General features: G+C 55.9%; 91 protein-coding genes (2 of these 91 only partly in view). 42 read left to right on the top strand and 49 right to left on the bottom strand.

Annotated features, from left to right (window positions below; translation table 11 throughout):
* From VH413_09045 to glgB, 8 genes are all read left to right on the top strand, one after another.
* Positions 1-510, top strand: the final stretch of a protein-coding gene (locus tag VH413_09045) for a hypothetical protein (GenBank protein ID HEX3798834.1). The gene continues 2,190 nt to the left of window position 1, outside the view; only the last 510 of its 2,700 coding nucleotides appear in the window; its start codon lies off the left edge, out of view; it ends in the stop codon at positions 508-510.
* Between the two features lie 479 nt (positions 511-989).
* Positions 990-2,777: a hypothetical protein gene (locus VH413_09050; protein ID HEX3798835.1), complete on the top strand. Its 1,788-nt coding sequence runs from the start codon at positions 990-992 to the stop codon at positions 2,775-2,777.
* 7 nt (positions 2,778-2,784) lie between these two features.
* Positions 2,785-5,061: an Ig domain-containing protein gene (locus tag VH413_09055; GenBank protein HEX3798836.1), complete on the top strand. Its 2,277-nt coding sequence runs from the start codon at positions 2,785-2,787 to the stop codon at positions 5,059-5,061.
* 43 nt (positions 5,062-5,104) lie between these two features.
* Positions 5,105-8,149 carry a hypothetical protein gene (locus VH413_09060; protein HEX3798837.1) on the top strand — a complete coding sequence of 1,015 codons (3,045 nt, stop codon included), beginning with the start codon at positions 5,105-5,107 and terminating at the stop codon, positions 8,147-8,149.
* Positions 8,150-8,234: 85 nt separating this feature from the next.
* Entirely contained in the window at positions 8,235-17,909 is a 9,675-nt protein-coding gene (locus tag VH413_09065; protein ID HEX3798838.1) for a Calx-beta domain-containing protein, read from the top strand.
* Positions 17,910-18,086: 177 nt separating this feature from the next.
* Complete coding sequence (locus tag VH413_09070; protein HEX3798839.1) at positions 18,087-24,989, top strand: proprotein convertase P-domain-containing protein; 6,903 nt, start codon at positions 18,087-18,089, stop codon at positions 24,987-24,989.
* An 84-nt stretch (positions 24,990-25,073) separates the two neighbouring features.
* The gene (gene coaE / locus VH413_09075) at positions 25,074-25,652 is read left to right on the top strand and encodes a dephospho-CoA kinase (GenBank protein HEX3798840.1); all 579 of its coding nucleotides are present in this window, start codon (positions 25,074-25,076) and stop codon (positions 25,650-25,652) included.
* Between the two features lie 68 nt (positions 25,653-25,720).
* Complete coding sequence (glgB, locus tag VH413_09080) at positions 25,721-27,919, top strand: 1,4-alpha-glucan branching protein GlgB (protein HEX3798841.1); 2,199 nt, start codon at positions 25,721-25,723, stop codon at positions 27,917-27,919.
* A 327-nt stretch (positions 27,920-28,246) separates the two neighbouring features.
* Here glgB and VH413_09085 read toward each other — a convergent pair whose 3' ends face one another.
* The 13 genes from VH413_09085 to VH413_09145 all read right to left on the bottom strand — a co-directional run bounded on the left by VH413_09085 (position 28,247) and on the right by VH413_09145 (position 40,255).
* Positions 28,247-28,951, bottom strand: coding sequence for a hypothetical protein (locus VH413_09085; protein HEX3798842.1), 705 nt, complete (start codon positions 28,949-28,951; stop codon positions 28,247-28,249).
* Positions 28,948-29,550 carry a DnaJ domain-containing protein gene (locus tag VH413_09090; protein ID HEX3798843.1) on the bottom strand — a complete coding sequence of 201 codons (603 nt, stop codon included), beginning with the start codon at positions 29,548-29,550 and terminating at the stop codon, positions 28,948-28,950. Before VH413_09090 ends, VH413_09085 begins: the two co-directional genes overlap by 4 nt.
* Before the next feature lie 20 nt (positions 29,551-29,570).
* On the bottom strand, positions 29,571-29,957 hold the full coding sequence (locus VH413_09095) for an iron-sulfur cluster assembly accessory protein (protein HEX3798844.1): 387 nt from the start codon (positions 29,955-29,957) through the stop codon (positions 29,571-29,573).
* Between the two features lie 391 nt (positions 29,958-30,348).
* Positions 30,349-30,699 (bottom strand): hypothetical protein, encoded by a 351-nt coding sequence (locus tag VH413_09100; GenBank protein HEX3798845.1) that lies wholly within the window; start codon positions 30,697-30,699, stop codon positions 30,349-30,351.
* A gap of 384 nt (positions 30,700-31,083) precedes the next feature.
* Positions 31,084-32,397 (bottom strand): adenylosuccinate lyase, encoded by a 1,314-nt coding sequence (purB, locus tag VH413_09105; protein ID HEX3798846.1) that lies wholly within the window; start codon positions 32,395-32,397, stop codon positions 31,084-31,086.
* A gap of 160 nt (positions 32,398-32,557) precedes the next feature.
* Positions 32,558-33,070 (bottom strand): DUF1697 domain-containing protein, encoded by a 513-nt coding sequence (locus VH413_09110; GenBank protein HEX3798847.1) that lies wholly within the window; start codon positions 33,068-33,070, stop codon positions 32,558-32,560.
* Between the two features lie 25 nt (positions 33,071-33,095).
* A complete protein-coding gene (locus VH413_09115; GenBank protein ID HEX3798848.1) occupies positions 33,096-33,983 on the bottom strand; it encodes a rhomboid family intramembrane serine protease in 888 nt (295 codons plus the stop codon).
* Between the two features lie 12 nt (positions 33,984-33,995).
* Entirely contained in the window at positions 33,996-34,769 is a 774-nt protein-coding gene (locus tag VH413_09120; protein HEX3798849.1) for a rhomboid family intramembrane serine protease, read from the bottom strand.
* Positions 34,770-34,815: 46 nt separating this feature from the next.
* Positions 34,816-35,763: an FAD:protein FMN transferase gene (locus VH413_09125; protein ID HEX3798850.1), complete on the bottom strand. Its 948-nt coding sequence runs from the start codon at positions 35,761-35,763 to the stop codon at positions 34,816-34,818.
* 212 nt (positions 35,764-35,975) lie between these two features.
* Positions 35,976-37,373: a Gfo/Idh/MocA family oxidoreductase gene (locus tag VH413_09130; GenBank protein HEX3798851.1), complete on the bottom strand. Its 1,398-nt coding sequence runs from the start codon at positions 37,371-37,373 to the stop codon at positions 35,976-35,978.
* 137 nt (positions 37,374-37,510) lie between these two features.
* The gene (locus VH413_09135) at positions 37,511-39,475 is read right to left on the bottom strand and encodes a tetratricopeptide repeat protein (protein ID HEX3798852.1); all 1,965 of its coding nucleotides are present in this window, start codon (positions 39,473-39,475) and stop codon (positions 37,511-37,513) included.
* 67 nt (positions 39,476-39,542) lie between these two features.
* Positions 39,543-39,980 carry a PIN domain-containing protein gene (locus VH413_09140; GenBank protein ID HEX3798853.1) on the bottom strand — a complete coding sequence of 146 codons (438 nt, stop codon included), beginning with the start codon at positions 39,978-39,980 and terminating at the stop codon, positions 39,543-39,545.
* The gene (locus VH413_09145) at positions 39,977-40,255 is read right to left on the bottom strand and encodes an AbrB/MazE/SpoVT family DNA-binding domain-containing protein (protein ID HEX3798854.1); all 279 of its coding nucleotides are present in this window, start codon (positions 40,253-40,255) and stop codon (positions 39,977-39,979) included. Before VH413_09145 ends, VH413_09140 begins: the two co-directional genes overlap by 4 nt.
* A 380-nt stretch (positions 40,256-40,635) precedes the next feature.
* On the opposite strand from VH413_09145, the gene VH413_09150 reads away from it, so the two are divergent.
* A complete protein-coding gene (locus VH413_09150; GenBank protein ID HEX3798855.1) occupies positions 40,636-41,511 on the top strand; it encodes a TIM barrel protein in 876 nt (291 codons plus the stop codon).
* Positions 41,512-41,530: 19 nt separating this feature from the next.
* Here VH413_09150 and VH413_09155 read toward each other — a convergent pair whose 3' ends face one another.
* The 7 genes from VH413_09155 to hpt form a co-directional block, all read right to left on the bottom strand.
* A complete protein-coding gene (locus tag VH413_09155) occupies positions 41,531-42,805 on the bottom strand; it encodes a nucleoside transporter C-terminal domain-containing protein (protein HEX3798856.1) in 1,275 nt (424 codons plus the stop codon).
* Between the two features lie 166 nt (positions 42,806-42,971).
* Positions 42,972-43,151, bottom strand: a complete 180-nt coding sequence (locus tag VH413_09160; protein HEX3798857.1) for a transposase — start codon at positions 43,149-43,151, stop codon at positions 42,972-42,974.
* A gap of 139 nt (positions 43,152-43,290) precedes the next feature.
* Positions 43,291-43,587, bottom strand: a complete 297-nt coding sequence (locus tag VH413_09165; GenBank protein ID HEX3798858.1) for a hypothetical protein — start codon at positions 43,585-43,587, stop codon at positions 43,291-43,293.
* Positions 43,588-43,754: 167 nt separating this feature from the next.
* A complete protein-coding gene (locus tag VH413_09170) occupies positions 43,755-44,213 on the bottom strand; it encodes a hypothetical protein (protein HEX3798859.1) in 459 nt (152 codons plus the stop codon).
* Between the two features lie 347 nt (positions 44,214-44,560).
* The gene (locus VH413_09175) at positions 44,561-44,950 is read right to left on the bottom strand and encodes a molybdenum cofactor biosynthesis protein MoaE (protein HEX3798860.1); all 390 of its coding nucleotides are present in this window, start codon (positions 44,948-44,950) and stop codon (positions 44,561-44,563) included.
* A gap of 7 nt (positions 44,951-44,957) precedes the next feature.
* Positions 44,958-45,203, bottom strand: a complete 246-nt coding sequence (locus tag VH413_09180) for a MoaD/ThiS family protein (protein ID HEX3798861.1) — start codon at positions 45,201-45,203, stop codon at positions 44,958-44,960.
* A gap of 12 nt (positions 45,204-45,215) precedes the next feature.
* Complete coding sequence (gene hpt / locus VH413_09185) at positions 45,216-45,854, bottom strand: hypoxanthine phosphoribosyltransferase (protein HEX3798862.1); 639 nt, start codon at positions 45,852-45,854, stop codon at positions 45,216-45,218.
* Positions 45,855-46,224: 370 nt separating this feature from the next.
* Between hpt and VH413_09190 the strand changes: the two genes are divergently transcribed.
* Positions 46,225-46,911, top strand: coding sequence for a class I SAM-dependent methyltransferase (locus VH413_09190; protein HEX3798863.1), 687 nt, complete (start codon positions 46,225-46,227; stop codon positions 46,909-46,911).
* A 116-nt stretch (positions 46,912-47,027) separates the two neighbouring features.
* Positions 47,028-47,876 carry a mechanosensitive ion channel family protein gene (locus tag VH413_09195; protein HEX3798864.1) on the top strand — a complete coding sequence of 283 codons (849 nt, stop codon included), beginning with the start codon at positions 47,028-47,030 and terminating at the stop codon, positions 47,874-47,876.
* Positions 47,877-47,958: 82 nt separating this feature from the next.
* Here VH413_09195 and VH413_09200 read toward each other — a convergent pair whose 3' ends face one another.
* The 3 genes from VH413_09200 to VH413_09210 form a co-directional block, all read right to left on the bottom strand.
* Positions 47,959-49,065, bottom strand: a complete 1,107-nt coding sequence (locus tag VH413_09200) for a hypothetical protein (protein HEX3798865.1) — start codon at positions 49,063-49,065, stop codon at positions 47,959-47,961.
* A gap of 183 nt (positions 49,066-49,248) precedes the next feature.
* Positions 49,249-49,608 carry a DUF5615 family PIN-like protein gene (locus VH413_09205; GenBank protein ID HEX3798866.1) on the bottom strand — a complete coding sequence of 120 codons (360 nt, stop codon included), beginning with the start codon at positions 49,606-49,608 and terminating at the stop codon, positions 49,249-49,251.
* Between the two features lie 20 nt (positions 49,609-49,628).
* Positions 49,629-50,051, bottom strand: coding sequence for a hypothetical protein (locus VH413_09210; GenBank protein HEX3798867.1), 423 nt, complete (start codon positions 50,049-50,051; stop codon positions 49,629-49,631).
* A 368-nt stretch (positions 50,052-50,419) separates the two neighbouring features.
* Here VH413_09210 and VH413_09215 point away from each other — a divergent pair, with 368 nt between their 5' ends.
* From VH413_09215 to truA, 10 genes are all read left to right on the top strand, one after another.
* Positions 50,420-51,667 (top strand): LL-diaminopimelate aminotransferase, encoded by a 1,248-nt coding sequence (locus VH413_09215; protein ID HEX3798868.1) that lies wholly within the window; start codon positions 50,420-50,422, stop codon positions 51,665-51,667.
* An 82-nt stretch (positions 51,668-51,749) separates the two neighbouring features.
* Positions 51,750-52,145: a response regulator gene (locus tag VH413_09220; protein HEX3798869.1), complete on the top strand. Its 396-nt coding sequence runs from the start codon at positions 51,750-51,752 to the stop codon at positions 52,143-52,145.
* A gap of 60 nt (positions 52,146-52,205) precedes the next feature.
* Entirely contained in the window at positions 52,206-52,751 is a 546-nt protein-coding gene (locus VH413_09225; GenBank protein HEX3798870.1) for a DUF2127 domain-containing protein, read from the top strand.
* 50 nt (positions 52,752-52,801) lie between these two features.
* Positions 52,802-53,098, top strand: a complete 297-nt coding sequence (locus tag VH413_09230; GenBank protein HEX3798871.1) for a hypothetical protein — start codon at positions 52,802-52,804, stop codon at positions 53,096-53,098.
* 139 nt (positions 53,099-53,237) lie between these two features.
* Complete coding sequence (locus VH413_09235; protein ID HEX3798872.1) at positions 53,238-54,491, top strand: M48 family metallopeptidase; 1,254 nt, start codon at positions 53,238-53,240, stop codon at positions 54,489-54,491.
* Positions 54,492-54,722: 231 nt separating this feature from the next.
* Positions 54,723-54,857 carry a hypothetical protein gene (locus tag VH413_09240; GenBank protein ID HEX3798873.1) on the top strand — a complete coding sequence of 45 codons (135 nt, stop codon included), beginning with the start codon at positions 54,723-54,725 and terminating at the stop codon, positions 54,855-54,857.
* On the top strand, positions 54,832-56,265 hold the full coding sequence (locus tag VH413_09245) for a Gfo/Idh/MocA family oxidoreductase (protein ID HEX3798874.1): 1,434 nt from the start codon (positions 54,832-54,834) through the stop codon (positions 56,263-56,265). The genes VH413_09240 and VH413_09245 overlap by 26 nt, the downstream gene beginning before the upstream one ends.
* Positions 56,266-56,388: 123 nt before the next feature.
* The gene (gene hemL / locus VH413_09250; GenBank protein HEX3798875.1) at positions 56,389-57,675 is read left to right on the top strand and encodes a glutamate-1-semialdehyde 2,1-aminomutase; all 1,287 of its coding nucleotides are present in this window, start codon (positions 56,389-56,391) and stop codon (positions 57,673-57,675) included.
* Positions 57,675-58,082: a Holliday junction resolvase RuvX gene (ruvX, locus tag VH413_09255; GenBank protein HEX3798876.1), complete on the top strand. Its 408-nt coding sequence runs from the start codon at positions 57,675-57,677 to the stop codon at positions 58,080-58,082. Before hemL ends, ruvX begins: the two co-directional genes overlap by 1 nt.
* 22 nt (positions 58,083-58,104) lie before the next feature.
* Positions 58,105-58,914 carry a tRNA pseudouridine(38-40) synthase TruA gene (truA, locus tag VH413_09260; protein ID HEX3798877.1) on the top strand — a complete coding sequence of 270 codons (810 nt, stop codon included), beginning with the start codon at positions 58,105-58,107 and terminating at the stop codon, positions 58,912-58,914.
* On the opposite strand, the gene aat is transcribed toward truA, so the two are convergent.
* From aat to VH413_09280, 4 genes are all read right to left on the bottom strand, one after another.
* Positions 58,845-59,519 carry a leucyl/phenylalanyl-tRNA--protein transferase gene (aat, locus tag VH413_09265; GenBank protein HEX3798878.1) on the bottom strand — a complete coding sequence of 225 codons (675 nt, stop codon included), beginning with the start codon at positions 59,517-59,519 and terminating at the stop codon, positions 58,845-58,847. The two genes, truA and aat, sit on opposite strands and share 70 nt — an antisense overlap.
* A 9-nt stretch (positions 59,520-59,528) precedes the next feature.
* Entirely contained in the window at positions 59,529-60,011 is a 483-nt protein-coding gene (locus VH413_09270) for a hypothetical protein (protein ID HEX3798879.1), read from the bottom strand.
* On the bottom strand, positions 60,012-60,317 hold the full coding sequence (locus VH413_09275) for an ATP-dependent Clp protease adaptor ClpS (GenBank protein HEX3798880.1): 306 nt from the start codon (positions 60,315-60,317) through the stop codon (positions 60,012-60,014). It abuts the gene before it with no gap.
* 145 nt (positions 60,318-60,462) lie between these two features.
* Entirely contained in the window at positions 60,463-61,416 is a 954-nt protein-coding gene (locus VH413_09280) for an FKBP-type peptidyl-prolyl cis-trans isomerase (protein HEX3798881.1), read from the bottom strand.
* Positions 61,417-61,600: 184 nt separating this feature from the next.
* Here VH413_09280 and VH413_09285 point away from each other — a divergent pair, with 184 nt between their 5' ends.
* Positions 61,601-64,003, top strand: coding sequence for a carboxy terminal-processing peptidase (locus VH413_09285; protein HEX3798882.1), 2,403 nt, complete (start codon positions 61,601-61,603; stop codon positions 64,001-64,003).
* 69 nt (positions 64,004-64,072) lie between these two features.
* Here VH413_09285 and VH413_09290 read toward each other — a convergent pair whose 3' ends face one another.
* From VH413_09290 to VH413_09305, 4 genes are all read right to left on the bottom strand, one after another.
* Positions 64,073-66,952: an FAD-linked oxidase C-terminal domain-containing protein gene (locus VH413_09290; GenBank protein ID HEX3798883.1), complete on the bottom strand. Its 2,880-nt coding sequence runs from the start codon at positions 66,950-66,952 to the stop codon at positions 64,073-64,075.
* A gap of 31 nt (positions 66,953-66,983) precedes the next feature.
* A complete protein-coding gene (locus VH413_09295; GenBank protein ID HEX3798884.1) occupies positions 66,984-67,499 on the bottom strand; it encodes a hypothetical protein in 516 nt (171 codons plus the stop codon).
* A 90-nt stretch (positions 67,500-67,589) separates the two neighbouring features.
* Positions 67,590-68,165 carry a methyltransferase domain-containing protein gene (locus tag VH413_09300; protein HEX3798885.1) on the bottom strand — a complete coding sequence of 192 codons (576 nt, stop codon included), beginning with the start codon at positions 68,163-68,165 and terminating at the stop codon, positions 67,590-67,592.
* Positions 68,166-68,419: 254 nt separating this feature from the next.
* The gene (locus VH413_09305; protein ID HEX3798886.1) at positions 68,420-68,932 is read right to left on the bottom strand and encodes a hypothetical protein; all 513 of its coding nucleotides are present in this window, start codon (positions 68,930-68,932) and stop codon (positions 68,420-68,422) included.
* 160 nt (positions 68,933-69,092) lie between these two features.
* Here VH413_09305 and VH413_09310 point away from each other — a divergent pair, with 160 nt between their 5' ends.
* Both VH413_09310 and VH413_09315 read left to right on the top strand, forming a co-directional pair.
* Positions 69,093-69,326 (top strand): DNA-binding protein, encoded by a 234-nt coding sequence (locus VH413_09310; GenBank protein ID HEX3798887.1) that lies wholly within the window; start codon positions 69,093-69,095, stop codon positions 69,324-69,326.
* A complete protein-coding gene (locus tag VH413_09315; GenBank protein ID HEX3798888.1) occupies positions 69,323-69,742 on the top strand; it encodes a type II toxin-antitoxin system VapC family toxin in 420 nt (139 codons plus the stop codon). Before VH413_09310 ends, VH413_09315 begins: the two co-directional genes overlap by 4 nt.
* Positions 69,743-69,767: 25 nt before the next feature.
* On the opposite strand, the gene VH413_09320 is transcribed toward VH413_09315, so the two are convergent.
* Entirely contained in the window at positions 69,768-71,210 is a 1,443-nt protein-coding gene (locus tag VH413_09320; GenBank protein ID HEX3798889.1) for a DUF2851 family protein, read from the bottom strand.
* A gap of 181 nt (positions 71,211-71,391) precedes the next feature.
* Here VH413_09320 and VH413_09325 point away from each other — a divergent pair, with 181 nt between their 5' ends.
* The 7 genes from VH413_09325 (at position 71,392) to VH413_09355 (ending at position 81,706) form a co-directional block, all read left to right on the top strand.
* Complete coding sequence (locus VH413_09325; GenBank protein ID HEX3798890.1) at positions 71,392-72,777, top strand: trypsin-like peptidase domain-containing protein; 1,386 nt, start codon at positions 71,392-71,394, stop codon at positions 72,775-72,777.
* A 177-nt stretch (positions 72,778-72,954) separates the two neighbouring features.
* Positions 72,955-73,911, top strand: coding sequence for an ATP-binding cassette domain-containing protein (locus tag VH413_09330; protein ID HEX3798891.1), 957 nt, complete (start codon positions 72,955-72,957; stop codon positions 73,909-73,911).
* Between the two features lies 1 nt (position 73,912).
* On the top strand, positions 73,913-74,665 hold the full coding sequence (locus VH413_09335) for an ABC transporter permease subunit (protein HEX3798892.1): 753 nt from the start codon (positions 73,913-73,915) through the stop codon (positions 74,663-74,665).
* A gap of 4 nt (positions 74,666-74,669) precedes the next feature.
* Complete coding sequence (locus VH413_09340) at positions 74,670-76,145, top strand: Gldg family protein (protein HEX3798893.1); 1,476 nt, start codon at positions 74,670-74,672, stop codon at positions 76,143-76,145.
* A 105-nt stretch (positions 76,146-76,250) separates the two neighbouring features.
* On the top strand, positions 76,251-78,098 hold the full coding sequence (locus VH413_09345) for a DUF4340 domain-containing protein (GenBank protein ID HEX3798894.1): 1,848 nt from the start codon (positions 76,251-76,253) through the stop codon (positions 78,096-78,098).
* Positions 78,099-78,107: 9 nt separating this feature from the next.
* Positions 78,108-81,158, top strand: a complete 3,051-nt coding sequence (locus VH413_09350; protein HEX3798895.1) for an AsmA-like C-terminal region-containing protein — start codon at positions 78,108-78,110, stop codon at positions 81,156-81,158.
* Between the two features lie 89 nt (positions 81,159-81,247).
* Positions 81,248-81,706, top strand: coding sequence for a hypothetical protein (locus VH413_09355; protein HEX3798896.1), 459 nt, complete (start codon positions 81,248-81,250; stop codon positions 81,704-81,706).
* A 3-nt stretch (positions 81,707-81,709) separates the two neighbouring features.
* On the opposite strand, the gene VH413_09360 is transcribed toward VH413_09355, so the two are convergent.
* Positions 81,710-82,693 (bottom strand): tetratricopeptide repeat protein, encoded by a 984-nt coding sequence (locus VH413_09360; GenBank protein HEX3798897.1) that lies wholly within the window; start codon positions 82,691-82,693, stop codon positions 81,710-81,712.
* A gap of 203 nt (positions 82,694-82,896) precedes the next feature.
* On the opposite strand from VH413_09360, the gene VH413_09365 reads away from it, so the two are divergent.
* The gene (locus tag VH413_09365; protein HEX3798898.1) at positions 82,897-84,183 is read left to right on the top strand and encodes an ABC transporter permease; all 1,287 of its coding nucleotides are present in this window, start codon (positions 82,897-82,899) and stop codon (positions 84,181-84,183) included.
* Positions 84,176-84,868, top strand: coding sequence for an ABC transporter ATP-binding protein (locus tag VH413_09370; protein HEX3798899.1), 693 nt, complete (start codon positions 84,176-84,178; stop codon positions 84,866-84,868). Before VH413_09365 ends, VH413_09370 begins: the two co-directional genes overlap by 8 nt.
* A 6-nt stretch (positions 84,869-84,874) precedes the next feature.
* Here the strand turns inward: VH413_09370 and guaA are convergent, their stop codons facing one another.
* The 7 genes from guaA to VH413_09405 all read right to left on the bottom strand — a co-directional run bounded on the left by guaA (position 84,875) and on the right by VH413_09405 (position 91,719).
* Positions 84,875-86,416 carry a glutamine-hydrolyzing GMP synthase gene (gene guaA, locus VH413_09375; protein HEX3798900.1) on the bottom strand — a complete coding sequence of 514 codons (1,542 nt, stop codon included), beginning with the start codon at positions 86,414-86,416 and terminating at the stop codon, positions 84,875-84,877.
* A 109-nt stretch (positions 86,417-86,525) separates the two neighbouring features.
* On the bottom strand, positions 86,526-86,885 hold the full coding sequence (locus VH413_09380) for a hypothetical protein (GenBank protein HEX3798901.1): 360 nt from the start codon (positions 86,883-86,885) through the stop codon (positions 86,526-86,528).
* 41 nt (positions 86,886-86,926) lie between these two features.
* Positions 86,927-87,085: a hypothetical protein gene (locus VH413_09385; protein HEX3798902.1), complete on the bottom strand. Its 159-nt coding sequence runs from the start codon at positions 87,083-87,085 to the stop codon at positions 86,927-86,929.
* Positions 87,086-87,428: 343 nt separating this feature from the next.
* Positions 87,429-89,423, bottom strand: a complete 1,995-nt coding sequence (recG, locus tag VH413_09390; protein ID HEX3798903.1) for an ATP-dependent DNA helicase RecG — start codon at positions 89,421-89,423, stop codon at positions 87,429-87,431.
* A gap of 426 nt (positions 89,424-89,849) precedes the next feature.
* Positions 89,850-90,722: an aldehyde dehydrogenase family protein gene (locus VH413_09395; protein ID HEX3798904.1), complete on the bottom strand. Its 873-nt coding sequence runs from the start codon at positions 90,720-90,722 to the stop codon at positions 89,850-89,852.
* 215 nt (positions 90,723-90,937) lie between these two features.
* Positions 90,938-91,228 (bottom strand): hypothetical protein, encoded by a 291-nt coding sequence (locus VH413_09400; protein HEX3798905.1) that lies wholly within the window; start codon positions 91,226-91,228, stop codon positions 90,938-90,940.
* Positions 91,225-91,719 (bottom strand): tetratricopeptide repeat protein, encoded by a 495-nt coding sequence (locus VH413_09405; GenBank protein ID HEX3798906.1) that lies wholly within the window; start codon positions 91,717-91,719, stop codon positions 91,225-91,227. Before VH413_09405 ends, VH413_09400 begins: the two co-directional genes overlap by 4 nt.
* 361 nt (positions 91,720-92,080) lie before the next feature.
* On the opposite strand from VH413_09405, the gene VH413_09410 reads away from it, so the two are divergent.
* Positions 92,081-93,016 carry a HEAT repeat domain-containing protein gene (locus VH413_09410; GenBank protein ID HEX3798907.1) on the top strand — a complete coding sequence of 312 codons (936 nt, stop codon included), beginning with the start codon at positions 92,081-92,083 and terminating at the stop codon, positions 93,014-93,016.
* 94 nt (positions 93,017-93,110) lie between these two features.
* On the opposite strand, the gene VH413_09415 is transcribed toward VH413_09410, so the two are convergent.
* Entirely contained in the window at positions 93,111-93,503 is a 393-nt protein-coding gene (locus VH413_09415) for a hypothetical protein (protein ID HEX3798908.1), read from the bottom strand.
* A 420-nt stretch (positions 93,504-93,923) separates the two neighbouring features.
* On the opposite strand from VH413_09415, the gene VH413_09420 reads away from it, so the two are divergent.
* The 5 genes from VH413_09420 (at position 93,924) to VH413_09440 (ending at position 100,364) form a co-directional block, all read left to right on the top strand.
* Positions 93,924-94,634, top strand: a complete 711-nt coding sequence (locus VH413_09420) for a hypothetical protein (protein HEX3798909.1) — start codon at positions 93,924-93,926, stop codon at positions 94,632-94,634.
* Positions 94,635-95,085: 451 nt separating this feature from the next.
* The gene (locus tag VH413_09425; GenBank protein ID HEX3798910.1) at positions 95,086-96,093 is read left to right on the top strand and encodes an aspartate-semialdehyde dehydrogenase; all 1,008 of its coding nucleotides are present in this window, start codon (positions 95,086-95,088) and stop codon (positions 96,091-96,093) included.
* A 51-nt stretch (positions 96,094-96,144) separates the two neighbouring features.
* Positions 96,145-97,209, top strand: a complete 1,065-nt coding sequence (locus VH413_09430; GenBank protein ID HEX3798911.1) for a M42 family metallopeptidase — start codon at positions 96,145-96,147, stop codon at positions 97,207-97,209.
* A gap of 97 nt (positions 97,210-97,306) precedes the next feature.
* Entirely contained in the window at positions 97,307-99,505 is a 2,199-nt protein-coding gene (locus VH413_09435; GenBank protein HEX3798912.1) for a M48 family metalloprotease, read from the top strand.
* A 46-nt stretch (positions 99,506-99,551) separates the two neighbouring features.
* Positions 99,552-100,364, top strand: a complete 813-nt coding sequence (locus VH413_09440; protein HEX3798913.1) for a BtpA/SgcQ family protein — start codon at positions 99,552-99,554, stop codon at positions 100,362-100,364.
* 3 nt (positions 100,365-100,367) lie between these two features.
* On the opposite strand, the gene VH413_09445 is transcribed toward VH413_09440, so the two are convergent.
* The 4 genes from VH413_09445 to VH413_09460 all read right to left on the bottom strand — a co-directional run bounded on the left by VH413_09445 (position 100,368) and on the right by VH413_09460 (position 107,809).
* Positions 100,368-102,299 (bottom strand): DEAD/DEAH box helicase, encoded by a 1,932-nt coding sequence (locus VH413_09445; GenBank protein ID HEX3798914.1) that lies wholly within the window; start codon positions 102,297-102,299, stop codon positions 100,368-100,370.
* 139 nt (positions 102,300-102,438) lie between these two features.
* A complete protein-coding gene (locus VH413_09450; protein HEX3798915.1) occupies positions 102,439-103,143 on the bottom strand; it encodes a hypothetical protein in 705 nt (234 codons plus the stop codon).
* A 111-nt stretch (positions 103,144-103,254) separates the two neighbouring features.
* Entirely contained in the window at positions 103,255-105,165 is a 1,911-nt protein-coding gene (locus VH413_09455; protein ID HEX3798916.1) for a DUF2207 domain-containing protein, read from the bottom strand.
* A 184-nt stretch (positions 105,166-105,349) separates the two neighbouring features.
* A complete protein-coding gene (locus VH413_09460) occupies positions 105,350-107,809 on the bottom strand; it encodes a hypothetical protein (GenBank protein ID HEX3798917.1) in 2,460 nt (819 codons plus the stop codon).
* 290 nt (positions 107,810-108,099) lie between these two features.
* Between VH413_09460 and VH413_09465 the strand changes: the two genes are divergently transcribed.
* Both VH413_09465 and VH413_09470 read left to right on the top strand, forming a co-directional pair.
* Positions 108,100-108,825 carry a hypothetical protein gene (locus tag VH413_09465; GenBank protein HEX3798918.1) on the top strand — a complete coding sequence of 242 codons (726 nt, stop codon included), beginning with the start codon at positions 108,100-108,102 and terminating at the stop codon, positions 108,823-108,825.
* Between the two features lie 45 nt (positions 108,826-108,870).
* Complete coding sequence (locus tag VH413_09470) at positions 108,871-109,335, top strand: tRNA (cytidine(34)-2'-O)-methyltransferase (protein HEX3798919.1); 465 nt, start codon at positions 108,871-108,873, stop codon at positions 109,333-109,335.
* Between the two features lie 2 nt (positions 109,336-109,337).
* On the opposite strand, the gene VH413_09475 is transcribed toward VH413_09470, so the two are convergent.
* From VH413_09475 to VH413_09485, 3 genes are all read right to left on the bottom strand, one after another.
* The gene (locus VH413_09475; GenBank protein ID HEX3798920.1) at positions 109,338-109,847 is read right to left on the bottom strand and encodes a PTS sugar transporter subunit IIA; all 510 of its coding nucleotides are present in this window, start codon (positions 109,845-109,847) and stop codon (positions 109,338-109,340) included.
* Positions 109,848-109,861: 14 nt separating this feature from the next.
* Positions 109,862-110,848 carry an ankyrin repeat domain-containing protein gene (locus tag VH413_09480; GenBank protein HEX3798921.1) on the bottom strand — a complete coding sequence of 329 codons (987 nt, stop codon included), beginning with the start codon at positions 110,846-110,848 and terminating at the stop codon, positions 109,862-109,864.
* A 420-nt stretch (positions 110,849-111,268) separates the two neighbouring features.
* On the bottom strand, positions 111,269-113,179 hold the full coding sequence (locus VH413_09485) for an Hsp70 family protein (protein ID HEX3798922.1): 1,911 nt from the start codon (positions 113,177-113,179) through the stop codon (positions 111,269-111,271).
* 119 nt (positions 113,180-113,298) lie between these two features.
* Here VH413_09485 and VH413_09490 point away from each other — a divergent pair, with 119 nt between their 5' ends.
* Positions 113,299-113,949 (top strand): phosphopantothenoylcysteine decarboxylase, encoded by a 651-nt coding sequence (locus tag VH413_09490; GenBank protein ID HEX3798923.1) that lies wholly within the window; start codon positions 113,299-113,301, stop codon positions 113,947-113,949.
* Here VH413_09490 and VH413_09495 read toward each other — a convergent pair whose 3' ends face one another.
* Positions 113,950-115,343 carry the 3' portion of a hypothetical protein gene (locus VH413_09495; protein ID HEX3798924.1) on the bottom strand. It continues 355 nt past the right edge of the window, so 1,394 of the gene's 1,749 nt are visible here — the last part of the coding sequence; its start codon lies beyond the right edge, outside the window; the stop codon is at positions 113,950-113,952.

The following is a 115,343-nucleotide window of genomic DNA, read 5'->3' on the forward strand; positions in this document are numbered from 1 at the left end:
ATTGCGAACAATTATCAAACCCAGCCTCTGCCATTCGGCCCGGTGCTGGACGTGATCCCTTATGTTTCATCGGATGAATATTCGGTTCAGATGACGCTGATTCCGACGATTACCGAATTTATCGGTTACGATGATCCGGGCCAATTCGTACCTTCGGCATTGGTTTCCGGCCAGACTGGCAATGCCTCGCTGACGGCGGTGCTGCCGCTGCCGCATTTCCGCCTGCGCGAAGTGATCACTTCGGTGACGGTTTGGGATTCGCAGACGGTGGTCCTCGGCGGTTTGATGACCGACGTGGTCACCAAGATCAAAGACAAGGTTCCGATGCTGGGAGATTTGCCGCTGGTCGGCCGGTTGTTCCAGAGCCAGTCTTCGAGCAAGTCGAAGAAGAACCTGATGATCTTCGTCACTCCCACCATCATCAATCCGGATGGCACGAGGTACCACTCGGACGACGAGATGCCGTTCCTGCAAAGTGTCGGCGCAGCGCCGAAGATTACGGCACATTAACCCGGAGATTTGGATTTGAAATCCTTTTACTGTCACGGATGCGCATCTGGTAAAAGGATTCAAACTCGAATGAATACTCCAACCGAGAACGGCCTGAAGCTGTGTTTTCCTCCGTCAGCCATCAAAGTCAACTGACCGCCACCCGCCGCATCGGCGCGCGCCGGAGCGCGCGCGGGCGTGGTGCTGGGAGGCATTTTTTTCGGTGCATGAAAAACCTTTTAACAAGTCGTCACGGGCCGGGTTTTGTACGGCGTGAAGCGTTTTTTGTTCCAAGTATTCATGGACAAAACGTGATGGGCTGGTTAAACTCCATTGAAAATCTTATGTCACAACTGCAGCGCGCTTGTAAAACGCTGGGGGGATTGGCTCTTTTTGTCGCCTTTCCAGCTCTGGTTTTTTCCCAGTCCACAAATTCAACTAATTTTTACGCGGTACAGGGGGCGGAATATGCACCGGTAGGAGTATTGGCGGGAGACCAGATGAATCCCTCCATCAGCGTCAATACCAGCGGCGGTTTGATGGCCTGGCAGGACAATATCACCGACGGTGACGGCTATGGCATCAGCGCGGTTTGGGTGGACAAAAATTTCACTCCCAAGTTCAGCCCGTTCCGCGTCAATGTGACCGGCGCTAATGACCAGGAAAATCCGCAGGTGGCTTTGCTGGCCAATGGCGGCGCAGCGATTGTGTGGCAGGGCGGGCCGCAGAGTTTTCAGCATATCTTTGCGCGCTTCCTTTCTTCGAGCAACGTGTGGATCAATCCCACAGACGTCATGGTCAATGGGGCCACGAATGTTTATCAATCCGACCCGGCGGTGGCAGTCTTGGCGAACGGCAACCTGATTGTCACGTGGTCGAGTTACGGCCAGGACAATGCGGATGGCATGCAGGGAGTTTACGCGCAGATTCTTTCACCCGCCGGGCAAAAAGTCGGCACGGAATTTCAAGTCAATCAAACGACGCCTTTCAATCAGCGCACACCGGCGATCGCGGCATTTCCGAACGGCAACTTTATCGTCTCGTGGATTTCGGAACTACAACGCTCGTCGCAGGCGGTGGATTCCCAAGGCCTCTCCAGTTCGGGAAATAACAGCGTGGATGTTTACGCGCGCGCATTCGATTCGACCGGCACTGCTTTGACGACCAGCATGGGATCGGAATTCATGATCAATACGGCCTCGAACGTCTGCGCCAACCCGGCGGTGGCGGTTGCTTCCGATAATTCTTTCATCGTCACCTGGTCGCAAAAAGATGTCGCGGTGGCTAATAACAGTTGGGATGTGTTCGAGCGGCAGTTCAGTTCTGCCGGCACGGGCGGAGCGGTGCAACTAGTCAACTCCCAGCAGTTCGGCGATCAATTCGCGCCCAGGATCAGTTCGCTCGGGACGGATTATTTGGTGGTGTGGACCAGTCTTGGCCAGGATGGCTCGCGTGAAGGTGTTTTTGGCCAGTTCCTCAAGGGTGATGGCTCGCGCGCAGGCGGTGAACAGCAGGTGAACACGACGGTTTTGAATCAGCAGGAATTTCCTTCGGTGGCGGCCGATGGCGTGGGTAAATTTTTCGTCGCCTGGTCCGGCTTCACCAAGGCCCAGAATTCTCTCGATCTGTATGTGCAGCGCTACGCCACGACGGTGCAGCCGCTGTCGGCGCCGAGTGCGCCGTATGTGCTCGCGGTCGCCCAAAATATTTTGAGCGTCTCGTGGCCTCCAGTGCAGGGACTGGATGTGAGTTCTTATGAGTTGTTCGTGGATGGTTCAACCACGGGAGTGATTGTCACTAACGAGATGTGGTCGGGCACTCAATTCAATCCCGGCAGCGCGCATACATTCCAACTGGCGTACGTCCTCACTGATGGCCGGACTTCCCCGCTTTCAGTGGCAGCAACCGGAAAGACATTTGGTTTTGATAACAATTTTGACGGATTGCCGGACGATTGGCAGACGCTGTATTTTGGGGCGAATCAGAAAAACTGGCCCGGGCCGCAGGCAGTTCTCGCCCCCGGTGTGACGGTGCTGGATGTTTTCCTGTGGGGCGCCGATCCGAACAATCCCAACACCTGGTTGAAACAATGGATTACGCAAACGTCGCAAGGATTATTCCTGAACTGGAACACGGTGGCGGGCGGCATCTATCAAGTGCAATCCACGACGGATTTCAAGACCTGGACCAACGTGGGTTCGCCGCGCTTCGAGGCTGGCACCAGCGACTCGATATACCTTGGGCAGGCAAACAAGAGTTACTTTAAGATCGTTCGAAATCGGTATTAAGATTCATATGTTTCACTCAATCAAAAGATTTTGGTTCGTGCTGGCGCTGTTGCTGGGCGGGGTCCAATCCATGTGGGGTTTTGCACTTTTGGGGCCGATCAATGAACCGTACCAGATGGATCCTACAATCGGCTATGGTCTTTCCCCGATTCAAGGCATGGGAAACGCCTTCCCGGTGGATATCGGCGCACCGAAAAATTTTGGCCAGGGTTATCGCTGGAACACTCCCACGAATTACTACGCGTTTGACGCAAGTTTCGCGACATTTTTCGGCTCCAACGGCATGGCCGCGGTGGACCAGGCTTTCGCGATGTTTAATAGCCTGAGCAATGTTTCAAGTTATAGCCCCACTTTGTCTGAATGGCCGTTTAAATCTTCCCGCGTCAATTTTAACGCTGAGGCGTTGGGTCTGCTGGATTTGAAATCCGCGACCATGCAGATCATGATCGAGGAGCTTGGGTTGGCTTCTCCGGATCGGTGGACTTGGGCTTTGCACGACAGATTTCTTCCGTCCGGAGCAGTTTGCCCGGATTTTGAGTATATCGTGATCCAGCGTAATTTTGATCCCGTCACTGATAACTACAGCGCTTATGTGAACGGCGAGTTGCTGGGTTATACCATTCTGGATCTTTGCGGTTTAACAGTTAATCCGGCAGCGCCCTTCGAGGCGGATGCCGAAGAATTTTCCACGGACCCTAAATACACGCTTACAGCCGTCGCTGCCGGCGCTTTAACCGAAGAGCCGGGAACCTTTTTTACCGGATTCACGCGAGATGACATCGGCGGGTTGCGTTATCTTTACGGCGCGAACACGGTGTTCAATGAACCGGGAGATACAAACAGCGTGGTGTTTGCGACCAACTCTACGACCACCCTTTTGACGACTTTCAATCTGGCCATTTTTGAGGCGCAAGCTTTGACCAATGCCCCGACGATGTTGAGCAATCTGTATCCCGGACTGATCATTACCAGCACAACAAACTCTTTTAGACAAGTCGTCACAACGAATTTTACGTTTGAACTTGTGAGCGTTCCTCAAGCGCCCGCGGGAATAGTTACTTTAGTACCCGTGGTGACGTTGACGACTAATTTTCAGGAATTGTTTTTCAATACTTATGCGAATTTAGTCATCTTGCATATGGGTGGTTTGGCGACTGAAACGATTCTGCAAACGTCGGTCACGAAAGATCCGCACTCGCCGGCGAATACTCCCATTTTTGATACGAACGTGGTTGCGACTCTCGTTCTAACTCCATTCACCAACGGTGATTTTTATATCCTGCAGGCCAACCAGTGCGCCCCCGATGTCATACTGCCTATTGCGCCATTGGGAACTTTAACGTCTATCACCAACCAACTGCCCGTGGTCGTGCTGTCCGGCACAGCGATTCCGACAACATTCGTTTTCAATGAAGTGCAGACCTTCACTAATTTCACGTATCAGGTACAGGAGGTTGATTGTGCTTCCAACAACGCGACCGTGCGCCAGGGAATGGAGCACATCACTTTTGTGCGGCGGGATTTCGATCCGCTTTTGAGCGCGAATTGGGTTCCCGTCACCAATACTTATCACCTGACCGCTGTCACGAACACCGCCATTGTCCAAACGCTCCAGCGCGTCGTTAGCCGGCCGGATATTCTTTTCACCACTGCGGATTTGACCGCGGGACCGGGCGGGATGCCACTGATTTCCGTGCTGAACCGTTCCGTTCCTAATTTCAACACTCCAAACAATGGCCAGCCTGGACCTGGAACGATCTCCCCGGGAATAACCATAACCTTGAACGATATTGGGCCGGTGGCTATAAATGACGGCCCTTATTTCCATGACATCGGTGGCCTGATCGGCATTGGTGGAACGCCGGGAACTAATTCAGCATTCAATTTTCAATGGGGTTCATTCGATGCCACGACCAATGCCCCGGTGATTTATCCGAGCACAGCCAGTCTGATCAGTTTGGAGGCCGAGTTATATTTTCAAGTCACGACGCCACTTATGATGCCTTCGGGGAAAGTCGGCTCGGTTTACATCCCCAATGGATTGGGCATGGGAACCAATGGCTTCCAATTACAAGCGGCGGGAGCCACGCAGTTTCTGCCGCCGCAATCACCGTATTTGTGGAGCACAAACGCGCCGGGCTTGCCAGCGGGCTTGATGCTTTCAACCACCGGAATCATTTCCGGAACGCCGACTACCGCTGGGACGAATCAGTTCACGGTGCAGGTGACAGATGCAGGGGCGCGGACGGCGTTCAAGTCATTGCAAATAATAATAACTCAATGATTTATAGAAGCGCGCATTTTCAAATTTGGATAATTAAGACGTTATGAAGCGATTGTTACTTGCTGCGGTTTTTCTGTTGGAATTGTCCGGGCTGGCGTTCGGCCAGGGAAGTTATACCAACTCCACCTTCTTTAACGCGCCGCCCAATCCGTATCCGCAAATTGACGCAACCAATTTTGTCAATGCCGCGCCTTTTAATATCATAGTGCCGGAAACTCTTTCATTTCAGCCCTTCGATTTTTCCGATGTTTTGACCTTCTCGAACAAGTCCACCATGACTTGCAACAGTGGTTTTATTTTTGACACGGCACCGTCCATCTCCGGCGATCGCCGGGCCGCCGCGCTGTTTGGAAATGCTGCTCCCGGAATTATTGCCGCCGGCTCAGTGACCAATGGGATCAACTTGAGTCTGGTCGTTCCTTATGTCGGTTTCACGGGAGAGCTTCAAACCGCCTTCCTGCCGGAGCTGGACATCTATGCCACCAACGTCGTCAACAAAGGGTTGTTGGATGTGGGAATGGCGGGAATCATGAATGTCCAGGGCAACACACTCGATCTTTCCAGCGGTTCTTTGCATGTTGAAGGATTCGACGAAGTGGCGGCGGATTCTGCGTTCGGCGCCAGCATCAGCAATCTCATCGGAACCAACATTATAGTAGGCCAGTTTAATGCCAATGCGCTCGGCATCTTTAATCTTTATCAAGGCATCGGACTGCAAACCAATCTGATCTCGCTCGCGAATTTTACGCTGCCCTTTCCTGCAAGCCCCTTCTCCCGGGTGACCACTGCGAACGGGCAAGCCTTCGGTGGTGAGACGGTCATTTCTCCGAACGCGACTCCCTTCGTATTCGTCTCGCAGATCAATGCGTCCAACACCGGGATTCAGGTGGTTTTTATCAACACCAATCTGCCGGGTATTTCCACCGATGTTCGTTTTGAAGGTGGATTTGGCGACCTCTCGACTCCGGTCATCCAATGGACTTCATTGGCAACCAATCGCAACGGTGTGCCCACGGCCACCAATCTGCTTTACGTCACCGATCAGTTTGGGTCTTTTCCGACCAATACGCTGATGACCAATAGTTATACCTTGAGTGGTGTGCCGGTGCTCTCGCCTTATAATTATTCTTTCTTCCGGTCGTTTGCGGGGTTCACCAACCTCCCCGGCAGCAATCAAAGTTTTGATACGCAAACGCTTTTTGCCAACATAGGCAGGGTTACCAACGCTTATGCGGCGCTGGGAATCAATGTCGCGGATGTTTCCTTCGCGCCCGACAGCACGACGGGACCCGCATCGCTGACTAATTTCCCCGGTCGGATTTCGATCGTGGCCAGCAATTCGCTCAACTTGAGCCGGACAAAAATCACTGGCCCGAATTACATCAGCATCGCGGCGTCAAACAATTTTGTCGGCAGTTCAAACGCCACGATCATCGTGCCGAACATGGATATTGATGTCGGCAGCACGACCGGTTTGTTGCAGATCACCAATCTCGTGGCTCCGAGCGTTCCTCGCATCAATGGGCCGATTGACCTGTGGAGCGGACGTTGGACCAATACCTTCATGGTCGGAACCAATGGACCCTTCACGAATACGTTCCATATTTTAATCGTGGATAGCGGCCTGGCTCCGACGGCGCCGGTGAGCGTGCTGAATTTCACTGCCCGCAGCACCAATCAGATTACGGGCGAACCAGGCAATGTGGTCATCAGCGATGTGCTTAATATCACCAACAGCTTTTTGATCGAAGCGGAAAGTCTGACCGTCACGACCAATGACGCCAGCGCTCTCAACCCAACCGGCGAAATCAACTTCTTCAACCAGACAGCGGACTTTTCCGTTAGTCTGCCTATCCTGCAAAACCTAACCAACTTTGGCGTGATTGATATTCCGGTAAACGCCAATTTCACTCGCGCGACTCCATATACCAGCTTCGTAAATCACGGCCTCATTGGCGGCGAAGGAATGAGCATATTTTCGGACTACGTTGAAAATACCAGCCTGGGCGTTGGCATTTTTCAGGTTGGCTCGGTTTTCTTAACCAACGATTCATTTGGCGCATTGCTGGATGGAGAAGATGGCACGATCACCGTGCAGGCCGGAACGGCGCGCCTGACCAACGACTCATTTCTATCTTTGGGTGATCAAACCCTTACGGCCAACGATCTGACGGTTATCGGCCATGTTTTTGAGACCAGCGGAGCGCTTACTCTTAGTGTTAGCAATAGCGCGGTGGACGGCGGAGCGGCTTCCAGCAATTTCTGGACGGCGGCCAACGGGATTAACCTGCTGGTCAAACCCATGTCAGGCGATTTCCTGGGTACGACAATAACGCTTACTTCACCCGCCGAATCGGAAGTGGATGACACCTGGGCAGGCTTGGATTTGGGGGCAACGTCAGCCGGGTTCGCGAACAACGGCGCAATCGGACGCCTCATACTGGATGGCGGCGATGCGCTATCACAATTCTTCTTCGCCGGCCTGGATACCAATCAGGCTTATGCGTTGTATGTGGATCAAATCGTGTTGACAAATGGCGCCACGACGCGCACGACCGACAACGGCGCGCAAAACTTCTCGGCGTTCGACCTTGCGCCGAATTTTAAGATTTATTATGCCGATGCCGTGATCGGAAATAACGACATCTCGGAAAAATTGCAACAGGGCAATAATCATCAACTCATTTGGGTCCCTTCCTTCGCCGGCGTTTTCAGTTCGACCAATCTGGTGGTTGACGGAGTGACCAATGCCTTCAATCGCGCGCTGGCTGAAAGCACAGACATTGATTCCAACGGCAACGGTATAGCCAATGCTTTCGATCCCGATCCGTTCTCCTTCTCCGCAAGCCAGGTGAACCTCACCATGAGCCTGGCCAATTCCGCGACCAATGCGGATCAAATCTCTACTCTCTCCTGGTTCAGTTTGGCCAATGCGACGAACTATCTTTTGTACAGCACCAGCATGACGGGCACGAACTGGGTGCAGGTATTTTCCACCAAGCAGGGTCCGGTCAACGGCCCGATCACGGTTAAAAGAACGAACAGCGCGGGTTTTTACAGGGTGAAAGTCAATCCGTCGCAACCCTAACCGGTTGAAGACTCGGGTGCGGCTGGCTGTTGTGTAGCCAGTCGAATATGGGGAATGGTCGAGTAAAATATTTTAGAAGGTAACTATGTGTAAACTGGAATTTAATCGCCTGGGCAAGTTGTCTAGCCTGACAACCCGCTTAAAACTGGGCGTCGTCATGCTTTTCGGTTTGGCCGCCATCACGAGTTGGGCAGCGCCAACCAATGATAATTTCGCCAACGCTATAGTCATCCGGCAGCTTACCGGCACCACTACCGGCAGCACCGTGGGCGCGACTTCCGAGCCGCTGGAGCCTGTGGATGCCGGCGTGGGTGGCGGCAAAACCATTTGGTATAAGTGGACTGCTCCTGTTACCGGTACGGAACTTTTCAATACCGAAGGCAGCAGCTTTGACACGGTCATGGCGGTCTATACTGGCACGAACGTGGCCAATCTGACGTTGGTGGCGCAGAATGACGATGTGGCTTTTCCCAGCGACATCACCAGTCAGACATCTTTCCCGACGATTGCCGGAACGGTTTATTATATTTCCGTGGATGGCAATGAAGGTGATAGCGGCTCGGTCATTTTAAATTGGCTTGCGACGGGTTCGCACTCGGGCGGCAGCGTTGGATTTGCCTCCGGTGAAGCTATGAGCGACAGTGGGGCTCCGCTTTACATCGCCGTGGAATCTGACGGTTACGAGTTTCTTAACGAGGCAAGCGAAGCGCGTTTGCCACTCGCGGTGAGAGTGGATCGCACGGGCGGCTCCGCCGGCCGCATCCTGGTGGACTATACCATCGTTGCTTCCAACTACTACGATATCTACATCACCAATCTCTATGGCACGAATATTTTAACCACCAATTCCGACGGCACGTTCACAAATATTTTCACGACCAACATCGTGGTTATGAGTGCCATCCAGACTTTGGCCGATACTCGGTTGACTTATAATCATTATACCAGTGGAAATACGGTTACATTCACCAATATCAACGGGCAGTCGCTTCCGCCGACCGTCGTTTCCCTGGGGACCAATTTTGCTCTGCCATTTCCGTGCATGAATTCCAATCTTCCGCCGGGACTAGCCACCAATGGCACGGTCGTCAGCACCATCACCACGAATATTTTCTGCCTTCCCGGGATGCCGTTCACGAATATCGTTCCCAGCGCCTTCGCCGGTTTAGATTTTCTACCTTCGAGTGGAACGGTTGCGCTCAATGATTTTCAATCGGCGATTGATGTTCCATACACGGTCGGGGACGACCTTCCGAACCCGCTTGACATCACTCAGCTAAGAAATCCGTTTTTCCTGGTCACGCTTTCGAATGCGCGGCTCGACCCGCAGGAAGGAAACTCGGGAAACATATCGCCGCCGTCTATCGGGATAAGCAATGCATTTGTGCAGTTGCTGAATACCGAAGTGGGTGGTCCCGTCGGGAAGAATGTTGACGGCTTGCCCTCACCGCAGGGAACCCCGGCTGAGCCCGCCGTTTCCATCGCCAATTTCATTAATTCACGTTTTTGGGTGAAAGAAAATCCCAACACGAACACCACCCAAATCGTGCATCTAACGGTGATGCGCACCGGAACAAATTTTTCAGCGGGATTTACCGTGGATTTTACTGCGGATGTCAATCCCGGCAATCAGGAAGCGAATGCTTATGATAGCTTTCCCTTGTCACCCGGTTCAGATTACGCCACGCCTTTCAATCCTGACCCGAACAGCAAGGATATGATCGCTCATTATTCCCTCACGAACGGCACGCTCTCGTGGGGTGCCGGTGATGGCCAGAACAAGGAAATTGTTTTGACGATCAATTATGATCCTGCGGTTCAATTCAACGAAGATTTTGTCGTGCAACTGCGCAATCCAAATGGTGGAGCAGTCGGTCTCAATGATACCGCCGTCGTGACGATCCTGTTCAACGACCAGCCAGCCGGCGGGATTGATCGTGACCATAATCCGAACAACGCGCCGATCACCAACCCGCCGTTCAATGCTTCGCCAGGTGCGGGTGGCAGTAACGACACGGTTTATGCCGTGGCGGTTCAACCGGACGGCAAGAGCGTGTTTGGCGGAGATTTTCGCGCATATAATGGAACGCCGCGCAACCGGGTTGCCCGCATGAATGCGGACGGGTCGTTGGACACCACTTTCATGGCGTCGCCGAATAATGGCGCAGACAATACGGTCAACTGCCTTGCGTTGCAGCCGGACGGCAATATTATTATTGGCGGTGTCTTCGGTTCATTCAATTCCATCTCCCGCCCGCACGTTGCGCGGTTGAGTGGAGCGGACGGCAGTTTGGATGCGAGTTTCAATTCCGGCCTCGGACCCAACGGCACAGTATCCGCTGTGGCTTTGCAAGCGGACGGTCGTGTGGTCATTGGTGGAATTTTTACATCCGTGAACTCCACCAATCGCATCAATCTCGCGCGCTTGAATCCTGACGGCAGCCTCGATACGACTTTCGACCCGGGTATCGGGCCCAACGGCGTGATCAACGCGGTCGCGGTTCAACTCGACGGAAAAATTGTCATCGGCGGCGCCTTCACGACGATTGATAACATTCCTTTCCGCGGCATCGCGCGCCTCAATGCGGATGGTTCGCTCGACAGTTCCTTCAATCCGGGACCTGGTGTGGACAACACCGTTTATGCGTTGGCGGAACAACCCGATGGACGCGTGCTCGTTGGCGGCAATTTCACCACCATCAATCTGATACCCCGCAATAACATCGCCCGGATGAATTCCGACGGCTCGACGGATTTGACTTTCGATCCCGGTACCGGCGCAGATGACATCATTTATACAATCGCCTTGCAACCGGCGGACGGCAATGTCCTGGTCGGCGGCTTGTTTACTTCGATCAACAGCACGCGCCGTATTGGTGTCGCGCGCCTATTCAGTTTCGGCCCGGTGGACACCTCGTTCATGGACACGGCTTACAATCAATTCGCCGGATTGATCAATCCGCTCGCCAATCAGTTGGTGCAACCCAAAAATTTCCTGCGTTCCATCGCCGTTCAGCCGGACGGCAACGTGATGATTGCCGGCCGGTTCAATCAGGTGGGCGGTGGCGTCAATTACAATTATAACACCATCAATAGTGGAACTTCCTTCGTCAACGGCATCCCGACGCGCGACGCCGTTACACCGCGATTGAACGTCGCTCGACTGATTGGCGGAGCGACGCCTGGGCCCGGTAATATAGGTCTGGCCTTCGGCAGCTATAATGCCGATAAAGCGAATCAATCATTTTTCGTGAGTTTGATCCGAACCAACGGTTTCCTCGGAGCCGGAACGGTGACGTTCCAGCCGACGCCGTTGCACGCAGGCACGGGAAGCGCCGTACCCAATGTGGATTACCAGCAAACGGTTCAGAATCCTGTCTGGGGTCTGGACGGAGATTTAGATACGTGGAACGGTGGCTCCAGCGACGGTCTTTCCGGGCTGAACAATTTGCCGGTTGACGCCCTTAACCGCCGAACGGGCTTTGTCAATTCGCTGGTGAATTTCGTCACCATCCTGGACAATACGAATACCGTCGGCAACCTGGGCGTGAACCTGCAGCTTACTCAACCCGTCAGTTCTATAACTCTCGGTGGTGAACCTATCGCCAGTGGTGTCGCACTCGGTATCGGCTCTGCGCCGCTGACGATTGTGGACAATAGTGTGCCGGCCGGCACGATTGGATTCAGCATGTCGAGCTATTTTGTGAGTGAAGGGGCGACGAATGCCGTCATTTCGATCACTCGCACGAACGGCAGCACCGGCCCGGTTTCCGTGCAATATCAAACCGTTCCCGGCACCGGCCCGCTGGGCGCATTGCCCGGTGCGACGAATGATTATATCAACACTTCCGGAATCCTCACCTTCGAGTCCGGCGTGACCAACCTTACCTTCATGGTGCCGATCGTGGATAATTTCATCGTGCGGCCTGACCGCTCGCTGACCTTGATCCTGACGAATATCACCGGCGGCGGCATCATTGGTGTCGGCAGCGCTTCGCTGACGATCATCAATAACAATTTCAAAGCTGGAACGCTCAGCTTCCTGGCGAACAACGGCACGAACACGCCGAATTTCACCGCCAATGAAAATGCCGGAGTTGCGACCATCACGGTCACGCGGCAGGGTGGCAGTATCGGGACCGAAAAGATTTCTTTCGCCACGTCGGATGGCTCGGCCATGGCGGGACAGGATTATGATCCGACCAACGGCGTACTAACGTGGGCCAACGGCGACACGGTGGACAAGACCTTCAATATTGTCCTGCACAATCGCGGCTCAGTCACCAGCAACCTGACGGTCAATCTCGCGTTGTCGAACGCCTTGACCAACGGTTTCGCGGCGCCAGCCGCATTCGGTGAATTCACGAATGCCGTCCTGACCATCATCAACGATAACTTCTTCGGCAACCCGACGCTGAGCACTCCAACTTACACAGTGAACGACAACGCGGGCGCGGTGATCATCACCGTCAACCGTTTGGGCGGCAGTTCGCAATCCATCTCGGTTGATTATGCGACCAGCGACGGCACCGCCAAGGCGGGCACGGATTATCAATTCACCAGCGGCACACTCACGTTCCTCGATGGGCAATTCAGCCAGTCGTTCAGTGTGCCGATCATTCAGAGCGGTTCACCGAATTCGAATGACCTTCAATTCAACGTCTCGCTCAGCAATCCGCAGCCATCGTCCGGCCCTGGCGGCGGGGTGATGCTCGGCAATCCTTCCAACGGCACGGTGACGATCGTCAATAGCCAGATTCAGGATCAACCGCCCGGCACGCCGGACACTACTTACAATGCGGCCGCCGCTTTCAATGCGCCGATCTTTACGATGGCGTTGCAGACCAATGGCAGCCTGCTCGTTGGCGGTGACTTCACGGAGGCGAATGGCATCCTGCGCAATCGCATCGCGCGCCTGGATGCGAATGGTTTCCTCGATGTGAAATTCTCTTCCGGCAACGCGGGGGCGAACGCTTCGGTCCGCGCGCTGGCCATCCAGTCGGACGGCGCGATTGTCATCGGCGGTCTTTTCAATACGGTGAATGGTTTCACGGAAAATTATATCGCGCGCCTGAACTTCGACGGCTCGCTTGACTCGACTTTCAACACGGGCGTCGGCGCGGATAATCCGGTTTATTCCATCGCGGAAACCACCGGTAACACGCTCGTGGCCGGTTCGACCCGCAAGCTCGTCATCGGCGGCAGCTTCGCCTCGGTGGGCGGAGTGCCTTACCGTAGTGTTGCGCAGTTGAATCAGGACGGCTCGGTGGACACCACCTTCAACGCCGCTGGCGCGAACGGCACAGTTTACGCCGTGGCCGTTTATTCGACGAACGATGATATCAATGGCGGCAAGATCCTTATCGGTGGTGACTTCACTACGGTCAACGGAACCAATGTGAATCATATCGCGCGCTTGAATGCCGACGGCACGCTCGATGCCACCTTCAATGTCCCGGCGAGCGTTAATCAAAACTTTGGCCCGAATGATTCGGTCCGCTCCATCGCGATTCAGGTGGATGGAAAAGTATTGATCGGCGGCTTGTTCACGTCTGTGGCGGGCATTCCGCTCAACTACGTCGCGCGGCTCGATCCGCTGGGCCAGGTGGACCCGACCTTCAATGTTGGTCTCGGCGCGAATGACGCGGTGTCGGCCATCGTCATCCAGCAAGATCTGAAAATCCTTTTGGGCGGCATCTTCACTCAGGCGAGCGGCGTCACCCGCAATCGTCTTACCCGTTTGAATTCGGACGGCACGGTGGATTCCAGCATCAACTTCGGCCAGGGCGCGAATGACTTCATTGATGCGATCGCGGTCCAGGCGGACTCGAAGATTATTGTTGGCGGTGGTTTCACGCAGTTCGACGGCGAGAGCAAGCCCCGCATCGCGCGCATCTACGGTGGCAGCGAAACGGGCACTGGCAGCATTCAATTCGTCTCGGCGAATTTCCAGGTCAACGAAAGCGCGACTAATATTGTCATCGGCATCCAGCGCATCGGCGGGACAAGTAATACCATCTCCGTCCTGGCGGGAGTCAGTAATGGAACCGCAATCGCGGGAGTGGATTACACCGCCGTGACGAATCTGATCACCTTCGGCGAAGGTGAAACCTTCGAGACGCTGACCGTGCCCATCCTGATTAACCCGGCGAATATGGGCCAGCTCGTCGCGAATCTGAGCCTGATCAATCCAGCCGACGGGAGCCTCATTGTCGGCAATCAATCCCAGGCGTTGCTCACTATTATCGGCGCGAACAGCACCGTGAGTTTCTCGACGGCGAATTACGCAGTGAACAAAATCGGCAGCGGCGGCACTGCAACGATCACGGTCGTGCGCAACAACAGCACGATTGGAACTGCGTCGGTTGATTTCACGACGACGGATACCGGCACCGCGACTCCATTCGTGGATTATACTCCGGTGACGAATACACTCGTCTTCGCAAACGGCCAGACGAACGCGACCGTCGTCATACCGGTTTCGACCAATGGCGTGGGCGAGGGCAACCTCACCGTGGGGATGACTTTGCTCAATCCGACGAACACCGCCTTGAGCCCGTCGCTGCCGACCACGGCGACCTTGACCATCGTTGACAGCAGCCAGGCACCGGGCAACCTCGAGTTCTCCGCGCCGAGTTACTCCATCTCGCAGTTGGCCAGCAATGCGATCATTACCGTGGTGCGCACCAACGGCAGTCTTGGAACTGTCTCGGTGAATTTCTCGGCGAGCGGCGGCAGCGCAACGCCGAACGTGGATTATCTCCCGACCAACGGCACCTTGAGCTTCATTGACGGACAACTGACCAAATCGTTCAGCGTGCCCATCTTTGACAATACGAACCTGACTTCGGACGTCACGCTCAACCTGACGCTGACGCCCACAGGCAGTGGAAATATTGTCGGCCCCACAACCGTTCCGCTGACGATCGTGAATCAAAATCTCGATGTGAGCTTTGCCCAGGGCGGCTACTTTGTGGATGAAAACAACGGCAGCATCATCATCGGCGTGACCCGCAGCGGCAATACCAATGTGACTGCGGTGGTGAACTATGCCACTGCCGATGGGACGGCCAGCAACAATGTGGCTTATCTCGCAACCAGCGGCCAGTTGACTTTCCTGCCCGGCCAGACTTTCGAGACGTTTGTGGTTCCGATTCTCCCGGATCCATCCATTACGGGTAACCGAATCTTCTTCATTAATTTGACGAAAGATGCTAGCTCGCCAGCCGTGCAACTGATTAATCCAGTCACCACGACGGTCACGGTGTTGGACGATAATTCCGGCTTTGAACTCGGCGCTCCGGCGTTTGCCATTCTCAAGGGCGCGACCAACATCATCATCCCGGTTCTGCGCAAGGGCAACACTGCCGGTTCGGCCACGGTCGGCTTCTCGGCCGGTGGCGGCACGGCGACGCCAAGCGTGGAATACGTGGCGACCAATGGCGTGCTGACTTTCGTCAGCGGCCAGACCTCGAACTTCTTCATCGTCCAGATCCTGAATGACAACCAGATTGACGGTGATCGAACGGTTGAACTCGCCTTGGCGAATCCTTCGACCGGCACGCAACTGCTTCCGCCGAGCAGCGCGACGCTGACCATCTTTGACAACGAATCCGGTGTCAGTTTCTCGAGTGCGAATTATGTCGTGAATGAAAACGGTGTGGACGCAACTATCACAGTTGTCCGCACTGGCGTGACGAACACGGCGGTCACAGTCAATTATGCCACCGCCGACGGCTCCGCCATAGCGGGCGCGCAATACCGTTCGGCGAGCGGGACGTTGTCCTTTGCTCCAGGTGAGACCGGCAAGACGTTCCTCGTGCCGATCATTGACAACAACGTGACCGGGGGCAGCAAGACGGTGAATCTGCTCTTGTCCAATCCGTCGGCCGATACCACGTTGAGCAGTCCGGTGGCGGCTACGCTGACCATCTTCAATAACGACGGCAGCCTGATCGTCGCGGCGGGCGCGGCCTTGCTCACGCCGACGAATGGCATCATTACGCCGAACACAAGTGTGACCGCGCTGTTCTCGTTGCTGAATATCGCCGGTTCCAACACCGCGGTGTCCGCCACATTGCTGGCGACCAACGGCGTCACAAATATTATCGTCGGCACGAATGATTACGGCACGCTGGCGGTCGGAGGACCTTCTGTCTTCCGTCCGTTCACGTTCAGTGTGAATGGGACCAATGGCAACTCGTTCAACGCCGTGTTGAAACTGTCCTTTGCCAATACCAATACGCTGGTCAGCTATACCTTCACGCTCGGCACCTCGACGAACTCTTATACGAACAACACACTCATCGCGATCAATGACTTGACGAACGCCACGCCGTATCCGTCCAAGATCATCATCACGAACCTGAACGGCGTGATCAATAAGGTGACAGCCACAGTTTATAAAATGGGCCATGCCTATTCGTCCGATATTTCGATGCTGCTGGTCGGCCCGGCAGGCACGAATACTTTGCTCATGGAAGATGCCGGTGGGCCGTTCACCTTCACCAACGTGACGCTGACCTTCGACAGCGCCTCAACCAATCACCTGACTTCGACTAACGCGCCGACTACCGGCACATATCAACCGGCCGATTTGCAGACCGGCTCAGTATTCCCGGCTGGAACGATGGGGATTTCGCCGCCGGCCGGACCTTACGGAACCAACCTGAATGATTTCACCAACACCAATCCGAACGGCACGTGGTCGTTGTTCGTGGATGATACCAAGTTCCTCGACACCGGTTCGATCAACCAGGGCTGGAGCCTGGCGCTCACCACATTGAACGTCGTGGCACCGAACGTGGATTTGTCCATCGGTATAACGGGCACGCCGAACACGGTGGTGGTTAGCAACACGCTTCTCTATACCATCAGCATCACCAACGCCGGGCCTTCGAGCGCCACGGGCGTTGTCGTCACGAATATCCTACCGCCGGGTGTCATTAATGCGCGCGTTCTTTCGCCGCTGGGCAGCAGCAGCATAAACAGCGCAGGCAACATCGTGACCTCAATCGGAACCCTGGCCACCAACGAAACCGCGACGATCCAAATCTCCCTCACCCCGACTGCGGCTGACGAAGGCATGATCACCGACGTCGTCTTCGTCAGTTCTCACGAAGTGGAAGACAATCTGCCCAACAATACGGCAGCGCTCTCCACTACGGTCGAATCACCGAATGCGGACATCGGCGTCACCGCGCAGGCCAACCCGAATATCGTCCCGGTGGGCAATAATGTTACTTACACAATCACCGTAACCAACAGTGGTCCTGCATTGGCTCCGGGAGTCACCGTGACCAACAATCTGCCTGCGGGCGGCATGCTGGTGTCGGACACTGCCACGGGCAGATCGGTCACTAATAGCGACGGATTCCTGATTTCAAGTGTGGGCGATTTGGTGGTCGGCGGGACGGCTACTTTCACCGTCACCGTGCAACAGACTCTGAGTGGCACGAATACCAGCACGTTCACCGCGGGTTCGGCGGCGGTTCCGGATCCTTTGAAGAGTAATAACAGCATGACCGTCAAGGTCGTCGTCGAAAGCGGATTGACGCTGGGCGTCACGCGTTCCGGTTCATCATTGAACTTTAGCTGGCCAGCCACGGGCAATTACGTATTGCAAACCACGAGCAGCCTGGTGCCGCCAGCGATGTGGATAAATGTGACTGGCAGCAGCCCGTCTTTGGTCGGTGGCGTGAATACGCAAACCGTAACGATCGGCAGTGGCAATGCCTATTTCCGGTTGAGCGCCCAATAAGCGGATTGCGGCGGTCGCAACCTTCGGCCGGAAGGTTGCAGGGAAGTTATGAATGCCGGTTCCCGGTGGTGCCGGCATTTGCCTTTGGAAGAGACAAAATCAGCGCGCGGGGTTTGGCCTGGCCATCTCCGGCGGGACATCCACTGAAAAGGGGATGTCGTTTGAGTGACACTTTATATGAAGATCTTAAAAGCTAGCGGTTCATCGCGGTCCAAAATCGTTAAACTTGCCGCGTTGGGGCTCACGTTTTTTTCCGGCATGCACACCGCGCTGGCCGACACTGGTCTCAGCACCAATGTCCAGGCGCAAATCCAAGCGTTTGAAGCCGAGAAAGCCTCTTTTACGCCGACTGAACAGAAGATGGATTCGCAGTTGATCTTTGCCTACAAGCAGAGCAAGAACCTGCCCATCGCCGGCGGCGCGGTTCCGCAACTCAAGCTCGCGGTAAAGCCCGATGCGAGTGGCAATCTCAAAGTAGAAATCCGCGCCAGTTCGACGCCTGATTTGGTGAAACAAATCCTCAAGGCAGGCGGAACTGTGACCGGCAACTTCCCGCAGTTGGGCGTCGTCACCGCCACCATGCCGGTGACCCAGTTGGAAAATGTCGCGGCTTCTTCGTCGGTGGTCTTTATGAAACCGGCGGCGATTGCGGTGCATAACAATTCCGATCCGGAAGGCGTGATCGCGCATCGTGACGATACCGGCCGCAGCACATTTCGCCTGGATGGCAGCGGCGTAAAAGTGGGTGTGATGTCGGACAGTGTGGATTTTCTGAGCCAGGCACAATCGCTGGGCGCGTTGGGGGCCGTCACGGTGTTGCCCGGGCAGAGCGGTGTTCCCGGCACGGGCGAAGGCACGGCGATGCTCGAAATCGTTCATGCGATGGCGCCCGGCGCGCAATTATTTTTCTCCACGGGCGACGGCGGCGAGGCGGCTTTTGCGAACAACATCCGGCAACTGCGTTTCACCTACGGCTGCGATATCATCGTGGATGACCTCACTTATGCCGACGAATCGCCGTTTCAAGACGGCGTCGTGGCGCAGGCGGTCAATGCTGTGACGGATAGCGGCGGCCTCTATTTTTCGTCCGCAGCGAATTCGGGTAATTTTGATGCCGGCACCTCCGGCACCTGGGAAGGTGATTTCGTCAGCGGCGGAGCGGCGGGCAGTCCGGTGAATGGCAAGGGCGGTGAGGTGCTTAGTTTCGGAACAAATAATTTCGACGTCGTGACGCAGGAAAGCAGCGAAGATGCTCCCACGGCGCTCTTCTGGTCCGACCCGCTCGGCGCTTCGACCAACGATTATGATTTGTTCGTTCTGGATTCGACCGGCGCAACCATCGTCAGCAGTTCCGTCACCGTGCAGAACGGAACGCAGGATCCTTTTGAAATCGTCGCGGCGCCTTTGCAGAACCAACAGATTGTCGTGGTGCTGGCCAGTGGCACGAACCGGTTTCTCCATATTGACACTGATCGCGCGGTGTTGTCCGTCGGCACGCAAGGCAGTACTCGCGGACATAATGCCGCGACCAACGCCTTCACCGTCGCGGCTGTGGACGTGGGCACTGCCGCGGGCAGTTTCTTCATCGGCGGCCAGGCGAACCCAGTTGAATTTTTCAGTTCGGACGGTCCGCGTCATATGTTCTATTTCGCCAATGGCAAACCGATCACTCCGGGGGATTTTTCGCTGACGGGCGGAACCGTTTTGCCCAAGCCTGACATCGCCGCGGCCAACGGCGTCACGACCACCTTGCCGCCGGATTCGGGATTGAATCCTTTCTTCGGCACGTCCGCTGCCGCGCCGCATGCCGCCGGCATCGCTGCGCTGATCAAATCGTATAATCCCAGCCTGAATGAGGCGCAGATCCGTTCGGTCATGACCACCTCGGCATTGGACATCGGAGCCCTGGGGGTTGACCGCGATTCCGGTTCGGGCATAGTCATGGCGCTTCAAGGTTTGCAGGGTTCACCGGTTCCCGCGCCGACGCCAAATTTGCTGATTGTGACCAACATCGTTTCCGGCGGCAACGGCAACGGAATGATTGACAATGACGAATGTAATTCGATGGACATCGTGCTTACCAACGTGGGCACTGCGGCAGCGACGGATGTCTTCGCCACTTTGACATCGTCCACGCCGGGAGTGGTCGTCGCCATATCGTCGGCTTCCTACCCCAACATTTCGACCAATTCGAGCGCGACCAATGCCACGAGTTTTCACGTGAGCACGTCGCCCGCTTTTATTTGCGGCAGCACGATCAATTTCTCGCTGGTGTTGAAGTCTGATCAATCCACCGTCACCAACGTGTTCACGGTTGCCACCGGCACGCCGGGTGTGCCGGTGCGCTTTGACAGCCTCGCGCCGGTGGCCATTCCCGATGACAACCCGGTGGGCACGAACTCGACGATCATCGTCAGTAATTTGACCTCGGGCATTGCGCATGTCTCGGTCTCGCTGAATATCATTCATCCGTTTGTTTCGGACCTGACTTTGCAATTAATCGGGCCGGACGGCACCTCCGTTGTGCTCGCAGAAAACGCCGGCGGCAGCGGCCAGGATTTCGGCGTGGATTGCAGCGACCCGGATCGCACCACGTTTGATGATTCCGCGGCAGTGTCCATCAACAACGCCATCGCACCTTTCATCGGTACCTTCCAACCACAGCAACAACTGGCCTCGTTCACCGGCAAGGCCGGTCTCGCGGCGAACGGCGCGTGGAGTTTGCAAATGGTGGACGGCGCACTGGGTGACATCGGTTTCCTCCAATGCTGGTCGTTGAATATCACGCCGGCGCTTTGCGTAGATGGCGGCGGCCAATGCCCGGGAGTGGATCTGTCAGTCGGCATGAGCGCGTCGCCGAATCCGGTGACCGTGAATAGCAATTTGACTTACACCATCAGCGTGACCAACAACGGGCCGGACACCGCGAAAAATGTCGCGGTCAATCAATCATTGCCGACTAATGTAGTTTTTGTTTCCGCGAACTCTTCGCAGGGAACCATCAATGTTGGCAGTGGCGCGGTAAGTTGCAATATCGGTACGCTTAATGTCGGTGATACCGCCAGTGTGACGGTGATCGTTAGCCCGCAATCACCCGGAACCATTTTCTCGACAGCCACCGTCGGCGCGCTCGAACCCGACGTGAATCCATTCAACAATACCGTGACCGTAAGCACCGTCGTGCGGCTCGCAAGTTCGGATTTGTCCGTGGTGTTGAGCCAGAATCCCAGCCCGGTATTGCTGGACGGCATTTTGACTTATACGGCGTTGGTCTTGAACAACGGCCCGACGATTGCGACGAACGTCATCGTCTCAAATACGTTGCCGCTGAATGTGGCTTTCGTTTCGGTCGCCACGTCGCAAGGCGGCGCGTTCAATTCGGCAAACAAAGTGATTGCCGGCCTGGGTAATCTTGCGGTCGGCAGCAACGCCACCGTTACGATTCAGGTGATGCCGCTGGTGTTGGGATCCATCACCGCATCGTCCACCGTTTCATCTGATTTACCTGACGAAGTCGCCGCCAATAATACTTCCATCATCACTGATAACGTCACTGCCGCCGCGGATTTGCAGTTGACCTTGAACGGGCCGAAAGTCGCCGTGGTCGGAAGCAATATTGTTTATACCATTACGGCATTGAACGCCGGTCCGAGCATCTCGACCGGGGTGAGCATCAAAGACACTCTCCCAACCGGCGTGGCGCTGATTTCTGCGGTGTCAGCGCAAGGACCTTGCACGAACGTGGGCAGCGTGGTCACCTGCCAGCCGACTAATATCCCGGTGGGTTCCAATGTGACCATCACTATCACCGTCAGCACGGCCACCACGATGCTCATGAACGTCACCAACATGACGTTGATTGATTCGGCGAGCATCGTCGGCGCGGAAGGCGATCCGAATATCGGCAACAACAGCGCGAGCTTGTCCACCATTCTTAGCATCCCGACGCTCAATGTCATAGCTGCTGGTTTCTTCCTCGAAGCGGAAAGTTTCCGACCGGCCAACGGCATGATTGATCCGGGCGAACAAGTGACGATGCAGTTGCGCCTGCAAAATCTTGGCAATATTGATACCTCGAATCATTTGACGGCAACGCTGTTGAATTCCGGCGGCGTGGTCCCGGTGGGAACGCAATCGGCGGACTATGGCATGTTGACCGTCGGCGGTCCGGCGACGAACGAGCCGTTCACGTTCGTTGCCAGCGGAACCAACGGCAGGACGATCACGGCGAGTTTGCAGTTGATGAACGGCAGCGCGAATCTCACAGTGTTGAAATTCACCTTCACCTTGCCGACGACCAACGGTTTTGCGAACGCGAATAATATCATCATCCCCGATCATGGTCCGGGCTCGCCGTTCCCCTCGACGAATGTCGTGACGGGTGTGACCGGCTTGATCGGCAAAGTGACGGTGACGATGACGAACGTCAATCACACGTTCCCGGATGACGTGGACATGCTGCTCGTCGGACCCAAGGGCCAGAATGTTTTGCTGATGTCGCACACGGGCTCAGGCGGATTGCTGACCAATGTGTCGCTGACGTTCGATGACGGCGCGCTCAATTCACTCGGCCAGATTAATTTCCTGCCGACGAACAGCCAGATTTTGTCCGGCAGTTATGCGCCGACCCAGAATGGTGACGTGAATTTCACGAACAACTTCAAGGGCACGATCACCGTGAATCCGAACAACCCGCCGCCGCAAGCGCCTTACGGCACGAACCTCGCCGTCTTCAACGGTACGGTCGCGAACGGAAATTGGGTATTGTATGTGTTTGATAGTGCGACGGGCGATGCGGGCGAAATCGTGGGCGGCTGGGCACTGGGCATTTCCTCCGGCAGCGAGGTCAACCCGGTGGTAGATTTGGGCATCACGGGCAAGGCTTCGTCCAACTCTGTGACCGCAGGTGATAATCTGACCTACACTTTCACCATCACCAATAATGGTCCGAATCCCGCGAGTGTGGTGCAGTTCACGAACCAGTTGTCAACCAACGTGACGCTGATCTCGGCAACGAACAGCGCCCATGCGCTGACTGGCACGGACAATGGCATTGTTGATTGCACATTCACCAACTTGAGCACGGGTACAAATATCACCGTGACCGTGGTGGTCACCGCGAAGGCTTCGGGAACGATGACCAACACCGCGAGCGTCACCGGCGCGGACAGCGATCCGAACCAATCCAATAATTCCGCGTCCGTCGTGACTTCTGTCTCCGCGCCGATCGCAGACCTGGCAATGGGTGTGACGGGTCCGACGAACTCCGTAGTCGGTAGCAATGTCACTTACGTGATTACGATCACCAACAACGGTCCGGGAATCGCGGTGAGCGCAAATCTCGCTGATATGATGCAAACGGGTTTGCGTTTTGTGGCAGGCACTTCGACACTTGCGTCCACTTTCTCCACTACGACCAATGGCGTCACCTTGTGCACCCTGGGCAACCTGGTTTCGAACCAGACTGCCACCGTAACGGTGACGTTGCTTGCGACCAATTCGGGAACGCTTACCAACACTTTCTCTGTCAGCACCACCTCGACGGACTTGAACATCACCAACAATTCAGTTCCTCTGGCGACGACCTTCACCTTGCCTGCGCCGGACATCGTCGCGTCAGGCGCGCATTTGATCGGGGGTCCGGCGAATGGCAGCATTCTCGCTGGCCAGACTGTCACCATTTCGCTGCAACTGGCGAACGTCGGCACGGCAGACGCGACCAATCTTTCGGCGACCTTGCTTGCGGGCAACGGAGTGATGTTGTCCGGTGGGAACAATACGCAAAATTACGGCGTGCTGGTGCATGGCGGGCCTTCCATCGCGGAACCGTTCACCTTCACCGTTGGCGGCATTTCCAACAGCGCTTCAGTGGTGGCGACGTTGCAGTTGTCGGATGATAATAACGGCACGAACCTGCCGCCGGTCAGTTTCACGTTCAATCTGCCTCAAACGAACTCGTATGCGAATGCCAATGGCATCGTGATTCCTGATCACGGTCCTGCGACACCCTATCCTTCCGTGATCACTGTGACCAACGGAACCGGCCTGGTAAGCAAAGCGACGGTGACGCTGAATAACTTCAGCCATCAATTCCCGAATGACGTTGAGATCATGTTGGTCGGCCCCGCTGGTCAAAGCGTGGTGCTGATGTCGGGCGTCGGCGGCGCGCGCGCGGTCACAAATATCACCCTGACCTTTGACGATGCCGCGACGAACCTGCTGCCGTCTTCGACGGATCAATTCTCGGTTAACATGCGCCAGTTGGTTTCGGGCACAAACCTTCCGACCGACTTCGGTTTGGGCATGCCGTTCGCGAGTCCCGCGCCGGCCGCGCCTTCCGCTTCGGCTCTGACAAACTTTGTTGGCAGCAATCCGGCGGGCACTTGGGCCTTGTATGTATTGGATGATTCTCCGGGCGATAGTGGCATTATCGCCGGTGGCTGGAGCTTGAATCTGGCGACGGTCAGTCCTGTGAATTCCGCCGCGGATCTCGCGGTCAGCATAGTGAAATCATCGGGCGCGGTCGCTACGGGCGGCACGGCCACATTCACTGTCACTATCACGAATAAAGGTCCGTCGGCTGCGGCCAATGTGACCATCACGGACACGCCTTCGATCGGATTGACGTTCACTGGCACTTCGCTGGGCGTCTCCACGATCAATTCCAATAGCTCGGTGTTATTCAATATCGGCAGCCTCGCGGCGGGCAGCAATACGAGCTTCACTATTTCAACGAGTCCGACGGTTGGCGGCACGCTGGCGAACGCGGTTGCGGTCAGTTCCGACCAGACCGATCTCAATCCGGGCGACAACACCGCGCAAGCCAGCTTCCAGGTGTTGCTCACTCCGCCAACGCTGACCGCCACGGCGGGCAGCACGAATGGCACGTTCGCATTGACGCTGAACATCTCCGGGCCGGTGGGTATTTATAATATCTTTGCGACGACTAACATCACCGACGCGTTCAGTACCTGGACGACGGTCGGCAGCGTGACCAACTCGTCCAGTTCGGTGCCATTCACCGATACGAACGCGGCGAATTTCCCATCGCGCTACTATCGCGCTGTGCTGGCCCAGTAACGAATTCGATCATTCAATTACGTCTTCGCCTGTAGCGGCGGTCTATGACTGCCGCACTTTTCAAGCGCGAGCGCAATCCATCCCATGAAAGTCTATGGCTTGACCGGTGGCATCGGCATGGGCAAATCCGTGGCCGCGACGACGCTTAGTGAACGAGGCATCGCGGTCGTGGATACCGACCTTATTGCGCGTCAAATCGTCGAGCCGGGAGAACCGGCGTTGGGCGAAATTCAAGCCGCGTTCGGTCAGGAGTTGGTTGGCGCGGACGGACGATTGCGCCGCGACGAACTGGCTCGGCGGGTCTTCGGCGATAACGCCGCACGGAAGCGTCTCGAAGAAATTCTTCATCCGCGCATCCGAACGATCTGGCAGGCGCAAGTCGAAGCGTGGTGCAAAGAGAATCGTCCGCTCGCGGTCGTGGTGATTCCATTGCTCTATGAAACCGCGGCGGAGAATTGTTTCGACGCCGTGATTTGCGTTGCGTGCTCGGCTGCCACGCAAAAGCAACGCCTTCAAAATCGCGGCTGGGATGCGGATCAGATCAAAAAACGCATCGCCTCGCAATGGCCGGTGGAAAAGAAAATGGACCGAGCGAATTTCGTGGTGTGGACTGAGAGCAGTATTGAAGTTCACCAAGCGCAACTTTCGCGCGTCATTGGCTAAGGCATTTTGCGCCACAGGGCGCGCGAATTTCGGTATCAATTTTCGCGGGCTTTGATAAAGTTTCGGCGATGCTTCTAACCCAAGACGAACTTCAAAGTCTCATCCACGCGCGGCATCGCACGCCCCATCAACTTCTCGGCATGCACCCGCTGGGCGACGGTTCCGGCGTGGTGGTGCGCGCGTTATTACCGAATGCGGCCAAGGTCGAAATCGAGCCTACGCACGAGAAAAAAAAGCCGAAGTTTCAACTCAAGCAGTTGGACAAGTGCGGCCTTTACGAAGGCACGACCGCTGCGGCCAAGGACGTCTATGCTTACGATTTGATCATCACCGATTACCAGGGCAATACGCGCCGCACGCGCGATGCCTATTCTTTTTTGCCGACGCTGAGCGAGACGGATTTGTATTTGTTCGGCAAGGGCGATGAGCGGCGCATTTACGAAAAGCTTGGGGCGCAATTAAGGACGATTGACGGCGTCGCGGGCACGAGCTTTGCGGTGTGGGCGCCGAACGCGCAGCGCATGAGCGTGGTCGGCGATTTCAACGGCTGGGATGGGCGTTATCATGCGATGCGGCTGCTCGGCGCGTCGGGCGTGTGGGAATTGTTCGTGCCGGGCGTGGGCGAGGGCACGCATTATAAATACGAAATCAAGGGCGCGAACGGCGATTTGTTTTTGAAGACGGACCCGTACGGATTCTTTTTCGAGGCCGCGCCGAAGAATGCGTCCATCGTTTGGAACAACCAGAAATTTGCGTGGACGGACGACGCGTGGTGCAAGCGCCGCCGCGAGAGCAACGCGCTCAAATCGCCGATGAGCGTGTACGAATTGCATCTCGGTTCGTGGCGAAAAAAATCGGTGGCGGAGTCCTTCAGCTATCGTGAACTCGCCGGGATGCTGGTCCCGTATGTCACGCAAATGGGTTTCACGCATGTCGAATTGCTTCCCGTTTCCGAGCACGCATTTTATCCCTCGTGGGGTTATCAGGTGACGGGATTTTATTCACCGACGACGCGTTACGGCACACCGGATGATTTTCAATATTTCGTGAACGCGCTGCACGAAGCGGGAATCGGCGTGCTCATTGACTGGGTTCCCGCGCATTTTCCGCGCGACGAATTTGCGCTGGCGAAATTCGACGGCACGGCGCTTTACGAGCACGAAGATCCGCGCAAGGGCGCGCATCAGGATTGGGGCACACTGATTTTTAATTATGGCCGCCATGAAGTGAGCAATTTTCTCACGGCCAACGCGCTGTTCTGGTGCGAGCGTTATCACATTGATGGGCTGCGGGTGGATGCCGTGGCCTCGATGCTTTATCTCGATTATTCGCGGCGGGAGGGCGAATGGGTTCCGAACCAATATGGTGGCCGTGAAAATCTGGAGGCGATTGAGTTTCTCAAAAAATTCAATTACCTCACTCACACCGAACATCCGGGCGTGGTGACGATTGCGGAAGAATCCACCGCGTGGCCGCTGGTGACGCGTCCGCCGTATCTGGGTGGCTTGGGATTTTCGTTCAAATGGAACATGGGCTGGATGCATGACACGCTGAATTATTTCCAGCGCGATCCGGTTTATCGCAGTCATCATCAGAACGATCTCACGTTCGCGATGCTGTATCATTACAACGAAAATTTTGTCCTGCCGCTTTCGCATGATGAAGTGGTGCATGGCAAAAGTTCGTTGCTTGGCCGGATGCCCGGTGATGACTGGCAAAAATTTGCGAACCTCCGCTCGCTGCTGGGCTATCAATGGACGTTCCCGGGAAAGCCGCTGCTTTTCATGGGCTGCGAATTTGGACAGAGCGCTGAGTGGAATGCGAATGCTTCGCTTGATTGGCATCTGCTGGATCAGGGGCCGTATCATCGCGGGCTTCAACGATTTGTCGAGGACTTGAATCGCCTCTATCTTTCAGAAGCGGGATTGTATGAATCGGATTACGACATCGGTGGATTTTATTGGATAGATTGCGCCGATCATCGCAACAGCGTGTTCAGTTTCATCCGGCAGAATCACGATCAGACGAGTGTGCTGCTGGTGGTGTTGAATTTGACGCCGTTGATGCGGACGCATTATCGGATCGGGCTGCCGCGTCCGGGGCGCTGGAGTGAATTGTTGAACAGCGACGCCGCGATTTATGGCGGCGGGAATCGCGGGAATTTAGGCGGGGTGATGTCGGAAGATTATAATGTTCACAACCAATCGTACTCGGCCGAGTTCACGCTGCCGCCGTTGAGTATTTTGGTGTTCCGTCCCGAGCATTGAAGTACAAAGAAACTGGTGGCCTGCTTTTACGGCCACCAGGAAAATACTACTTTGGTTGAAGAACTTCACGCCCGAGGCGCGCCGTTTTTTCGCAGGTTAAAGACGGGTCTTTTCACCTTCACCATGATGATGAAGACGGAGAGAATTACAAAATCTCTTGTCACGGAGATGCTGGCTTTCTGCTGCATGAGAGGGAAAAAGCATGGCCCATACCAAGTGCGCGGGGGTTAAGTCCAAGCTCAATTCTGCCGACATCATTCCGAGCGCCGCATTCCCCTTGTCCAGATTTGAAGACAGGTGTCCAGAATTGGCACGAGCGGCAGGGAATTATCGCGGAAACTGGTCGAATTTCGGCTCGGACATAAAACGATTGTCGCCCTCGAAGGTCACCACACCGTCATCAATCGTGAAGCGCGTCTTCCCCGCGAGCGAAAGCGCCTGCAAGGCTTCCCAGCCATTCAAATTCCAGCCGGCGAAGCTGTGGCGATAGAAGTGGAAGGAGTCGTAGGAATGAATCCGGGGAAGGAATTGCGCGCGGAGGTTTTTTCGCAGGATGGGCAGCAGGAAATCCCAATCGCGATCATTATAGAGCGCGTGTTGGATGAACGGGCGACCTTCGATGCGCGAGGCGGTGTCCAAATCTTTTATGGTGGCGAGAGGTTCGAGCGGGTCTTCGGTGGTGTGCAAGAGAAGCAGCGGCGGGCGAAAAGTGACCTGGATGAGAGTTTGATTGGTGAGGGCATTGATGGCATCGAGCAGGGTTGGGGCGGCGTTGGTCAGCTTCGCGCGCGCGCGGCGGAACATGTAAAATTCATCGGTGGCGCCGGGCATGAAGACCAGGGCTTTCACGGTTGGGTCTTCGCGAAAAGCCGGGAGCAGGAGCTTGAGACAATTTGTGCGATTCAATTCGGCGACCGAAACGCCCAGCGGCATCCGGCTTAGGGCGTCCTGCCAGGTTTCACCGGCGCGAGCGGAGAATTGCGCCAGAAAAATTTCCAGCGCGAGCAACAGCAATGTAAGAAATGATTTCACAAGGAGAGTCGCACGACACGTTCCTGAATTTGTTCCGACCAGCGTGTTAGATAGCCGAGCACGCGATACATTTCCTCGACGCGATCGAGTGGCCGGTTGGCGCTGGCAGTTGCGGTTTCCCACGCTGAATTCATGGCCTTGAGTTCTAGCAATAATTCTTCGCGCTGAGAATGAATCTTTTGCTGGCGCAAGGAAAGTTGTGCGACCCAATTTTGCGCGCGTTCAAACCACGGGACTTTTAAAATCGGCGAGGTGACGCGCGAATATTCGAGGAGGAAGGCATCCACTTGTTTGCATAGCTGGCCGATCTCGAACATCGCGGTCATCAGGTTTTCCGGGACGCGCTGGATGTCGGCGGGTTTTGCACCGCGTTCCAATTCGAGCAAGTGGCGCAGGCGCTCCTTCGGTTCGCGCAAACATTGATACGCGGAATTCAATTCGGCGAAGCGCGCGCTGGCGGCGATGCGTTCGGGTTCGGGCGATTGATGGACGCGATCGGGATGGGTTTGCGTGGAGAGCGCGAGAAATTTTTCCTTGAGTGAATCGAGGTCGAGCCACGGGCGGCGCGGTTCGTTCAGCAGGGCGAAGTTGTCGGTCATGGCGAGCCGCCGCGGAAAAATTACGCGCTGAAACTTTCGCCGCAGGAGCAACTGGTGGCGGCGTTGGGATTTTTCACTTTGAAGCCGCCTTCCTGCAAGGCATCCACGTAATCGAGTTCGCTTCCGGTCACGTAAAGGGCGCTCTTGGGGTCCACAACCACGCGAATGCCGCAGGACTCGACGAGGATATCGCGGTTGGCGGGGCCGTCCTGCAAATCCATTTTGTATTGCAAACCGGAGCAGCCGCCGCCGACGACGGCGACGCGCAGAACGCCCTGGGCGCGACCCTGGCGGGCGAGGAGCGAGCCAACTTTTTTTGCGGCGCTTTCAGTGACTTTGATCAGGCGCTCATCGCCGACGCGAAAGGTGGCGGCGGGACGATTTTGGGTTGTGGATGCGGCGATCATGTTTTACTACGTTGTAATTGTATAGCGGGTGGGCGGGAGCGTCAATGAGGGGAAGTTTTTAGCCGCGGAGGCGCGGAGGCCGGAAGGAGGGAATTAAAAATTAAAAATTTCGGACGAGCAGTTGGGTGTTTTTGGAAATGGTGGTCAGTAGTGGAAGAAAATGCGCATCACAATGACAAGGATCAGGATAAAGCAAATTATCAGCCATTCACGAAAACGCCTCCGGCTTCGCCACGCTGTCAGATTGTAATAAGGTTTTCCTTCCTTCCGATCGCTGTTTATCAAAATGACGAAGACGATCAGACCAATCAAGACTGACGCGATCGCGTAACGAATTATTCTTTCTTTCGTTTCCATTGCAGTCATCCGCAGATAGCCGAAAAATAAGTAATCAGCCAGGGAATTCAGAGGCGAGAAGGTCCTTTTTTGATTTGCGATAAATAAGGGCCACCGTACCGGCAGGAATCAATGCCATGGCTGTGAAAACGAGAAACAGGATGCTGATGATTAGCATCTTTTCAAAGAAAGATGGCGAGTCTTGTGCCAGTGCGACTGGGTCATCTCCCCAGTCAATCATCATCCAGCTTGTTACCCATATTATGCCGCTAAAAACGGCGACGCGAAGGACGGTCCCTAAGATGGTCAAGCGATTCGACCGGCGGCGCAACATGAAAAATTGAATCAGGGCAGTCAGAATGAACATCAGCAGGAACAAGCCGCAGACTTTACCTGTTGTGTCCATAAATCAGTTTTTTTGGTGAGCGACGATCTATCACGTCTGCGGGAAACAATATAGTGATGACGTGGAGTGTCAGCGAAAAAAGTTTGGTGAGGAAACCGCTGAAGCGGTTGGGAACGTACGTTGGTACTGGTTTTCCCCCAACTGAAGTTGGGGGTTAATGAGAAGTGGTGAGACGGATTGCGCTTTGGAAAAAATGGCGATTAGTTAACTGACAATGCTGAGGCGAGAATTTGGCTTTTGGCGCGGAATTGTGCCGCCTCCTGACGGAGCTTGTTTTTTTTGGTTCGATAATTATAAACATGCCGGCCCTACGGGCCTTAGAGGAGGCACCGAGTGTTGGACATTTCCTATCTTCATCATCGGTTATGTTTTTCTTCAGCTAATTCAAATGCCAAGCTTTTTGAAGCGGGCTTTTACTTGCTTGAAATGGAAGTCGAGGTTGCAGAGTTTGTCGAGTTCGGCGCGGGTGAGGAATTCGGCGACTTCGGGGTCGGCGAGGAGTTGGGTTTTGAAATCGGCATTAGCATCGCCGGCGTGCTTGGACTGCCAGGTTTTCATGGCGTTGCGCTGGACGAGTTCGTAGGCAGCTTCGCGGGTGAGGCCTTTGCGGATGAGCGCGAGCAAAATGGTTTGGGAATTCCACATGCCGAGCGTGAGCGCGAGGTTGCGCCGCATGTTCTCGGGATAAACGATGAGGCCCTCGGTGAGTTTGCGCAGCGTGACGAGCATGTAGTCGAGGAGCGTGCAGGAATCGGGAAAGATGACGCGCTCGACACTGCTGTGGCTGATGTCGCGCTCGTGCCAGAGGGCGACATTTTCCAGGGCGGCGATGGCGTTGCCGCGCAGGACGCGCGCGAGGCCGGTGAGGCGTTCGCCGGTGATGGGGTTGCGTTTGTGCGGCATGGCGCTGGAACCTTTCTGGCCGGCGGCGAAAAATTCCTCGGCTTCCAAAACTTCGGTGCGCTGGAGGTGGCGGAATTCCGTGGCCCAGCGTTCGATGCTCGCGCCGACGAGGGCAATCGCACCGATGAATTCGGCGTGGAGATCGCGCTGGATGACTTGCGTGGCGATGGGCGCGGGACGCAGGCCGAGATTTTTGCAGACGAAGGCTTCGACTTGGGGCGAGAGATGCGCGCTGGTGCCGACGGCGCCGGAAAGTTTGCCGACGGCCACGGATTTTTTTACGGCAACGAGGCGTTGTTCAGCGCGGCCAAATTCGTCGTACATCAAGGCGAGCTTGAGGCCAAAGGTGGTGGGCTCGGCGTGGATGCCGTGACTGCGGCCGATCATGGGGGTGAATTGATATTTGCGGGCCTTGGCGGCGATGACTTCGCGCAGGGCTTTCACATCGGCGATGAGAAGTTCGGCGGATTGCGCCATCTGCACGGCGAAGGCGGTATCGCCGACGTCGCTGCTGGTGAGGCCGAAGTGGAGCCAGCGGCTGGCGGGGGCGCCGATGTTTTCGGCGACATTAGTGGTGAAGGCGATGACGTCGTGGTTCAGGGTGCGCTCGAGTTCCTTGCAACGCTCGAGGTTGAAGGCGGCGCGAGCTTTCATTTGCGCAAAATCTTTTTTGGGAACGAGGCCTTGTTTGGTGAGGGCTTCGCTGGCGAGGAGTTCGATTTGCAGCCAGATTTCCAGCTTGCGTTGCTCGCTCCAGATGTCGCGCATCTCGGCGCGGGAATACCGTTGTATCATGCGAGGGAGGGTAGGGTGATGGGGGGGATGAGTCGAGTCTGGAAAGTGCGGAGTGCGGAATGCGGAGTGCGGAATGGGGGAAACAATGCGGGTGTGTGACGATTTGAAAGTGAAGTTACGGCTCGCGTGGCCGTTTGCCCCCCGATACAGGTTGAAAAGGTTATAGATTTACCGCCAACTCGATAAGTCTGCGGACGGTGTTCAGATTGCGCGCGGTTCCGGCGGTGGCGGCGGGAATTTTTAATTTGGAATCGGCCATGCCGTCGCCGTAGTGGACGTAGATCTCGCGCAGGCCCAATTTTATTTCTTCGTTTTTGTGGCCGGTGATTTCGTCGAGGGCATTGCGTGGCGGCGGGGCGTCGAGGAAAATGGCCACAGTGCGGTTGGATGCGGCGTTGGGAAAGGGATTTTGGGCTAGTATCTCTGACATCTCAACAGGTGTGCGAACGAGAACGCTTATGGGTTTACCTGCGTGCTTTTCGATTTGTGATTCGAGCAGAGCTTTGACCTGGGCTTCGGATTTTTTGCTTTTGAAGATGACGTTGCCGCTGGCGATGTAGGTTTGCGCGTTGGTGAAGCCGGCTTTTTCACACAAGGTCTTGAGGTCTTGCATGGGGAGTTTTCCGGTGCCTCCGACGTTTACGGCGCGCAGGAGAGCGATGAAGGTGTTCATGGCAACCGTTAAAGAAAAAGAAATATCAGCGTTTGGACATTTTGGCGCGGGCGGCCTGGAGGATTTCGCGTTCGCGGTCGGTGAGGCTTTGGATGCCGTGGGCGGAAATTTTGTCGAGGATGGGGTCAACTTCCTTGCTGATGAATTCTGCGGAGGGCACGTCCTGGGCGGCCTGGCGCGAGCGGCGGCGCATGGTGGAAAATGACGAACCGGCGACGGCGGCTTTAATCATGCGTTCGCTGCGCTCTTTTCGCTGGAAGGGATTCCATTGCGTGAAGGAGCGCGCGGGGTTCATGCCCCATTTGACGAAGGCGACGCCGGTGAGCAGGCCGCCGAGATGCGCGGCGTTGGCGGAGTCGTCAAAGGGAACGAGGGTGGCAAAGGCCGAATATAAAAGCAGAAACCAAAAGAGATAGATGACGCGGATGGGAATCGGGATGAAGAAGAGGAAAAATTCCTGCATGGGAAAAATCATTGCGAAGGCGCCGAGCAAACCCATGATGCCGGCGGAAGCGCCGACGACCGGGGCGTCGAAATGATGCGGGAGGAAGGTGGCGAGCAATTCGAGTGCGCCACCGAGGGTGCCGCTGAGGAAATAGAGCGTGAGAAATTTTTGTTTGCCGAGGGTTTCTTCCATTGGCCGGCCGATGAAATAGAGGCCAATACAATTCCCGAGGACATGCCACGGCCACGGGACCGAGTGCATGAATTGGAAGGTGATGATCTGCCAGAAATGTTTTTCACGAAAACCGTGGACGCTGAGGCCGAAGGTTTCGGTCGGGCGCAGGTTGGTGTAAAAAGTAAGAAAGGCCTGAATGACGAAGAGGACGAGCAGGGTGACGATCAGCGTGTTCGTCAATGACCGGCGAGAGTCATAAGACGGGCCGCGCATGTATGAGCGATCGTCCAACATATCGAGTTAAAATTAGTCCGATGCGGGGTTGATGTTCAATGTACTTTTCACTTCGGGCTGGCGAAGGACCGGCGGCACGGTGCGGCGGCGGTTGCGCAATAATTTCCAAGTCAACCACGCGCCGGTCGCGATGCCGCCCAGATGCGCGGCGTGGGCCCAATTCCCCATCAGGCCGTCCAGTTGCAAGCCGATTGCGTGGGGCAGATGCGGCCCGATCCACGGCAGGAAAATTCCAAAGACGGAAAACGCGACTGAGAGCCAGATCAGCGTGCTCGCGCGCATGCGCAAGGGAATGATGAGAAAGAGCAGCAGATAAAGTTTTTGATTCGGATAGAGAACCGCAAAGGCCGCGACCAAGCCAAATACTCCGGCTGAAGCGCCGACGACTCCGGGAGTGCCAAATAAATTTGGAAGCAACCACGCGCCGAGCATTTGCACGAGGCCGCCGATCGCGCCGCTGAGGAGATAGAGTTGCAGCATGCGGCGTTTGCCGAGAGTGAATTCGACGACGCGGCCAAAAATAAAAAGTCCCCACAGGTTCAGAATGATGTGGAGGAAACCGCCGTGCATGAATTGGAAGGTGAGCAGTTGCCAGAAATAGTGATGGCGCAAGCCGTCGAGGCTGAGGGCAAAATAATCATCCACGGGAAAAGCGGGATGAAATCGCCCGGCGTAAAGTTGAAAACCGAAGGCGATAATATTGAGGATGACCAGGGTGATGGTCACCGGTCCTCGGGGTCTGGCTGGCCGCTCGCTTGCGGGCTCGAAATCGTTTGTGTCTGCCACGGTGAAAACATAGCCGTGACTATTGAAAACACAAGTTTTCCAGCGGTTATATTAGGCGGTTGAGAAAATATCCCGGGCGTTCCGCTTCAGGAGAATCGGTGATGAACCAAGCGCGCATTTTGGGGCGTGAAGCGGCGATACTGACGAAAGCATGTGCGCCCATGAGAAACGCGGCGGTGGAGAGGGCGTCGGATTCTGTGACGGAAGGCATTGCCACCGCTGCGAGCATGATGCCGGAGGCGGGCATACCGGGGCGGCTGTGCATGATGTGGCCATAAGTTTTGCCTTCCTGCTGAAATGATTTTTCCTGGTTGCCGGAGACGGACAGCGCTTCGTCGCGCAAGGTTACCAGCAGGTCGGATTTTTGCGGCTTTTCCGTACCTGCGGGCGGTTCGGGGCAATCCAAAGTGATTTGCCAGGCGTCCGTGCCGGGAGGGCTGCCGATGCCATAGACCGAACTCGTGCCGCCGTGAATCAGTGCACTGGTGATGCCGGCTTCGCGCAACAATCCCACGGCGCGTTCGATGGCGTAGCCTTTGCCGATGGCGCCAAGGTCGAGGATCACACCGGGAACTTTAAAACGAACGGTGAAATTTTCGGGGTTCAGTTCGACGTGCCGCATGCCGGTGCGTTCGCGGGCGGTGTTGATTTCGTCGCTGGTGGGCACGCGTCCCAAGCCGCCCATGAAACCCCAACAGCGGGTAAGCGCGCCGAGGCTGATATCGAAAGCGTTTTTAGTTTCGTGGGTCAACTGGCGGCAGTGTTCGAGGAGGTGAAAAACATTGGGGCTGACGCGCACGGGTTCGGCGGCGGCGCGGGCATTGACGTGGGCGATCTCGCTGGTGGGGAGGTAGAGGCTGAGTTGGCTTTCGACGCGGTCAATCTCGCCGAGGGCTTCTTCACCGGCGGCGCGCAGGGCAGCTTCATTCTCGCCGTGGAGGAGAAGCTCGAAACGGGTCGCCATGGCGTTGCGGGCGAGCGCGACGGTTTTCATAAAGTTGGGCCAGCGGTCTTTTTAGTTTATGGCTTCGTTTCGGCTCAGTCATCGGTCACCTGACCGACTCCTTCGCCGAAACCTCACCATAAACTAAAAATCCTCGCTTGGGAGCGTCATACTATTTGTGCAAAAGCTAAACGGGTTTCGCGGCGTTGGCAGCGAAACCCGTTGGTTGAATTGTTCGGCGGTCATAGACCGCCATTACCGGTTTAAGATTCGGGTAATGTGCCGTAGGTGATGGCTTCGATTTTCTTGCCGGAGCCGTCGGTGATGGTGCGGGTCTTTTCGTCGAAGAGGCACATCGTGTTCAGGCGGTTCGACATTTCGGCGAGCGAGATGACGGTTTGCACGCGGACAGCGAGGTCGCTGTTGGCGTTCGTCGGCTTGCCGCTGCGGATGCAATCGAAAAAGTTTTTTTCATGCACGCGGATGTCTTCGGGCTGCATGCCGTCCATCGTCGCGGGATCAATTTCTTCACTGAATTCGCGCTCGGGCACGAGTTCGATGCGGTTGCCGCCGTCGCCGATGTTCAGCGTGGCTTTGTGGCCGTAAACAACGAAGCCAGGACTCTTGGCGTTGACCGTGCCGCAGGTGAGGGTGATGAGATAGCCGCTGGGGAATTCGGCGAGCAGTTGCTGATGCTCGGGAACTTCGCGCTCGATGGTATCGGGCGTGTTGCGATCGGCATGGACGTTGCGCGTGCCGAGACTGGTGACGCGCACGGGGAATTCCGGATTGCCGGACGCGAGCATGAGCGGGTGAAGGCGGTGCGGCGCGAGATCGCCGAGGACGCCCGCGCAGTAGGGATAATATTTGCGCCAGCGATGGAAGGCATCGGGATTGAAGGGGGTGTGTTTGTGAACGGGCTTCTGCCAGGTTTCCCAATCAATGTTTTCGGGCTTGTCGTAATCGGGGTCGAGGTTGAAGGGGTTGGAATTCCATTCGCCGCCGACACTGTTGCGGCAATAATAGCCCTGCGCCCAAACGAGAGTGCCGATCTTGCCACCACTGACGAGTTCGGCGCATTTCTGCCAGCCGCCAGCGGAGCAGCCTTGCGAGCCGATCTGAAAAGTCTTGCCGGTGCGCTTGACGGCGTCGTGGACCATGAAAGCTTCGCCGAGATAACGGCTCATGGGTTTTTCGCAATAGACGTGTTTGCCGGCGTCGAGGGCATTAATAGAAATGGTCGAGTGCCACGGATCGTGGGTGGCGATGACGACGGCGTCCACGTCCTTGCGGTCGAGGACCTTGCGGTATTCGAGATACACATCGGCGTCGGCGAGGCCGCAGTTGTCCTTGTTTTTAGCCCAATCGCGGCGTTTGCTGAAAAGGTCACAGGCGGCGACGACTTGCACGTTGTTCGCGCTTTCGTTGTCGTGGATGCCTTTCAAATGGTTCTGGCCGATGCCGACGCCGAGGCCGATGACGGCGACGGTGATGCGGTCGTTCGCGCCAATGGTTCGGCCGGTCGAGGGCGCCTGATTCTGGCCGTAAACGGGCGTTTTAAAGAGGTTGGTGGTGGCCACAACTGCCGCGGCTGTGGAGGTTTTTTTGATGAAATCGCGGCGGGTGCTGACGGCAGCGAGTGGTTTGTTCGTATTATCCATATATTATTGTTAAAAAAATGTGCCCGAGATTATTAGACGATTATTAGCGAAGAAAAATTCGCGGTCAATCATAGACGTGGAGAGTGCGGAATGCGGAGTGCGGAGTGCGGAATGGGGAAGTTTTCAGTTTCAAGTTTTCAGTTTGGGGAATTATTTGGACGGAGCGGCGGATTCTGTGGGGCGGAGGCTTTCATGGCCAGGGCGCGGGTGAGGTTTTTTTGGGCTCGGGGGTCGGTGGGATTTAATTTTATTGCGGTTTGGAATTCGGTGATGGCGTCGTCGAGGTGGCCGGTGACGCCGAGGGCACTGCCGAGGCTGTTGTGATGATCGGCGTTTTTGGGGTCTAGTTTGACGGCTTCCTGAAGCTCGGCGATGGCTTCGTTGTGACGGCCTTTGCGCATGAGCAGGGAGCCAAGGTCGGAATGGCGGGACGCATTATCGGGCTGAAGTTGCAGGGCGATTTGAAATTCGTTGATGGCTTCGTCGAGGCGTGAATCGTCTTTGGAGAGGATTTTGGCGATGTCATCGTGAGGCAAGGGGTCGGCGGGGTTGAGGCGGGCGGCTTGCTGGAATTGGGCGATGGCGTCGTCGTTGCGGCCGACGCCGATCAAGGCGACGCCGAGGCTGGAATAAGTATCGGCAATGCCGGAGCGTTGGGCGATGGCGGCTTTGAAATGTGCGATGGCTTCGTCGTATTTGCCTTGCTGGGAAAGGGCCTGGCCGAGGTTGTAGTGCGACTCGAAATAATTGGGGGAAACGATGAGCGAATGGCGATAGAGAGCAATGGCGGCGTCCAGTTGGCCGCGTTCGGCGAGGCAAATTCCAAGGCCGACATCGGCGAGAGTATTGTTTTCGGTGGTGTCAACGGCGCGTTGGAACATGGTTTCGCTGTTGTGCCAGTATTTGATTTGGTGTTCGGTGACAATGGCGCAAGCGAGGGCGCAAACTATCCCGAGGCCGGAGAGAGCGAGAGTGGCGCGGGGAGATTTACGAAGGAAAGTTTGCACACTCCAAACCAGCGCTGCGGTAATGCCCAGCGAGGGAAGATAGGTATAGCGATCCGCCATGGATTGTTCTCCGATTTTGACGAGGCCGATGACCGGGACGAGCATGCCGAGAAACCAAAGCCAGCCAAATAAAAGCGCGGGCTGCGTTCGGCGAAGCGCGATCACGAAGATTGAAATGATTACCAACAACGCGGCGGCTTCGGCTACGGTGGCTGTGGGAAGAGTGGCGGCAAACGGATACAGAGGAGATAGATTGGTGGGCCAAAATATTTTGCCGAGATAATGGCAGTAAGCGACGAGGGCATTGGCGGTGCGAGCGCTCAGGGGAATCGCAGCGACCATCGCGGCGCCGTGGGCCTGGGCAAAAAATGCGATGAGGCTGAAGGCGATGGTGAGGAGGAAAAAGGGAATTTTTTCGACGAGCAGGCGAGAGAAGCCAAGCGTCGAAAAGCGATTCAGCGGCCAGTAATCCAGAAGCAATAAAACGCACGGCGTGGTGACGAGCATGGATTTGGACATGAGGCCGAGGCCGAAAAATATCAAGGCGAGCGCGTAATGGAATCGGCGTTTTGATCCGATGGCTCGTTGCGCGGAGACGTAACGCTCATACGCGAGCAGCGTGAGGAGGAAGAAAAAGGTGCTGAGCACATCTTTGCGTTCGGAAATCCAGGCGACGGATTCGACGCGGAGTGGATGGAGGGCGAAAAGCAGGGCAATGAAGAAAGCGGGCCATCGGCGTCCGGTGAGCCGCGCAAATAAAAGAAAGACCAGTGACGCATTGATGGCGTGGATGATAACGCTGCTGAGATGATGGCCCCATGGACGCAAGCCATAGAGCTGGCCATCGGCCATGTGGGAAATCCAGGTGACGGGATGCCAGTTGGCGCCGTGCGCGGCGAAGGCCCATTTGAAGCCGTCGAGGGTGAGACCTTGTTGGACGTAGGGATTGGCGGTGACGTACTCGGGGTCGTCGTAGGTGACGAAATCGTTTTTTATGGCGGGCGAAAAAACGAGGAAAGTGACGAGGAACAGGAGCAGACTGGCGAATAGAATGTTTTTGGCGGAAGCAGGTTTTGTTTCCGTGTCCGTATTCATATCTCAATGGAAGAGAGTAGGGACGGGCGGGGGAACGGGAAAGTGCGAATTGAAGGCCGGAGCGGGTTCAGGGGGAAACGATTCGTGCACGAAGGTTTGGCGAAGCGATGGTTTGGAAGTGCGAAAGGTTGAAAGTATAAATGCGTTGGGCATTGCTTTTGGCCGCCGCCGCGAGGAGCAAGGCATCGTAGATTTTTCCGCCCTGAACATTAAATTTTGTGGCCGCCTCGATGGTTGTGGAATATTCCTTTGCCGATAGCGAAACCAAAGTGAAATCTTGTATGAGATTTTCTGACAGGAGTTGCCAGGCGATGGGGGGTGGGACCTGGCTGGCTCCCGGCAGGCGCGTCAGCACGGCGTAAGATTCCGCCAGACTGTGCGCGGCGATGAAACCCTGATCGGCGCGAGATTTGATGCGCTCCAAAATGGGCCGTGCGGCTTGATGATGCGGATGGTTTCCCACAAACGCCGCCACGAGGACGTTGGTATCGCAAAAAACTTTCATCGCTTGGTGGTTGCGCGGCCGAGGACATCATCCATTCGCTCTTCGCGGGATGCGTCTGCGAAATCCTGATTGGTGAGGTGGCCGGGAGCGGTAAAGACGAGAACTCCGTTTATGCGTTTCAACTGGCCGACGGCGTTGGTGGGGCGAAGTTCGATGGCGCCTGCTTTGACTTCAATGGCCAGCATATCGCCGCCACGAAGATGAAATCTATCGCGCAGAGTTTTCGGGAGCACAACCCGGCCAGCGCGATCCATTTGGACATTGGTTTCTTTCATGGATGGATAATACCATTTCCGAATGGTAAATACCATTTAAAATGGTATATTTGGCCGAATGGTGGTATTTTCGTGCGAGGGGGTTTTTCGTCTCTGTTGGGCTTGGTGGTCATTTAAGAACCCCTCTCTTCAACTATCTCCCCACGCGGTCGTGGGGAAAGAGGGGCGGAGTGCGTTCGGTTGGCGATTGCAGGTGACTAAAATGGCGTTTGTTAGATATTTGATTTTGGTCATCCTGCGGGACTTCGGCGGCCGCGGTGGCATCGTCGTGCCATTTTAAAGGCAGTGCGGATGGGGCCGATGTGCCTGGCTGGTGAACTGAAAACTTGAAACGGAAAACTTTGCCCATTACTTTAAATGCGATTCACCAAAAAGTGTTTATGAAAACCAAACTTTCCCGCCGTTCTGTTTTGAAGACCACCGCTGTCGCCGCCGCTGTCACCGCTCTTGGGCATCGTCTTAGTGCCGCCGAAGCGGCTTCGGGCGCGGCGCTCAAGGGGCGCATCAATCATTCAGTTTGCAAATGGTGTTATGACAAGATCCCGCTGGAAACCTTGTGCCAGGCGGGCAAGGAAATGGGTTTGCAATCCATCGAACTGCTCCTGGTTTCGGATTTTCCCACGCTCAAGAAATATGATTTGAGTTGCGCGATGGTCACGGGCGTGCCCGGCGGCATCACGAGCGGGCTCAATCGCGTCGAGAACCATGATAAGATTGTTGAGTATTTTGAGCAGACGATTCCGGCGACGGCGGAGGCGGGTTATCCGAACATCATTTGTTTTTCCGGCAATCGCAAAGGCATGAGCGATGAGGAGGGGTTGAAGAATTGCGTCAAGGGTTTGCAACGCATCACGCCGATTGCGGAGAAGCATAAGGTCACGATTTGCATGGAATTGCTCAACAGCAAAGTGAATCACAAGGATTATATGTGCGATCACTCGGCATGGGGCGTGGAGCTTTGCAAGCAGACCGGCTCGGAGCGGTTCAAGCTGCTTTACGATATTTATCACATGCAGATCATGGAGGGCGATGTCATCCATACGATCCGCGATAATCATCAATATTTCGCGCATTATCATACGGGAGGCGTGCCGGGGCGGCATGAGATTGACGAGACGCAGGAGCTTTATTATCCCGCGATCATGGAGGCGATCATTGCGACGGGTTTCAGGGGGCATGTGGCGCAGGAATTTATTCCGGCGCGGGCGGATGCGATTGCTTCATTGAAGCAGGGTGTGACGATTTGCGACGTTTGATACGCCGCTACGGTCGAATTTAAGGGATCAACAATCCAGCAATCGTCGCGCTTAGGTAGCAGGAAATTAATCCGCCGATCATGGCGCGGAAACCGTAGCGGGCGAGGTCGGAACGGCGGGTGGGCGCGATGGTGCCGATGCCGCCGATCTGAATCGCGATGCTGCTAAAGTTCGCGAAACCGCAGAGCGCATAGGTCGCGAGAGTAATGCTGCGAGGGCTCAAGGCCGCGGGCTGGCCGTTCATGGTTTGCGTGTGGATGATGCTGGAGAGGTCGAGGTAGCTGATGAATTCGTTGAGGAGAATGCGTTCGCTGAGAAGCTGGCCGAAGATTTGGCAATCGTGCCACGGCACTCCCATCAGCCACGCGAAGGGCGCGTTGATCCAGCCGAGCGCCACTTGCATCGTGAGCGGATGGTCCACGCCGAATTTGCGTTGCATCCAGCCGAGCGAAAAATTCACCAGCCACACGATGGCGACGAAGGCCATGACCATCGCCATGACATTTATGGCGAGCATCATGCCATCGCCGGCGCCGCGGCACAGGGCGTCAATGCCGTTCACGGTGTGCTTCTCGGTCTTGAGTTTTGCGGCGGCGGTGGTTTCGCTGCGCTCGGTTTCGGGAAACATGATTTTGGCGATGAGCAATGCGCCGGGCGCGCTCATGACAGACGCAGTGAGCAAATGGCCCGCGCTCATGCCGAGTTGGGCGTAGGTGATCATCACGCCGCTGGCGATGGTGGCCATGCCGATGGTCATGAGGGCGAACAATTCGCTGGCGGTCATGCCGGCGAGATACAATTTGATGACCAGCGCGGATTCGTCCTGGCCGACGAACATGTTCACGCCCGCCGCGAGACTTTCGCTGCCGCTGGTGCGCATGGTTTTTTGCATGATGATCGCCATGAAATGAACGATGCGTTGCAAAATTCCGTAGTGATAAAAAAACGAGGACAAGGCCGACACGATGACGATGGAGCTGGTGACGGAGATGACGAAGATGAACGCGTGGTCGGAGCCGAATTTGTCGTTCATGATGGCGGACGTGGCGAGCGGGCCGAAGACAAACATCGCGCCCTGGTTGGCGGCGTCGAGGAGTTTGTTGAAGACCAGCTGGATGTAACCGAAGAAGCGCTGGCCAAAGGCGGTTTGCAGGATGAAGACGGCGAAACCGAATTGCAGCGCGAGTCCGCAGAGCACGGTGCGCCAGGGAAAAAATTTCCGATTGTTGGAGAGGGCCCAGGCGATGCAGATGAAGATCAGCAGTCCGCACAGGCTAACCAGCTTGTTTCCCATGCGCCGCAGGTTACGAAACGCAAACGCAAAAGGCAAAAGTTATTCTCGGCGGAATGCAGAAGAAGGCACGAGGAAAAAATTTCTAGACGGGGTTTCATAAGTGTCGGAGAGTGATAATGAGGCAAGCGAGGTGAAAGAAGGCTCGATACATTTTGATTTGATGATCCTAGCGCACCAACCATCTTCTGAAGCTGCCCAGCCAGGCAAAAGTCCGTTCGATTTTCCACCGCTTGCGGTAGCGCCGCAGAGCGCGGCCATCGTTGAGCGAGGGTTTGATTCGGTTTTTCCGATGCGGACTGATGAGCAGAATGCCCTTGTCCAGCAAGCGCCCGTCTTGAGCACACACAATCTCGCTGAGGGGAAACAGCCGACGGATTAGCCGGACGGTTAGTATCGGGAAAAAATCCGGTAACCTGTTTCGCGGACACGATGGTGTCCGCGATTTACTTTAGGAAGCAAACGTGAGTCAGATAAAGTAAAATAAATCACTTTAGAATAAGTTTCTGAATACCGTTTCGAAGTATAATTCCAATTAAAAAATACCAAACAGAGCCGATCATAATATAAATAAATGAAATAGCAAAAATACCCACATTCCACTTATCAACTAATTCATTCACAATGAAATCAGACAGAATTGATGCAGGATAATCAGCTATAGTTACAAGGATAGCAAGACCCGAGCTGTCCTTTGATTGAGAGGAAGACACGCTAAAAATAGTGACCGCAAATACAAAGTGAACAATAACCAAAAGAAAAGGAATTCTTTTAACAATTTGCATATCAATGAAAGGCGTGTATCACTAAATTGACTCGAAGCGGTTTCATAAGTGTCGGAGAGTGATAAAGAGGCAAGCGGCGTGAAAGAAGGCTCAATACATTTTGATTTGATGATCCTGGCGCACCAACCATCTTCTGAAGCTGCCCAGCCAGGCTTATCAAGCCGCTTCTACGGACTGACGAGGCGGAAATATTCGTTGCCGCCGACGGGGAAGGTCACGGTGTTGAGGCCGTTGGTCGCGACGATGGGAAAGGAGGTGGTGTTCACGTTGACCCAGTTCGTGGTGGCAAGGCTGGCGTTCTGTTGCAGAACGAAACCGGTCGAGGCCGACGACCAGGAGATGACGACGTGATTCGCGACAGTAGAAGTGCCGATGGAAAGCAAGGGTGAACCGACGACTTGCACCGCGGAGATGATTCCCCAGAAACCGCCGGTCAACGAATAAGAACCGCCGGAAAGATTGCCCGCAGCGGGTTGCCCAATGGTTCCGGTCACGGAATAGGAGCCGCCGGAGCTTGTGCCGCCGCCGCCCGCGATGGTGTGCCAGGAAATGTCGTAGGTCTGGGCAAAGGCGGTCGAGGCGGAAATTCCAGCCGCGATTAAGAGGGCAGCAAATGAGCGTCTCATGGCTGCCAGACCGTCTCACATCCATGTAAAAATGGCAAGTTTATAGTGGGTGAGGTTCCGCAGTGGGACGCATCTTGACATTATTCTTGAATGCAGGAGGGCGATTTTATTCCCGGGGAACGCGTGTGTCCTGAAACATAAAGCGGAAAGGTTTGGAAATAGTTTCCCGGGAGCGCACGCGTTCTGCACGGCAGTCCGGTTTAAAGATTTTTTTTGAGAAAGAGACGGAAAAGATGTGGCCGGCGAGGGCGCCAGCCACTGCACGCGAGGGCGCGTGCGCTCCCCGGGAACAAGATGACCAATCGTTCGCTGCGGCGGGTTCTTCCTTCCGGCGTTCAAACAGGCTTTTAGAGAAGCGGTTTTTTCCAGATGGGCACGACGCGTTTCATTTCGTCCACGAGCCATTGGGCGGCGGCGAAGGCTTCGGCGCGGTGGGGCGCGATGATTTCCAACCACAATGAGGCTTCGCCGACTTTTACCTGGCCAATGCGGTGGACGAGGCGCACGGATTCGATGGGCCAGCGTTTTTCCATTTCGTCGAACAGTTTGTGGAATTGATGGATGGCCATTTTCTCGAAGGTCTCGTAATCGAGGGCTTGAATGGGAGCGTCGTGTTCCATCGCGCGGACGACGCCGGTGAAATGCACGACCGCGCCCATGCGATCCGACAAGGCGCGTTGCGAGACGAGCGCGGGCTCGTGGATGGGTTCGGCAGAAATGGTGAGTTGGCGTTTCATGGGCGCGTCAACCGCCTTGCACTGGCGGAAACAGTGAGACTTCGTCGTTGGACTTTAGCGCATAGTCGCGGGTTTGGTATTCCACGCCGACAGCGATGAGGGAGGAATTTTGCATCGCGGCCCATTTGGGAAAGCGAACGGCGACTTGCGCGAGCAGATCGTTGAGCGTGGCGTTCTCGGGCAAGGTCACTGAGGTTTGCGCGACGCCGGTCAACTCTTTGAAGTACGAATAAAAATGGACCTCGATTTGCATCGCGGCGCGCGGCTATTTGCGCCGGGCTTTTTTTCGTTGCGGCTTGACGGCTTGTTGCGAGACGAGTTTGTAAACCTGCGGATGCAACACGCCGACGAAGGGCAGATTGCGGTAGCGCTCGGCGAAATCCAAACCGTAACCGACGACAAAAAAATCGGGGATCTCAAAGCCGACGTAATCGGCCTGAACGGGTTCGACGCGGCGGGCGGCTTTGTCGAGCAGGACGCAGGTCTTGATGCGGCGCGGCTTGAGGAGGCGCAGTTTGGCCATGACTTTATGAAGCGTTTTGCCGGTGTCCAAAATATCGTCCACGAGGAGGACATCGCGGCCGCGAACGTCCAGGCGGAGTTCCTTGGTGAAAACGAGGTCGCCGGATTCGGTGCCGACGCCGTAGCTGGAGACGCCCATGAAATCCAAGCGCAGAGGCAGCGACATGTGCCGGATCAAATCGGCGAGGAACATGACGGTGCCGTTAAGCAGGGAGACGACGACCATTTCGTGATCGCGAAAGTCGGCTTCGATCTCGGCGGAAAGTTCCTTGATGCGGCGGGCGATTTGTTTGTCGCTGATGAGGACGCGTTCGACTTCATTGCGCCAGCGGGGCGGAACGGGTTGGGCTCGGACGGATGGAATGGCGGGCGGAGTTTTCATTTCAGTGCTCAGGGCGGCGATTCGAAGCCATGCGAAATACTAGGCGACTTGGATGAGTTGTCCAGTCATCAAAGGGAGGGCGGATTAAAAACGTCGGAGGGAAAACGGATTGACGCAGAGACGCAGAGGCGCAGAGGCGCAGAGGCGCAGAGGTCCTTGCGGACGGCCACTGGGAGAAGGGGAGTTTAGTCATGGATGGGACACTGGAAAATATTTTTTAAAATCGGTGTTTGATCCGTGTACAATCCGTGGCTTCAAGTTTTTTGTATTTCTCTGTTCCAATTTAGATATGCAATTCGAGGTGCGGGGTAATTTGAAGGTTGGCAATCGATTGATTTTTGTTTTTCATGCAAGGTGTCGAATCAAAGCCATGAAAGCGAAACGTCCTGCCAAGCCGCCGGCGAAGTATACGCGCCTTAATGACCGCAGTTACGCTTATGTGTGCGCGTGCCGGAGCCATGCGCGCGATCCGGTGCTGGATGCGTTGCGCGCCACGACTGAGGCGCTGGGGGAAATCGCGCGGATGCAGATCGGGCGCGAGCAGGGGGCGTTCATGACGCAACTCGTGAGGGCGATCGGCGCGCGTGAGGCCATCGAGATCGGCACGTTCACGGGCTACAGTTCCATTTGCATTGCGCGCGGATTAGGCGCGAATGGGCGTCTATTGTGCCTGGATATGAGCGAGGAGTGGACGAATATTGCGCGAAAATTTTGGAAGCGCGCGGGGGTGGCGGGAAAGATTGAATTGCAACTGGGGCCGGCGATGGAATCGCTTCGCGAGTTGCCGCGTGCGCGCAAATTTCAATTTGCTTTTATTGACGCGGACAAGCCGGGTTACGATGCGTATTACGAAGCGGTGTTGCCGCGCATGCAGAGGAACGGACTGATTCTTTTCGATAATATGATGTGGGGCGGACGGCTCGAAGGGCAGCGTCACATCAAGGATGAAAATGGGCGCGCGATTGATAAGTTGAATCGCAAGCTGGCGAAAGATAAGCGCGTGGAATCGGTGCTGTTGCCGCTGGCGGATGGCATTCATATTTGCCGGGTGGTTTGAAGTGATCTTCACGGGCCGCAGCCGAGGGTTCGGTGGAATTCTTAATTGCGCGCATTTTCAAAATGGTTAGGCTGGCATAACGAGAAATTTTTCGTCGGGAACCTCATGGGAATTTTATGAACAATACAAATGTCGTGGCACTCAATACGTCCGTGGATCATATAAAAACAAAGCTCGAGGATTTTGCGTTTGCGAACGGGCCGGGAATTCTGGCGGCGATTTTGATCCTTATCGCGGGTGTCATCCTGGCGCGCTGGGTGGACCGGATTTTGATGCGCTCGCTCAACAAGAAGGACATGGAGCCGCCGGTCAAGATGCTGATCTCGCGCATCGTCAAGTTGCTTGTGATCGGTTTTGCGCTGGTGGTGGCGCTCGGCACGGCGGGGGTGAATGTGATGGCGCTGGTGGCGGGCATCGGTGTCGCGGGCGTGGGTGTGGGACTGGCGATGCAGGGCGTCCTCAGCAATCTGTTCGCGGGGCTCACGATTATTTTTACGAAGCCGTTTCGCGTGGGTGAATATATCGAAATCGCGGGCGTGCAGGGGCAGGTGAAGCAGATCGAATTATTTTCGACGGTGCTTTTGCACGGCGACCTTTCGCGGGTCGTGATACCGAACCGAAAAATCGTCGGCGAGATTTTGCATAATTACGGAAACATCCGGCAGCTTGATTTGTCGGTGGGGGTTGGTTATGCGAGTAATATCAACGACGTGCTCGCCGAGGTAAAACAAATCCTGGCGAATAATCCGCGCGTGATGAAAGATCCCGCGCCGGGGATTGGCGTGACCTCGCTGGGGGAATCGTCCATCACCATCGCGGTGAAGCCGTGGACGACGCTGGCGGATTTTGGTCCGGCGCAGGTGGAAATTTATCAGGCGATCCTGGCGCAGTTCCGGGCGAAGAAAATCGAGATTCCATTCCCACAACGCGAGGTGAAATGGTTGACTCCGGCGCCGGTGGCGTGAGTCAGCAGTTTGAGCTTTTTCTGACGGTGAATCAGAGGCGGTTGAAATTTTTGCGGACTATCCAAAAATGCCGCCGACGGCGTTACTTCAAGAAGTGATAGAGATGGTGGAGAAAGGCGACGTTGTCGGATTGTAAGTAGTGCATCGCGCCGCCCATGCGGGAAAAGCTTTTGCAGAAGCGCAGGTAGTAGGCGGGGTTATCTTTCGGCGGTTCGCCTTTTGTCCAATCCCAGTTGCCGCCGTCCTGCAAGTCCACGACGTAAATCGTATGGCCGTGGACGATGGCGCGGCTGTCCTGGATGCGCAGGTTGTTCACACAACTAATGCTTTTCTCGAAGATTTGCGGCGCCATGATCGCGGAACCGACGGAAAGGACGACGCCATTATCGAGCGTATCCACCGACGCGCCGAACATGCGAAAATCCAGGTCCGCCGCGCGACCGATGACGGCTCCGTTGAACATGGGATGATTCGAAATGATGTCGTAGCCGATGCCGGGATGCACGGTCAGCGGAACGCCTTGGACGAACGCTTGCGCGAGAACGGAATTCTGTTTCCACGGGTGTTGGACTTCGATGCGGCCATTCGGCAAGCCGTGGGTGAGCATGGCTTGAAGCAATTCGGCGCGCGCGGGGGCGAGCGGATGATCGGGCTCGGCGCGAAGCAATTCGACGAGGGATTTGTATTCGGGCAGCGTGACGCCATCTTCGGCGATGAACCGGCCGAGCGCGTGGCCGTAGCCTTCGCCCTGCAACGCACCGGCGAGCATCGCAAGGTGCAGGGAACGGCTGGTTTCGTTCCAGGTGCCGAAGGTGCCGGTGGCGACGTTGCGCTTCACGCTTTCGGTCGAGCGTCCAAGAAAGGAAAATTCCCAATCGTGGATCGTGCCCGCGCCGTTGGTGGAGAGATGGGTGACCCAGCCGAGTTCGATGAGCTTATTGAGGATTCGCTGGCCGCCGTTCTTGATGAGATGCGCGCCGTAGAGGAGCATGACGCCGGCTTTGCGCTGATGCGCGGTGGCGATTTTTTTGGCGGTGTCGCGAATGGCGTGATGAAGCGGCGGCGGCAAAACGGGCGGCGCGCTTTCGGGGTCAATGAGGATTTCTTCGAGGTTGCTTTCGCTTTGGCGTTCCGCGAGCGGAAAAACTTTTAGGCGCTTGAGATCGAGGGGCTGCGGAAGTTTTTTCATCTTTCAGTTATTGTGCCAGTAAAAGGAAATCCTGGCGAACAGTCAATGGGTGGGTTTGTGAAAGATGTTTTAACCGCGGAGACGCGGAGGCGCGGAGGTCCTTGCGGACGGCCACGGGGAGAAGGAGTCACGGATGGAACACTGATTTAAAACTATTTTTTTGTGTTCAACTGTTGTCGTGGCTTAAAGCCAGCCAGAACGGCAGGTGAAATCTTCGTTGCCGTGTTTTTCCAAAACTTCGATGAGCCGGCGGATGAGTCCGCGGGTATCGGTTTGCCGAAGTTTTTTGCTATCGGCATAGATCACGCCGGCGTGGGTTTTTCCGGCGGCAACCCGGGTTTTGGTATGGCCTGGCATGGTGTTCACATCGCGGGTGACCAACACGCGATCCTCCGTGTCCAGCAGTTCGAGCAACACTTCATCAGGCAAAGCGGCCCAATCGGTTTCATGAATGCTTTTGACATCCAGGTCCGGGAAACGGCGTCGCAGCGCGACCGCTACTTCCGGAGAGAGATGCACATCGAGCAAAATTTTTATTCTCATATTGTTACGGGTTGCTCACCTCATAACAATTCGAGTTCGGGCAGAAATTCCCTGGTTCCAGTAAAATCACGCTGGCCGTGGAGACGGAGGCAATCCTTGATTTCCCCCGGATGCGCGTCAGCGTAGGCGAGCGCCATTTTGACCAGTCCGGCGGGTTTGCGGATTTGCGCGGAGGCGGTTTTAATGTCGCCCTTCAATTCTTTTACGAGGGCGACGATCATCCAGACCGGCCAGCGGCTGCCGATCAGGTACGCCACCCGGCCCGGCGAGCCGTTGCGAAACTCGACGGCGGGAAATTGGCTGCGTCGCACGCCCTCGGAGATGTAAGCGGCGGCGGCGGTGCCGGAGGGAATACCCTTCATACGGGCGTCGGCGTCCAGGCTGCCTTTTTCCAACGCGGTAAGGCGTACGGACACGGTGGCGTCTTTGGTCATGGTTGCCATACAAAGAATACATTCGCACACGAGCGACTGCCTGACAAGAAGCAGATGCGGAAGAAGGAAAAATCTAGCCACGGATGGAACACGGTTAAACACGGATGAGAATAATCTTTGGGTTGATACAGGTGAGTCGTCATCACAAAGCAACTTTTGTTGTTTGTGGAAATTGTTTGGATAGCGATGGAGGAGTTTGGATTTCCGGGACTTTTTTTCGTTTTAGGGGCCGTCCTGTCGTGTTTTGAACGAGTTGGCAAAAGCGGTTGAACTCGTGCGTCCGGCGATTTTGCGCACAATCTTGCAACTCCTGTGACGTTCCGTTAACATCCGTGTTAAGTCCGGATTAACCGGCAGAACACAACGCACAACTGAGCATGTCCGACAATTATATCCAGAATCTTTTCGCCGAACGCATCGGCGGGCGCCAATACGGCAAGTCCACCGCGATTTATAAATTCGAGAAAATCAAGCGCGCCAAACGCGCCGCCCTGGCCGCGAATCCCGGCAAGGAGATCATTGACATGGGGGTGGGCGAGCCGGATGAGATGGCGTTTCCTGAAGTGGTGGCGAAATTGCATTCGGAGGCGTTGCGACCGGAGAATCGCGGTTACTCGGACAACGGCGACGACCAACTCAAGCAGGCGGCGGCGCGTTATCTCGAACGCGTCTGCGGCGTGAAGGGCATCAATCCCGAGACGGAGGTTTTGCACTCCATCGGCAGCAAGGCGGCGCTCTCGATTTTGCCGGCGGCGTTGATCAATCCTGGCGATTATGTCCTGATGACGATACCCGGGTATCCGGTCTTCGGCACCCACTCCAAGTATTATGGCGGATTGGTTCATAACTTGCCGCTGACCGAGGCGAATCGTTTTCTGCCGGATCTGGCGAGCATTCCGGCGGAGGTCTTGAGCAAGGCGAAGGTTTTGGTGATCAATTATCCGAACAACCCAACTGGGGCGAGTGCGACACCGGAATTTTTCGCGCAAGTGGTTGACTTTGCGAAGAAAAACAACCTGGTAGTCATCCACGATGCTGCTTATGCCGCGCTTGTGTTTGAAGGCAAGCCACTTAGCTTTCTGGCAACGCCCGGGGCGAAGGATGTAGGCATTGAACTGCACTCGACCAGCAAGACGTTTAACATGACCGGATGGCGTTGTGGGTTTGTGGCGGGCAATGAATTGCTCGTAAAAGCCTACGGTGACGTTAAAGATAATACGGATTCGGGTCAATTTCTGGCAATTCAGCATGCGGGAGCTTATTGCTTCGATCATCCTGAGATTACGGAAAAGATTTCGGCGAAATATTCCCGTCGCATGGAAGCCTTGGTTAAAGTGCTGCGTCAGAATGGCTTTGCCGCGCATAAACCGAAAGGCTCGTTTTTCCTCTATGTTCCAGCTCCCAAAGCGGCGGTTCGCGCGGATGGCACGCGGGTTGAGTTCAAAAATGCCGAGGAAGTTTCGCAATGGCTGATCACGGAAAAGCTCATTTCCACCGTGCCTTGGGATGACGCTTGCGCCAATTTGCGGTTTAGTGTAACTTTTGCAGCCAGAGACCCCAATGATGAACAGCGCGTGCTGGCGGATATTGCCGCGCGCTTGGGTGATGTGAAGTTCCAGTTTTAGGCCGGAACGGCATCAGCCGATAGACCTGTAGGCAGTTTGTTGACTGCCAGTGACGGTTCATCTTGAGGTTGATGGAGTTGGCATGACTGATCAAAGTAGCGCAGAAAAGCCCAAGCGTTTGCTCGTGGTGGATGATAATCCAGAACTTGCGCAAACGTATCAGGAGTTGTTCGAGGCGAATGGTTACCAGGTCAGCCTCGCCCGCAACGGCGTTCAGGGTCTCAAGCATATCCTTGAGCATGCCGTGGATGCCATCCTCTGCGACCTTTCCATGCCTCAACTGGGCGGCGACGCCTTTCACCTGACCGTCCAACGTGTCCGCCCGCAACTTGGCGAGCGTTTTATTTTTGTGACCGGGAACTCGGATAATCCCAAGTACGAGAAGTTCCTCAAAATGGTCACTTGTCCCGTCCTTTACAAACCGGTCGCTGTGGATAAGTTATTGGAGACCCTCAGAAGGCTGGTTGCGACTGTATGAATTTTTTAGGAAGGTGGTTTTAACACTGTCATCATATTGACAGAAAACTTGTCTCTAGCCGTGAATCAGACGATCGAACAAAAAAGCGGTGTCCTCGTGAAGGTCGGGTCCGCCGATGCGTCCGCAAGAGCGCATCATGCCCCGCTGGGGTTGCAGACCGTGGCCGTCTTTGAAGCAGCCAAGGGCTTGATTGTTTTGATTGCGGGCCTCGGATTGCTTTCGCTGGTGCATCGCGACGCCCAGATCGTGGCGGAAGAAATCGTCCGCTTGTTGCACTTGAACCCGGCGCATCGGTACCCGAACATCTTTATTGATTTCGCGGGCAATTTGAATGACGGACGACTCTGGTCCATGGCCTTTGCCGCGCTGGCTTATTCTACCGTGCGGCTGGTTGAGGCTTATGGTCTCTGGCATGAGCGTTCCTGGGCAGAGTGGTTTGCGGTGCTGTCGTCGGGAATTTTTCTGCCGGTGGAGTTGCATCATATCATCGCAAAGCCAAATTTCCTGAATGTCATCATTTTCCTCGGCAACATCGGCATCGTCGTTTATTTGGCTTACGTGCTGGCCACGAACTCGAAGCACAAAAAAAATTCGGCAGCGCAATGAAGGGAAAAGAATCCGTGTCGAAGTGCTGAACTCGGCGCGTATAAAAATCCATGAAGAAAAAAGGCCGAACGATTACCCTATCCGCAACAAGCGTCGAAAAAATCATAAATGATTTAAGTTTGCTTGTTGTTTCAATGGATCGAATTGGATCAACTTATTATAATAAACCAAGGAAGCAGGCTCTGGAATTGGATAACTTCTTAGCGGAAATAAATGCCTTCAAACGGTTAGCGCAAGCGCGCGGTGTTCTATCTGAAGCTTATGAAAACCAAAGCTCTAAATTGCTTGTTACTCGCTCTGAAGAAAAAGCCGAGGCCTTACCTTATTGGCGCTGCAAAAAAACTTAAATATTTCTGCGATTCATAAGTTGCATATTGCTGATTGTAAATTCATGAATCCGTGTTTAGTCCATGTTTCAACCGTGGCAAAAAAAATTCCTGGTGGCCATACGCAAGGACCTCCGCGGTTTCGCGGTAAAATGCCTGCATGAATAATTCCCAAATGGTTGCGATTGCCGCTCTCGCATTAATCGTCCTTCGGTGGGCCGCGCAACTCTGGCTTGAGCGCATCAACCAAGCCAACGTCCGCGCTCACGCCGGCACTGTGCCCGATGCTTTCAAAGACGTCGTGGATGCTCCGACTTACACCAAGTCGGTCGAATACACCCTCGCCAAAGGCCGCGTTTCGCAATGGGAAATGGCCTATGATGTCTTTGTGCTGATAGCGGTGCTTTTCAGCGGCGTGCTGCCGTGGGCATTTCAAATTTTTAGCCATTCGTTCGGCAATTCGGCGTGGGCTATGGCGGTCTTTCTTTTCGCCGTGGGATTTGCGCTCACGCTGCCGGGAATTCCCTTTGAATGGTATTCGCAATTTCGTCTTGAGGAACGGTTCGGCTTTAACACCACCACGCTCAAGCTTTGGCTGCTGGATCGCATCAAAGGTTTCGCGCTGGCCATTGTGCTTGGCTATCCCTTGCTCGTGCTCATTCTCAAACTCGTCGAATGGACGGGGGCGTTTTGGTGGTTGTGGGCGTGGGCTTGCATGATGGGATTTCAACTGCTCATGGTCGTGCTCGCGCCGGTTTTGATCATGCCACTCTTCAATAAATTCACGCCGCTGCCCGAGGGCGATTTGCGCGAACGCCTGCTGGCGCTTGGCCAGCGCACCGGTTTTCGCGCGAGCACGATTCAAGTCATGGACGGCAGCAAACGCTCGCGCCATTCCAATGCGTTTTTTACCGGGTTCGGAAGTTTCCGCAAAATCGTTTTGTTCGATACGCTCATCACGCAGCTTACCGCGCCGGAATTGGAAGCCGTGCTCGCCCACGAAATCGGCCATTACAAAAAACGCCATATTCCCAAGATGCTGCTGTGGTCCGCCGTGACGATGCTCGCGGCGTTCTGGTTTATTTCCGTGCTCGCGCGAGCGCCGTGGTTTTATCATGCATTCGGTTTTGAGCCGGGGAGCATCGCGCCCGCGCTGCTTCTGTTCGTACTGCTCTCGGGGGTCGTGACTTTTTGGTTTTCGCCGCTCGCCCACTTGTGGTCGCGACGCCATGAATATGAGGCCGATGCCTTTGCCGCCCAAACGATGCACGAAACGCAATCGCTGGTCGGCGCCTTGCGAAAGCTCAACGAAAAAAATCTGAGCAATCTCACGCCGCATCCGTATTACAGCGGCTTTTATTATTCGCACCCGACGCTGCTCGAACGCGAACAAGCCCTCGCCGCCGCACTTTAGTGGCGGTCTATGACCTTTGAAATCGGGTCACTTTGCGCACGTAGCGCTTGTAAATAGGATGGCGCAAGCTCCCGCCCGTGCCGGTTTCTTTCAGCGAAAATCCGTGTTCATTCCGTGTTCCATCCATGGCAAAACTCTCGTTTTTGCGCTTCCGACGTCAGCGCGTGCCTGGCGTTGCCCTCCTCGATAATGACGATTGACGTTTCCGGGGCGTCATTGCATTTTTATTGTATGAAAGCAAAAACTCGCATGGCCCACGCCACGGTTCTCGTCGCGTACCGGTTGCGGGAAGTTGAATTCGGTAACCTGAACAGCCGCATCTTCGTCTTCAATTATAATTATGAGCAATTCCCTGTCTCGTCGTGATTTTATCAAGCGCACCGCTCTCGCTGCGGGTGCTGCGTCCACCGCCGGTTTTATCACCCAAAGCGCCTGGGCCGCGCCGCGTCCGCTCGGCGGCGATAAACTGAATTGTGTGCAGGTCGGTTGCGGCGGCCGCGCCATGAGTCACCTGGACGCCGTCATTGGAACCAATGCGCAAAATCTTTATGCCATCGTTGATGCGGACGAAACGCAATTCGCGAAGGTGATGAAGTGGCTTAAGAAAAAGAATCTTGATTCGATCAAGCCGCAGTTCTTCACCGATTACCGCGTGATGTACGACAAAATCGGCAAGAATGTGGACGCCGTTTTTGTCACTACGCCGAACCATCATCATGCCACGGTCGCCATGATGGCCATTCAGGCGGGCCGCAATGTTTATTGCGAAAAACCTTTGGTCCATGACGTGTCCGAAGCGCGGCGGTTGCGCAAAATGGCCGCGGACAATCCCAAGATCGCCACGCAGATGGGCAACCAGGGACATTGCGAGGAAGGTTATCGCCGTCTTTGCGAATACATCTGGTCAGGCGCCATCGGCAATATCACCGAGACGCATAGTTGGACGGACCGCGCCAATGGCGGCATCGGGCCGCGTCCGCCGGTTCTTCCCGTGCCCAAAGGCATGAATTGGGATAGCTGGATCGGGCCCGCGCCGTACCGCGATTTCCATTCCGACTTGCACCCGCATGAATGGCATGGCTGGTATGATTTCGGCAACGGTTCGATCGGCAACATGGGTTGCCATATTCTCGATGGCGTGTTCTGGGCGCTCAAGGTTGGCGATCCCGACAGCATCGAGGTTGAAGTGCAACGCGGCGGCAGCCCGGAGCGTTACCCGACCGGTTGCCGGTTGCGCTGGGATATTCCCGCGCGCGAAGGCATGGTTCCGTTCAAGGCTTATTGGTATGAAGGCTTGAATCAAAATACCAGCGCCAGCGCCGACGGCAGCTTGCGCACGGCCAAAGGCGACTCGCGCAATCTTCCGCCGCTGTTCAAGGAACTTCAGGCGAAATATCCCGACGAAGAATTCGATAGCAACGGCACGTTCTACGTAGGCGACAAGGGCATCCTTTACACCGGCACTTATGGCGAACACATGCGCATGGTTCCGCGCGAAAAGATGACGGAAATGCCCGCGCCGCCGAAGACGTTGCCGCGCCCCAAGGATGTGTTCACGAACTTCGTTCAGACTTGCCTGGCCGGCCGCACCGATACGGCGACGCCCTTTGAATACGGCGCGCGCCTGACCGAGTTTGCCATCCTCGGCAATCTCGCCCAGCACATCGGCCCGGGCGTGAAACTCGAGTGGGACGGCCCCAACATGAAAGTCAAAAACATCCCCGCACTCAGCGCCTGGCTGCATCGCAATCCGCGCGAAGGCTGGGCGGTTTAAGCAAAATCATCATTCTTATCCGTTTATCAAAAGCCCAGCCGATTGCGGCTGGGCTTTTCGTTTTGTGCCGACGCACATAAAAATTTCCGTGTGCTTCTTTTGCGCCCAACGTAATCTTCTCCCATGACTTCGCGTCCTAAATCCGAGCAGCTTTTTGCCGAAGCCCTGCGTTACATTCCCGGCGGTGTTAACTCGCCGGTGCGCGCGTTTCGCGCCGTTGGCGGCACGCCTTTCTTCGTCAATCGCGCTGAGAAGGCGCATGTCTTTGATGTGGATGGCAACGACTATGTGGATTACGTCGGCACCTGGGGACCGGCGATTCTCGGGCATGCGCATCCGAAAATTATTTCCGCAGTACAAAAAACTGCGGCGAACGGCACGAGCTTCGGCATTCCGAATCCGCTCGAAGTCACGATGGCTAAACTCATTTGCGAAGCGGTGCCGAGCGTCAAAAAAGTTCGCATGTGCAATTCCGGCACTGAGGCAACGATGTCTGCGATCCGGCTCGCGCGGGGTTTCACCAAGCGCGACAAGATCATCAAGTTCGACGGCTGTTACCACGGCCACGCGGATTCGTTGCTCGTCAAAGCCGGGTCGGGCGCGCTGACGTTTGGGCATCCCGATAGCGCGGGCGTTCCTGCCGCGTTCACCGAACACACGATTGTGCTTCCGTTCAACGATGAAGATGCCGTCCGCGCCGCCTTCGCCGCGAACGACGGAAAAATTGCCGGAATTATTGTCGAGCCCGTGCCGGGGAATGCGGGTCTTTATTTGCCGAAACCGGGCTATCTGGAATTCCTCAGCAAGATCACGAACGAATACTGCGCGCTGCTCATTTTTGACGAAGTCATGACCGGGTTTCGGCTTGCGCGCGGCGGGGCGCAGGAGCGTTATCACATCACGCCCGACCTCACGTGTTTTGGAAAAATCATCGGCGGCGGTTTGCCGGTGGGGGCGTTTGGCGGGCGCGCGGAAATTATGGATTGCCTCGCGCCGCTCGGGCCGGTTTATCAGGCGGGCACGCTCAGCGGGAATCCGCTTGCGATGGCTGCGGGGATCGCGGCGCTGGAGGAATTGCTTTACGGCGGCGCTTATTGTGAACTTGACGACCGCGCCGAACAACTCGAAGCGGGCCTCAAGTCCGCGGCCAAATCCGCGAATATTCCCGTCCAACTGAATGTCTGCGGTTCGATGTTTTGCGGTTACTTCACCGACAAGCCTGTGCATAATCTTGCCGACGCGATGCACAGTGATCGCGCGCGCTTCGCGAAATATTTTCATGGCATGCTGGATGAAGGTATTTACCTCGCGCCCTCGCAATTCGAAGCCGGTTTCATGTCCGTGGCTCATACCACCGCTGATATTGAGAAAACTGTGCAGGCTGCGGCGAAGGTGATGAAAACTTTATAATGCGCATCCTCGGCATAGATCACGGAACGAAACGCATCGGCATCGCGATCAGCGATGAGTTGGGCATGATCGCGCAACCGCTTGAATTCATTCCCGCTGAGCCACTCAATGATTCGCTCGCGCGTCTGAAAAAAATTATCGAGGAGCGTGGCGTCGAACTTTTGCTCGTCGGCATGCCGCGCAATATGGACGGCACTTACGGTCCCGCCGCCCAGAAGGTGAATGATTTTATTGCCACATTGAAAACCGTGATCGCCACGCCGGTGAAACTTTGGGATGAACGCCTTACTTCCGCGCAGGCCAATCGGGTTCTTATCCAGGCCAATGTCCGCCGGGACAAGCGCAAAGAAAAAGTGGATATGACCGCCGCCGCGATTCTGCTGCAAAGTTATCTCGATAATTTGTGACGCCTTCGCGCTCCGCAACGCCGTGTTGAAATTCAAACTCATCATCGCCTACGACGGCACGAATTACGCCGGTTGGCAGGTGCAGACCAGCGGTATCGGCGTGCAGCAACGTGTCGAGGAAGCGCTCGCGAAATTATTTCCCAGCGTCGGCCGCATCCACAGTTCAAGCCGCACGGACACTGGCGTTCACGCGCTGGGTATGGTCGCGCATGTCGAGATTACGCCCACCGAGTTCAAGATGACGCCCGAAAAACTTGCGCTGGCCATCAACGCGCATTTGCCGGAGGACATTCGCATCCTTTCCGCGACCCGTTGCCCCGCGAATTTTCATGCGCGATTCGACGCGGCCGGGAAACAGTATCGTTACTTCGTTTGGAACCACACGGCGATGAATCCGTTGTTGCGCCATCAGGCGTGGCAAGTTCCGCGCAAGCTCGACCTCGCCGCGATGCGCGCCGCCGCGAAATTATTTATTGGCAAGCATGATTTCAAATCGCTGGCGGGCACGCGCGATTACGAAATGGAATCCACCGTGCGCACGCTTCATCGCTGTGAAATCAAACGCAGCGGGCCGCTGATCATGTTCATCATCGAGGGCGATGGTTTTCTTTACAAAATGTGCCGCGGCATGGCGGGGACGCTCGTGCAAGTCGGCCAGGGAAAAATTCCGGCGGATGAGATCAAAAAAATTCTCGCGAGCAAAGACCGGCGCGTTGCGGGCATGACCGCGCCCGCATGCGGGCTCGTTCTCTGGCGGGTTTTTTACAAAAAATCTCCGCGCCCGCCAAAGTCGCAATCCAATTCCAGCGCCGCCGCCAAGCGCCGCAAATAATCCGTGCGCGAAATTTCCACCGCGCCAACTTGCCGGGTGGCGGGCGTGACCATCTGGATGTCGAACAGCACAAACCCGCGCTCGCGCAGATGCATCACCAAATGATGGAGCGCGACTTTTGAGGCGTTGCTCACGCGGTGAAACATGGATTCGCCGGCGAATAATCCGCCGGCTACCACGCCGTAAATTCCTCCGGCCAATTCGCCATCCTGCCAGCATTCGACGCTGTGCGCGTGTCCCAGTTTATGCAACTGCATGTACGCCTGAATAAAATCCGAAGTGATCCACGTGCTCTCGCGCCCTTTCGCGCGCTCCGCGCAACCGGCCATGACTTCACCAAAGGCGCGATTGCGCGTGACGTTAAAAACTTTTCGGCGCAGCACCCGTTCGAGGCTCGCGCTCATACGAAATTGATCCAATTCAAAAATTCCGCGCGGATCGGGCGACCACCAGCTTACGGGATTCGCCGTCCACGGAAATATTCCGCGGCGATAAGCCGCCAGCAAACGCGATGGCGAAAGGTCTCCGCCCACCGCGACCAATCCATCCGCGTCCGCCGAGCGCGGATCGGGAAATTCGAGTTGCGAATGGCGCGGCAGATGCATGGAAAATCTTCACTCCGCGTCGCCCGCGTTTCCGGCGCGCTCCGCGGCATTCACCAGTTGGAACAAAAAAAGTCCCGCCACGTGCGACGCTAAAAAATACGGCACATTTTTTTCGGCCAAGTCCGGCGGCAACTCGTTAATGTCTTCAGGCGAACCGCTTATCACCCAGCCGCCGACGCGCACATCGTTGAGCACTTGCAGCAGCCATTCGATCTGTGAGACGGGCAGGGTAAAACGGCAGCCCTTTTCGTGATCGCGAAAAACTTTGTCCGACTTGAGGAAGGCCGCCATGAGATTTTTGTTTTCACGGCGTTGTTCGGCCAGCGCTTCGCCGAGCAATTTTTGGCTCTCAGCATTGTCGGAGGATTTGCTCGGGCGCTCGTACGCCTCCGGCATCAACGGATATAGCTGAAGCACTTGGAGGAGCAACTGCTTCTCCCTCCAGTCGAGAGCGAAAACGATTTGTTCCGCGCCGGCCGAGATAAGTTTCACCTATTCACGCTCCAGGGTTGCGTGCAGGCTGTACTTCTGAAGCTGATGCACGTAATGTTCCGCCTTTTCGAGGGCTTCGCGCGCCAGGACGCTCTTGCCCTGGTTGTGAACCTGCAACATGTGAAATTCCGCCTTGGTTTTTTTCCATTTGAAAACGGTTTGGAAAACGTGCGTGACGAAATCCATCGTATTGATGGGATCGTTCCAGCACACGACAAGATAGCCCGGCTCGAGCGCCTTTTGCCCGCGCGTTTTTTCCTCCAGTTCAATGCCCGGCAAAACTTCAGGTGCAGCTATCTCAGCCATGCCAGAAAATAGAATAGGGCGGGGGAATTGTCGAGCGGCGGGCCGGAAAATGAAATAGGCGGGCAGATTTTCATCGCCCGCCTATTTTTTAATTCGTGTTTAATCCGCGACCAAATTTCCACGATCAAACATCAAAAAATTTGAATCAATTCGATTGATTCGTCTTCGCGCGTTCCTTGTCGAGGTCTTCAGCCTTGATGGTTTCGATCTTCGCGCCTTTCTTGATCTCTTCGGCGGAAGGAACTTTGATGATGTCGCTCGTCAACGGCGCGCTTGGAGCCGTCGGATGGATTGCGGCGCTGGCCGGTTGCGGCGTGGTGGACAGCAACTCGATTTCAAAAACCAGCACGGCATTCGGCAGGATGGTCGGGGGGCGTCCGCTGGGGCCGTATGCGAGTTCGGAGGGAACATAGATTTCCCATTTCGATCCGGTCTTCATGAGTTCCAAGGCTTCTGTCCAGCCCTTGATGATGCCGCCTTCGACCTTCGTATTGAACGGCTGGTTGCGCTTGTAGGAACTGTCGAATTCGGTGCCGTCAATCAAGGAGCCGCGATAATTGACCGAGACTTCATCCGAGCCTTTGGGAATTTCGCCGGTGCCTTCCTTGAGCACTTTATATTGCAAGCCGTCCGGCAAAGTCACGACGCCGGGCAGGGTTTTGTTCTTTTCCAAAAATGCGGTTCCTTCCGCTTTATTCTTTTCGCCCTTGATGCGATTTTCTTCGGCCTGCATTTTGCGCTTCTCTTCCATCTTGGCGCGCATCTGGCGGTCCAGGTCTCGCAATACTTCCATCTTCTGTTCCTGCGTGATCATGGTGTTGCTGGTGGTCACGAGGTCAGTGAAGCCTTTGATCATCATGTTCGTGTCGAACTCGATGCCTTGGGCGGTGAGGCGGTCCTTGATCGCGGCGGCATACATGCCGACGGCGTAACCCACCTTTTCCTTATCATCTTTAAAAATCTTCGAGAAGTCGGTGGCCGGAGGCATGGTCATGGCGGTGGGGGGAATGGGACCGGGAGACGCGGGTTTTCCATTCTGGGCAACCGCCGGAGCGGCAATCAAAGCCAAAGTCAAAAAAGAGATGATATGTCGTTTCATAATGTTATCGTCGCATGATTTACTGAAAGTCCGCGAGATTTCAATCGAATTTTTGCTATCCAAGGGAAAAAACTGGCAGTTTGGGCCAAGTTGGTGAATTATTAACGAAGGCTCTGAACATCCCGGGTTCGGATTCGTCCAATCACGGGATTGATGACTCGAACACGCAGTCCAAAAATTTATTGTGATACGCCTATTATCGTTTCTTTGCGCCGGACTTCTCCTGCCCCTTCAATTTGTCCGGGCGGATGTCCCCACCAATTCCTTTCGTCTCGAACCCGGCCCGAATGACGGGCGCATTGCGCCCACGGCGGCGGAAATGCTTGAGCAATTCCATTATTTGCATCTCGTTTTCGACAAGGATGTTTCGAGCAAATGCTTCGACCTTTACATCAATACCTTCGACCCCCAGCACCTGCATTTTCTTCAATCCGACACGAATGATTTCGAGACTTACCGTTTTCGGCTGGGTGAATTGACCAAGGTGGAGCACGACACGCGCCCGGCGTATGTCATCTTCAATCGTTACATGGAACGGCTTGAGGAACGCTCGGCTTATGCGAAGGAGTTGCTCAAAACGGAGGACTTCGAGTTCACGGCCAAGGAACAATTTAATCTCAATCGCAAGACGGCGCCGTTTCCCAAGGACATCAATGAGGCGCATCAAATCTGGCGCGACCGATTGCGCTACGAATATCTTGAGGAAAAGTTGAATCGTGAAACTCCCGAGGCGATGGCCGGATGGATGGCGAGCCGCCATTCGTTGGTGGGTCTGGCGCTCGCGGGGCACGATCTTCATCGCGACATCGTCTCGGTCATTGACAAGCGTTATAATCGCGTCCTGCGCAATTTCCACGAATGGGAAAGCGATAAGGTGCTCGAGACTTATTTGACCGCCCTTGCGCGCGTGTACGATCCGCATTCCGATTACGAGGACAAGGAAACGCTCGAAGGTTTTTCGATCCAGATGAGCCTTTCGCTTTTTGGCATCGGCGCCGTATTGGGCACGGACGACGATGGCTATTGCCAGATCATGAGCCTTCAACCGGGCGCGCCGGCTGAAAAGAGCGGAAAGATCAAACCCAACGACCGCATCGTGGCGGTCGCGCAGGGGACGAATGAACCGGTGGACACCATTCAAATGCCTTTGACCAAAGTGGTGGATATGATTCGAGGGCCGAAGGGAACCGTGGTTCGTCTTACAATCATTCCCGCGGGCGCCGATACTTCAACGCACCGGATAGTCAGCATCACTCGCGATGAAATCAAACTGGAAGATCAGCAAGCCAAGGCCAAGCTCATCGAAATGCCGGGCGACGATGGCAAGGTTCGGCGCCTGGGGGTCATTGACCTGCCATCGTTCTACGCGAGCTTCAATCTTATGGGTTCGCGAAGCCGCCGCGACGTCAAGAGCGCCACGGTGGATGTGGACCGGTTGCTTGAAAAATTGAAATCAGAAAATGTGGACGGCGTGATTTTGGATCTGCGGCATAACGGCGGCGGTTCGTTGCCGGAGGCGATTGACATCACCGGCCTTTTCATCAAGGAAGGTCCGGTGGTTCAAGTGGCCAGTTCCGACGGCAGTGTGACGGTAGATGAAGACCGCGATCCGCGCGTGCAATATGACGGGCCGCTGGTGGTCTTGACGAGCCGGTTCAGCGCTTCGGCCTCGGAAATCGTGGCGGGCGCATTGCAGGATTATGGCCGCGCGGTGATTGTCGGCGGCGCTTCGACGCACGGCAAGGGCACGGTCCAAAGCATTTCTCATCTCGCGCCCTTTTTGTTCATGCACGGCGATTTTATCGCCTCGAACCCGATTGACCTTGGCGCGCTAAAATACACGACGAATAAATTTTATCGCGTTACCGGCTCTTCCACACAGTTGAAAGGTGTGGTTCCCGACATCATCCTGCCTTCGACTTATGATTACATGGAAACTGAGGAAAGCTCCGAGGAATACGCGTTGAAATGGGATGAAATCAAACCAACCGAATTCGATAAACTGAATCGCGTCCAGCCCTATCTTCCTCAACTCGAAAAACGCTCGACGGCGCGCGTCGCCAAGTCGAAAGATTTTGCCTACGTGACCGAAGACATCGGCCTCGTCAAAAAAGCGATGGCGGACAAGAGTGTTTCGCTCAACGAAAAACAGCGCCTTAAGGAAAGCGGTGAAAACGAGGAGCGCAAACGGGTTCGTGATGCCGAATTGAAGAGCCGCAAGCCTTCGACGGAAAAAATTTACGACCTCACGCTCAAACCCGATGAAGTCTTGATGGTTGAAGAAAAGAAGCCGGATGAAACGTCGGCTCTTTCGACGAATAGAGTTGGATTTGATACGAACTCAGTCGCGACGGTGAGCAATAATGTGACTTCGTTCATCGGCAGGACCAACGTCGCCGCTCCGCTGGCAGTTTCGGCGACGAATAACCTTTCACTCACCAACGATGTCGCCGTCAAGCCGCCGGTGCCGGACGTGCCGACGCCTGAAGAAAAAGCGCCGATGGATGAAGCGGAGCACATTCTCAACGACTACATTTCGTTGATTCGCGCCAGCCAGCCGTTGACCGCGCAACAGCCCACGTCTTGAGAGATTTCTCGCCGTCTCTATCTGTAACGGCGGTCTATGGCCGCCGAGCGCAGTTACAATAGAAATAGATTAGGCAAGCGCGTCCGCGAGGATTTCCGCGAGATGCTTTGGCTGCACATGCGCGAGATGTTCGATCTGATGGCGGCAACTCGTTCCGGATGCCACCACGACCGCGCCATTTCCTTGAGCGCGAATTTTTTCCACGAGCGGTTGCGCGACTTTCAGCGATAAATCGTATTTCGATTCCAGCGCGCCGAACGCTCCGGCCATTCCGCAACAGCCTGTTTCGAGCAGCGTCACTTTTCGTTCCGGCAATCGCCGCAACAAACGCGGCATGAATGCCGGGTCACGCAATGACTTCGCATGGCAATGCGCGTGGATGGCAATTTCGGCGGGTTCGCGATTGAATTTCAATGCGTCCGGCTCTCGCGCCAAAAGGTTCTCGATGAATTCCTCGAACAGAAAACAGCGCTTCTGGATTTCTTCCGCGCCCGGCAATTTCAATTCGCGATAATCTTCGGCGAACATCGAGTAACACGATGCTTCCAAAAATAAAATCGGTGCGTTGCTTTTATCGCGCGAGAGGATTTCAAGATTATGCCGTCCGAGCTTCGCGGCGTAATCCAGGTTGCCCTGGCTGAAGGCGGGCCGTCCGCAGCATTGGCGGTCGCGAGGGAGAATGACTTCGAAGCCGGCGGCTTCCAGCACGGCGACCGCTGCGTGGCCGATGTTCGGCTCGTGATAACGCACGAAGGTATCGTCCCATAACACGACCCGGCCGCGCGACGTGCGGCGCGGAATTGGATGTTGCGCGAACCAATGGTCGAATCGTTCGCGCGCATAGGGCGGCAGCGGACGTTGGGCGGCGATGCCCAGGAATTTTTCCATCACGCGCCGGAGCCACGGCCAGCGCAAACTGGCATTCGCCACGCCGGGTGCGAGGCATCCGAGTTTTCCCAGCAGATCCACCGAACTGAGCATCCGTTCGCGCAACGGCAAGCCATCACGCCGATGGCGCGCGTGCAATAATTCCGCCTTGAGCAGCGCGAGATTCACGTTTGAGGGGCATTCGCTGGTGCATGCTTTACACGACAGGCAATTACTCAACGCCACGTCGAGTTCTGCGGAGTGCAACGCGTCTCCGATGATACCACGCAATTCCAGCGCGGCGCGGATGGCGTTCGCGCGTCCGCGCGTGGACATGATTTCCTCGCCCGTCGCGACGAAGGTCGGGCACATCGTGGGCGCGTCTTTGCGGCAGCCGCCACAACCGTTGCACTGTTCGAGATTGCCGACGAACGAATGGTCCTTGGCCGCAAAAGCCAGCATCGGCTCAAATGGCAATGCCAATTCGTATCCACCGCCCAGGCGCAGTTGCGTGTCAATCCGGTAGCGTCCGTCGGGAATAATTTTTCCGGGATTGAAATTATTTTTGGGATCAAAAGTGTTTTTGACTGCGCGCGTGAGTTGCATCAATTCCGCGCCGAGATGTTCCGGCACATATTCCGTGCGCGCGATGCCCACTCCGTGCTCGCCCGCGAGCGAGCCCTTGAATTGCCGGACCAGCGCCGATACTTCATCGCTGAGCTGGCGCATTTTTTTCAAGTCTTGCGCCGAATGCAAATCGAGCACGGGTCGCACGTGCAGCAACCCCGAAGCGGCGTGGCCGTAAAATGAGCCGCGCAATCCCAGCGGTTTCATCAGGCCTTGAAGACCCGCGACGTAGGCCGGCAACTGCTCGGGCCGGACGGCTGTGTCTTCAATGCACGTGACGGGTTTTGCCGCGCCCGCGCAACCGGTCAGCAGCGAGAGTCCCGCTTTGCGCATGCCCCAGACGAGACCGATCTCGGCCGTGTTTTTCAAAATCCTGGTGCGCAATCCGAGATGCTTTTTTTCCACCGCCGCGAGTCGTTCCGGCACGTTCTCATCAAAGAATTCGATGGCGAGAATGGATTCGCAGGGCCGGTGGTCGAGGTCGAGCAGATCGCGAGCGGCCTGGAATTGTAGTTGCCCGCGCGTCTGGTCAAACAGCACGCGGTCCACGTGCTCGATGGCCGCCGGTTTCAAATCGAGCAACTCGACGGTCGCTTGCATCGCCTCCGCGACTGACGCGAAAAAAATCAAGCCCACGCCTTTGCTTTTTGGCAGCGGAACCATTTTTACTTCTGCGGAAGCGATCGCGGCCAACGTGCCTTCGCTTCCGGCAAATAAGTGCGCCAGATTTTTTGGCTCGCGCAAAAACCGGTCGAGGCCATAACCGGGATGGCGCTTTAACAAGCCGGTGGAAAAATACTCGCGGATGGCCGGGGCGCATGCGTCAAAATATTTTTCCAGCACGACCCGCTTGTCCGCGAGCGATTCGTTTTGCGCCTGGATGAATTCGATGCGCCCATCGGCCAGCACGATTTCAAGCCCGAGCACATGATCGGCGGTCACACCGTAAAACGGCACGTGCGAGCCGGAAGAATTATTCGCGATCATTCCGCCGAGCGTCGCACGCGAACTCGTGGCCACATCGGGCCCGAAACAAAATCCGTGCGGCTTGAGGAAGGCGTTGAGCTGGTCGAGCACGACGCCGGCTCCGACCCGGACGGTGCGGCGTTCCAAATCCAAACCGGTGATCTGGCGGTTGTGCCGCGAGAAATCCACGACGAGGCCCGCGCCGATCGCGCCCCCGACCAGCCCGGTGCCCGCGCCGCGCGGGATGATGGAGATGTCCGCTGTTGCCGCAGCGCGAATGACCGAAGCCGCCTGGCGGGCGTTGCGAGGAAACGCGACGGCGATGGGTTCGATTTGATAAAGCGACGCGTCCGTCGCGTAAAGCTGGCGGGTCAGGTTGTCAAAGGCCACGTCACAATCCGCCGCGGCGAAGGCAGAGTGATCGAGAGCGCGAGGCGCGGGAGCGGAAGTATGGGGAGCCGGATTGGGATGAGCGCGAACGCCGGTCATTGGGCAAGCGAAAGTAAACCCAAAGACGAAATCATTTCTGTCCTGGGTCCGCAGGCTTTGGCTGCGCGGCTTTCGGCGCGGCAGCGTCGGCTGACGAACTGTTCGTTGACGCGGGAGCCGTGCCGGGAGGACGCATGTCCCGGGTCGCTTTCATCCACATCGTGAATTGTTCGGGCGAAAAAATTCCCTTCAAAGTAGCGTCGGTGTCATCAAGAATTTCGCGAATTTTGTCGAGTTGGTTGGCTTGGGTGACGGAAGGGTCATTGCGGAGCATCACAATCCGGCGGCCTTGATTCTTAAGCGCGTCATTAATTTGCGCCCGTTGAAGCGGCGTGAGCGTGAAGTTGGCGAGCATTTTTTGCAAAGCCGCGTTACGAGCGGCACGGGCCTCCGGACTGTGGTCGCCGGGGGCAGGCGGCGGCGGCGGGGCGGAAGCGGACGGCGGGGCGGGAGAGGGGGTCGTGCCGTCCTGCGCATAGCCGCTCAGTGCGCATAATAAAACAAGGATGGAGAGGGTGAGCGAAAATTTGAATGGATTGGCTTTCATAAAAAAATTGCGGCAAAGCGGAGCAACTCTGCATCGGCAGCGGCGGATGATGACTGCCGACTCCGCCGGGAACATAAAACTAACGAAGCATCACTTCTGGTACACACTCACGCGCGCGGGCGGCAAATTCAGCCAGATCAAGTCCGACGCCACGTTCTGAAAATGCGCCGCGGCCTTGGGTTGCTGGTTGCCGAGATGATAACTGTATTGCACGAGCTTGCCCTGGTCGGGCAGCAGGGCGCGAATCTTCCGGGCGAGCATGTCCGCGATGTGCGCCTCAAAATTCAGCAGCGGCAGGCTCGAAAAAACGACGCCGATCTTTTTTCCGGGAGCGTGTTTGGCGAGCAGTTCGTCGAGTTCAAAAGCGTCGCCGGTGATGATCGTCGCGCGAGGAAAACTGGAACGCAAATGGTCGGCCATCTTCGGGGATTTTTCGATCGCGATGAGGCGGTCTTCGCGCAAGCCGCGTTCCAGCAGCGCGTGGCTGACGACACCCGTGCCGGGCCCGAGTTCGAGGGCATAACTGTCGCCGTGGGGCGGCAGCCAGCGGGCCATGGCCACCGCGAGTTTTTTTGAACTCGGAAGAATCGCGCCGACCTGCCGCGGTGCGTTAACGAGTTCCTGAAGGAAAAGAGTCGTGGAGTTCAATTTCGCGAGCAACTGCATGTTATTAGTAATAGACGTTTATTGCGCCGACAGGCCACCGCGGTTATTTGACGCAAATATCTGGCATTTGTTCGATTAGAGAATCGTGTTCTCCTGGGTCGCCGAAAACATAGACCACAACCAAATGCCGGGCGAGGAAAAAGTTCGGCCAATTTTGGCGTCCCTTCGATAAAAAAACGCGGCGCATTCCGCTCAGCATCAAGCTGTAGAATGCGCCGCACGCAAATTCCTTAAATTAGTTCAGGGCTTCGGTATTATTTGCCTTCCTTGCCGGTGAGGCCGGCTTTTTGCAAAGCATCAAATACGTCCTTGTCATTGAAATCGCCAGTGACGGTGAAGGAGGTCGCGTTCTTGGTGGCGTCATCACCGGTCACACCGGCAACGGATTTCACGGCTTTGTCCACGGCCTTGACGCACTTGCCGCAGCAAAGATGCACGCCTTCGACTTTGAGGGAGGAAACCTTCTGATTTTTCGCACCGGAGGTGGAATCAAGATTCACATCCGTGCTCGTGCCGAAATATCCGGCGGCGACCAAGGCGTCCGCAGCCTTTTGAACGGAGGCTTTATCCGGGCCAGTCAAGGTGACAGTGGAACCATCTTTATCGGAGACAGCTTTTACGCCGGGCACATCCGCGACCGCTTTGTTCACGCCTTTGACGCAGGAATCGCAGCAAAGATGAACGTCGCTGATTTTGGCGGTCACATCGGCCCGCGCGGCGAGCGTGAGGGTAGATGCCGTCAGAAGGATCGTTAGAAAAAGTTTCATAATAGGACTTTTTAGGACTTTCGATTTTTGGAATTTTTGATGGTAAAACTCTCGGCGGGATTAAACGAGTTCAACCTGTTTGCGTCAAGGCGATTCGGTTTGGACTGGCCGAATCCTTTTGCAAACATCGGCGCAATGTGCTATCATTGATAGCACCAGTATGGCTCAACTTATTGTCCGGCAAATCGAAGATAAAGTGGTCAGGAAATTGAAGCAACAGGCGGGCGCTCACGGCGTGTCCATGGAGGAGGAGCATCGCCGCATCCTGCGGCAATCGTTGTTGAAAGCTTCCCGCAAGGGGGCTTCGTTTAAAGATTTTCTGCGCAGCATGCCCACTGGCGATGATGCCGATTTCGCCCGCGGCCCGCAAATTTCGCGGAAGATTGAATTGTGAGCTGGCTGCTGGACACAAATATTCTCAGTGAGATTCGCAAGGGGAATTGCTGCGATTCCGGAGTGCAGCAATGGTTTGCCGCTGCGGATGAGGAAGAGTTATTCGTCAGCGTTTTGGTGCTGGGGGAAATACGAAAAGGCATTGAACAAATCCGCCTGAGGGATTCCGCGCAAGCGCGATTGCTGGAAAAATGGCTGGCGACATTGAAGACCAAATTCGCCGAGCGCATTCTGCCGATTGATCAGGAGACGGCTGAGCAATGGGGCGGATTGGGCTTGCGACAGCCGGTTCCCGTGCTGGACAGCCTGTTGGCGGCGACGGCGCTGGTTCACGACTTGACCATCGTAAGCCGTGATGAAAGTGGATTCCGCAACACGGGCGCGAAATTTCTGAATCCATTTTCCAAGCCCAAATAGATTTTTGGCCGGATGGGTATTTTTTTTATTTACCTCGCGTCACGGCAAAATCTTTCACCAAATTTGGAAACTCACAGTCTTCGCACAAGGCGTTCGAGTGATCGCAGAAATCCCGGAGGATTTGGAGCAAGCCTTGTTGCGCGGCCGCGCCATTCAATATGCCGGGCTTCGCGCCGCCTAATAATCTGTCGCGCGCGAGGCGCAGGGCGCTGTTGTCTTCGGCAGCGGGCCACGCGAGGTAGCGCTGTTCGGCTTCGCGGCGCAGTTTTTCATTTTTGCCTTCCACGGCGCGCATCCAAAACCACGGCAGGACGACGTTGACCGCGAGGTCGGTCACCCGCGCGGAACCGAGCATGGGTTGGGGGCGCGCGAGCCGCGCGGAGGAAAATGTCCAGTGCCACGACCAAAAATCATCCGGCTCGACTTGCAGGATTTTCAACAAGGAATCTGCCAGTTCGTCTTCGGCAATGTCGCTCGTGAACCACGACTCTAATTTCGCCGGCAAATCTCCCGCGGCCAGCCAATGCGCCGCGAGCGCGAGACGCCGCTGGGGATGGTTCGCGGGGCGCAGGCTGTTGAATCGCCACAATTCGCGCGGCAAAATAGTTTCTGAAAAATGTTCGCGCTCGCGCCACCAGCGGTCCCAGATACCGCGCAGATAATCATTCGCCGATGCGCGTTCGCGCGCCATTTCTTTGGGCAACAATCCGCTGATGCCGAATAATCGCGCCTGGCATGCCAGCGCGTCCTTGGGCGCGACCCAAGATGTTCGCAATTCCGCCAGCCGTTGCATCGGCCAAATATTTTGTTTGTAGCCCAAGGCCCGAAATATTCCTTCCCATAATGCCTGTTCCCAGCCCGCTTGTTTGGCGCGCGCTTCGAGTTGCTGCGCCTTGCCGCGCCAGCGAACTTGCGCGGCCTCGTGCAGTAGATTGATCAAACTTTCGCGCGAGAGTTGCATCAGCGGCGCGCAACATTTTCCGCGCATGTTTTCGGGCAGCGAACCCAGCGAATCGCGTCCGAGCCACGAACTGAGTTCGCCCAGCGGCGCATCGAGCCGTCCGCTCAACACCATTGCGGGCAGATGTTCCGCCACGGCGCGATCGCCTTCCCAAATGACGTGGAGCACGACGTTCTTGAATGCCGGGTTGCGGTCGTGGCCGTGCGCGTGCCAGCCGTTGGCGCGCAAATCAATTTCGATGTCGCCGCGTTGGGCCACGCCGGTTCCGATCTGGACAATCGCCTCGCGAAAATCCGGCCCGGCCTCGTGATTTTTAAAACCGGGATGAAGGACGCGCACGGTTTGTCCGTCCAAGGTAAATAGCTGGTCGCGCTTGAGCCGCTGCTGCTGCCAGATCGCCTGCAATAAAAATTCGGGCGGCACCGCGCCGGCGCTATCTTGAAGCGCGGCGCCGGGCAAGGCTCGCGCGCGGCGAAGAGAATAAAAATTGTCAAAACCTAGCGGCATTTGAATGAAATATTTGAGCGATTAATGGCGAAAGATTTGAGCGCAGGGGCTTGCAAAGTCAAGGTTCCGTGCATAAGTTCAAGCGTTGCCGGCGGCACGGTTCGCTGCCGCCTCTGCTGTTGTGTTTGAACGAACCGCCAGAGGAGATGTCCGGTTGAGTATGAAATTGTTTTTGATAACTATGTTTTCGTCGGCTGCCAAAAATTCGCGCTCGCAAGTTTTCGCTTTGTTTCTGCCGCTCTTTTTCGCCGTTACGCAATCTGCTTCGGCTGAGAACACCGCGCCTGATATTCGCCGGGATGCCACGGTGGAGGCGGTCGAGCGCGTGCTGCCGAGTGTCGTGAACATTGCGACAGAAACCATGATTCAGGTTCGCGATCCGTTCGAGGACATGCTGCGCCAATTTTTCGATCCCTATCATCGCCAGCAAGCGCCGAATTCGCAGCTCAGCCTGGGTTCCGGCGTGATCATTGATGAGGACGGATATATTCTGACCAATGACCACGTCGTGCGCCGCGCCGACAAAATCTGGGTGAAGGTTTATACCAACGAAACTCCCTACGAAGCCAAGCTCATCGCCACCAATCCGAAACGCGATGTCGCGCTGCTCAAGCTTCAGGCGAAGCCCGGCCAACATTTTGCCGCCGTGAAATTTGCGCCCGACGACGATCTGTTGCTTGGTGAAACGGTGATTGCGCTCGGCAATCCATTCGGCCTCGGCGGTTCGGTCAGCCGCGGGATTCTTAGTTCCAAGAGCCGCTCGGCTCCGCGCGAAAATGATGCGCTCGACGTTCCCAACTGGCTTCAAACCGATGCGAGCATCAACCCCGGCAACAGTGGCGGTCCACTGATCAATTTGCGCGGCGAACTCATCGGCCTCAACGTCGCGATTCTTTCGCAGGCGCAGGGCATTGGTTTCGCCATTCCCATCAAGCTCGTGAGCGCGGCGCTTTCGGAAATTTTCACGCCGGAATCTTCCGGCAAGTCGTTGTGGTTCGGCGCGCGCATTAAAGTCGGACCGGCGCCGTTCACCATCACGACGGTGCAATCGCAGAGTCCGGCTGATCTGGCCGGGCTTAAGGTGGGCGACCACATTCTTCGCGTAAACGGCGTTGCGCCCAAAGGGTTCATTGATTTCAATGAACTGATCGTGAACAGCGAAAAGCCGGAAATCGCGCTCGGGGTTGAGAGCGGCGGCAAGACGCGCGAGGTGAGCGTGACGCTCATGCCGGAGAAGGATTTTTTCAACGCGGGTTTGATTGAGCAAATGCTCGGGGTGCGTTTGCAGGCGATCACGCCGCAGATCGCGCAGCGTTTCATGCTGAATTCCACGAATGGGTTTTTGATTTCCGGGATTGAGGAGCATTCTCCCGCGGCGGACCAGCTTCGACCGGGTTATCTCGTCACCGGCATTGACGGGCAGGCGCCGGAAAATCTTATTGCCGCCGCGAAAATTATTTTTGCAAAAAAGAAGGGTGAGAGCGTCAAACTGGATGTGACGGTGCAGGAGCGGCGCGGCGCATTTATATATCATGTGCCGGGCACGATCGAGTTGCCGGTGCGCTGACGAGAGTTCTTTGTGGAAGTGTTCGGCGGGATGCCGAACACTGCACGCGGGACGTGTGCGCTCCGCCAAGACTACTTTCGGGTTATTTTTGAACGGTGGGGATGCGATGGTGTTTATTGGCTGACAAGACTTTTTGTTGGCTCAACCGCTGATTGCGACTAAGCTGCCTTTGCTAGCATGAACGATGGATTGATGATCGAAGTTTCCCGCCTGACCAAGCGGTACACCGGCCACACGGCGGTGTCCGATATTTCTTTTACGGTCGGGCGCGGGGAAATTGTGGGCCTGCTCGGCAGCAACGGCGCCGGCAAGAGCACCACCATGCGCATCCTTTCGTGCTTTCTGCCCGCGACCTCGGGCACGGCGCGCATCGCGGGTTTTGATGTTTTTCGCGAAGCCGACGAGGTTCGCCGACGCATCGGTTACATGCCTGAAAATAATCCGCTGCATCCGGAAATGCGGGTGCGGGAATTTTTAAAATTTCGCGCGCGTCTCAAGGGCCTCAGCCGCGTGCGTTCGCGCGAACGGGTGGACACGGTCATCGAGCAATGCGGCCTGGCGGACGTCAGCAAAAAAATCATCGGGCAACTTTCCAAGGGTTATCGCCAGCGTGTCGGACTCGCTGATGCGCTCGTGCACGAACCGGAATTGATCATCCTCGACGAACCGACGATTGGCCTCGATCCGAACCAGATGCGTTCGGTCCGGCAGTTGATCAAAGACCTGGGCCGCAACCACACGGTTTTGATTTCCACGCACATTCTTCCCGAAGTGGAAATGACTTGCACGCGGGTATTGATTTTGCACGCGGGAAAAATTCTCGCCGCCGATTCGCCGGAGAATCTTCAAAAAATCATGGCGAACAACAGCCAGATCATTGCGGAAATTGCCGCGCCGCGCGCGGAACTTGAAGCGTGCTGGGAAGCGATGGCGGAGATTGAATATTTCGATCTGGCGCCGGCTGAGGGAGAATTTTTTCGCTGCGCCTTCACGCCGCGCGAAGGAGTGGATTTGCGTTTGGAGATTTACCGCACCGCGCACGAGCGGGGCTGGAAATTGCGCGAACTGACTCGCAGCCGCCACAGTCTCGAAGACATCTACGTGCGCGTCACCCGGCCGGATGAGGAGGAATAACATGCAAGCCTACCTCACACTTACGCGGCGCGAACTCGGCAGCCTGTTTGTTTCGATCACCGGGTACATCATCATTGCGGGCGCGGTGTTTTTGCTCGGATTGAGCTTCGTGGATTTGCTTGATTTGTTGCAAGGCGAGGCGACGCCGGCGCCGGTCACTCAATTATTTTATTCCACCGGTTACTTCTGGGAAATCCTGCTGCTGGCCGCGCCGGTGATCACGATGCGGCTGTTCGCGCTCGAAAAATCCTCCGGCACATTTGAAACCTTGATGACCACGCCGGTCAGCGATCTTCAAGTGGTGCTGGCCAAGTTTTCCGCCGCGATGGTTTTCTACATGCTGATGTGGCTGCCATCGCTTTTGTGCATTTTGATTTTGCGCCATTACGTCAGCCGCACGGATGTCTTTGACCCCGGTCTAATCGCCAGCACGTTTCTTGGGATTTTGTTGCTTGGCGGATTATTCATGTCGCTCGGCTGTTTTGCTTCTTCGTTGACGGGCAGCCAAATCGTGGCGGCGATGATCAGTTTCGTCTTGGGTTATACTTTGTTCCTGTTGAGTTATCTGCCGGGACATTTGCCGCTGGCGTCCGGCTGGCAAGCGGCGCTGGTGGCGCACGTCGCGCTATTCGATCACATGAATGATTTCGCGCGCGGCGTGGTGGACACGCGGCACGTGGTTTTTTACGTCACGGTGACGGGACTGTTCCTGTTCCTGACTCTGCGGGTGGTGGAGAGCCGCCGTTGGAAATAACCGCATGTCCAGCGAACCCACCCCACCATCCAGTTTCTCGGCGCAACGGCGCTGGGCGATTTTTTTCTCCGTCCTTATTTCCATCATCACCGTTTTCGCGCTGGTGGCGATGCTCAATTATCTGGGCGCGCGTTATTACATGCGTTTCAACTGGAGCAAAGACGCCGCCGTGCAGCTTTCGCCGCAAACGGTTTCGCTGCTTAAAACGATCACCAACCAAATCAACGTCACGATTTACTTCGACAAGACCGACGGCCTTTACGATTCCACCAAGGCGTTGCTTGATGAATATCATCTTGCGAATCCGAAGATCGTGGTGCAGACGGTGGATTACCTCGTGGATGCCAGCCTGGCGCAGCAGGTCAAGGCCACCAATCAACTTGGCTCCGATCAAAAGAAAAATCTCGTGATCTTCAACAGCGGTGGCCGACGCAAAATTGTGCAGGCGCCGAGCCTTGCAGATTACACTTACGAGTCCGTTCCAAACAACAAGGAGCGCGAATGGGCACAGCATCTCAAGGATTTCAAAGGCGAAATTTATTTCTCCGCCGCGATCCTCAGCCTTTCCAGTCCGCACACGCTCAAGGCGTATTTTCTCGAAGGCCACGGCGAGCACGGCCTTGAATCCAAGAGCGACGATGGTTACCAAAAGTTCGGCGAGGTTTGCGAAGACAATAATGTGCAGACGTCCGTCATCAAATTGTTCGGCTCCAATAATGTCCCGGGTGATTGCAACCTGCTCGTCATCGCTGGCCCGCGCAATCCCATTCCCGCGGAAGAATTGCATAAGATTTCGACCTATCTTAGCCAGGGTGGACGCCTGCTGGCGCTGTTCAACTACGACACGCGCTTCACCTATACCGGCCTCGAACCTATTTTGACGAATTGGAATGTTTCCGTCGGCATGGATGTGGTTAGCGATCCCAAAAATAAAATGACCAGCGGCGCGATTGCGGTCAGTGCGTTCAATCCCAACCAGCCGATCAGCGCGGAACTCGTTGGTTCCACATTGGCGATGGTCAACCCGCGTTCCATATCCATCGCGAGTCTAACCAAGGACGGCCCGGAGACGCCGAAGGTGGAGGAACTCGCGATGACGGGAGAAGATTCGACGTATGCGGAAACCAGCGCATCCACTTTTCGCGGGCGAGTGCCGGTGATTTGCACGGTTGAAAAGGCGAGCATCAAAGGCGTCTTTTCTGAGCGGGGGACCACGGCCATCGTGGTCGCCGGCGATTCGGTGTTTGTCGATAATCTTCATATTGACGATTCAGACGATCGCGCGTTCGCCACTTCCGCAATCAACTGGCTGCTCGACCAGACTCAACTTTTGCAAGGCGTCGGTCCGCGCGCGGTCAAAGAATACAAGCTCACCATGACGCAGTCGCAGATGTCACATGTAACGTGGTTGTTCCTGGGTGCGATGCCGGGGGCGATATTGTTTTTGGGCCTGCTGGTCTGGTTGCGCCGGCGGCGTTGAACGAGTTTGAACCTGGCAACGCATGAATTATATTTGTGAGATGGCTTACGGCTTGCCATGTTTGCCGAAGAGCGCCCCGGTGCGGCGTTCGTCTTTCACCGCGCCATGAATCCCAAAAACACCGCTTTTCTAGTCGTGCTGGCGGCGGGATTGTTCGCCTTCATTTTCTTTTTTGAGCGGCATCAGCACAAGGTTGAGCCGGGCGTTCCGCATGTGCTTCCGGCGTTCAAGCCCGCTGAAGTCACCGGGGTTCAAATCCTGCTGCCGAAATCGGAAATCTCCGCCGAGCGCACGAATCATACGTGGCAATTAACCAAGCCGCTCATTTATCCCGCGCAATCCAATCTCATTGAAAACCTGCTTCAAGCGACGGCGGAACTCACGCCGCAAACACAGATTCCCGCGCAGGAACTCAAGGATCGCACCAAGCTTAATGAGGAATATGGTTTCGATAATCCGCTCGCGACGATCGTTTTCCAACAGGGCGATGAACAGCGCCAGTTGAAGCTCGGCCATCTTACCGCGCCGGGCGACCAGATTTACGCGCAGGTCGTGGGCCTGGATCGCGTGGATATAATTGATGTCGAGTTCGTCAAAAAATTTGTCCCGCGCGATGCCAATGACTGGCGCGATACCCTCTTCATCAATCTTAGCGACTCAAACTTTGACCAACTCACGGTGGCGAATGGCGCGCAGGGTTTTGTGCTTCAACGCGAGTCCACCAATCAGCCGTGGCACATGTTCAAGCCCGTCCGCACCCGCGCCGATTATCCGAAGGTGGATGACTTGCTTCAGCATCTGCTTCAACTACGCGTCGCGCGTTTCGTGACCGACGATGAGAAAGCGGATCTGGAATCGTACGGCTTGCAGCCGCCCGCGCTCGAAGTGAAACTGGACCACGGTACGAACGCGGTGTTGGGCGTGGATTTTGGACGGAGTCCCACGAACGATTCCGGAGCGATCTTTGTCCGCCAAGTTGGGAAAAGCACGGTCGTGCTTGTTCCTCGCGAGGCTGTGGCGGCGTGGTTTTCCGGCGCGGAGGAATTTCGCGATCGCCATCTTGTGCGGCTCGATGGCCGGTTGCCGGATCTCATCGAAGTGACCGGCTATGGGACCAACCAGGAAACTTTCACGGTGGAACGCACGACCAACGACTCGTGGCATCTCACCAAGCCGGTCGAATTTCCGGCGGACACGAACATGATGCGCGCGTTCGTGGAGGATTTCGCGCGACTTCAGGTCGTGCGCGTGGACAATCGCGTGGCGGTCAACGATGCCGCCTTGCCCGATCCCGATTTCGTCCGATACGGCCTCGTCAAGCCCGTCCGCCAATACATCATCAAGCGCAAAGCGATGTCTGGTTCGAGCAATACAGTCATCGCGCAACTGGATTTCGGTTCGGTGAAGGATGGCAATATTTATGTGCGCCGCGCGGATTTGCCGGAGGAAACTTCCGTTTATGCGGTGCGCGAATCGGAATTTGAACGATTGGCCGCGACGAGCCAGCAGTTGCGCGTCCGCCGCATCTGGGATTTTTCTGAGGACGATGTCACCTCGATCATCATCCACCAAAATGGGCACGAACAAAAATTGATTCACAAAGGTCCGAACCATTGGAGTATTGCGCCCGGTTCGCAAGGGATGATCAACGAACTCGAAGTGGAAGTGGGCGCGCAGGAACTTGGTTTGCTTGAAGCGGCCAACTGGATCGAAGCCTCGCCCGCGAACCTTGCGCGTTATGGCATTTCCGACAAGTCGCCGCAAATCAGCGTCGAGGTCAAATTGAACGGCAAGCTGGAAACGCTCACGCTGAAAATCGGCTGGGTTCCCGGCGGATTGCGGTACGGCCTGGTGCGCATGCCGGACGGCCAGGATTGGGTTTTTGATTTTCCGCCGCTCGTGCTGGCGAAATTCGTTTCGTATCTCAACCTTCAGGACGCCCCGACGCCCTAGCTAATTTGTATGCCTAAGCGCGTGCCCAGCAAATGGTGGCGGAGAACAAAGATTTGCCTGAGCGCGTTGCGGGTGATCCTCCTGCTGCTCGTGCTGCTGGTGGTGACGGTCGTGGTTTACCTGAATGAAGTTGGCCTTCCCGGTTTTGCGAAACGTCCGATCATTGATGCGCTGCACGCGCGCGGTTTCGATCTCGAAGTGGGGAGCATTCGGTGGCGGTGGTATCGCGGGCTGGTCGCGGAAAATGTTCGTTTCGGCTCCGCGCAACCCGAGGCGAACATCCCGCAAATGTCTTTGCGCGAACTCGCCCTGCAACTGAATCATCACGCGCTGGTGAGATTTCATCTCAAGGTGGATTTGCTTACCTTGCGCACCGGCCAACTCACGTGGCTGCTCGCGGAGACGAACCAGCCGCCCGAATCGCTGGTTATGACCAATATCCAGGCGCAACTTCGCCTGCTGCCCGACGATCAATGGGAACTGGATCATTTCACCGCCGCGTTCGCGGGCGCGCGTTTGCATTTGTCGGGCTCGCTCACCAATGCTTCGGCCATTCGCGATTGGAAATTCATTCACGGCCACGGCGGCGGCGAGCCGGAAGCGCTCCGCCAACGCCTGCGGGAATTGGCGCGCACGATTGATTCGATCCGGTTCGCCTCGCCGCCGGAATTGAACGTCATCATTCGCGGCGACGCGCGCGAATTTCAAAGTTTCAGCGGCCTCATCACGCTCGAAGCCCCCGCCGCGCATACGCCGTGGGGCGACCTCTCGAACGGCACGCTGCTCACGCGGTTGACGGGCTCGGGCGAAACAAACGGTTTGTCGAAAGCGGAATTCATTCTGCGCGCGGATGAAGTTTCGACGCGCTGGGGCAGCACGAAACATTTTCAACTGGATCTGCACGCGTCCGGCGATGACAACCTCACGAATCTCGTGCGCGCGCATGTCGAAGTTTCCGCCGCGCAATTCACCACGCCCTGGGCGCAAGCCACCAATGCGCAATTCACCGCGCGCTGGACGCATTCGCTCACCAATCCCATACCCATCGCGGGCAGCGGTGAGTTGCGCCTGGCCAATCCGTACACGCGCTGGGGCCATGCCGATGAGTTGCGCCTCGACGCCAGCCTGAGCACGCCCGCGACCAACGGGCCGCGCGCCGATGCAAGCTGGGCGTGGTGGGCCCCGCTCGCGCCGTATTATCTCGATTGGAATTGCCGCCTCGAAAATCTGCGCGCGGAAGATTTCAAATCGCAGACGATTTTGTGCGCTGGAAATTGGCGCGCGCCCGAACTCACGATCACGAACCTGCACACGGAAATGTACCAGGGCCAGGTGACGGCCAACGCGGACCTGAATGTCGCTTCGCGCATGGCGCGGTTCGCGTTCGTTTCAGATTTCGATGTGCAAAAAGCCGTGCCGTTCCTTTCGCCAAAGGGCCGTGAATGGTTCGCGCAGCAGGAATTTAGCTGGCAAAGCCCGCCGACCCTGCGCGGCAGCGGCTATGTCACTTTGCCCGCGTGGACGAACCATCATCCCGATTGGCGCGAGGAAGTTTTGCCCACGTTTTTCATCCAGGGTGATTTCAAGGTGGGGGAAGGTTCGTATCACAAACTGCCGGTGACATCGGCGCGCTCGCATCTGACTTATTCCAACATGGTCTGCAATATTCCCGACCTTGAGGCGGTCCGTCCCGAGGGCAAGATCGGTTTGGCCATGACCGCCGACGACCGTACGCGCGAATATTATTTCAACATCCACAGCACCGTGGACTTGAAAATCCTGCGCGTCTTCGCGCCGGAGAAGGCCCAGCGCGCCGTGGATTTCATCACGTTCACGCAAATGCCGCGCGTGGATGCCGAGGTCTGGGGGCGCTGGCGCGATTACGATCATATCGGCGCGCGCGCTGAGATCGCCCTCACTAATTTTACGTTTCGCGGGCAGGCCATGAGCAACGTCCACGGCTGGCTGGCCTATACCAATAAATTTCTGCTGCTCACCAACGGGCGACTCGAACGCAGCAATGAAGTTGCCACGTGCAGCAGCATCGGTTTTGATTTTCCCGGCAAGCGCGCCTTTCTCACCAATGGCTTCAGCACCATGGAAACTTTTCCCGGCATGCAGATGATCGGCCCGAAAGTGGCGCGCGACGTGGAGCCGTATCATTTTCTCGTGCCGCCAACGGTCGAGGCCAACGGCGTGATTCCGCTTTCAGATGATATTGACGTCGCGGACTTGCATTTCAAGATGAAGGCGGGGCCGTTTCGCTGGTTGAAATTTCACGGCTCGGAAGTCAACACGCTCGTGGATTGGGTTGGCCAAAAAATGACGCTGAACCAGCTTGAGGCGCACGTTTACGACGGCACGATTACGGCGAGCGCGGCGTTCGATTTCACCCGGCCGGGTGATGGCGCGGATTTCAAATTCGACATGATCGCCACGGGCATTAATTTGCAAAAGCTCATGTCCGATGTTTCTCCCGCCACGAATCATCTCGAAGGCGTCTTCAACGGCCATCTCAATGTGACCTACGCGAATACTCAGGACGATAAAAGCTGGTGCGGCAGCGGGCAGGTGGATTTGCGCAACGGCTTGATCTGGGACATCCCGATCTTCGGCGTGCTCTCGCCAGTGCTTGACAGCGTGATTTCTCCGGGGCTGGGCGAGAGCCGCATCAACCAGGCGTCCGCAAATTTTACAATGACCAATAGCGTGCTGCACTCGGATGATTTGCGGCTGCGCTCGCCGACGGTTCGTTTGCTCTATCGCGGCACGGTGGGTTTTGACATGCAGGTGGATGCCACCGTGGAGGCGGAGGTGGGACGCGACGCGCCGCTTGTAGGGCCAGTCGTCAGCACCGTGTTCATGCCGTTTGGAAAATTATTTGAAACGCGTGTCACGGGTTCGCTCACCAATCCCAAGCGCGCGCCGGTTACTCTCGCGGCGAAATTAATCTCGCCGTTCATCCATCCGCTGCGCACGTTGAAGGATCTTTTGCCGGGCGAATCCAGCAGCACGACGAATGCGCCGCCGGTTTTCCCCGATCCGCCGCCGGCCAATTAAATTTCGCCACGACGATGTTCGGCATCTTCAAGAGCCGCGCCAGTTAAAATCCGTATTGAGTTTGGCTCCGCCCCCGCTACCTTTGGCTCATGCGCTGGTTCCTCGTAGTCTGCTGCTCGATGCTCGTGCTCGGTTCAACCGCGAACGCCGCGGATGGACGCGTGCTCAAGGTGCTGCCGCAATTTCTCGACCTTCAGGGACGCGAAGCGATCACGCCGAGCCTTTACGACCGCGATGCCTACCAGGCGATTTTGCGGAAGAATCCGAAATTGCGTTCGGGAATACGTTTCGCCATCCAGTGGAAGGCGAATGCGCCGGCGACGGAAGTGTTGAAACTTCGCGTCGAAATGCGCGGGACGCCCGAAAAGGATTTGCCCAAGGAAAGTTCCATCGAAATGGAAGTTCACCAGCATCATTGGTTCAGCCACTGGGCCTATATCAAATTGGGCGAGGATAAATACAAGGCCCTGGGCGAGGTCACGGCGTGGCGCGTGACTTTGTGGGACGGGGACAAACTTCTCAGCGAGCAAAAATCGTTTCTCTGGTAAGCGTCATTCCATGATGACGTTGGCCGCGTGGCCTTTTTGGCGCGTCTTCAAGGCCTGTTCGTAACATTCCAACGCTTCGCTGTAGCGCTCCATGCGGTTGAACACGCCGCCTTTGTAGAGATAGGCCATCGTCATCGAATTGTCCTGCGCGATGGCGCGATCGTAGCATTCGATCGCTTCCGCGAAACGCTGAAGGCGTTCGAGCGCCGCGCCTTTTTTGAGGAGGGCGTCCGCATTGCCGGGGTCCATCGCCAGCGCCTGATTGAGGCAATCCAAGGCCTCGTCGGGTTTGTCCAGCTTGAGGAGCGTCTGGCATTTATTGAGCAGCAGGGAAATGGAATCGGTTTTGCCCGACACGGGGACCGGCGGCATTTCCTCGCTCGGTTCGGTGAGCGCGAGTTTTTTTACTTCGTCATGGTTGACGGAATTCTCCGGCAACGCCGCGGCTGGTTTGGTGGACGTTTCCAATTCCTGCACGCGCTGTTCCAAGCGGCCAATGACGTCCAAAAATTTATTGGTGGATTGTTCGAGCACGGAGGACGAGATGACTTGGCTTTCGCCCAGGCCCAATCCGCCTTTGGAATAGGCGCCCGAAATGCTCGCCGCGGCGAGGGTCAGGCGGTTCACCGCCGTCCACTGCAAAAATGCGGCCATCAGCAAAACCAAAAAGCCGATGCCCGCAAAAATCCCCGCCGCGATCAGCACCATGCGGTCGGAATGCTCGATGCCTTTCAATTCCTCGATGCGTTGCGCCGCGAGCGATTTTTCCATCACACTGAATCGCTCTTCGAGCACGAGGGAATTCCGGGTGGCTTCGGCCTCGGCTTCCTGGCGATTTTTTTCGATGGCCAGTTGGGTGTTGTGCAGTTGCTCCTGCACTTGGAGCAACGAGCGCAGCGAATCCTGGTTGGCGGCGATGCTGGACGCGGCATCCGCCGGGGTGTTGGTATTGGTTTCCGCCGCCGAAGCGGAACTCAGCGTGGCCATCAGGAGCAACGCGATAAAGGCGAAAAAGCGAAAGAATCCGGAGGTTGTTTTGAAGATGGTAACCATCAAAACGAACCGTAGAAAATCGCCGTGAAAATGCAAGAGGAAAACTGAAATTCCCTTCCTTCTTCAGCGATAATTTTCAATCCCGGCAAACTCCTCCATCCGTTGACACCTTTGGGAATGGCGTTTAGCCTCCTGCCATGTCGCGTTTGCCGTTTGAAATCTTGCTGGCCCTGCGGTACTTGCGGCCCAAACGCACGTTCGTTTCCGTCATTACTTTGATTTCGGTGCTGGGCGTGACGCTGGGGGTCGCCGTGCTGATCATCGTCATCAGCGTCATGAGCGGGTTTGACCGCGACTTGCGTGAAAAGATTTTTGGGTTCAACGCGCATCTCACGATCCTTCAGATCAATCCGGCTGAAGGCCGCCAGGTTCCGATGACCAACGCCGCGCTCGTGATGCAAATCGTGAATGCCAATCCGCGCGTGAAAGCTTCTTCGCCGTTCGTCTCGTCTCAAGTGATGTTGCGCACCGAGCCGGATGCGGGGCGTTCGCTGATCTCGGCGCCGTTTCTGCGCGGCATTGATCCGCGCGCGGAAACGAATCTGAATCTCATCACGTCGAATATCATTTCCGGCAATCTTGATTTGAGTGGCCACGGTTTGCTGGTGGGTGAAGATTTGGCGGCGAATTATTACCTGAGTGTCGGTGATCACGTCGCGATTCTTTCGCCGGGCGATCTTCAAAAGATGCTCGATACGCGCACCAATAATCAGTCTGAAGTGGTTCCGCCAACCGATTATGAAGTGCGGGGTATTTTCAACACTGGCTTCTACGAATATAATTCCACCGTCGTCATCACGTCGCTCGGCAACGCCCAGGATTTGTTCGACCTCGGCGACGATGTGCAGGCCGTCATGGTCATGCTGCACGATCCTTACGACGCGAATAAAGTGGCGATGCAATTTGAAAAAGCGCTTGGCCCGAATTACGCGATCCGTTCGTGGGAGAATGAAAATTCCGGCATGTCCGCCGTGCTCGTGGAAAAAAACGTGATGCTCTATATTTTATTTTTTATCGTGATCGTCGCGGCTTTTGGTATCACGTGCACCCTGACGACTTTTGTGGTACTCAAGACGCGGGAGATCGGGGTGCTCAAGGCGCTGGGCGCGAGCAACCGGCAGGTCATCTGGATTTTTCTCAGCCAGAGTTTGATGGTGAGCATCATGGGGGTGCTCATTGGGACGGGCGCGGGGATGCTGGCGATCACGTATCGCAATCCGTTTCTTCATCTCATGCGCAACCTTACGGGCATCGAATTATTTCCCGCGAAGATTTATCAGTTCAGCGAATTGCCGGCGCAAATCGTTCCCGGCGACATCGCCATCATCTGCGGCGGTTCGCTGATCATCTGCCTGCTCGCCTCCGCTTTTCCCGTATGGAACGCCAGCCGTCTCAAGCCCGTCGAAGCCTTGCGCCATGAGTAACGAACCCGCCAACGCCATGCTCGACGCGCGCAATCTCCATAAGCGCTATGAAATGGGCCCGCGCTCGCTCGAAGTTTTGCGCGGGGTCAGTTTGACCATCGCGCGCGGGGATTTTCTCGCGCTGCGCGGTGCATCCGGCACGGGCAAGAGCACGCTGTTGCATCTGTTGGGCGGACTTGATTCGCCGAATGTGGGTGAAGTCTGGTTCGATGGAAAAAATCTCGCCAAGCTTTCCACAACGGCGCTCGCGCGCTTGCGCAACTTGAAAGTCGGTTTTATTTTTCAGGCGTATCATCTCTTGCCCGAACTCGATGCCTTGGAAAACGTCTGCCTGCCCGCGCGCATGGCTCGCACTTCGGCTTCCGCGACGGAAGCGCGCGCGCGCGAATTGCTTGCCCGCGTGGGATTGAAGGATCGCATGGAGCATCGGCCCACTGAGCTTTCCGGCGGCGAACAGCAACGGGTCGCGATTGCGCGGGCGATGATTAATTCACCCGAATTGATTCTTGCCGATGAGCCGACCGGGAATCTCGATTCGCAAACCGGCGGTGAAATCATGGATTTGCTCTGTGCTTTGCGCACGGAACACAACACGACGCTCGTCATTGCCACTCACGATTCCAAACTTGCCGGTCGCGCGCCAAAAGTCGTCCATCTCGCAGACGGCCAAATCGTGCAGAAGTGAGCGAGGTTATTCCCACTCAATCGTTCCCGGCGGCTTGCTCGTGATGTCGAAGCACACGCGGTTGACGCCTTTGACTTCATTCGTGATGCGGCTGGAAACTTTTTCGAGCACGTCGTACGGAAGCTTTACCCAATCCGCCGTCATGCCGTCCTGCGATTCCACCGCGCGCAACGCGATGGTGTATTCATAAGTGCGTTCGTCACCCATGACGCCGACGCTTTTCACCGGCAGCAGCACCGCGAAGCTTTGCCAAATCTTGTAATACCACCCGCTCGATTTCATTTCCTCGACGACGATGGTGTCGGCCTCGCGCAAAATATCGCAACGCCGCTCGGTGACTTCGCCGAGGATGCGCACGGCCAAACCCGGTCCGGGGAACGGCTGGCGTAAAACGATCTCGCGCGGCAAGCCCAATTCCAATCCGAGTTCGCGCACTTCGTCCTTGAACAAACATTTCAACGGTTCGACCAGTTGAAATTTCATTTTTTTGGGCAAGCCGCCGACGTTATGATGGCTCTTGATCATGGCGGCGGGATTGCCCGCGATGGGAACCGATTCAATCACATCGGGGTAGAGCGTGCCTTGCGCGAGAAACTTCGCCTTGCCCGCGCGCTTGGTGGCGGCCTGAAAAACCTCGATGAAAGTGCGGCCGATAATTTTGCGTTTGCGTTCTGGATCGGTCACGCCCTTGAGACGATTCAGGAAAAGTTTCGAGGCATCCTCGTACTGCAAGCGGATCTTGAAATGCCGACTGAAAACTTCCTGCACGACGCCCGCCTCGCGTCCGCGCAACAGGCCGTTGTTGACGAAGATGCAGGTGAGTTGATCGCCGATGGCCTTGTGCAAGAGCGCGGCGGCGACGCTCGAATCCACCCCGCCGCTCAAGCCGAGGATCACGCGCTCGTCGCCGACCTGGGTGCGAATCGCGGCCACCGCCTGATCAATGTAATTGTGCATCGTCCAGTTTTTGCCGCAGCCGCAAATATTATGGACGAAATTGGCGATGATCTTTTTACCCTGCGGCGTGTGGGCGACTTCGGGATGAAATTGCAGGCCGAAAATTTTTGCCGCGCGATTTTCGATGGCGGCGTAGGGCGAATTTTCCGTCACCGCGACGGACTTGAATCCGGCGGGGACTTTGGTGAGTTTATCAGCGTGGGAATTCCACACCTGCAACTTCTCGGGAAGATTCGCGAAGAGCGGGCAAAAGCTGTCCTTCACCTGCAACGTGCCTTTGCCGTATTCGCGCTTGAGGCCTTTCTCGACTTTGCCGCCGAGATATTGCGCGAGCAGTTGGATGCCGAAACAAATCCCGAGAATGGGCACGCCGAGTTGAAAAATATTTTTATCGGGCAGGGGAGCGTCCTTAGCATAAACGCTCGATGGGCCGCCAGACAGGATCAATCCGCTGGGGCGCAATGCGGCGATTTCCGCCGCGGGCGTGTCGTAGCGCAGGATGATGGAATAGACATTGCACTCGCGGATGCGGCGCGCGATGACCTGGGTGTATTGGGAACCGAAATCGAGGATGACAATTTGTTCGTTCATGCCGTTTAAAGGCGATGCGTTCTAACGCGGAAAGGCGGGTTTGGCGAGAACAAAAAAAGCCGTCACGAAATCGTAACGGCTACAAACCGGGCGCGGAATTGAAAAATGATTATTCGCTGACCATCGTGACTTTGCCGGTCGTGGGGTCGTAATCCAATTTCATGCCGTTGGGCACGTCGGGAATTCTCACGATCAATTTTTGTTCGATCAATTCGTTCAAATCTTTGGGGTAATGTCCTTCGGTCGCATTATACATCTGGACGGCCTGATTGAGCGAGGCGAGGTCCACGACCTTGAGCGCTCGCTGCTGGCCATTGGCCATGGCGCCGACGTAATCGGCGGGTGCGCTCAGGGGACTGACACCGCTGCTTCCTGAACTGGATGGCGTTGAAGAAGTTGACTGGCTGGATTTGCCGCAGCCGGCCACCAACGCGACCGCAAGCACGGTGATATAAACGGGCGTTCTCATGCCCGTAATATATCACCGGCGGCAGATTATCCAAGCGCCGACTATTGATTAGTCGAAGGCGGCATGGTGTTCGTCGCCGCTGGCGGCGCCGAATTGGTGTTGACTGGAGGAACGGTGCTGTTGCTGGGGGCGTTTTGATCGCAGCCAGCCAGGACGATTCCAGTGACCATTAACGAGAGTAGGATAGTAATCTTCTTCATATTCGCATCCTAGCACGGCTTTCTTGAATGCAAAATTTTTCCAGGGAAAAAATTGGAGAAGGCCTAATCTTATGCGGGGTGGAAGGGGTGGATTTTGGTTTGTGCCGCTCCTATGGAGCTTGAGGATTAGGGGAACGCTATTATAAACATGGCGCTCCTAGCGGAGCTTCAAACAGGCGCGAGGGGAAGGTTTCAGGCTTTCGAACTTCGCTGAGAGAGCCAGGTTTATAGAATGAACCATTTATAACCAAGCTCGAGAAGAGCGGCATAAAAGGGCCATGTCCTTTTCGCACTTTCCAAAAGTTGTAGAAAATGAGGTGTGCCCAAAACTCGCGCTGGCTAATCAAGACTGGAGTTTCGTCGCCAAATCCCGGGCGAGCTTGATCAACTCAAAATCCTTCACGAGATCGCCAAAACGGAACGAGGGCATGCCGCTTTGCTGTTGGCCGAGCAATTCGCCGGGGCCGCGTAATTTCAAATCCGCCTCGGCAATGCGAAAACCATCCATCGTTTCTTCCAGCACGGCCAAACGCTGGCGGGCCTCGGCGTTCTTCGCGTTCGCCACGAGGATGCAGGTCGAATCGTGCGCACCGCGGCCGATGCGTCCGCGCAGTTGATGAAGTTGGGCGAGGCCGAATTGCTCGGCGTTCTCGATGACCATGATGGTGGCATTCGGCACGTCCACGCCGACCTCAATCAGCGGCGTCGCGAGCAGGACTTTTATTTCGCCATTGCGAAAGCCCGCCATCACGCGTTCTTTTTCCGCACTAGCGAGACGGCCATGCAACAGTCCCACCGCATGCGGCGCGAACAGTTTTTTCAAGTGCTCGAATTCTTTCGTCACCGCCTTCAGACCCGCTGCGCCGGTTTCCTCGATGCGCGGATAGACGACGTACGCCTGCCGTCCCGCCGCGAGCTTTTCGCGCGCGAAGGCCCAGACTTTCGGCAGCTTGTCCGCGGCGCGCACGAAGGTCTTGATTTGCCCGCGGCCTTTCGGCAGTTCGTCAATCACGGAGACATCCAGCTCGCCGTAGAGCGTGAGCCCGAGCGTGCGCGGAATAGGGGTCGCAGTCATCACCAGCAGATGCGGATAATTTCCCTTGCGAACAAACTGTTCGCGCTGCGTCACGCCGAATTTATGCTGCTCGTCAATGATGACGAGGCCGAGGCGTTCCATCGCGAAACCGGATTCGATCAGGGCGTGCGTGCCGATGGTCAGAATGCCGCGAGAATTTTTCGCGAGCAGCGAGGCGCGTTCGGTCTTGCGGCTGCCGGTTTGCAACTGCACGTCAATCCCGAGCGGCTCGAACCAGCGCGTGAAGGTCTGGAAATGTTGCGCCGCGAGAATTTCCGTCGGCGCCATGAGCGCGACATTGTAACCGCTTTCCAGAGCCATCAAGGCGCTGCACGCGGCGACGGCGGTTTTGCCCGAGCCGACGTCGCCTTGCAGCAATCGCCGCATGGGATGAGGGCCGCCGAGGTCGTGGCGCAACTCGCGCAGCACGCGGGTTTGCGCATCGGTCAGGTGAAATCCAAGTTTCGCGAGAAAGGGGCGGATCAACTGGTTATTTCCCGCGCACGGCAAACCTTTCGCCTTGGCTTCGAATTTTTTTCGGCGCGCACGGATGTCGCTTTGAAGCACGATAAATTCATCCAAGGCGAGCCGACGCCGGGCCATTTCCATGTCGTCCAGCGCCTCGGGAAAATGCAGCATGCGAATGGCATTGGCGCGCGCGGGAAAATCGTTGAGCGCTAGCGCGGGCCACGGTTCGGTGATGTGCCCCTCGAACAGATGGAGCGCGCGCCAGATCAGGGCGCGCAGCCAGCGTTGCGGCAAGCCTTCGGTCAGCGGATAAATCGGCGCGATGCGATTGATGTGAATGGCGCTTTCATCGCCGTCCTCGATGATTTCCGTTTCGGGATGGTCCATCGTGCGGGGCTTACCGGGTTTCAGTTTGCCGAAGATGAAAAGCTCGTCGCCGACGGCAAAATAATTTTGCATGAACGGCAGGTTCCACCAGCGGCAATGCAACCGCGCGGAGCCGTCATCCACTATGATTTCGAAAACTGATTTTTGGCCGCCGCGAAATCGCTTGAGGCCGAGGGCGATGATTTTTCCGCGGGTCGTGGCGGCTTCCTCGGGTTGCAATTCACTGATGGCGCGAAAATGGCGGCGGTCTTCGTAACGCCGCGGGCGGTGCAGAAAAAGATCGCCGACGGTGAGCAGGTCCAGGCGGGCGAGTTGCGCCTCGCGGTCCGAGCCGACGCCGCGCACGTGCCGCAATGGGCGTTCCAGCGGCGAAGCGATGGGGGAAGGATTGGCGGGCGGCACGGACATTTTTCCAGACGATACAAATGCGGGCGCGGTCGTTCAACGGGAAAGGAGGGCGGCGTGCTGGACGTTTGCCATTTCGCCATTGAGATTTGGCGAGGATGGTTCCAGGGAATGGGCTCGCCTCGCTATGCTCGGGATAGATTTTTTTTGGCGGATGAATTTTCCCCCGGCTGAAGCACGGGGGTTAATGAGAAGCGGTGGGTGAATGTGGGCGCTGGTTTCGTGCAGGGATTTCTTTCGTCCCTGCCGGGACTCGGATTGATGGGATTTCAACCCAGCAATGAATTGCTGGGCTAAGATCGGTCGTCCCTGCGGGACTTCGGACGACGGAGCGGCAGCGCTGTCCTACCATGGTGGTTGGGTGAAGGTGCGCTTTAGACAGATTGAGTTACGGCTCGCGGGTACGCTCGCCCTCCCTAGATTAAAGTTTTATACGCCGATGGGGTGCCAGGCGGTTTTGTATTCGATGGTGTCGAGGATTTTGTAGGGGTCTTCGGCTTTGGCGGTGAACCAGTCGGCGAAGGAAAGTTTGGTGGCGGTGTAGCGCTTTAGATTTTTGGCGGAGCCGGCTTGCAGAGTCGCGCCGAGGGCGGTGTCGCCGGAGGCGTCCACAATGGCGTTGATGTCCATGTGGGTGGCGAGGTGCGGGGCGAGTTCGGCGCGTTTGCCGGCGAGGAGGTTGACGACTCCGCCGGGGAGGTCGCTGGTGGCGAGAATTTCGGCGAAGGTGAGGGCGGTGAGGGGATGTTTTTCGGAGGCGATGACGACGCAGGTGTTTCCGCTGAGGATGGCGGGCGCGATGACGGAGACGAGGGCAACCAGGGGCGGTTCATCGGGCGCGACGACGGCGACGACGCCAGTGGGCTCGGGGGTGGTGAAATTAAAATGGGAGGAGGCAACGGGGTTCACGGAGCCGAAGACCTGGGAATATTTATCGGTCCAGCCGGCGTAATAGACGAGGCGGTCTATGGCGACGTTGACGCCGGCGCGGACTTTGGCGGGGCCGGTGCCGGTGGAGCGGATGATTTCGTGGGTGAGTTCATCGGCGCGGTTTTGGAGCATCTCGGCGGCGCGGTAGAGGATTTGGCCGCGGAGGTAGGCGGTGCGTTTGGCCCAGCCATCGAACGCGCCACGGGCGGCGGTGACGGCATCGCGCAGGTCTTTGCGGGAGGCGTGGGAGTAATTATCGAGGTGTTCACCGGCGGGGGACTTGGCGGAGAGGTAACGACCGCTCTCGCTGCGGACGAAGGCGCCGCCAATGTAGAGCTTGTAGGTCTTGAGGACTTGGAGATGGGTGCTCATTTTGGTTTGATAATTATTGGGTATGTCATAGCACGGCGGAAGCGGTGGGGCAATCACGCAATTTAATTTGTGCGCGTTGGTAGAATGCGATTTGACGCAGAGGCGCAGAGGCGCAGAGGCGCAGAGGTCCTTGCGGACGGCCACTGGGGGAAGGAAATTGGCCACGGATGGAACACGGAACAAACACGGAAAATTTGGCGGATGGATTTTTAGGGTTAGAACATGGGATCGAACAGTATTCCTAAAGTCAGCCATTGAATCATTATAAGAATCATAGCGCAGAGGACTGAAGCGGCGGTGACTTTCCATTTCGAGAGGGTTTTTCGCAGCGAGAAAAATGTGGCGAGGAAAAATGCAAGCAGCCAGCCCCAAGACATCAGCACCTGATCAATTCTTTCGATGGAGTGTTTGTCTAAATGACCTTCGCCGTAATAGATGATGGTGAATATTACCACCAGCAGCGCGTTAGCGAATACGCAGCCGAGAATGGCGCGAAGGGTTTTCATTTTTCAATGATTGCTCGCAGGGGTTCGAGGTCGGGGTCTTCGGCGGCCATTTGTTTGATGGCTTTGGCGTCGCCGAGTTTCAGGGATTCTGCGAGCCATTTCTGGGCTTCGGGGAGGCGTTTTAGCTGGCAGCAGTAGCAGGCGAGGTTGTAGCGGACGTGCCAGCTATTGGGGAAAAGGGCGACGGCGGTTTCGAGGTGGTCGAAGGCTTCCTGGGTGCGCTTGAGTTCGTGGAGGGCGTAGGAACGATGGATCCAGCCGAAGGAGTTGTTGAAGTCGTCGAGGACCATGCCGTTGGCGAGGTCCACGCAGGCTTCCCAGTTTTTTTCTTTGGCGAGGATTTGCCAGCGGACTTCGAGGACGTCGGGGTGGGATTGGAGCGAGGGGGTGATGTGCGCGAGTTCGGCGTGGGCTTCAGCGGCGTTCCCAAGTTCGATCCAGCCGGTGGCGGCGGAGAGGTGATGGGTATCGGGTGGTTGCAACGGTGGCACGAAGGATTGTTTTCAGGATGGAGCGGAGGCGTCAAGTGCGGGAGTGGAGGCATCTGCATGTCGCTCCCGTACGGACCGGGAACGCCAGCGATGGCAAATCCGCGAAACGGTTGAAAACCGTTTCTTGCGCGCGTTTAGGTTTTTCCCCCAACTGAAGTTGTGGGTTAATGAGAAGCGTTGGGCGAGTGGGTGAGCGGCGATTCCAGATGGGAATTTCTTTCGTCCCTGCGGGACTTGATTTGCAACGGGCACAAACCCAGCCATAAATGGCTGGGCTAAGATCTTTCGTCCCTCCGGGACTGACGGGGAGCAGCGACAGTTGCGTCTTGTGCAACCAATGTGGGTCAGAAAAGTTCTCGTTATGGCGAGGGAATTAAATCATTCTGGCGGCATGTGGAAAGGGCGGCGATTTTTGGCGGTGATCGTGGGCGTCGTTGTGGTAACGGCGGTGGCGTGGGGGGTGTGGAGCGGGCGTAGGAGGGAGCCGGTTTATGAGGGGAAGCCAGTGTCTTATTGGCTGGAAGGGTATAGGATCTCCGGCAATTCGGTTTCCACGGGCAAGGGGCTAGCTCCGCCGACGTGGGCAGAAGCCAATATAGCATTTCAGCATATGGGGGCTGATGCGATTCCGTGTTTATTGCGGGCGTTGCAATGGCAGGACTCGCCAGTGAAGCGGCAGGTGCGGGCGGTTTTAGCAAGGCTGCCGTTCTTGCCGACTCGACTGTTTTCGGAAAATCTGAATTGGAAAGCGGAGGCAGCGCTGACTTCGGCGGGGCCATGGGCGAGCAATGCCGTGCCGCAACTGGTGGTGATGCTCAATCAGGATGGCTCGCCGTTTTGTCAGACGGTGGTTCCGGGTATTCTCGTGAGAATCGGGCCGGCAGCGGCGGCGGCAATTCCGACGCTGGTGCGGATGACGGCGCACACGAATTTCATCGTTCGCATGGATGCGATTTATGCGTTGGGAAAAATCGGCGTGGAGCCTGAGGTGGTGGTTCCGGTATTGATCCGGTGTTTAAAAGACCCAGATCCGAGTGTTCGGGGTCATGCCGCGCGGGCGTTGCAGAATTTTGGCAAGGACGCGATTTCAGCGGTTCCGGCATTGGAGGAATTGGGCCGAATAGAGCCGACGAGCACTCCGGCAGGCGGGAGCGGGAACGCGATTTCGACTGCCGGCCCAGTTGGGACTTCCTCGTGGAGCGTTTTCCTGCCGTCAGCGGCGCGAGCACCCGATGTGGGCAAAGCGGCGAAGGAGGCGGCGGCGGTGATTAAGCGGCAGGCGGGGATGCGCCAATGAAGAGTAAGAGAGGAGTGGGTGGTAACGCGCCTTGGGGCGCGACTCGCTGCGCTCTATATGGTTGTTTGCTTGAGCGTTAATCTATTTTGAATATTTACATGACATGAATATTATCCAAATGGAGGATGATGCCCTCTTGCGTCAAAATTATCCAAAACGTCGCTGTTAGGTCCGAGGCCAGACCGTCAATATTCAAATCGTACCATACTTCGCCAATACACCTGCGCGGATTTATTGGCCACCGTGTTACCGTCTTTCTCTGTTTGATGTCAGTTGGTTTACCTTTGAGAGTTACCCGCTGAGTTGGTGAAGCGTGGCCATAATTCTCAATTACTTTCTGAATCAATTCAGGTGTCCAGACTGTTTCCGGGGGGTGATCAATGAATTGAAATGCTTCGGAATAGGCTTCGATTTCGAGAAGACATGCCCAACGATCAATACGCGCAATCAATTCCTGGTCAGTAGATGTCGAGGGCAGTGGATTCATGTGCTTTGGTCAATGAACGCAATAAGACTAATTTCCCGGCCATAATTTCATCAACAAGGAAAAATAGTTTCAGTAATTGATGGGAATAGGCGGTAACGCGCCTTGGGGCGCGACTCGCTGCGCTCTATATGGTGGGGGAATTTTGGCGGGTGACCCAAGGTAGCGCCGTGGGACGGCGCAACCGTTGGGCTTTGTAGGCAGAACCTGCTTCGAGGTTCTCGGAGGGTGGATGGGGGAGTTGTTTTTTTGGAAAATGGGGACAGCGGAGCGCAACTCCGACCTGCCGCGCGATGGGTTTGGGAGGGATTTTGACAGGCGTTTCAAACGGCTGTTTGAAAAAAAGGGGGGTCGTTCTGGTTTGGGTTTGTCAAACCTATGGAGAGTTACACAATTCCCCGGAAGCGTGAGATACTTGCGGGCATGAATAGTAATATATTGAATACTGGATTGAGGAAAACACGGTCGGATGCGAGTTGGAGCCGGCTGACGAATGCGCAACAAAAAATTTTGGAGGAGTGGTTGTTTGAGGAACATTTGAGTTTTGAGGAGGCGCTGGGGCGGGCGAAGGCGGAACTGGGATTTGCGGGGTCGGTGTGGGGTTTGAAGCGGTTTTATAAGCAGCGCGCGCAGGCGAGGTTGTTGGTGGAGTTGATGGAATCGAGTCGCGAGGCGGGCGAGGTGTGCCAGGTGCCGGTGGCGGAAGGGGCGTGGCTGGAGGCGAATTCGAGGCTGTTGGCGCGAGGGTTTTTTGAGCGGTTGCGGGATGAGGGGATTGGCGATGCGGGGTTGATGGGTAAATTATGGTTGCAGGCGGAGGCGAACCGGACGCGTCGCGAGCGGCTGAAGGTGCAGCAGTCGGCGCAGGAGGTGAGGCGGGAACGGTTGGCTTTTCAGCGGGAGCGCTGGCAGCACGACGCAACGAAAGAGGCGGACAAAATTTTGGCGGAGATGATCGAGTTTGAGAAGATCCAAAAGGAGGCCGAGGATGAGTATTCGGAAAACAAGCGGATCAACTTGATTCGGAAGCGGATGTTTGGCGAGGCGGTCATGGGATTGCTTTTGCCGGAGAGCGCGGAGGAGGAGGCGGCCAAGAGCGGGTCGGAGCGCGTCAGTGCGGATAAGTGCGGATAAATTTTTATGAGGAGAGGAATAGGAATAATGAAAAATTTTATGAGGATGATGTGCGTGGGGATGAGGTTCCTGGAAGTTGGTTCCAAGGAATGGGCTCGCCTCGCGTTGCTCGGGATGGGTTTTTTGAGGGGTGCGGATTTTCAGCGGCTGAAGTCGGGGGTTAAGTGGTGGGTTTTGTGGATGTTTTGGACACGGCGCAGGTTTTGTATTTGGGAGATTCTTTCGTCCCGGGCGGGACTTGGGATGGATGCGGACAAAACCCCAGCAATAAATTGCTGGGCTAAGATCTTCCGTCCCTGCGGGACTTCAGACGGCGGAGCGGCACCGCATGGGAGGTTTTGTTGCGCTAAACAGGTTACGGCTCGCGGGTACGCTCACCCTCCCATTTTGGAGGGTGGTTGCGCGCCCGTTGACACGTTGGGTTTGGTGGATATAATGATTGGCTCTATTTATGAATAGTCATCCGCATGTTGCTGTGGTCGGTGCGACGGGAGCCGTAGGCATCGAAATGATCAAGACACTGGAGAAGCGAAATTTTCCGGTGGGGAAACTGACTTTGCTGGCTTCGGCCCGGTCGGTGGGCAAAAAGCTCAAGTTCCGCGGTCATGATGTCACGGTGACGGAGTTGACGGCGGATTCGTTCAAGGGAATTGATATCGCGTTATTCAGCGCGGGGGGAGGGATTTCGAAGGAGTTTGCGCCGCTGGCGGTGAAGGCCGGTTGCGTGGTGGTGGATAATTCGAGTGCGTTTCGCATGGAGTCAAATGTCCCGCTGGTGGTTCCGGAGATCAATGCGGCGGATGTGAGCAAGCATCAGGGGATCATCGCGAATCCGAATTGCACAACGGCGATCACGTTGATGGCGCTGTATCCATTGCATCAGGCGTTTGGGGTGAAGCGGATTTTTGCGTCGAGTTACCAGGCGGTGTCGGGCACGGGCGCGAAGGCGATTGAGGAATTGGAGCGTCAAGTGGGCGAAGTCGTCTCGGGCAAGCCGGTGACGAAAGAGGTTTATCCGCATCAGATCGCGTTCAATGTGTTGCCGCATGTGGACTCGTTTTTGCCTTCGGGTTACACGAAGGAGGAAATGAAGATGGAAAATGAGGGCCGCAAGATCATGCATCACCCGGCGTTTCGCGCGAGTGTGACGTGTGTGCGGGTGCCGGTGTATCGGGCGCATTCGGTGGCGGTGAGCGCGGAGTTCGAGAGGCCGGTGACGGTGGCGGCGGCGCGCGAGGTGCTGGGCAAGGCGCCGGGACTGGACCTGGTGGATGCGCCGGAGAAGAAAGAGTATCCGCTGCCGCTGTATGTGGCGGAAAAATATAATTGCCAGGTGGGACGCATCCGTGTGGATTGCGCGCTGGACAATGGGCTTTGCTTTTGGGTGGCCGGGGACCAGTTGCTGAAGGGGGCGGCGTTGAACGCGGTGCAGATCGCGGAAGTTTTGGTCCAAAAGTAGCCGCGGAAGTTTGACCTTGGAACTTTCGCGGGCGTGCTGCCATAATTTGGCATGCGTGATAGTTCATTGAAATTTTTGGAGAGGTTGGTGAATACGCCGAGCCCGACGGGCCACGAATCGCGCGGCCAACGGGTGTGGCTGGATTACGCCAAGCAATACGCCGACACGACTTATTCCGATGCTTACGGGAATTGCGTGGCGGTTTTGAACAAGGGTGGTTCGCCACGATTGATGCTCGCCGCGCACGCGGATGAAATCGCGATGGCGGTGAATTTCATTGATGGCGAGGGTTTCATTTATGTTCGCAAAATGGGGGGCGTGGATGCCGCGATCACGAAGGCCCAGCGCGTCACCATTCATACCCGCGACGGAGCGGTGCGCGGGGTGGTCGGCAACGTCGCGCCGCATCTCAGCAAGCATGACGACGCGCATAAGGTTCCGAAGATACACGAAATTTTTATTGATATCGGCGTGAGCAGCCGCAAGGACGCGGAGAAGTTGGTGCGCATCGGCGACCCGATCACGTTGAACGATGAGTTTGAGTTGTTGCGCAATGATCTGGCGGTGGCGCGCGCGTTTGACAATCGCATTGGGACGTTCGCGGTCGCGGAGACGCTGCGTTTGTTGAGTGACGCCAAGCTCGAGGCGGAAGTTTGCGCGGTGTCGAATATTCAGGAGGAGGTCGGGTTGCTGGGCGCGCGGCAGATTGCGTATTCGCTGAAACCGGATGTCGCGCTGGTCGTGGATGTCACGCACGCGACGGATTATCCGACCGTGAACAAGGCGCAACATGGCAACACAAAAATCGGCGAAGGCCCGACGGTGACGCACGGTGGTTGCAATCACGTCGAGGTGGTGCGCCGTCTCGAACAACTCGCGAAGGCCAAAAAAATTCCGCTGCAACACGAAGCGATGTCTTCCACGAGCGGCACGGATACGGATGTGATTTTTTGGACGCGCGGCGGCATTCCGAGCGCGCTGATCAGCCTGCCGAATCGTTACATGCATTCGCCGGTGGAGTTGGTGAGTTTGAAAGACCTGGAAAAAATTCCCGAGTTGCTCGCGGCGTTTGCGCGTTCGCTCAAGAGTGGTGAGGAATTCAAAGTGAAGATTTGAGGGTGGGCATCGCGACGGTTATGAAGGGCTGCTCGGACTTGACGAGCGGTTGTAAAAAGCGCAGACTACAGTTGTAGCCGTTGCCGCGCTGACCATCATGGACGCTTCGCCTGAAAATAATCCCGCCCCGGATTCCGATTCACAATCGGCGGAATGCATCATCAAGCTTCCACGCATCTCACCGGTCTATCGCCTCACGGTGCTGGTGGTTTGCGCGGCGATGGTTTTGTTGCCACTGATTTATTTCGCCTTCGCGGCGGCGGTGGGATTGGGCGTTCTTTATTTCGCCGTTCACTATTATCACGTTTTGACGGAGGGTAGTTTGCGATTCGAAGTCATTGGACTTTTTCCTTTTTACGCGGTCCCGCTTGTCGGCGGAATTCTTCTGACACTGTTGCTCATCAAACCATTTTTTGCGCCGCGCCGCGCTGATCCGGAAATGTTTCCGCTCACCGAAGAAGACGCGCCAGAGTTGTTCGACTTGATTCGCTGGATTTGCCAGGTCTTGCACGCGCCGCTGCCGAGCCGCGTGGAGGTGAATTGCAGCGTCAATGCCAGCGTGGGTTTGCGTGGCACGACACGCCGCATGTTCAACAACGATGTAGTGCTATCCATCGGATTGCCGCTGGTGGCGGGGTTGAATTGCCAGCAACTCGCGGGCGTGATTGCGCATGAGTACGGCCATCTCTCGCGCGGCAAAACCATGCGCGCGGATTTTTTTATCCAGCAAATCAATCGCTGGTTTTACGACGCGGTTTATGAGCCGGACGATTGGGATTTATACCTGCGCGAAAAATGCGAGGACGAAAATCAGCGGCTGTCGCTGGTCATTTTTCTTAGCGTGTTGCGCGCCGGAATTGCGGTTGGCCGCGGTGTGCTTTGGCTCCTGCTGGTCACGGGGAATTTGTTTAGTTCGCTTTTGTCGCGGCAAATGGAGTTCGACGCCGATCAATACGAATTGAAAATTTCCGGCAGCAAAAATTTCATCAGCACGACCTTGCGCTTGCAGCAATTAAATCTCGGACTAGCGACGGCGCAGAAACAAATGATCGCAAAATGGAGAAAGGAGCAAAAACTTTTTGATCGCATCCCGGATTTTATCGTGAGCCGCGCCGATGAAATTTCCGCCGACACGCAGGAGGTCCATTACGCGCGAGTTTTTCGCCGCCAAACCGGATTGTTCGACCGGCATCCGTCCGATGCCGAGCGCACGCGGCGCGCCCGAGAGGCGAACGAAGCGGGCGTGCTCGAGGCAACTGCGCCCGCGAGAAATCTTTTTGGCAACTATCGCGAACTGTCTCGGTGTCTCACGCTTTTTTTCTATCGCGACTTGATTGGTGCGGCGTTTTCATCGGAATCACTGGTATCACACGAGAAAAATCCGGTTTACATCGAACATGATTACGATGCGGACCAAGCAAACATCGTGCGGCATTTTATTGGCGTCGCGACCGATTTGCGCCCGCAGGTATTGGTCGAAAATAAATCGCTGATTTGCCGTCCGCAGGAAATTTTGCGGGAAGAAATTGTTGCCTGCCAGCGGCTGATGAACGAATCGTTGCCGCAAGCCCGCGCCGCGCTTTCAACTTTCACGCTCGCAACTCAAATGCTCGAACGATCTGCGTGCGCCTCGGAATTGATTGCGGCAGGGTTTCAAGTTGAGCCGGCAGATTTTGGATTGAGTGACGGCGACACCGATGCCGCGCAGACTGAGATGCGTCTTGAAATGGAAAAGGCCGGCAAAGAATTGGAAATTTTTGAGATGGCAGGACGTTTACGCTTGCTGAATGCGGTTCAATTACTCCCGCTGCCCTGGATGGCGGCGCGGATTCCTGAGGCTGTAAAACTTCAGGACGAAGCGCGCGAGATGATCCATGTGCTGTCGCGATTGGAAAATGTTTTTCGACCGTTGCAGGAATTACGGGCGTTGTGCGTGACTTTGAAGATGTTGCTCGCGTATTCGCAGACACAGCCCGCGGCCGACAACGCCGCGATGATTCTTGAAAATATCTGCATGGAGACCCAGGAACGCGTGAATGCCATTCAGGAAATCACGGCGCAGATACGTTATCCCTTCGAGCATGAAACGGGTCACGTGATGATCGGCGAATTTTTGCGCAATAAGGAATATCACGTGGAACCGCGCGAACTGACGTTGCGTGAAGGCAGAAGCCACGTGGAAAATTTGTTCAGGCTTTATCATCGTTTGCTTGCGCGAGTCGCTTCGATTTGTGCGCTCGTCGAAAATGAGATTGCGCGGCAGGCGGATGAGGCGGAATCGGCAGGACGAGGCTGACGTGATTTGCGTTTCCAAAATTTTTCTGGCGGCATAAAATCGCACTATGAAATTGCGGCTTTTTCCACGAACGAAACCCATCATCGGCATGATTCATGTCGGGGCATTACCTGGCACGCCAGCGAATAAATTATCACTCGCAAAAATCATTGCTGATGCGGTGCGCGAGGCGCGGATTTATCGCGAGGCGGGCCTTGACGGCGTGGCGCTGGAAAATATGCATGATGTTCCGTATCTGCGCGACGGTGTGGGGCCGGAGATTGTCGCGGCGATGAGCATTGTCGGGCAGGCGGTGAAAGAGGAATTCAACGGCGTGACGGGCATTCAAATTTTGGCGGCGGCGAATTGCGAGGCGATGGCGGTGGCGCATGCGGCGGGACTGGATTGGGTGCGCGTGGAAGGTTTTGCGTTCGCGCACGTCGCGGACGAAGGCATCATTGATTCGTGCGCGGCAGAGTTGTTGCGTTACCGCAAAAAAATTGGCGCGGAAAAAGTGCAGGTCTGGGCGGACATCAAAAAGAAACATTCTTCCCACGCCATTACTGCCGATATTTCACTGGGTGAAACCGCGCATGCCGCTGAGTTCATGCGTGCCGATGCCTTGATCGTCACGGGGCCGGTGACGGGCCGCGCGCCTGAGTCCACCGATGTTGAGGAAGCGAAGTCGCATTGCGAAATCCCGGTTGTGCTCGGCTCCGGCATGGACGCGGCGAACATCGAAAAATTTTTGCCGTCCGCGGATGCGTTTATTGTCGGCTCCGCTTTTAAGCGCGGCGGACATTGGACCAACGCCGTGGATGCGGCGATGGTCGGGAAATTTATGAAGAGCGTGGAACGCGCTTCGCGCCACGCGCGTTGAGTCCTACGCGACCTTGACCTTCAGCTTGTGGTTCTTGATGCGCGTGCGATTCAGCTTGGAGATGATTCCGTTGGCGTGTTCGGAGGCGACGTCCACAAACAAATGCCGTTCACGAATATCCACCGTGCCGACGACCGCGGCTGGCAAGCCAGTCTCACCGAGAATCGCGCCGACAACATCACCGGGTTTCACATCCATTTCTTCGCCGATATTCATGTAAAGGCGCGTCTGAGTTTCGGGCGTGCGACGGCTTATTTTTGGCGGCGGCGCAGATGGGCGCAGAGCGATTTGCGCGGGGCGGCGATCGGGGAAAGGCAATGGCCGTGGAGTTGGCGCGGTGGGCTTTGGCGTTGAAGGAGCTTGAGGCACAGCTTTAACTGGATCATCCGTGGCAATAGGCTTTGGAGCCGTGACTACGCGAGGAGAAACAGGCGGCCGTGGCGCTGGTAGAATGGGGCGTTCAATGCGCGGTGCAGGCGTGGGACGCGGTGCGTTTTCATCCGCAGTTCGCCAGGGCTTGCGAGTGGGCGCGGAGTCGCGCGGCGCGGAACGAGAATCACGAGGAGCGGAACGGCGGTCAGAACGCTCAGGACGTTCGTCGCGGAAAGAAGTTTCGGTGCGCACTGTTTTCGCGGCAGCAACGCCCTCGCCAGCTTGTAATTGATGCAGCAACGCCGATGCGATGTCGGTGCTCGTGAAACCTTCTTCGAGCAGGCGTTCGATCAAATGATCCTGGCGCTTATATTCGCCGCTCTGCAAGGTGCCGCGCAGTTTTTCCAGAAACACATTTGCGCGCGCCTCGTCCACTTCGTTTTGCGTTGGCGGACGCCCGTGATGCATCTTCACCTTCGTGTAGCGCTCGATGTTGTAAATTTGAAAAAGCTCGCGGCCCGCGGCGAAGGAAATCGCCCGTCCGCTGCGGCCCGCGCGGCCGGTGCGCCCGATGCGATGAAGATAATCCTCCACGTCGTAGGGCAAATCGTAATTAAAAACCACCTGCACATCGTCCACGTCAATGCCCCGCGCCGCGACGTCGGTGGCGACGAGAAATTCGAGACCGGACTTGCGAAATTTATTCATCACGCGATCGCGCATGGCCTGGCTCATGTCGCCGTGCAGGCGGTCGGCGGAATAACCCTGCGCATTCAAATGATCCACGAGATCATCCACCATGCGCTTGGTATTGCAAAAAATGATGCCGAGTTTGAGATCGTGAATATCAATCAGCCGCGTGAGCAGTTCGATTTTATAACGGCGATCCACCTCGTAGTAAATCTGCTCGACCGTCGGGACCGTCAGCGCGGTTTGTTCGATGCGCACATTCTGGGGATCGCGCGAATATTTTTGGATCAACTCCTGGATTGGGCGCGGCATCGTCGCCGAGAAAAAAACCGTCTGCCGCTCCTTGGGGACCGCCTGCAAAATGAATTCGATGTCCTCGCGGAAACCCATGTCGAGCATGACGTCGGCTTCATCGAGGATCACCATCTTGACCTTCTCAAGCCGCAAGGTTCCGCGGCGCATGTGATCCATCACGCGGCCCGGCGTGCCGATGACGATCTGCGCGCCTTGCTTGAGCCCGAGAAATTGGCGCTCGTAAGATTGGCCGCCATAAATCGGCAGCGCGTGAATGCCGCGCTTGAACAACGCGAGCTTATGCACTTCCTCGGAGACCTGCACGGCGAGTTCGCGCGTGGGGCAGAGAATGACCATCTGCACCGCACGCAACTGCGGATCCACTTTTTCAATCGCGGGTACGGCGAAAGCCGCAGTTTTGCCAGAGCCCGTGCGCGATTGCCCGACGACATCGCGTCCCTGCAAGAGCACGGGAATCGCTTCTGCCTGAATCGGCGACGCCTGTTCAAAGCCCAGTTTATCAATGGCTTTCAGCAACTCCGGCGAAATGCCCAATTCGGAAAATAGTTTCGTTGTCATTAAATCTATACGATCACAAGTAATTTACCTGATAACGGGCGGCTTGGGGGAATTATTTATATGGAAAGAAAATGGGGGCAAAAAATAATTTTGCCCCCAAAGCGTGTTGCGAAATTTGCCGTTTTAAACGGCCATCGCATTAACTGGAAATTTTCTTCTTGGCGTCATCCGGCACTTCGACCTTGGTTTTGCCAATGTCTTTGATTTCCACAGTCATCGTGCGGTTGATGTCGCGGCCATTGCCGTTGAACTCGATATGGCCGGATGTCGTCAGTTGGTATTTGGAGAGCATACCGTCCTTGACCCAAAATTTCACTGAGCCCTTGGCATTACTCACTTCGGGGCCGTTGCCGCCGCCGCGGCGAAAGGTCAGGCGTTCCTTCGCACCATCCTCGGTCAAATCAGCGGAATAAGCTCCGTCGGCCATTTTGATGTCCTGAGTTTTCGCGAGCAGGCTTTCGGCATCAGCAGCCGGAGCTTTGTAATTCTGCATGGTCAAGGCAAAGAAACGGCCTGGGCTAAATCCGCCCCCGCCGTCATCCTTCGCGGCATCGGCAACCGATTGCCAATCGCCATCCGTTTTGATTGCGCCCTTGCCATCTTTCAAAACGGCGTGGTTGACATTGTCTCCCATCGTAATGTCGAGCGTGGTGTAACCCATCTTTTCGGCTTTGCCTTCGGTCGAGGAAGTGAAGCGGCCACCGTCAGTCGAGGTTGTCCAGCTATAATTGTCTGAAGCGGCAAGTTTCTTGATCGCGTTCGAGAGATCATCCTTGGAAGCATCGGCGGCAAGGAGTGTTCCGGCGGCTAACAATATCGCGGCAAATGGAATTAGTTTTTTCATAGAAAGAAGTGGTTGTTGGTCTAGGCGAGCTTAACGGAAGGGCGGGAACCGTCGAGCGCAAAATAATCAAACAAACGGACAATTCTCGGCCCGGAAAAAGGCAGCGCTATTTTACCATCCGCCACCGCCGCCACCGCCACCTCCACCACCTGACGAACCACCGCCACCGCTCCCACCACTGCTTCCGCCGGAGCTTTCACCGGGTGCAGTCGCCGCCGACGCGATCGTGCTTGAGAAAGTCGTGCCGAGAGAAGTGCCAAACGCGGCCACGTCCAGCGCACTCCACGCAGCCCCCTGATACCACAAGGGCATATAACTTGCGCCACGCGGGCCGATGGTTGCCTCTTTCAAAATTTGCGCGAATTGTTCCGACCATTTTTGCTCGATGCCGAGTGCGAGCGCATAAGGCAAAAACTTCTCGAATAATGCCGGGGTTTGGTCCGGCGGATTTTCCACGTTCAACCGATCCTTCTCCGCGCCGCTGAGGAATAATTTGAAGCCCTCGATCTGATCGAGGATTTTTCGTCCGGCGAGCGTGGGCGCCTTCATGAGGTGATAAAAAATTCCATTGAGCGAGATGCTGCAAACGAAAATCGCCACGACCCAAATCGAAGTGCTATGCACCAAAAACCAGATGCCCAAAACCTCGCCCGCGAGGAAGGGCAAGGAGAACAAGGCGAGTGGCAAACTCTTTATGCCGTAGCCACGGCGCGTGGAACTGAGGACCTGGGAGATAAGCAGTGTCACGACTGCCGTCCACGGCGTGAGCCAGACGAACATGAACAGCGCAGTCGCGATGTCGCTGGCGTCCATCAACGAAATGATCACGGGCACGACGGAAAAAATTAATCCCGGCAGCCAATAACGCCAGTTGCGTTTGAAGTAAATTTCCTCCTCCGATTGTTTTAACTGGCGTTGCAATTCTTTGCGCGCGTTCTGGAGGGTGGAATAATGCGCTTGTATGAGGCGCAGAGGACGTCCGCGGTCGAGCAGATTTTGCAGCAGCGTTTTTTCCTCGGGCAGCAGGTCGTCATAATCGGCATCCGTACGCGTGAGGATATATTGTTTGCGCGCCTCTTCGCGGATGGTGATCTTGCCCTTGACAGCGAGATTAAGGATCGCGGCAGCAAAAGCCTTATCGTCAAAACCCATGCGCACCAGATAACGGACAGCGGCGGGAGAAAATTTTTCAGGCGGTGAAGACCTGGCCATGATGATGCCGTGGGCGAGATCGCGGCCCACCATCATCCACGCCGCGATATAATAAAGCAGAAGGAAAAAGAAACAAATCGTAGCGAGAGTGAGGCCTTGATTATCCGACATCAGCGCCATCCCCTTGGTCTGGATGGTGGGAGCGACGACAAAACCTTTCGGCCATTCAACAACAATGGTGAGGCCTTCATGAACATTGAGCCGGCGAGTGGTTTCAAAGTGTGCATTACCGTTGATCATTTCCACAGAATAATTGGTCGCGCGACTGCCCTGTGCGCCGGTATAGGCGATAAGATCGTGCGGCATCGCGCCGGTGGGCAAGGTCACTGTGGCGGTGGCCAGATCAATGGGAAATGACCAGGCGTTGCCGGTGACGTTCCAATAAAGTTCGTCGTGCGTATCAAAGAAACCCAACTGACGACCGGTCTTGTAAGTGATGCGATAAGAATGCTGGCCGGACGGCAGCAGCGCCGTCGCGGAACCGATATAAACGCGCACGCCGTTGTCGCGCTTTTCGAGATGGTACGGCTCCGGTTTCCCGTCGCGTTCCACGTTGAGCACGTCGAAACGAGTGCGCACGCGCAGGCCGAACTTGCCGTGGTAAAGTTGCGGAAAATCGCGGTAGATGCCGTGCTTCATCTGCTGCCCGTCGGCGGTGACATCAATCGTCTCCGTGACCAGCAACGTGGCATTCGATTGGACGGTAATCTGGCTGTCGAAATGGGAGATACGTTCCAAGGCCGCCGAAGCGGGAAATATCGCCAGCCAGATAAACGTGATGCAGACTATCCAGCAATAACGGCGAATCATGACACCACCTCCGGCGAGCTGCCTTTCAGCAAGGTTCTGCTTACAAGAAATGACGAAAGCGTCGGCTTGCACGATGAAGCCGGTTCAAGTTCAGGACGAATGAGCACGCTGCACTATAGCAGCGAGAGTGGCGATTGAAAAGCGGTCTGTCGGATTACGCGTTCTATATTTTTGTGATAAGAGCTTACGGTCGCGTCACATTTACGCGGAGATAATGGGCGCGCTGGCCAGCCATGCCGGACGTATCGCGAATGACGACGGTTTCGTTCGGCGAACCGCTGCGGGAAATTTCTTTTGCCGATGCCGCGAGCACGATGTTGGTTCCCGTGTAGGTCGCGATGTCTGACCATGCGCTCATGTTTGTCGAGGCTTGCACATGGTACGTGACGCCGGTTTCCGCCGGGCGGCGCACGAAGCTGATTTGGAAATATGACAAGCCATTGCTGCTAGTAATCGCCGCTTGCACGGTGGCGTTGGACTTCCAATAATTGAGGAATTCGATGAGCGCGAGCGGCGTGTTGGTCGGCGCGGGTTGCTGAATTTGATCGGCTTCGTTGATGCCGTGACAACTGGTGCAACTGCGGATCTCACCCGGCGCGAAGGTCAGCCAGTAGCGTTCGCGCACCACGCCAACGCCGTTAGTATCCGCAAGCTGCCACGTCATCGCGCGGCGCGCAGGAACGATCGCGGCGGAAGAGCCATCGGGGCCGAGTTGCACGCTCGCGATGGGCGCGGTAGCGGTAGCGGGATTATCAACGCCGGGATCGTGGAGATACTGCGCCAGCACGCGACGACCATTGCCAGGATTGCCGGGATCGCCGTAATTGAAACTGCGCAGTTGATCCGCCTGGAATAATTGCAGCCACGCGATGTCGTAAATTTTTCCAGGAACACTGGCGGTCGTGTGGCTCGTGCCCGCGATGTTCAAATTATACGGCTGTTGATGGTCGGCCTGGTCGCGCGTGGTGACATCGCGACTGACGATGAGCGCCAGTTGATGCGTGATCAGATATTTTTGAAACGTGGCGATGTCCACCTTCGCGGCGGCAAACGCGGCGAGTTCGGGACCGGGAATCGGCACGCTGAACGGAACCGGTCGCGGACGGGCATAGACTTCCACTGGATCGAGTTCCCACAGCAAATGGTTTTGGGTTATGTAGGCGTAGAGATTCGGATTCCAATACACGGCCTGGTTGGTGAGACCGCTGGTCAAGGGCGCGCCAGGAACATAGAAGCCATTGGTAAACACCAAAAATTTCAAACGAAAATCATACGCGGTCGAAGGATATAAGGGATCGGGGTCTTCGGTCTCGGTGAATACATTTGCTGTGTGCGCCGCGATCATGTAACCGTCCGTAGTCATCAATGGATTGCGATAAAAACCGGTGTCGTCGGCAGGGACATTTCCGGGAGTGGCGGTGGAGCCTTCCGTTGAGCGCGGCGTGAGATAATTGATGCGCATGTAGTAGGCGTTGATATTCGTCGCGCCGGTCAGCGAGATTAATTGTCCGCCGCTGTGCGTGGTGAATTCTGGCGCGTCAATGCCGTAGAAAAGTCCTGGCATGCGCGGGTCTTCGCGAATTTGCAGGAAGTCCTCGATGCGGTTGGTATTATAATCCGTGCTGAAATCGTATTTGTCGTAAAGGTTGGGATCGTTGGTGTAAGCCGCCGAGATATAACTGCCGCCGAGTTCGTGGCGGCCCACGTGATTCACAGTTTCCTCATCGGTGCCGTCCTGATTGATCGCCCAAGGAAAAAATTGATTGAAGGTATTTCCGGCAAGGCCAGTGCCCGCAAGCAAGTCGGTGCGCACATCGCGCGGCTCAGGAAAAACTTCAGTTTGATTGGTAGTGATGACTGAGTTCGACGATTCATCGCTCCAGTTGAACGTGCCGTAAACAATTTTGCCTTCGAGAAAATCCGTGTCGGCCTGCTGGTCGCGTTGCAGATGGTCCCAACGCACGAATACCACGCGGCCGGCGCTGTCAAGCAGCGGTGAGAACGCTCCGCTCGGAGTGTGATTGAGCATGAACAAAATGCCATTCGTGGGTTGCAGGCTCCAAAGGCCCGTGACGGTCGGTTGCTCCTCGTATTCGTCGAGCTGCGGATACAGTTGTGCTTCGCCGTTGCGCGGACGGTCGCTGGTGAAAATGATTTGATCGTCGCTGCCGTAAATGGGGGAGACGTTATTGAAATTCGCAGGTTGATTCGGGACCTTGATGATGACGGGAATCGAATTTGGATCTGTGAAATTCGTGATTTCGTAAAGTTGCCAGTAAGCGTCCGGCGCGGAATATGATTTGTACGCGCCAACCCCGCCCGCGACCATGCTGAACACCGCCTTCTTCCCGCTCCAATGCACACATGGCTGGCGCACGGCGATGCCGTTGGGATATTGATCACCCCATTGACCGTAGCCAGCCGCGCGCGTCAGGTTTTTTGTCGTGCCATCGGGATAACGAATGTAAAGGTCGCCGCCGCGCCCGCAGGAATCTACCGTTGGCCGATGATTGCCGAAAGTGGAACCGATCGTGGCAAAATCGGCGGGAATGGGAACTTGCGTGACGAACAAGATGGAATTCGTCGGACCCGCAAAGGCGCTCGTGATCGCGCCGAGAAATAGAAATAGAAAAAAACTTTTCATCGTGCCGGGTGGTTCAGCACATCGCACTCCAAGGCGGCTGTAAAGTCATACGCCGTCTGGCGTAGGCGGCTTTTTGCGTGGGCGCAAAGGCATATAACCGTTGCCTTGGCACGAGTTGGCATGGTTATCGGCTCGCGAATCAATAAAGTGCCTCAAAACCGAACATAAACACGTTTGTCTAAATAATTTTGGACAGATGGCCAATGGCGAATTGCTTTTTTCATATTTTCTGCCAAAGTGATGTTAGGAACAAATCGTGGCTCAGCCGTAAATCTCAACGCCATATATATATGATCTCGTTTTCTTCGACTTCGTGCCCGGCACGTCCATTTTACCATTCGCTTGTGACAATCATCATGTTTGGCTTGGCCGTGGCAACCTTCACTCAACCGGTGCGCGCTGATATGATTGAATTGACCAATGGTGATCATTATCGCGGTGTAGTTATTTCGATGACGCAAACGAACATGGAATTTCTGAGCGAAATTCAGGGACGCGTCACCTTGCCGCGGAATAAAATCGCGCAGATCACCTTGAATGAAGTCATCACCAAATCCGTGGTCGTCACCAAGCCGCCCGTGACCAACGGAACTTTAGTCGCGGCTCCCCTGATTCTTTCGGGCGCTTCAACGGCTGCTCCTGTCCGCCACGACGCCGCGCCAGGCAACCAGGCCGATGCGGTGGTTCAGCAAATGCGCCAGCAAGGCGTGGATCCCAGATTGATTGATCAAGTGCAGGAGCAAATTTTCGGCAAGTCCAGTCCTGCAGCCGCGCAAAAATTCAATGAGATGATCGGCGGTCTCCAATCGGGCAGCATGTCCATCCGCGACCTGCGCAACCAGGCGCAATCGGCCATCAACCAGATCAACAGCGCGAAAAAAGAATTTGGCAGTGACGCCGGTGATATGCTTGACGGTTACCTGACCATCCTCCAAAACTTCGTGCGCGATGCCGACACCGACGCAGCCAACACGATTACGCCTTCACCGCCGACCGCCGCTGTATCCACGAAATAATTTTGCACGCATCGGTGGACAGAGAAATTTGCCGCTGATGTCCGCATGAACATCGTCCTCGTCGAACCCGAAATTCCGCCGAACACCGGCAATGTCGCGCGCCTTTGCGCTGCCACAAAGACGCGCCTGCATCTCATCGAGCCGTTTGGATTTGATCTGAGCGATAAACAGCTTAAGCGCGCCGGGATGGATTATTGGCGGCAGGTCGAGTGGGAACGCTGGGCGGGCTGGGCGGCGTTTCAAGCAGGACTGCCGGCGGGCGCTCGTCTTTGGTTTGTGGAATCGGACGGCCCGCAAATTTATTCCGAGGCGCGTTTTGAACCGGATGACTATTTGGTGTTCGGCCGCGAGACGGCGGGGTTGCCGCGGCAATTATTGGAGCAGAATCGCGAGCGCTGGCTGCGCATTCCCATGTTTAATCTGGAATCGCGCTCGTTGAATTTATCGAACTGCGCCGCGCTGGTTTTATTTGAAGCGTTGCGCCAGCAGGGATTTCCTGGCGGCGCATGAGGCTAACTTTCCGCTTCCGCTTCGCGAATGAGGGTGATGACTTTCTGTGGGCTGTCCACCATCAGCAAACTTTTCCGTAACTTCGGATTTCGCAGGAGGCGGCTGATGCGCGCGAGAATGGCGAGGTGCTCGGTAACCGTTGGCGCAATGAGCAGGAAAAATAATTGCGCGGGCGAATCGTCAATCGAGGCGTAAGGAATTCCGGTATCGTGCCGGCCAAAAACGAGGATCGGATGATCCACCAATCCCACCAGCGCATTGCGCGCGTGCGGCAGGGCAACACCATCGCCGATGCCCGTGCTGTGCAGTTGTTCGCGTTCCTCGAGCGCGCGCAACAAGGTTTGCCGAGCCTCGGGACGGTCGGCGATCTCCGGGATTTGGCTCACGAGTTCGGTCAGGACAGCCTCGCGGGTGGCGCCGGCCAAATGCAGTTTGATCATTGTTGGAGAAATGAGCTGGCTGAGGGCAACGCGCCGGGGTGGGGGATTTTGCATAATGAAACTGCGGCCCATTCAATGACGAACACTTATTCGCGAGCGCCGTATTTTTTCAACAACTCAACAATCGTTTCGTGCTCATTGTTGCGTGCGTAGTAAAGCGAAGTCTTGTTGCTGTAATCCGGCGCGTTCACATCCGCGCGGCGCGAGAGCAGCAACTCCACTACCTCCGGCTGTCCGCAGGTGGCGGCCATGTGCAACGGCGAACGGCCGGGATAATTCTTGCGGTTGATGTCGGCGCGTTTGTCGAGCAGCGCCTTGACGATGTGCGCATGGCCGACGCGGCAAGCGATGTGCAGGGGCGTGACGCCGTGCTTGTCGAAGGCATCCACGCGCGCGCGATTTTCGAGCAACAATTCCGTGACTGACAAATGCCCGGAACTCGCGGCGTGATGCAACGCGGTCCAGCCACCCTTGTCAGCGGCATTCGCGTCCGCCTGGTTGGCGATCAAAATTTCCGCCACCGCGCGCTGACCGTAAGCCGCCGCGGCGAACAGGGGAGTCGCGCCAATCTTATCGCGAGCATTTACCTCTGCGCCGCGGGCGATCAAAACTTTTACCGCGCGGCTGTGGCCGTAATTCGCAGCCTGATAAATGGGCGTCTGGCCTTTGCTCTCCTGCGCGTTGACGTCGGCTTTATTATCGAGCAGCAATTCCACGACGTCCTTGTGGCCAAAGTTGGCGGCCAGGTGAAGGGGAGTAATTTGCCAGCGGTTCGCGGCATTGACGAGCGCGCCTTTCGACAGAAGCAGCGCCACTACTTCCTTGAAGCCGTAATACGACGCCATCTGGAGCGGTGTTTGAAATTTTTCGTCGGTCGTGTTGACGTCTGCGCCGCTGGCCACCAGCAATTCCACGACCTCGAGGCAGCCGCCGCGCGCGGCGAGTTGCAAGGCGGTGCGCTGCTTTTCATCGCGGATATGCACCATGGCCGGCGTGGCTTTGAGCAACGTCCGCACGCCTTCGATGTTCCGCTTTACCGCTGCTTCATGCAGCTCTGTTGATAGCTTGCTCAATGGATTTTCCGTTGATGGTTTTTTAATTATTCAAAAAATGACGACAAAGTGCAACTGCATTCAGTTTGCACGGCTCATTCGAGATATGAGGAAGTGAATGTGCCCGGCGCGGCTGGACTGCTAAACAAGTTTGGCGTCTTGAAACAAATAATTCGGTCATGCGGTCGTAAAATTTGCTTTCGCGGTTTGCCGGGCGGCGGAAATCGGAGAACCTCTCCGCGAATAAAGTCTGCCTATCAAATATAGCCGACAGCCACATAAATCAATGTATTTTGTTACTTCCCAACCCACTTGTAATGGTGCTTCGCTCGATTCTAATCCATTTTTGACGCTCGCACTGTCGCCAGTATTCTGGCAAAGTTGTCCGAGTTCGTCCTACAGCGTGGCCGTGAGGCAATGCCGATGGGAGATGAAAACGGATTATTGAATCAGGCCGCGCTGGCGCAACATGCTTTCCATCGCGCGATCCATCAGCAATTCGGCCAGTGGCTTGGTCGCTTCGTCCAATGCGGCGTTGGCAGCCTGGAGTTTTGCGGTATCGCCGATTTTTGTGCTGGGATTTTCGGTGGCGAGGGCATCATCCACGTTCTTTGAAGCTGCTTCGACTTGTGTTCGGTAATTTTCGTCGAGTTCTGTGGCACAATCCACCAAGCCTTTGCGCGTTGCCGTCAAAGTTTCTCGCGCGCGCAATGCGGCCTCGATCCAGCGGCGCGCCGCCAGATCTTCAAATGCGTGTTCGACGGATTCCTCCACCATGCGTTGCACTTCCGCATCGTCCACATCCACGGCGGATTTCATCTCCACCACCGTTTGGCGGCCGGTTTTGGTATCGCGCGCGAGCACGTGCAAAATCCCGTTGGCATCAATCTCGAATTGCACGCCGATGCGCGGCACGCCTTTGGGCGCGGATTCAAAATCAATCGTGAAACGGCCCAGGCTCCAGTTGTCCTTTGCGCGTTCGCGTTCGCCTTGCAGCACATGGATGAGCATGTTTTTTTGATTGTCCACGGCGGTGGTGAACATCTCGCCCGCCTTCACAGGAATCGTGGAATTGCGATGGATAATGACGTTCATCAGCCCGCCAAAGGTTTCAATGCCCAGTGAAAGCGGTGTCACGTCCAGCAATAATAAATTCTTAAATCCGCCGGACAAAATCTCCGCCTGAATCGCCGCGCCGAGCGCGACCGCTTCGTCGGGATTTTGCGAGGTGTTTAGCAGCGGGCCCACCGGGCGATGATATTCGGTGCCGAGGCGGATGCTGCCGCGCGTCTCTTCGAATTCCACGCAGACAAAAATTTCAGTGACCATCACGCGGACCAGCGGCATGCGCGTTTGTCCGCCGACGAGAATCACCTGATCCAAATCCTTGGCTTCAAGCTTCGCATCCGCCAGCGCGCGCAAGCAATGGGGCCGGGTTCGCGCGATGATTTCGCGCGTCAAATTTTCTAGTTCGGCGCGGGTGAGTTTATAATGAAAACTGAAATCGGGAGTAATAAATGGCAACGCGATCTCAGTTTCCAATTCGCTGGACAACCGAATCTTTGCCTGTTCCGCCGCTTCGCGAATGCGCGAAAGCAGCGGGAGATTTTCTGCGGCGTCCGGGCCGCCCGCGTTTTTTATTTGCGCGACTAAAAATTCAATGATGCGTTTGTCGAGGTCATCGCCGCCGAGACGCGTGTTGCCATTGGTGGACAACACTTGAAACACGCCATCTTTCAATTCGAGAATCGAAAGGTCGAACGTCCCGCCGCCGAGGTCATAAACTGCGATGCGCGCGTGCTCCTTCAATTTATCCAAACCGTATGCCAGTGCGGCGGCGGTGGGTTCGTTGAGGATACGCTCGACGGTGAGCCCGGCCAATTCGCCCGCGTGCTTGGTGGCGTTGCGCTGGGCGTCGTTGAAGTAGGCGGGCACGGTGATGACCGCGCGCGTCACCGGTTCGCCAAAAAAAGTTTCGGCATCGCGCCGTAATTTTTTCAAGACCTCGGCGGAGATTTCCTCGGGTGTGCGCGATTGCCCGTGCATGGTCACGGTGACCGGCCCCGCACCCGCGCCGTGCACGGGATAGGTGACCAGCATTTCTTCGCGCGCAATTTCATTGCCGCGCCGCCCCATAAAACGCTTGATGGAGTAAACCGTTTCCGACGGTTTGAGCACGCGCACGCGATTCGCCTTGTGACCGACAATCGGCCCGGCCTCGGCGGCGAAATACACCACAGAAGGCGTCAGCCGCTGGCCATCAGAATCCGCGATGACGATGGGGATTCCTGAATCCACCGTGGCCACCAACGAATTGGTGGTGCCGAGATCAATGCCGACAATTTTGCTCATCGCGGAACATGCTGCCACGATTGGAGGATTGAGGAAAGCGGTGTGTGAAATAATCTGTGGTCATTCGTGGCTCCCAAATTTTATTTTCGCTTGCCGCAGCTTTCGCTAGGCTTCGCGCAATGAATTGCGTCATCACTGCCGGGCCCACTTATGAACCGCTGGACAATGTCCGCCGGCTGACGAATTTTTCCACGGGCCGTCTGGGCACCGAACTCGCCGGTTACCTTGCGAGCCGTGGCCATTCAGTGACGCTTCTGCTCGGTGAACAAGCTACCTATCGGGTGACGAGTAATTCGTATAAAACTGAAGCTTTCACGACCACGGCTAATTTGATGTCGCAATTACAATCGCTTTCACGCGGCAAGGTGGATGCGGTTTTTCACGCGGCGGCGGTCAGCGATTATTCTTTCGGAAAAATCTGGTTGCGCAGCCAAAACGGGGAGATGGCCGAAATCAAGTCGGGCAAGATCGCGACGCGTGACGGCGCGCTGCTCGCGGAATTGGTGCCGACGCCGAAGATCATCGCGAGCTTGCGCGAATGGTATCCCTTAGCGCGATTGGTCGGTTGGAAATTTGAAGTGGAAGGAAATCGCGCGAGCGTCATCGGTCTGGCTGAGCGGCAAATGGCGGAATGCCGGACGAATGCCAGCGTGGCGAATGGCCGGGCTTATGGGGAAGGTTTTGGCTTGGTAACTGGCGCGGAGAAGTGCGAGCACCTTGCGGACAAAAGTGCGTTGTTTATGGCGCTGGAGAAATTCGCCAGCCGCTGATTAAAATTCGAAATGTTGCAACTGCCGCAGGCCGAGACGAAACGGCACCCAGCCGAGCACGAAGGAGAGCACGAAGAAAACGGTCACGCTGAACGCCGCCCAGCCTTGTGAGGGCGCGTGTGTGCGCATTTCCGCCGAGCCGAACGCCAGCACGAGCACAGAGCCGAGAATGTAAAGAAAGCTGAGCACGAGGCAAAACGTCCCGCCGAAACCGCTGACGATTTTGCTGGGGTTGCCTTCCTTGAAATTGGGATACAGCACGCCGAGACCGGCAGCGAGACCGTTTAACGTGAAGGTCATCACCGTGATCACCGCACCGAAAAACATCACGCGATCCCAAGGCATCCGCAGCAGGCAACTCGATAATATGACCAGCGTCAGCGTCACGATCAGGGATGAAAAACTGGCGAGCCAATATTTTGCTTTCACAACTTTCGCGAGTCCCATCGGGGCCATGCCGATGATCCAAAGCCGCCGTCCTTCGAGCGAAAATTGCGGATAAACAAAACGCGTGGTGAGCGTGGCGAGGTTGAGCGAGCACGCGCCAAGATTGAGATACGAAACCAAATGGATCCAGAACGGGTTCACAAACTGGCTCGTGAAATGGCGGACGTTGATGACGTAAACGCCGAGCAAGCCGAACAGCAAAACGGTCTGTCCCCATTGCGTGGTGTCGCGCCAGAACATGCGCGCATCCTTGACCAGCAACGCGCGCGTGTCGGGTTCCAGCCAGCGAAGTTGATGCACAAGTTTTTCACCGATGCCGATGGGGTAGGTAAATTTTTTCTTGCGCTGGGCAGATTCGCGAAACCATTCCCATTGGCCCCAGACACTCGCGCGGCTTTGCACGCGTGACGCGGCGTCGTAGTAAAGATTGCCCAGCCGCGTGAATGCCAGGAAGCCGAAGAAGAGCACATTGCTCAGGAGCACGAGCGCGAAAAATCCGGCGAGCGTCAGCGCGCCTTCCGCCCATTGCAGCACGCTCGTGGAAAGCCAATAGCTCGGCAGAAACGGAAATTGGGCGAAGCGCGTTTTTTGCAGCAGTTGGTCCAGCACGGCCAGCACGCGCGTTTCCAACATTTCGTCGCTGACCGGTTGCGAACGCCAATAGAATGCGGCGAACCCCAATCCCACAACCGCGACGACAAGCGCCGTCACTTGAAATGCCCGGCGGTCGAGATAGCGCGCCAGATTCAACGCCGCCCACGAGCCGGCCACGCCCGGCAAAACGATGAACAGCAAAATCAAAAGCATCGTCACCGGGTAAAAATGCCAGGCGACATCGCGGGTCAAACCGAATGCCGCGAGCAACGGCGCGATCAAAAATAAAAACGCCCACGACGCGAGCAGTGTGGATTCAAAAAATTTGCATTGGAAAATCGTTTGCGCGGGAA

This window comes from Verrucomicrobiia bacterium, from assembly GCA_036268055.1.
In the GTDB taxonomy this organism is placed as follows: Bacteria; Verrucomicrobiota; Verrucomicrobiia; order Limisphaerales; family Pedosphaeraceae; genus DATAUW01.

Excerpts from the sequence above, each read along its gene's own strand:
- VH413_09050 (HEX3798835.1), top strand. The coding sequence starts at position 990 with ATGAATCCCTCCATCAGCGTCAATACCAGCGGCGGTTTGATGGCCTGG.
- VH413_09055 (HEX3798836.1), top strand. The coding sequence starts at position 2,785 with ATGTTTCACTCAATCAAAAGATTTTGGTTCGTGCTGGCGCTGTTGCTG.
- VH413_09060 (HEX3798837.1), top strand. The coding sequence starts at position 5,105 with ATGAAGCGATTGTTACTTGCTGCGGTTTTTCTGTTGGAATTGTCCGGG.
- VH413_09065 (HEX3798838.1), top strand. The coding sequence starts at position 8,235 with ATGTGTAAACTGGAATTTAATCGCCTGGGCAAGTTGTCTAGCCTGACA.
- VH413_09070 (HEX3798839.1), top strand. The coding sequence starts at position 18,087 with ATGAAGATCTTAAAAGCTAGCGGTTCATCGCGGTCCAAAATCGTTAAA.
- coaE (HEX3798840.1), top strand. The coding sequence starts at position 25,074 with ATGAAAGTCTATGGCTTGACCGGTGGCATCGGCATGGGCAAATCCGTG.
- glgB (HEX3798841.1), top strand. The coding sequence starts at position 25,721 with ATGCTTCTAACCCAAGACGAACTTCAAAGTCTCATCCACGCGCGGCAT.
- VH413_09090 (HEX3798843.1), bottom strand. The coding sequence starts at position 29,550 with ATGACCGACAACTTCGCCCTGCTGAACGAACCGCGCCGCCCGTGGCTC.
- VH413_09095 (HEX3798844.1), bottom strand. The coding sequence starts at position 29,957 with ATGATCGCCGCATCCACAACCCAAAATCGTCCCGCCGCCACCTTTCGC.
- VH413_09100 (HEX3798845.1), bottom strand. The coding sequence starts at position 30,699 with ATGGACACAACAGGTAAAGTCTGCGGCTTGTTCCTGCTGATGTTCATT.
- purB (HEX3798846.1), bottom strand. The coding sequence starts at position 32,397 with ATGATACAACGGTATTCCCGCGCCGAGATGCGCGACATCTGGAGCGAG.
- VH413_09110 (HEX3798847.1), bottom strand. The coding sequence starts at position 33,070 with ATGAACACCTTCATCGCTCTCCTGCGCGCCGTAAACGTCGGAGGCACC.
- VH413_09115 (HEX3798848.1), bottom strand. The coding sequence starts at position 33,983 with ATGTTGGACGATCGCTCATACATGCGCGGCCCGTCTTATGACTCTCGC.
- VH413_09125 (HEX3798850.1), bottom strand. The coding sequence starts at position 35,763 with ATGAAAACCGTCGCGCTCGCCCGCAACGCCATGGCGACCCGTTTCGAG.
- VH413_09130 (HEX3798851.1), bottom strand. The coding sequence starts at position 37,373 with ATGGATAATACGAACAAACCACTCGCTGCCGTCAGCACCCGCCGCGAT.
- VH413_09135 (HEX3798852.1), bottom strand. The coding sequence starts at position 39,475 with ATGAATACGGACACGGAAACAAAACCTGCTTCCGCCAAAAACATTCTA.
- VH413_09140 (HEX3798853.1), bottom strand. The coding sequence starts at position 39,980 with ATGAAAGTTTTTTGCGATACCAACGTCCTCGTGGCGGCGTTTGTGGGA.
- VH413_09145 (HEX3798854.1), bottom strand. The coding sequence starts at position 40,255 with ATGAAAGAAACCAATGTCCAAATGGATCGCGCTGGCCGGGTTGTGCTC.
- VH413_09150 (HEX3798855.1), top strand. The coding sequence starts at position 40,636 with ATGAAAACCAAACTTTCCCGCCGTTCTGTTTTGAAGACCACCGCTGTC.
- VH413_09155 (HEX3798856.1), bottom strand. The coding sequence starts at position 42,805 with ATGGGAAACAAGCTGGTTAGCCTGTGCGGACTGCTGATCTTCATCTGC.
- VH413_09165 (HEX3798858.1), bottom strand. The coding sequence starts at position 43,587 with ATGCAAATTGTTAAAAGAATTCCTTTTCTTTTGGTTATTGTTCACTTT.
- VH413_09170 (HEX3798859.1), bottom strand. The coding sequence starts at position 44,213 with ATGAGACGCTCATTTGCTGCCCTCTTAATCGCGGCTGGAATTTCCGCC.
- VH413_09175 (HEX3798860.1), bottom strand. The coding sequence starts at position 44,950 with ATGAAACGCCAACTCACCATTTCTGCCGAACCCATCCACGAGCCCGCG.
- VH413_09180 (HEX3798861.1), bottom strand. The coding sequence starts at position 45,203 with ATGCAAATCGAGGTCCATTTTTATTCGTACTTCAAAGAGTTGACCGGC.
- hpt (HEX3798862.1), bottom strand. The coding sequence starts at position 45,854 with ATGAAAACTCCGCCCGCCATTCCATCCGTCCGAGCCCAACCCGTTCCG.
- VH413_09190 (HEX3798863.1), top strand. The coding sequence starts at position 46,225 with ATGAAAGCGAAACGTCCTGCCAAGCCGCCGGCGAAGTATACGCGCCTT.
- VH413_09195 (HEX3798864.1), top strand. The coding sequence starts at position 47,028 with ATGAACAATACAAATGTCGTGGCACTCAATACGTCCGTGGATCATATA.
- VH413_09200 (HEX3798865.1), bottom strand. The coding sequence starts at position 49,065 with ATGAAAAAACTTCCGCAGCCCCTCGATCTCAAGCGCCTAAAAGTTTTT.
- VH413_09205 (HEX3798866.1), bottom strand. The coding sequence starts at position 49,608 with ATGAGAATAAAAATTTTGCTCGATGTGCATCTCTCTCCGGAAGTAGCG.
- VH413_09210 (HEX3798867.1), bottom strand. The coding sequence starts at position 50,051 with ATGGCAACCATGACCAAAGACGCCACCGTGTCCGTACGCCTTACCGCG.
- VH413_09215 (HEX3798868.1), top strand. The coding sequence starts at position 50,420 with ATGTCCGACAATTATATCCAGAATCTTTTCGCCGAACGCATCGGCGGG.
- VH413_09220 (HEX3798869.1), top strand. The coding sequence starts at position 51,750 with ATGACTGATCAAAGTAGCGCAGAAAAGCCCAAGCGTTTGCTCGTGGTG.
- VH413_09230 (HEX3798871.1), top strand. The coding sequence starts at position 52,802 with ATGAAGAAAAAAGGCCGAACGATTACCCTATCCGCAACAAGCGTCGAA.
- VH413_09235 (HEX3798872.1), top strand. The coding sequence starts at position 53,238 with ATGAATAATTCCCAAATGGTTGCGATTGCCGCTCTCGCATTAATCGTC.
- VH413_09240 (HEX3798873.1), top strand. The coding sequence starts at position 54,723 with ATGAAAGCAAAAACTCGCATGGCCCACGCCACGGTTCTCGTCGCGTAC.
- VH413_09245 (HEX3798874.1), top strand. The coding sequence starts at position 54,832 with ATGAGCAATTCCCTGTCTCGTCGTGATTTTATCAAGCGCACCGCTCTC.
- hemL (HEX3798875.1), top strand. The coding sequence starts at position 56,389 with ATGACTTCGCGTCCTAAATCCGAGCAGCTTTTTGCCGAAGCCCTGCGT.
- ruvX (HEX3798876.1), top strand. The coding sequence starts at position 57,675 with ATGCGCATCCTCGGCATAGATCACGGAACGAAACGCATCGGCATCGCG.
- aat (HEX3798878.1), bottom strand. The coding sequence starts at position 59,519 with ATGCATCTGCCGCGCCATTCGCAACTCGAATTTCCCGATCCGCGCTCG.
- VH413_09275 (HEX3798880.1), bottom strand. The coding sequence starts at position 60,317 with ATGGCTGAGATAGCTGCACCTGAAGTTTTGCCGGGCATTGAACTGGAG.
- VH413_09280 (HEX3798881.1), bottom strand. The coding sequence starts at position 61,416 with ATGAAACGACATATCATCTCTTTTTTGACTTTGGCTTTGATTGCCGCT.
- VH413_09290 (HEX3798883.1), bottom strand. The coding sequence starts at position 66,952 with ATGACCGGCGTTCGCGCTCATCCCAATCCGGCTCCCCATACTTCCGCT.
- VH413_09295 (HEX3798884.1), bottom strand. The coding sequence starts at position 67,499 with ATGAAAGCCAATCCATTCAAATTTTCGCTCACCCTCTCCATCCTTGTT.
- VH413_09300 (HEX3798885.1), bottom strand. The coding sequence starts at position 68,165 with ATGCAGTTGCTCGCGAAATTGAACTCCACGACTCTTTTCCTTCAGGAA.
- VH413_09305 (HEX3798886.1), bottom strand. The coding sequence starts at position 68,932 with ATGAAACTTTTTCTAACGATCCTTCTGACGGCATCTACCCTCACGCTC.
- VH413_09310 (HEX3798887.1), top strand. The coding sequence starts at position 69,093 with ATGGCTCAACTTATTGTCCGGCAAATCGAAGATAAAGTGGTCAGGAAA.
- VH413_09320 (HEX3798889.1), bottom strand. The coding sequence starts at position 71,210 with ATGCCGCTAGGTTTTGACAATTTTTATTCTCTTCGCCGCGCGCGAGCC.
- VH413_09325 (HEX3798890.1), top strand. The coding sequence starts at position 71,392 with ATGTTTTCGTCGGCTGCCAAAAATTCGCGCTCGCAAGTTTTCGCTTTG.
- VH413_09330 (HEX3798891.1), top strand. The coding sequence starts at position 72,955 with ATGAACGATGGATTGATGATCGAAGTTTCCCGCCTGACCAAGCGGTAC.
- VH413_09335 (HEX3798892.1), top strand. The coding sequence starts at position 73,913 with ATGCAAGCCTACCTCACACTTACGCGGCGCGAACTCGGCAGCCTGTTT.
- VH413_09340 (HEX3798893.1), top strand. The coding sequence starts at position 74,670 with ATGTCCAGCGAACCCACCCCACCATCCAGTTTCTCGGCGCAACGGCGC.
- VH413_09345 (HEX3798894.1), top strand. The coding sequence starts at position 76,251 with ATGAATCCCAAAAACACCGCTTTTCTAGTCGTGCTGGCGGCGGGATTG.
- VH413_09350 (HEX3798895.1), top strand. The coding sequence starts at position 78,108 with ATGCCTAAGCGCGTGCCCAGCAAATGGTGGCGGAGAACAAAGATTTGC.
- VH413_09355 (HEX3798896.1), top strand. The coding sequence starts at position 81,248 with ATGCGCTGGTTCCTCGTAGTCTGCTGCTCGATGCTCGTGCTCGGTTCA.
- VH413_09360 (HEX3798897.1), bottom strand. The coding sequence starts at position 82,693 with ATGGCCACGCTGAGTTCCGCTTCGGCGGCGGAAACCAATACCAACACC.
- VH413_09365 (HEX3798898.1), top strand. The coding sequence starts at position 82,897 with ATGTCGCGTTTGCCGTTTGAAATCTTGCTGGCCCTGCGGTACTTGCGG.
- VH413_09370 (HEX3798899.1), top strand. The coding sequence starts at position 84,176 with ATGAGTAACGAACCCGCCAACGCCATGCTCGACGCGCGCAATCTCCAT.
- guaA (HEX3798900.1), bottom strand. The coding sequence starts at position 86,416 with ATGAACGAACAAATTGTCATCCTCGATTTCGGTTCCCAATACACCCAG.
- VH413_09380 (HEX3798901.1), bottom strand. The coding sequence starts at position 86,885 with ATGAGAACGCCCGTTTATATCACCGTGCTTGCGGTCGCGTTGGTGGCC.
- VH413_09385 (HEX3798902.1), bottom strand. The coding sequence starts at position 87,085 with ATGAAGAAGATTACTATCCTACTCTCGTTAATGGTCACTGGAATCGTC.
- recG (HEX3798903.1), bottom strand. The coding sequence starts at position 89,423 with ATGTCCGTGCCGCCCGCCAATCCTTCCCCCATCGCTTCGCCGCTGGAA.
- VH413_09395 (HEX3798904.1), bottom strand. The coding sequence starts at position 90,722 with ATGAGCACCCATCTCCAAGTCCTCAAGACCTACAAGCTCTACATTGGC.
- VH413_09400 (HEX3798905.1), bottom strand. The coding sequence starts at position 91,228 with ATGAAAACCCTTCGCGCCATTCTCGGCTGCGTATTCGCTAACGCGCTG.
- VH413_09410 (HEX3798907.1), top strand. The coding sequence starts at position 92,081 with ATGGCGAGGGAATTAAATCATTCTGGCGGCATGTGGAAAGGGCGGCGA.
- VH413_09415 (HEX3798908.1), bottom strand. The coding sequence starts at position 93,503 with ATGAATCCACTGCCCTCGACATCTACTGACCAGGAATTGATTGCGCGT.
- VH413_09420 (HEX3798909.1), top strand. The coding sequence starts at position 93,924 with ATGAATAGTAATATATTGAATACTGGATTGAGGAAAACACGGTCGGAT.
- VH413_09425 (HEX3798910.1), top strand. The coding sequence starts at position 95,086 with ATGAATAGTCATCCGCATGTTGCTGTGGTCGGTGCGACGGGAGCCGTA.
- VH413_09430 (HEX3798911.1), top strand. The coding sequence starts at position 96,145 with ATGCGTGATAGTTCATTGAAATTTTTGGAGAGGTTGGTGAATACGCCG.
- VH413_09435 (HEX3798912.1), top strand. The coding sequence starts at position 97,307 with ATGGACGCTTCGCCTGAAAATAATCCCGCCCCGGATTCCGATTCACAA.
- VH413_09440 (HEX3798913.1), top strand. The coding sequence starts at position 99,552 with ATGAAATTGCGGCTTTTTCCACGAACGAAACCCATCATCGGCATGATT.
- VH413_09445 (HEX3798914.1), bottom strand. The coding sequence starts at position 102,299 with ATGACAACGAAACTATTTTCCGAATTGGGCATTTCGCCGGAGTTGCTG.
- VH413_09450 (HEX3798915.1), bottom strand. The coding sequence starts at position 103,143 with ATGAAAAAACTAATTCCATTTGCCGCGATATTGTTAGCCGCCGGAACA.
- VH413_09455 (HEX3798916.1), bottom strand. The coding sequence starts at position 105,165 with ATGATTCGCCGTTATTGCTGGATAGTCTGCATCACGTTTATCTGGCTG.
- VH413_09460 (HEX3798917.1), bottom strand. The coding sequence starts at position 107,809 with ATGAAAAGTTTTTTTCTATTTCTATTTCTCGGCGCGATCACGAGCGCC.
- VH413_09465 (HEX3798918.1), top strand. The coding sequence starts at position 108,100 with ATGATCTCGTTTTCTTCGACTTCGTGCCCGGCACGTCCATTTTACCAT.
- VH413_09470 (HEX3798919.1), top strand. The coding sequence starts at position 108,871 with ATGAACATCGTCCTCGTCGAACCCGAAATTCCGCCGAACACCGGCAAT.
- VH413_09475 (HEX3798920.1), bottom strand. The coding sequence starts at position 109,847 with ATGGGCCGCAGTTTCATTATGCAAAATCCCCCACCCCGGCGCGTTGCC.
- VH413_09485 (HEX3798922.1), bottom strand. The coding sequence starts at position 113,179 with ATGAGCAAAATTGTCGGCATTGATCTCGGCACCACCAATTCGTTGGTG.
- VH413_09490 (HEX3798923.1), top strand. The coding sequence starts at position 113,299 with ATGAATTGCGTCATCACTGCCGGGCCCACTTATGAACCGCTGGACAAT.